The organism is Achromobacter sp. GD03932, from assembly GCF_029839485.1.
Taxonomy (GTDB): Bacteria; Pseudomonadota; Gammaproteobacteria; order Burkholderiales; family Burkholderiaceae_B; genus Achromobacter; species Achromobacter bronchisepticus_A.
Genome location: NZ_JAOCAT010000004.1, coordinates 1 through 107,874 on the forward strand (window position 1 = coordinate 1; position 107,874 = coordinate 107,874).

At 65.6% G+C, this 107,874-nt stretch carries 122 protein-coding genes, 1 tRNA gene, 1 pseudogene and 1 riboswitch (1 of these 125 only partly in view); of the genes and pseudogenes, 48 read left to right on the top strand and 76 right to left on the bottom strand.

Annotated elements, in window-relative coordinates; genetic code table 11:
• From N5C88_RS04640 to N5C88_RS04650, 3 genes are all read right to left on the bottom strand, one after another.
• On the bottom strand, nt 1-350 hold a 350-nt coding region (locus tag N5C88_RS04640), incomplete at its 3' end, for a biotin/lipoyl-containing protein (protein WP_347881382.1).
• A gap of 3 nt (nt 351-353) precedes the next feature.
• Nucleotides 354-1,397 (bottom strand): alpha-ketoacid dehydrogenase subunit beta, encoded by a 1,044-nt coding sequence (locus N5C88_RS04645; protein WP_059374292.1) that lies wholly within the window; start codon nt 1,395-1,397, stop codon nt 354-356.
• Between the two features lie 2 nt (nt 1,398-1,399).
• Entirely contained in the window at nt 1,400-2,632 is a 1,233-nt protein-coding gene (locus N5C88_RS04650) for a 3-methyl-2-oxobutanoate dehydrogenase (2-methylpropanoyl-transferring) subunit alpha (protein WP_059374291.1), read from the bottom strand.
• 272 nt (nt 2,633-2,904) lie between these two features.
• Between N5C88_RS04650 and N5C88_RS04655 the strand changes: the two genes are divergently transcribed.
• Complete coding sequence (locus tag N5C88_RS04655) at nt 2,905-3,246, top strand: hypothetical protein (protein WP_280014767.1); 342 nt, start codon at nt 2,905-2,907, stop codon at nt 3,244-3,246.
• A 196-nt stretch (nt 3,247-3,442) separates the two neighbouring features.
• On the opposite strand, the gene N5C88_RS04660 is transcribed toward N5C88_RS04655, so the two are convergent.
• A complete protein-coding gene (locus N5C88_RS04660) occupies nt 3,443-4,270 on the bottom strand; it encodes a helix-turn-helix transcriptional regulator (protein ID WP_280014768.1) in 828 nt (275 codons plus the stop codon).
• Between the two features lie 118 nt (nt 4,271-4,388).
• Here N5C88_RS04660 and N5C88_RS04665 point away from each other — a divergent pair, with 118 nt between their 5' ends.
• Nucleotides 4,389-5,885 carry an MFS transporter gene (locus tag N5C88_RS04665; protein WP_280014770.1) on the top strand — a complete coding sequence of 499 codons (1,497 nt, stop codon included), beginning with the start codon at nt 4,389-4,391 and terminating at the stop codon, nt 5,883-5,885.
• Here N5C88_RS04665 and N5C88_RS04670 read toward each other — a convergent pair.
• From N5C88_RS04670 to cadR, 6 genes are all read right to left on the bottom strand, one after another.
• Nucleotides 5,846-6,451 (bottom strand): nitroreductase, encoded by a 606-nt coding sequence (locus N5C88_RS04670; RefSeq protein WP_251880623.1) that lies wholly within the window; start codon nt 6,449-6,451, stop codon nt 5,846-5,848. The genes N5C88_RS04665 and N5C88_RS04670 overlap by 40 nt on opposite strands.
• An 86-nt stretch (nt 6,452-6,537) precedes the next feature.
• Nucleotides 6,538-7,521, bottom strand: a complete 984-nt coding sequence (locus tag N5C88_RS04675) for a tripartite tricarboxylate transporter substrate binding protein (RefSeq protein WP_118933033.1) — start codon at nt 7,519-7,521, stop codon at nt 6,538-6,540.
• Nucleotides 7,522-7,699: 178 nt separating this feature from the next.
• Nucleotides 7,700-8,515, bottom strand: coding sequence for an enoyl-CoA hydratase (locus N5C88_RS04680; protein ID WP_059374288.1), 816 nt, complete (start codon nt 8,513-8,515; stop codon nt 7,700-7,702).
• On the bottom strand, nt 8,512-9,255 hold the full coding sequence (locus tag N5C88_RS04685) for a FadR/GntR family transcriptional regulator (protein WP_251880625.1): 744 nt from the start codon (nt 9,253-9,255) through the stop codon (nt 8,512-8,514). The genes N5C88_RS04680 and N5C88_RS04685 overlap by 4 nt, the downstream gene beginning before the upstream one ends.
• Before the next feature lie 79 nt (nt 9,256-9,334).
• Nucleotides 9,335-10,516 (bottom strand): CoA transferase, encoded by a 1,182-nt coding sequence (locus N5C88_RS04690; RefSeq protein ID WP_118933031.1) that lies wholly within the window; start codon nt 10,514-10,516, stop codon nt 9,335-9,337.
• Between the two features lie 188 nt (nt 10,517-10,704).
• Nucleotides 10,705-11,139, bottom strand: a complete 435-nt coding sequence (gene cadR, locus N5C88_RS04695; RefSeq protein WP_054456564.1) for a Cd(II)/Pb(II)-responsive transcriptional regulator — start codon at nt 11,137-11,139, stop codon at nt 10,705-10,707.
• A gap of 133 nt (nt 11,140-11,272) precedes the next feature.
• Between cadR and N5C88_RS04700 the strand changes: the two genes are divergently transcribed.
• On the top strand, nt 11,273-13,681 hold the full coding sequence (locus N5C88_RS04700; protein WP_280014775.1) for a heavy metal translocating P-type ATPase: 2,409 nt from the start codon (nt 11,273-11,275) through the stop codon (nt 13,679-13,681).
• Nucleotides 13,682-13,693: 12 nt separating this feature from the next.
• On the opposite strand, the gene rtcA is transcribed toward N5C88_RS04700, so the two are convergent.
• The 4 genes from rtcA to N5C88_RS04720 form a co-directional block, all read right to left on the bottom strand.
• Nucleotides 13,694-14,737 carry an RNA 3'-terminal phosphate cyclase gene (gene rtcA, locus N5C88_RS04705; protein ID WP_118933028.1) on the bottom strand — a complete coding sequence of 348 codons (1,044 nt, stop codon included), beginning with the start codon at nt 14,735-14,737 and terminating at the stop codon, nt 13,694-13,696.
• A gap of 17 nt (nt 14,738-14,754) precedes the next feature.
• Entirely contained in the window at nt 14,755-15,573 is an 819-nt protein-coding gene (locus tag N5C88_RS04710) for a nucleotidyltransferase domain-containing protein (RefSeq protein ID WP_280014777.1), read from the bottom strand.
• Between the two features lie 39 nt (nt 15,574-15,612).
• A complete protein-coding gene (locus tag N5C88_RS04715; RefSeq protein ID WP_059374487.1) occupies nt 15,613-16,836 on the bottom strand; it encodes an RtcB family protein in 1,224 nt (407 codons plus the stop codon).
• Nucleotides 16,837-17,118: 282 nt separating this feature from the next.
• Complete coding sequence (locus N5C88_RS04720; RefSeq protein WP_280014779.1) at nt 17,119-18,681, bottom strand: RNA-binding protein; 1,563 nt, start codon at nt 18,679-18,681, stop codon at nt 17,119-17,121.
• A 207-nt stretch (nt 18,682-18,888) separates the two neighbouring features.
• Between N5C88_RS04720 and rtcR the strand changes: the two genes are divergently transcribed.
• A complete protein-coding gene (rtcR, locus tag N5C88_RS04725) occupies nt 18,889-20,502 on the top strand; it encodes an RNA repair transcriptional activator RtcR (protein WP_280014780.1) in 1,614 nt (537 codons plus the stop codon).
• 70 nt (nt 20,503-20,572) lie between these two features.
• Here rtcR and speG read toward each other — a convergent pair whose 3' ends face one another.
• Entirely contained in the window at nt 20,573-21,157 is a 585-nt protein-coding gene (gene speG, locus N5C88_RS04730) for a spermidine N1-acetyltransferase (protein WP_013393257.1), read from the bottom strand.
• Between the two features lie 57 nt (nt 21,158-21,214).
• The gene (locus N5C88_RS04735) at nt 21,215-22,129 is read right to left on the bottom strand and encodes a LysR family transcriptional regulator (RefSeq protein WP_251880631.1); all 915 of its coding nucleotides are present in this window, start codon (nt 22,127-22,129) and stop codon (nt 21,215-21,217) included.
• A gap of 193 nt (nt 22,130-22,322) precedes the next feature.
• On the opposite strand from N5C88_RS04735, the gene N5C88_RS04740 reads away from it, so the two are divergent.
• The 3 genes from N5C88_RS04740 (at nt 22,323) to N5C88_RS04750 (ending at nt 25,728) form a co-directional block, all read left to right on the top strand.
• A complete protein-coding gene (locus N5C88_RS04740; RefSeq protein ID WP_118933024.1) occupies nt 22,323-23,624 on the top strand; it encodes an MFS transporter in 1,302 nt (433 codons plus the stop codon).
• Nucleotides 23,625-23,647: 23 nt separating this feature from the next.
• Nucleotides 23,648-25,141 (top strand): M81 family metallopeptidase, encoded by a 1,494-nt coding sequence (locus tag N5C88_RS04745; protein ID WP_280014784.1) that lies wholly within the window; start codon nt 23,648-23,650, stop codon nt 25,139-25,141.
• A gap of 65 nt (nt 25,142-25,206) precedes the next feature.
• Nucleotides 25,207-25,728 carry a 2'-5' RNA ligase family protein gene (locus tag N5C88_RS04750; protein WP_280014786.1) on the top strand — a complete coding sequence of 174 codons (522 nt, stop codon included), beginning with the start codon at nt 25,207-25,209 and terminating at the stop codon, nt 25,726-25,728.
• A gap of 33 nt (nt 25,729-25,761) precedes the next feature.
• Here N5C88_RS04750 and N5C88_RS04755 read toward each other — a convergent pair whose 3' ends face one another.
• Complete coding sequence (locus N5C88_RS04755; protein WP_280014787.1) at nt 25,762-26,466, bottom strand: riboflavin synthase subunit alpha; 705 nt, start codon at nt 26,464-26,466, stop codon at nt 25,762-25,764.
• Nucleotides 26,467-26,556: 90 nt separating this feature from the next.
• The gene (locus tag N5C88_RS04760) at nt 26,557-27,993 is read right to left on the bottom strand and encodes an aldehyde dehydrogenase family protein (RefSeq protein ID WP_187523986.1); all 1,437 of its coding nucleotides are present in this window, start codon (nt 27,991-27,993) and stop codon (nt 26,557-26,559) included.
• Between the two features lie 245 nt (nt 27,994-28,238).
• Here N5C88_RS04760 and N5C88_RS04765 point away from each other — a divergent pair, with 245 nt between their 5' ends.
• On the top strand, nt 28,239-29,042 hold the full coding sequence (locus N5C88_RS04765) for a FadR/GntR family transcriptional regulator (protein ID WP_054456557.1): 804 nt from the start codon (nt 28,239-28,241) through the stop codon (nt 29,040-29,042).
• 18 nt (nt 29,043-29,060) lie between these two features.
• Nucleotides 29,061-29,846 carry a 3-oxoacyl-ACP reductase gene (locus tag N5C88_RS04770; protein WP_280014789.1) on the top strand — a complete coding sequence of 262 codons (786 nt, stop codon included), beginning with the start codon at nt 29,061-29,063 and terminating at the stop codon, nt 29,844-29,846.
• A gap of 41 nt (nt 29,847-29,887) precedes the next feature.
• Here N5C88_RS04770 and N5C88_RS04775 read toward each other — a convergent pair whose 3' ends face one another.
• The 6 genes and pseudogenes from N5C88_RS04775 to N5C88_RS04800 all read right to left on the bottom strand — a co-directional run bounded on the left by N5C88_RS04775 (nt 29,888) and on the right by N5C88_RS04800 (nt 31,918).
• The gene (locus N5C88_RS04775; RefSeq protein ID WP_059374274.1) at nt 29,888-30,106 is read right to left on the bottom strand and encodes a hypothetical protein; all 219 of its coding nucleotides are present in this window, start codon (nt 30,104-30,106) and stop codon (nt 29,888-29,890) included.
• Entirely contained in the window at nt 30,103-30,369 is a 267-nt protein-coding gene (locus N5C88_RS04780; protein WP_059374273.1) for a hypothetical protein, read from the bottom strand. Before N5C88_RS04780 ends, N5C88_RS04775 begins: the two co-directional genes overlap by 4 nt.
• A gap of 202 nt (nt 30,370-30,571) precedes the next feature.
• Nucleotides 30,572-30,712: a hypothetical protein gene (locus tag N5C88_RS04785; RefSeq protein ID WP_280014791.1), complete on the bottom strand. Its 141-nt coding sequence runs from the start codon at nt 30,710-30,712 to the stop codon at nt 30,572-30,574.
• Between the two features lie 40 nt (nt 30,713-30,752).
• A pseudogene (locus N5C88_RS04790) lies at nt 30,753-30,869 on the bottom strand (antibiotic synthesis protein MbtH); the annotation flags it as partial.
• A 127-nt stretch (nt 30,870-30,996) separates the two neighbouring features.
• Nucleotides 30,997-31,245: a DUF4880 domain-containing protein gene (locus tag N5C88_RS04795; RefSeq protein ID WP_251880633.1), complete on the bottom strand. Its 249-nt coding sequence runs from the start codon at nt 31,243-31,245 to the stop codon at nt 30,997-30,999.
• Nucleotides 31,246-31,396: 151 nt separating this feature from the next.
• Nucleotides 31,397-31,918, bottom strand: a complete 522-nt coding sequence (locus N5C88_RS04800) for a sigma-70 family RNA polymerase sigma factor (RefSeq protein ID WP_118933020.1) — start codon at nt 31,916-31,918, stop codon at nt 31,397-31,399.
• A 530-nt stretch (nt 31,919-32,448) separates the two neighbouring features.
• Between N5C88_RS04800 and N5C88_RS04805 the strand changes: the two genes are divergently transcribed.
• Together N5C88_RS04805 and N5C88_RS04810 are read left to right on the top strand one after the other, a co-directional pair.
• On the top strand, nt 32,449-33,717 hold the full coding sequence (locus N5C88_RS04805) for a site-specific integrase (protein WP_280014794.1): 1,269 nt from the start codon (nt 32,449-32,451) through the stop codon (nt 33,715-33,717).
• An 11-nt stretch (nt 33,718-33,728) separates the two neighbouring features.
• A complete protein-coding gene (locus N5C88_RS04810) occupies nt 33,729-33,947 on the top strand; it encodes a hypothetical protein (protein WP_280014795.1) in 219 nt (72 codons plus the stop codon).
• On the opposite strand, the gene N5C88_RS04815 is transcribed toward N5C88_RS04810, so the two are convergent.
• The 8 genes from N5C88_RS04815 to N5C88_RS04850 all read right to left on the bottom strand — a co-directional run bounded on the left by N5C88_RS04815 (nt 33,944) and on the right by N5C88_RS04850 (nt 38,002).
• Nucleotides 33,944-34,471, bottom strand: a complete 528-nt coding sequence (locus N5C88_RS04815; protein WP_280014797.1) for a hypothetical protein — start codon at nt 34,469-34,471, stop codon at nt 33,944-33,946. The genes N5C88_RS04810 and N5C88_RS04815 overlap by 4 nt on opposite strands.
• On the bottom strand, nt 34,471-34,962 hold the full coding sequence (locus N5C88_RS04820; protein ID WP_280014799.1) for a glycosyl hydrolase 108 family protein: 492 nt from the start codon (nt 34,960-34,962) through the stop codon (nt 34,471-34,473). Before N5C88_RS04820 ends, N5C88_RS04815 begins: the two co-directional genes overlap by 1 nt.
• Complete coding sequence (locus N5C88_RS04825) at nt 34,959-35,306, bottom strand: hypothetical protein (protein WP_280014801.1); 348 nt, start codon at nt 35,304-35,306, stop codon at nt 34,959-34,961. Before N5C88_RS04825 ends, N5C88_RS04820 begins: the two co-directional genes overlap by 4 nt.
• A gap of 423 nt (nt 35,307-35,729) precedes the next feature.
• Entirely contained in the window at nt 35,730-36,188 is a 459-nt protein-coding gene (locus N5C88_RS04830; protein ID WP_280014802.1) for a hypothetical protein, read from the bottom strand.
• A 7-nt stretch (nt 36,189-36,195) separates the two neighbouring features.
• A complete protein-coding gene (locus N5C88_RS04835; RefSeq protein ID WP_280014804.1) occupies nt 36,196-36,765 on the bottom strand; it encodes a hypothetical protein in 570 nt (189 codons plus the stop codon).
• Nucleotides 36,766-37,422, bottom strand: coding sequence for a KilA-N domain-containing protein (locus tag N5C88_RS04840; protein ID WP_280014806.1), 657 nt, complete (start codon nt 37,420-37,422; stop codon nt 36,766-36,768).
• A complete protein-coding gene (locus N5C88_RS04845) occupies nt 37,419-37,604 on the bottom strand; it encodes a hypothetical protein (protein ID WP_280014808.1) in 186 nt (61 codons plus the stop codon). Before N5C88_RS04845 ends, N5C88_RS04840 begins: the two co-directional genes overlap by 4 nt.
• 230 nt (nt 37,605-37,834) lie before the next feature.
• A complete protein-coding gene (locus tag N5C88_RS04850) occupies nt 37,835-38,002 on the bottom strand; it encodes an Arc family DNA-binding protein (protein WP_280014809.1) in 168 nt (55 codons plus the stop codon).
• A gap of 106 nt (nt 38,003-38,108) precedes the next feature.
• On the opposite strand from N5C88_RS04850, the gene N5C88_RS04855 reads away from it, so the two are divergent.
• A complete protein-coding gene (locus N5C88_RS04855) occupies nt 38,109-38,699 on the top strand; it encodes an Arc family DNA-binding protein (protein ID WP_280014811.1) in 591 nt (196 codons plus the stop codon).
• Between the two features lie 84 nt (nt 38,700-38,783).
• Here N5C88_RS04855 and N5C88_RS04860 read toward each other — a convergent pair whose 3' ends face one another.
• From N5C88_RS04860 to N5C88_RS05020, 33 genes are all read right to left on the bottom strand, one after another.
• Nucleotides 38,784-41,312 (bottom strand): lytic transglycosylase domain-containing protein, encoded by a 2,529-nt coding sequence (locus N5C88_RS04860; protein ID WP_280014813.1) that lies wholly within the window; start codon nt 41,310-41,312, stop codon nt 38,784-38,786.
• Nucleotides 41,312-42,718, bottom strand: a complete 1,407-nt coding sequence (locus N5C88_RS04865) for a hypothetical protein (protein ID WP_280014815.1) — start codon at nt 42,716-42,718, stop codon at nt 41,312-41,314. Before N5C88_RS04865 ends, N5C88_RS04860 begins: the two co-directional genes overlap by 1 nt.
• 9 nt (nt 42,719-42,727) lie before the next feature.
• Nucleotides 42,728-43,375 (bottom strand): hypothetical protein, encoded by a 648-nt coding sequence (locus tag N5C88_RS04870; RefSeq protein ID WP_280014817.1) that lies wholly within the window; start codon nt 43,373-43,375, stop codon nt 42,728-42,730.
• A gap of 91 nt (nt 43,376-43,466) precedes the next feature.
• The gene (locus tag N5C88_RS04875) at nt 43,467-44,618 is read right to left on the bottom strand and encodes a hypothetical protein (protein ID WP_280014819.1); all 1,152 of its coding nucleotides are present in this window, start codon (nt 44,616-44,618) and stop codon (nt 43,467-43,469) included.
• Entirely contained in the window at nt 44,618-45,034 is a 417-nt protein-coding gene (locus N5C88_RS04880) for a hypothetical protein (protein WP_280014821.1), read from the bottom strand. Before N5C88_RS04880 ends, N5C88_RS04875 begins: the two co-directional genes overlap by 1 nt.
• Nucleotides 45,034-45,498 carry a hypothetical protein gene (locus tag N5C88_RS04885; protein WP_280014822.1) on the bottom strand — a complete coding sequence of 155 codons (465 nt, stop codon included), beginning with the start codon at nt 45,496-45,498 and terminating at the stop codon, nt 45,034-45,036. The genes N5C88_RS04880 and N5C88_RS04885 overlap by 1 nt, the downstream gene beginning before the upstream one ends.
• Nucleotides 45,499-45,500: 2 nt before the next feature.
• A complete protein-coding gene (locus N5C88_RS04890) occupies nt 45,501-46,229 on the bottom strand; it encodes a phage tail protein (protein WP_280014823.1) in 729 nt (242 codons plus the stop codon).
• Nucleotides 46,229-47,770, bottom strand: a complete 1,542-nt coding sequence (locus N5C88_RS04895) for a hypothetical protein (RefSeq protein WP_280014825.1) — start codon at nt 47,768-47,770, stop codon at nt 46,229-46,231. Before N5C88_RS04895 ends, N5C88_RS04890 begins: the two co-directional genes overlap by 1 nt.
• A gap of 2 nt (nt 47,771-47,772) precedes the next feature.
• Complete coding sequence (locus N5C88_RS04900; protein WP_280014827.1) at nt 47,773-48,954, bottom strand: hypothetical protein; 1,182 nt, start codon at nt 48,952-48,954, stop codon at nt 47,773-47,775.
• Nucleotides 48,954-49,535 carry a hypothetical protein gene (locus tag N5C88_RS04905; RefSeq protein WP_280014828.1) on the bottom strand — a complete coding sequence of 194 codons (582 nt, stop codon included), beginning with the start codon at nt 49,533-49,535 and terminating at the stop codon, nt 48,954-48,956. The genes N5C88_RS04900 and N5C88_RS04905 overlap by 1 nt, the downstream gene beginning before the upstream one ends.
• Nucleotides 49,532-49,810, bottom strand: a complete 279-nt coding sequence (locus tag N5C88_RS04910) for a hypothetical protein (RefSeq protein ID WP_280014829.1) — start codon at nt 49,808-49,810, stop codon at nt 49,532-49,534. Before N5C88_RS04910 ends, N5C88_RS04905 begins: the two co-directional genes overlap by 4 nt.
• Nucleotides 49,811-49,850: 40 nt before the next feature.
• Complete coding sequence (locus N5C88_RS04915) at nt 49,851-50,342, bottom strand: HNH endonuclease signature motif containing protein (RefSeq protein ID WP_280014831.1); 492 nt, start codon at nt 50,340-50,342, stop codon at nt 49,851-49,853.
• 47 nt (nt 50,343-50,389) lie between these two features.
• Nucleotides 50,390-51,334 carry a DUF5309 family protein gene (locus tag N5C88_RS04920; RefSeq protein ID WP_280014832.1) on the bottom strand — a complete coding sequence of 315 codons (945 nt, stop codon included), beginning with the start codon at nt 51,332-51,334 and terminating at the stop codon, nt 50,390-50,392.
• A 4-nt stretch (nt 51,335-51,338) separates the two neighbouring features.
• Nucleotides 51,339-52,307 (bottom strand): hypothetical protein, encoded by a 969-nt coding sequence (locus tag N5C88_RS04925; RefSeq protein ID WP_280014833.1) that lies wholly within the window; start codon nt 52,305-52,307, stop codon nt 51,339-51,341.
• A 116-nt stretch (nt 52,308-52,423) separates the two neighbouring features.
• Nucleotides 52,424-52,735 (bottom strand): hypothetical protein, encoded by a 312-nt coding sequence (locus tag N5C88_RS04930; RefSeq protein WP_280014835.1) that lies wholly within the window; start codon nt 52,733-52,735, stop codon nt 52,424-52,426.
• Entirely contained in the window at nt 52,719-53,036 is a 318-nt protein-coding gene (locus tag N5C88_RS04935; protein ID WP_280014836.1) for a hypothetical protein, read from the bottom strand. Before N5C88_RS04935 ends, N5C88_RS04930 begins: the two co-directional genes overlap by 17 nt.
• Nucleotides 53,033-55,201 carry a hypothetical protein gene (locus N5C88_RS04940; protein ID WP_280014837.1) on the bottom strand — a complete coding sequence of 723 codons (2,169 nt, stop codon included), beginning with the start codon at nt 55,199-55,201 and terminating at the stop codon, nt 53,033-53,035. Before N5C88_RS04940 ends, N5C88_RS04935 begins: the two co-directional genes overlap by 4 nt.
• Nucleotides 55,201-56,466: a PBSX family phage terminase large subunit gene (locus N5C88_RS04945; protein ID WP_280014838.1), complete on the bottom strand. Its 1,266-nt coding sequence runs from the start codon at nt 56,464-56,466 to the stop codon at nt 55,201-55,203. The genes N5C88_RS04940 and N5C88_RS04945 overlap by 1 nt, the downstream gene beginning before the upstream one ends.
• Nucleotide 56,467: 1 nt before the next feature.
• A complete protein-coding gene (locus N5C88_RS04950; RefSeq protein ID WP_280014839.1) occupies nt 56,468-56,830 on the bottom strand; it encodes a hypothetical protein in 363 nt (120 codons plus the stop codon).
• Nucleotides 56,831-56,943: 113 nt separating this feature from the next.
• Nucleotides 56,944-57,384, bottom strand: a complete 441-nt coding sequence (locus N5C88_RS04955) for a hypothetical protein (RefSeq protein ID WP_280014840.1) — start codon at nt 57,382-57,384, stop codon at nt 56,944-56,946.
• Entirely contained in the window at nt 57,381-57,767 is a 387-nt protein-coding gene (locus N5C88_RS04960; protein ID WP_280014841.1) for a hypothetical protein, read from the bottom strand. Before N5C88_RS04960 ends, N5C88_RS04955 begins: the two co-directional genes overlap by 4 nt.
• Complete coding sequence (locus N5C88_RS04965) at nt 57,767-58,141, bottom strand: hypothetical protein (RefSeq protein WP_280014842.1); 375 nt, start codon at nt 58,139-58,141, stop codon at nt 57,767-57,769. Before N5C88_RS04965 ends, N5C88_RS04960 begins: the two co-directional genes overlap by 1 nt.
• The gene (locus N5C88_RS04970) at nt 58,138-58,389 is read right to left on the bottom strand and encodes a hypothetical protein (protein ID WP_280014843.1); all 252 of its coding nucleotides are present in this window, start codon (nt 58,387-58,389) and stop codon (nt 58,138-58,140) included. Before N5C88_RS04970 ends, N5C88_RS04965 begins: the two co-directional genes overlap by 4 nt.
• Nucleotides 58,386-59,015 (bottom strand): hypothetical protein, encoded by a 630-nt coding sequence (locus N5C88_RS04975; RefSeq protein WP_280014844.1) that lies wholly within the window; start codon nt 59,013-59,015, stop codon nt 58,386-58,388. The genes N5C88_RS04970 and N5C88_RS04975 overlap by 4 nt, the downstream gene beginning before the upstream one ends.
• The gene (locus N5C88_RS04980) at nt 59,012-59,725 is read right to left on the bottom strand and encodes a hypothetical protein (RefSeq protein ID WP_280014845.1); all 714 of its coding nucleotides are present in this window, start codon (nt 59,723-59,725) and stop codon (nt 59,012-59,014) included. Before N5C88_RS04980 ends, N5C88_RS04975 begins: the two co-directional genes overlap by 4 nt.
• The gene (locus tag N5C88_RS04985) at nt 59,703-60,641 is read right to left on the bottom strand and encodes a hypothetical protein (RefSeq protein ID WP_280014846.1); all 939 of its coding nucleotides are present in this window, start codon (nt 60,639-60,641) and stop codon (nt 59,703-59,705) included. Before N5C88_RS04985 ends, N5C88_RS04980 begins: the two co-directional genes overlap by 23 nt.
• Complete coding sequence (locus tag N5C88_RS04990) at nt 60,638-61,195, bottom strand: HNH endonuclease (RefSeq protein WP_280014847.1); 558 nt, start codon at nt 61,193-61,195, stop codon at nt 60,638-60,640. Before N5C88_RS04990 ends, N5C88_RS04985 begins: the two co-directional genes overlap by 4 nt.
• Nucleotides 61,192-61,635, bottom strand: a complete 444-nt coding sequence (locus N5C88_RS04995; protein WP_280014971.1) for a nuclease domain-containing protein — start codon at nt 61,633-61,635, stop codon at nt 61,192-61,194. The genes N5C88_RS04990 and N5C88_RS04995 overlap by 4 nt, the downstream gene beginning before the upstream one ends.
• A complete protein-coding gene (locus N5C88_RS05000) occupies nt 61,635-62,093 on the bottom strand; it encodes a hypothetical protein (RefSeq protein ID WP_280014848.1) in 459 nt (152 codons plus the stop codon). The genes N5C88_RS04995 and N5C88_RS05000 overlap by 1 nt, the downstream gene beginning before the upstream one ends.
• A 2-nt stretch (nt 62,094-62,095) precedes the next feature.
• Nucleotides 62,096-62,404, bottom strand: coding sequence for a hypothetical protein (locus N5C88_RS05005; RefSeq protein ID WP_059378619.1), 309 nt, complete (start codon nt 62,402-62,404; stop codon nt 62,096-62,098).
• Entirely contained in the window at nt 62,401-62,778 is a 378-nt protein-coding gene (locus N5C88_RS05010) for a hypothetical protein (protein WP_280014849.1), read from the bottom strand. Before N5C88_RS05010 ends, N5C88_RS05005 begins: the two co-directional genes overlap by 4 nt.
• A gap of 270 nt (nt 62,779-63,048) precedes the next feature.
• Complete coding sequence (locus tag N5C88_RS05015) at nt 63,049-63,276, bottom strand: hypothetical protein (protein ID WP_280014850.1); 228 nt, start codon at nt 63,274-63,276, stop codon at nt 63,049-63,051.
• The gene (locus tag N5C88_RS05020; protein ID WP_280014851.1) at nt 63,277-63,489 is read right to left on the bottom strand and encodes a helix-turn-helix transcriptional regulator; all 213 of its coding nucleotides are present in this window, start codon (nt 63,487-63,489) and stop codon (nt 63,277-63,279) included. It lies immediately after the preceding gene.
• Between the two features lie 86 nt (nt 63,490-63,575).
• Here N5C88_RS05020 and N5C88_RS05025 point away from each other — a divergent pair, with 86 nt between their 5' ends.
• From N5C88_RS05025 to N5C88_RS05115, 19 genes are all read left to right on the top strand, one after another.
• A complete protein-coding gene (locus N5C88_RS05025; protein ID WP_280014852.1) occupies nt 63,576-63,911 on the top strand; it encodes a helix-turn-helix transcriptional regulator in 336 nt (111 codons plus the stop codon).
• Between the two features lie 613 nt (nt 63,912-64,524).
• Complete coding sequence (locus N5C88_RS05030) at nt 64,525-64,743, top strand: hypothetical protein (RefSeq protein ID WP_280014853.1); 219 nt, start codon at nt 64,525-64,527, stop codon at nt 64,741-64,743.
• 43 nt (nt 64,744-64,786) lie between these two features.
• Nucleotides 64,787-65,020 (top strand): hypothetical protein, encoded by a 234-nt coding sequence (locus N5C88_RS05035; protein ID WP_280014854.1) that lies wholly within the window; start codon nt 64,787-64,789, stop codon nt 65,018-65,020.
• A gap of 2 nt (nt 65,021-65,022) precedes the next feature.
• Nucleotides 65,023-65,385: a hypothetical protein gene (locus N5C88_RS05040; RefSeq protein WP_280014855.1), complete on the top strand. Its 363-nt coding sequence runs from the start codon at nt 65,023-65,025 to the stop codon at nt 65,383-65,385.
• 159 nt (nt 65,386-65,544) lie between these two features.
• Nucleotides 65,545-65,913: a hypothetical protein gene (locus tag N5C88_RS05045; RefSeq protein WP_280014856.1), complete on the top strand. Its 369-nt coding sequence runs from the start codon at nt 65,545-65,547 to the stop codon at nt 65,911-65,913.
• On the top strand, nt 65,910-66,137 hold the full coding sequence (locus N5C88_RS05050) for a hypothetical protein (RefSeq protein ID WP_280014857.1): 228 nt from the start codon (nt 65,910-65,912) through the stop codon (nt 66,135-66,137). The genes N5C88_RS05045 and N5C88_RS05050 overlap by 4 nt, the downstream gene beginning before the upstream one ends.
• Nucleotides 66,134-66,328 carry a hypothetical protein gene (locus N5C88_RS05055; RefSeq protein WP_280014858.1) on the top strand — a complete coding sequence of 65 codons (195 nt, stop codon included), beginning with the start codon at nt 66,134-66,136 and terminating at the stop codon, nt 66,326-66,328. Before N5C88_RS05050 ends, N5C88_RS05055 begins: the two co-directional genes overlap by 4 nt.
• Nucleotides 66,325-67,329, top strand: a complete 1,005-nt coding sequence (locus N5C88_RS05060) for a recombinase RecT (protein ID WP_280014859.1) — start codon at nt 66,325-66,327, stop codon at nt 67,327-67,329. The genes N5C88_RS05055 and N5C88_RS05060 overlap by 4 nt, the downstream gene beginning before the upstream one ends.
• Entirely contained in the window at nt 67,326-67,973 is a 648-nt protein-coding gene (locus tag N5C88_RS05065) for a YqaJ viral recombinase family protein (protein ID WP_280014860.1), read from the top strand. Before N5C88_RS05060 ends, N5C88_RS05065 begins: the two co-directional genes overlap by 4 nt.
• A gap of 37 nt (nt 67,974-68,010) precedes the next feature.
• Nucleotides 68,011-68,523 (top strand): hypothetical protein, encoded by a 513-nt coding sequence (locus N5C88_RS05070; RefSeq protein ID WP_280014861.1) that lies wholly within the window; start codon nt 68,011-68,013, stop codon nt 68,521-68,523.
• A 1-nt stretch (nt 68,524) separates the two neighbouring features.
• The gene (locus N5C88_RS05075) at nt 68,525-69,082 is read left to right on the top strand and encodes an NUMOD4 domain-containing protein (protein ID WP_280014862.1); all 558 of its coding nucleotides are present in this window, start codon (nt 68,525-68,527) and stop codon (nt 69,080-69,082) included.
• Nucleotides 69,083-69,133: 51 nt separating this feature from the next.
• Complete coding sequence (locus tag N5C88_RS05080) at nt 69,134-69,634, top strand: hypothetical protein (RefSeq protein ID WP_280014863.1); 501 nt, start codon at nt 69,134-69,136, stop codon at nt 69,632-69,634.
• Between the two features lies 1 nt (nt 69,635).
• Complete coding sequence (locus N5C88_RS05085; protein WP_280014864.1) at nt 69,636-70,190, top strand: hypothetical protein; 555 nt, start codon at nt 69,636-69,638, stop codon at nt 70,188-70,190.
• Nucleotides 70,191-70,428: 238 nt separating this feature from the next.
• Entirely contained in the window at nt 70,429-71,292 is an 864-nt protein-coding gene (locus tag N5C88_RS05090; protein ID WP_280014865.1) for a hypothetical protein, read from the top strand.
• Complete coding sequence (locus N5C88_RS05095; protein WP_280014866.1) at nt 71,279-71,491, top strand: hypothetical protein; 213 nt, start codon at nt 71,279-71,281, stop codon at nt 71,489-71,491. Before N5C88_RS05090 ends, N5C88_RS05095 begins: the two co-directional genes overlap by 14 nt.
• Nucleotides 71,488-71,940: a hypothetical protein gene (locus tag N5C88_RS05100; protein WP_280014867.1), complete on the top strand. Its 453-nt coding sequence runs from the start codon at nt 71,488-71,490 to the stop codon at nt 71,938-71,940. Before N5C88_RS05095 ends, N5C88_RS05100 begins: the two co-directional genes overlap by 4 nt.
• A complete protein-coding gene (locus N5C88_RS05105) occupies nt 71,941-72,159 on the top strand; it encodes a helix-turn-helix domain-containing protein (protein WP_088158775.1) in 219 nt (72 codons plus the stop codon).
• A gap of 132 nt (nt 72,160-72,291) precedes the next feature.
• Nucleotides 72,292-73,074, top strand: coding sequence for an exodeoxyribonuclease III (gene xth / locus N5C88_RS05110; protein ID WP_280014869.1), 783 nt, complete (start codon nt 72,292-72,294; stop codon nt 73,072-73,074).
• Between the two features lie 66 nt (nt 73,075-73,140).
• Nucleotides 73,141-73,216: transfer RNA gene (locus N5C88_RS05115), tRNA-Ala, on the top strand.
• Nucleotides 73,217-73,350: 134 nt separating this feature from the next.
• On the opposite strand, the gene N5C88_RS05120 is transcribed toward N5C88_RS05115, so the two are convergent.
• Both N5C88_RS05120 and N5C88_RS05125 read right to left on the bottom strand, forming a co-directional pair.
• Nucleotides 73,351-74,064: an autoinducer binding domain-containing protein gene (locus N5C88_RS05120; protein WP_059374221.1), complete on the bottom strand. Its 714-nt coding sequence runs from the start codon at nt 74,062-74,064 to the stop codon at nt 73,351-73,353.
• Between the two features lie 160 nt (nt 74,065-74,224).
• Entirely contained in the window at nt 74,225-75,181 is a 957-nt protein-coding gene (locus N5C88_RS05125; RefSeq protein ID WP_118933019.1) for a LysR substrate-binding domain-containing protein, read from the bottom strand.
• Nucleotides 75,182-75,303: 122 nt separating this feature from the next.
• Between N5C88_RS05125 and N5C88_RS05130 the strand changes: the two genes are divergently transcribed.
• The 3 genes from N5C88_RS05130 to N5C88_RS05140 are packed head-to-tail and all read left to right on the top strand — an operon-like array spanning nt 75,304 to nt 79,187.
• Complete coding sequence (locus N5C88_RS05130; protein WP_059374219.1) at nt 75,304-76,437, top strand: ABC transporter substrate-binding protein; 1,134 nt, start codon at nt 75,304-75,306, stop codon at nt 76,435-76,437.
• A gap of 27 nt (nt 76,438-76,464) precedes the next feature.
• The gene (locus N5C88_RS05135) at nt 76,465-77,679 is read left to right on the top strand and encodes a thiolase family protein (RefSeq protein ID WP_280014871.1); all 1,215 of its coding nucleotides are present in this window, start codon (nt 76,465-76,467) and stop codon (nt 77,677-77,679) included.
• Entirely contained in the window at nt 77,676-79,187 is a 1,512-nt protein-coding gene (locus N5C88_RS05140) for an AMP-binding protein (RefSeq protein WP_280014872.1), read from the top strand. The genes N5C88_RS05135 and N5C88_RS05140 overlap by 4 nt, the downstream gene beginning before the upstream one ends.
• A 47-nt stretch (nt 79,188-79,234) precedes the next feature.
• On the opposite strand, the gene N5C88_RS05145 is transcribed toward N5C88_RS05140, so the two are convergent.
• A complete protein-coding gene (locus tag N5C88_RS05145; RefSeq protein ID WP_059374216.1) occupies nt 79,235-80,686 on the bottom strand; it encodes a sodium:solute symporter family protein in 1,452 nt (483 codons plus the stop codon).
• A gap of 102 nt (nt 80,687-80,788) precedes the next feature.
• A riboswitch (TPP riboswitch) is annotated at nt 80,789-80,895 on the bottom strand.
• A 174-nt stretch (nt 80,896-81,069) separates the two neighbouring features.
• Between N5C88_RS05145 and N5C88_RS05150 the strand changes: the two genes are divergently transcribed.
• On the top strand, nt 81,070-82,350 hold the full coding sequence (locus N5C88_RS05150; RefSeq protein WP_059374215.1) for an LLM class flavin-dependent oxidoreductase: 1,281 nt from the start codon (nt 81,070-81,072) through the stop codon (nt 82,348-82,350).
• A gap of 47 nt (nt 82,351-82,397) precedes the next feature.
• Here N5C88_RS05150 and N5C88_RS05155 read toward each other — a convergent pair whose 3' ends face one another.
• Genes N5C88_RS05155 through N5C88_RS05170 form a run of 4 tightly spaced genes read right to left on the bottom strand, consistent with a single transcriptional unit; the run spans nt 82,398 to nt 86,221 of the window.
• Nucleotides 82,398-82,607 (bottom strand): hypothetical protein, encoded by a 210-nt coding sequence (locus tag N5C88_RS05155; RefSeq protein ID WP_118933015.1) that lies wholly within the window; start codon nt 82,605-82,607, stop codon nt 82,398-82,400.
• Between the two features lie 11 nt (nt 82,608-82,618).
• The gene (locus N5C88_RS05160) at nt 82,619-84,520 is read right to left on the bottom strand and encodes an alpha/beta fold hydrolase (RefSeq protein WP_280014873.1); all 1,902 of its coding nucleotides are present in this window, start codon (nt 84,518-84,520) and stop codon (nt 82,619-82,621) included.
• Nucleotides 84,517-85,551, bottom strand: a complete 1,035-nt coding sequence (locus N5C88_RS05165) for a DUF4105 domain-containing protein (protein ID WP_280014874.1) — start codon at nt 85,549-85,551, stop codon at nt 84,517-84,519. The genes N5C88_RS05160 and N5C88_RS05165 overlap by 4 nt, the downstream gene beginning before the upstream one ends.
• A complete protein-coding gene (locus tag N5C88_RS05170; RefSeq protein ID WP_280014875.1) occupies nt 85,538-86,221 on the bottom strand; it encodes a MarC family NAAT transporter in 684 nt (227 codons plus the stop codon). The genes N5C88_RS05165 and N5C88_RS05170 overlap by 14 nt, the downstream gene beginning before the upstream one ends.
• 150 nt (nt 86,222-86,371) lie before the next feature.
• Between N5C88_RS05170 and N5C88_RS05175 the strand changes: the two genes are divergently transcribed.
• Nucleotides 86,372-87,010, top strand: coding sequence for a TetR/AcrR family transcriptional regulator (locus tag N5C88_RS05175; RefSeq protein ID WP_059374210.1), 639 nt, complete (start codon nt 86,372-86,374; stop codon nt 87,008-87,010).
• On the opposite strand, the gene N5C88_RS05180 is transcribed toward N5C88_RS05175, so the two are convergent.
• Nucleotides 86,971-88,236 (bottom strand): MFS transporter, encoded by a 1,266-nt coding sequence (locus N5C88_RS05180; protein WP_280014877.1) that lies wholly within the window; start codon nt 88,234-88,236, stop codon nt 86,971-86,973. The genes N5C88_RS05175 and N5C88_RS05180 overlap by 40 nt on opposite strands.
• A 104-nt stretch (nt 88,237-88,340) precedes the next feature.
• On the opposite strand from N5C88_RS05180, the gene N5C88_RS05185 reads away from it, so the two are divergent.
• The 10 genes from N5C88_RS05185 (at nt 88,341) to N5C88_RS05230 (ending at nt 98,501) form a co-directional block, all read left to right on the top strand.
• On the top strand, nt 88,341-89,294 hold the full coding sequence (locus N5C88_RS05185; RefSeq protein WP_280014878.1) for a LysR family transcriptional regulator: 954 nt from the start codon (nt 88,341-88,343) through the stop codon (nt 89,292-89,294).
• 118 nt (nt 89,295-89,412) lie between these two features.
• Entirely contained in the window at nt 89,413-90,216 is an 804-nt protein-coding gene (gene hutG, locus N5C88_RS05190; protein WP_118933010.1) for an N-formylglutamate deformylase, read from the top strand.
• Nucleotides 90,217-90,389: 173 nt separating this feature from the next.
• Nucleotides 90,390-91,571, top strand: a complete 1,182-nt coding sequence (locus N5C88_RS05195; RefSeq protein ID WP_118933009.1) for an ABC transporter substrate-binding protein — start codon at nt 90,390-90,392, stop codon at nt 91,569-91,571.
• A gap of 84 nt (nt 91,572-91,655) precedes the next feature.
• Entirely contained in the window at nt 91,656-92,513 is an 858-nt protein-coding gene (locus N5C88_RS05200; protein WP_059374206.1) for a branched-chain amino acid ABC transporter permease, read from the top strand.
• The gene (locus N5C88_RS05205; protein WP_280014879.1) at nt 92,510-93,526 is read left to right on the top strand and encodes a branched-chain amino acid ABC transporter permease; all 1,017 of its coding nucleotides are present in this window, start codon (nt 92,510-92,512) and stop codon (nt 93,524-93,526) included. The genes N5C88_RS05200 and N5C88_RS05205 overlap by 4 nt, the downstream gene beginning before the upstream one ends.
• Nucleotides 93,523-94,278 carry an ABC transporter ATP-binding protein gene (locus N5C88_RS05210; protein ID WP_118933007.1) on the top strand — a complete coding sequence of 252 codons (756 nt, stop codon included), beginning with the start codon at nt 93,523-93,525 and terminating at the stop codon, nt 94,276-94,278. Before N5C88_RS05205 ends, N5C88_RS05210 begins: the two co-directional genes overlap by 4 nt.
• A complete protein-coding gene (locus N5C88_RS05215; RefSeq protein WP_280014880.1) occupies nt 94,275-94,982 on the top strand; it encodes an ABC transporter ATP-binding protein in 708 nt (235 codons plus the stop codon). Before N5C88_RS05210 ends, N5C88_RS05215 begins: the two co-directional genes overlap by 4 nt.
• A complete protein-coding gene (locus N5C88_RS05220) occupies nt 94,979-96,217 on the top strand; it encodes a thiolase family protein (protein WP_280014881.1) in 1,239 nt (412 codons plus the stop codon). The genes N5C88_RS05215 and N5C88_RS05220 overlap by 4 nt, the downstream gene beginning before the upstream one ends.
• Nucleotides 96,218-96,246: 29 nt before the next feature.
• Nucleotides 96,247-97,776 carry an AMP-binding protein gene (locus tag N5C88_RS05225; protein ID WP_118933004.1) on the top strand — a complete coding sequence of 510 codons (1,530 nt, stop codon included), beginning with the start codon at nt 96,247-96,249 and terminating at the stop codon, nt 97,774-97,776.
• Nucleotides 97,773-98,501 (top strand): GntR family transcriptional regulator, encoded by a 729-nt coding sequence (locus N5C88_RS05230; protein WP_059374200.1) that lies wholly within the window; start codon nt 97,773-97,775, stop codon nt 98,499-98,501. The genes N5C88_RS05225 and N5C88_RS05230 overlap by 4 nt, the downstream gene beginning before the upstream one ends.
• A gap of 15 nt (nt 98,502-98,516) precedes the next feature.
• Here N5C88_RS05230 and N5C88_RS05235 read toward each other — a convergent pair whose 3' ends face one another.
• Entirely contained in the window at nt 98,517-99,485 is a 969-nt protein-coding gene (locus N5C88_RS05235; RefSeq protein WP_059374199.1) for a LysR substrate-binding domain-containing protein, read from the bottom strand.
• Nucleotides 99,486-99,577: 92 nt separating this feature from the next.
• Here N5C88_RS05235 and N5C88_RS05240 point away from each other — a divergent pair, with 92 nt between their 5' ends.
• A complete protein-coding gene (locus N5C88_RS05240) occupies nt 99,578-103,189 on the top strand; it encodes an ABC transporter ATP-binding protein (protein WP_280014882.1) in 3,612 nt (1,203 codons plus the stop codon).
• On the opposite strand, the gene N5C88_RS05245 is transcribed toward N5C88_RS05240, so the two are convergent.
• Nucleotides 103,161-105,743 carry a penicillin G acylase gene (locus tag N5C88_RS05245; RefSeq protein ID WP_280014883.1) on the bottom strand — a complete coding sequence of 861 codons (2,583 nt, stop codon included), beginning with the start codon at nt 105,741-105,743 and terminating at the stop codon, nt 103,161-103,163. The genes N5C88_RS05240 and N5C88_RS05245 overlap by 29 nt on opposite strands.
• A 153-nt stretch (nt 105,744-105,896) precedes the next feature.
• On the opposite strand from N5C88_RS05245, the gene N5C88_RS05250 reads away from it, so the two are divergent.
• Nucleotides 105,897-106,826 (top strand): LysR family transcriptional regulator, encoded by a 930-nt coding sequence (locus tag N5C88_RS05250; RefSeq protein WP_118933001.1) that lies wholly within the window; start codon nt 105,897-105,899, stop codon nt 106,824-106,826.
• Here N5C88_RS05250 and N5C88_RS05255 read toward each other — a convergent pair.
• On the bottom strand, nt 106,804-107,874 hold the 3' portion of the coding sequence (locus N5C88_RS05255; protein ID WP_280014884.1) for an MFS transporter. 357 nt of this gene lie beyond the right edge of the window; the window shows 1,071 of its 1,428 coding nt (coding positions 358-1,428); its start codon lies off the right edge, out of view — the gene reads right to left on this strand; the stop codon is at nt 106,804-106,806. The genes N5C88_RS05250 and N5C88_RS05255 overlap by 23 nt on opposite strands.

Sequence of the window (107,874 nt, forward strand, 5' to 3'; positions counted from 1 at the left end):
GCAGGCGCGGGCTGCGGCGCAGGCGCTGCGGCGGCAGGTTGTGCCGCCGCGGGAGCCGCAGCCGCCTTGGCCGGCGGCGCATCGGCGCCGGGCTTCAGGTTGCCCTCGCCTTCGACTTCCAGGCGGATCAGCTCGCCGCCCACCGCCATGACCTGGCCCACGTCCCCGCCCAGCGCGACCACGCGGCCGACCACCGGCGCGGGAATCTCGACCGTGGCCTTGTCCGTCATGACGTCGGCCAGGGGCTGGTCCTCGGCCACCATGTCGCCGATCTTCACGTGCCAGGCGACCAGTTCCACTTCCGCGATGCCTTCGCCGATGTCGGGCATCTTGATGACATGAATACCCATCTCTCAACCCTCCATCGCGCGCTTGAACGCTTCGCCGACCCGGCGCGGGCCGGGGAAGTACGCCCATTCCTGCGCGTGGGGATACGGCGTATCCCAGCCGGTCACGCGTTCCACGGGCGCCTCCAGATGATGGAAGCAGTGTTCCTGCACCAGCGCGATCAGCTCGGCGCCAAAGCCGCAGGTGCGCGTGGCTTCGTGCACCACCACGCAGCGGCCGGTCTTCTTGACCGAGTTGACGATGGCGTCCAGGTCCAGCGGCCACAGGCTGCGCAGGTCGATGATCTCGGCGTCGATGCCGGTTTCCTCGGCGGCCGTCAGCGACACGTGCACGGTGGTGCCGTAGGTCAGCACGGTCAGCGCGTTGCCGGGCCGCACGATGGCGGCCGAGTCCAGCGGCACGGTGTAGTAGCCGGTGGGCACCACGCTGCCCGGCCGGCCGGTCCAGGGCGTGACGGGCCGGTCATGGTGGCCATCGAACGGGCCGTTGTAGAGCCGCTTGGGCTCCAGGAAGATGACCGGGTCGTCGTTCTCGATGGACGCGATCAGCAGGCCCTTCGCGTCGTACGGATTGGACGGCATCACCGTGCGCAGCCCGCAGACCTGCGTGAACATGGCCTCGGGGCTCTGGCTGTGCGTCTGGCCGCCGTAGATGCCGCCGCCGCAAGGCATGCGGATGGTCATGGGCGCGACGAATTCGTTGACCGAGCGGTAGCGCAGGCGCGCGGCCTCGGACACGATCTGGTCCGAAGCGGGATAGAAATAATCGGCGAACTGGATCTCGCAGACGGGGCGCAAGCCGTAGGCGCCCATGCCCACCGCCACGCCGACGATGCCGCCTTCGGAGATGGGCGTGTCGAACACGCGCGAGCTGCCGTACTTGGCCTGCAGGCCTTCGGTGCAGCGGAACACGCCGCCGAAATAGCCGACGTCCTGCCCGAACACCACCACGTTGTTGTCGCGCTCCAGCATCACATCCATGGCCGAGCGCAAAGCCTGGATCATGGTCATCGGCGCGGAGGCCGGACCAGCGTTGTTATCGATAGCCATGATCAGACTCCGAGCTGCTGACGCTGCCGGCGCAGATGCTCCGGCATGTCCTTGTACACGTCTTCAAAGATGCTGGCGGCGCTGGGGACGTGGCCGTCCACCAGGGTGCCGTAGCTTTCCGCTTCCTTCTGCGCCGCCAGGATCTCGGCGTCGAGCTCGGCCTTGACGGCTTCATGCTCTTCGTCGGACCAGATGCCCAGCAGGATCAGGTGCTTCTTGAAACGCGCGATCGGATCGCCCAGCGGGAAGTGGCTCCAATCGTCGCCGGGACGGTACTTGGAGGGATCGTCGGACGTCGAGTGCGGCCCGGCGCGGTAGGTCACCCATTCGATCAGGGTCGGCCCCAGATTGCTGCGGGCGCGTTCGGCGGCCCAGCGCGAGGCGGAGTAGACCGCCAGGAAATCGTTGCCGTCCACCCGCAGCGAGGCGATGCCGCAGCCCACGCCGCGGCCCGCGAAGGTCGCGCCTTCGCCGCCGGCGATGGCCTGGAAGGTGGAGATGGCCCACTGGTTGTTGACCACGTTCAGGATGACCGGCGCGCGGTAGACGTGGGCGAAGGTCAGTGCGGTGTGGAAGTCGGCCTCGGCGGTGGCGCCGTCGCCGATCCAGCCGGAAGCGATGCGGGTGTCGCCCTTGATGGCCGAGGCCATGCCCCAGCCCACCGCCTGAATGAATTGCGTGGCCAGGTTGCCGGAGATGCTGAAGAAGCCCCGTTCGCGGTCGGAATACATGACCGGTAGTTGGCGCCCCTTGAGCGGATCGCGTTCGTTGGACATCAGCTGGCACATCATGGTGACCAGCGAGGCGTCGCGCGCCAGCAGGATGCTCTGCTGGCGGTAGGTCGGAAAGCACATGTCGCCCTGCTCCAGCGCCATGGCGTGGGCCGTGCCGATGGCCTCTTCGCCCAGGCTCTGCATGTAGAACGAGATCTTCTTTTTGCGCTGGGCGGTCAGCATGCGCGCATCGAACAGACGCGTCTTCAGCATGTTGCGCATGCCGGCGCGCAGCTGCTCATGGCTGAGTTCCGGCGCCCACGGTCCGACGGCGCTGCCGTCGTCCGCGATCACCCGGACCAGGCTGTAGGCCAGTCCGCCGGTATCGACCGCGGCAACATCAATGGGGGGTTTGGGCACATCGCCGGGCGGCGACAGGTGCAGGTAGGAAAAATCGGTCTTGCAACCCGGGCGCCCTGTAGGCTCCGGGACGTGCAACTTCAACGGCCCATATTGGCTCATGTATTGTCTCCACGCTTGATCGTGTCATGCGCATTCTTCTTACCAAGACACTGCCCAAGGGGGTGACCTCGGACATTGCCATCGTCGGCCGGTGCAAAGGGATGAACATGCACGACCGGCAGCCAGAGTAGCACAGGGCGCAGCCCCGAAACAGGGGCCGCGCCGGGCCTCGTTGCCCGCGCCGGTCGCGGGCCATGCGGCGCTGGCGGGGTCGCGGTGGCGGCGGCCGGCGACGTCATATACTGCCTGTCCCTGATCCGCTGGAAACCGACGTGCCCCGATTGACCGCCTCGAAATGGTTCAGCTGGACCGGCATCGTGTTCGCCGCGCTGTACCTCGCCATCGTCATCCTCTGCGTTGCCGCCGCGCTGTCGGCCGGCGGCGACGACAAGGGGCGTTTCGTGCTGCTGCAATTGCCGCTGGCGCTGCAACTGGCGCTACTGCATGAACTGAACTTGGACCGTTTGCTGGAAGGCCTGTCCTGGGTCGGCGGCTACCTGCTGATCGGACTGCCCACGCTGGCCCTCTTCTACTTCGCGGGCTGGAGCCTGGAGCGGCTCGTGCGCCTGGCCTTCCGGCCGTTCGGGGACCGGCGCCAGGCAAGCCGCCCATGAAGAATTGCCGCCGCCCGGTTTTTCCTTGCGCGCGCAACAGCAAGACAGGCCATGCGGGGCCATGGGTCAGGCTTGGTTCTTGCGATTGCCGGTCTTCCTCGCATTGCCGACCAAGGGCAGTATGAATGCACCGCGATGACTAGCCCTGAAGCCGCGCGGCGGTCAGTGGCGTATTCCGCGAAGGACATTGCCATCTCTAGCTTCCTTTTTTGGTCAAGAAGTAATGCGCGGGCGAATCTCCGAAGGCGCGGCGGAACATGGCAATGAAGTTGCTTGGCGAGGCGTAACCCAATTGATCGGAAACATCCGTTACTGACGCACCGCGCGCCAGCATTTCCAGCGCGTGTCCCAATTGCGCCTGCTGGCGCCATTGGGCGAAGCTCAAGCCTGTTTCCGACAGGATCAGCCGCCTCAAGGTTCGGGCCGACATGGCTCCCCACTGCGCCCAGTCCTCCAACGTGCGCGGATTGCCAGGGTTTTCCAGAATCGCCTGCGCCACACGGGCCAGCCGCGGGTCGGAAGGCATGGGGATGTGAAGCGACTCATGCGGCGCTCGGCGGATTTCGTCGAGGATGACCGCGGCGATGCGAACCTGCTCCGGTGCCAGCAGCGCATGCTTATCCCAATTCTCGGCACGCCGCACCAGAGCATGCAAGACCTCCGAAATGCCGATGACGCACGGCTGTTTCGGTAGCCGTCTTCCTCCATGAGGAGTGATCAGCAGGCTCCAGCCCGTCAGCGCGCCACTTACCCGCACCTGATGGGGAATGTTCGGCGGTATCCAGCCTGCACGGTGCGGAGGCAGCAGCCACGAGCCATGCTGTGTCCTGACCTGAATCATCCCCGCTTCGACACAGAAGACCTGGCCTCTCGCATGCTGATGCCAGTCGTACTCCCGCGTCCCGAGCTGGAATTCATTGTCGGGATTGTCATTGCCTCTCAGCGCGATAAGGAAAGGTCCTTCGAGCCACTCGCTGAGATCAACGGTTGGAGAGAGTCGGGCCGGTTCGGGCGTATTGGCCATTTTTCACTATTTTTAGTCCATTTGCCGTTATATCAGTTTACCTCCCGCCAACCACAATGGCCTATCTGCAGGTTTCACAACGATAGATTGACCATTGTTCATTCGGGATCAGGTACACATGTCTTCCACCTCTACGCCAGTCATGCCCCCACCGCTTTTACGCGATGGAATTTCAACTTGGGTTGCCACCCTGGTCGCCTGCCTGTGCGCCTTCATGGTCGTGATGGATGGCGCCATCGTGAGTGTCGCGCTCCCGTCGATGCGGGACGACCTGGGGCTATCTGCGGTACAGCTTCAATGGGTGGTCGATATCTATCTTTTGCTGCTGGGTGGCTTCATGCTGCTGGCGGCTCGCGCCAGCGACATCTATGGCCGGCGAAACGTGTTGCTATGGGGATTGGCGTTGTTCACTGGCGCCAGCCTGATGGGTGGCTTGGCGCAATCAGGAGCGATCCTGCTGGTTGCTCGCGCAGTGCAAGGATTTGGCGCCGCAGCGCTGGCAACATCGCCGCTGGCTGTGATCGTGGCTGCTCATCCCCCTGGAGCCGGCCAGGATCGCGCGATTGGTTGTTGGGCAGCGTGTGCCGCGATGGGCTCTGCTTTCGGCGTGGTGATCGGCGGCGTGCTGACCAGTCTGGTCGATTGGCGCTGGGTCATGTTCGTCAATGTGCCGCTGGGCCTGATTCTGTTCGTAGCGGTCATGCTCAGCCTGAGTCCGCTGCATCCGGATACGCCAAGGGCCAAGCTGGACATACCGGGAGCCATCACGGTGACGCTGTCCTTGGCATCATTTCTGTACGCCATATCGCAATCGGCTCATGCAGGCTGGAGCGACACGCTCGTATTCAATGCAATGGTTTTTGCACTGATCATGTTCCTGGCGTTCGTGTTCCGGGAATTTCGCGCCAAGCAGCCGCTGGTCCGATTCGGCATCTTCCGATTGCGCAATGTTCCCATCGGGATGGTCATGGTCTCGGGGCTAGGCGCAATTCTCACAGCCTCGGCGTTCTTCCTGTCTTTGGCGCTGCAGCGCATTGATGGACGCAACCCGCTGGAAACAGGCTTGGCACTGTTGCCAATGGCCCTCGCCCTGGCAATCGCGGCAATGGCTTCCCGCTCTTTGCGCGATGCCGGTTTCACCCGCTTGCCTTTGATCGGCGGCTTGATCGCTGCGGGCGGGTTGATCTGGCTCTATTGGCTGCCCATGCATCCAGTGCATGCGACCGAACTTCTGCTACCAACCCTGCTGGTCGGCGCAGGTAACGGCCTGGTGATGATGAGCGCGACCCAGGCCGTGCTGGCCGGGGTACCCCGCCAGGATTCTGGATTGGCGGCAGGTCTGCAAAACACCTCACGCCAATTGGGCGGCGCCGTCGGCATTGCCATTCTGGCTTCTGTGGCCCATGGCGTGACGACGGCTCACCTGGCCGGCGGCGAATTACCGCAAGTGGCTGAACTGGCCGGGTATCACGCGACATTCCTGATCGCGGGGCTGCTCAGCATCGTCTCTGCCCTGGCTTCGCTGCTGCTTCAGCGTACGCCCGTCTCGGGCAGCCAGGGAGAAACACAGCGGACTCAGACCGGACCGGTCCACTCCGTGACGAATTCCCGGTAGTCCGGGCGGTTGGCCGGTGGCACCGCGCAAGCCGGCGTGCCAATGGCCAAGAAGCCCAGGAAACGGTAGTCCAGCGCGTCCAGGCCCAGCGCGTTCTGCACGTCTTCGACGTAGGTGCCGATACCGGTGCTCCAGAACGCGCCGTAGCCCAGCATGTGCACGGCGTTCAGCAGGTTCATGGTGGCGGCGCCGGTGGCCAGCAGCTGTTCCTGCTCCGGAATTTTGGTGTTGTCGTGCGCGATCTTCTGCGCCACCGCGACGAAGAGCGGCACGCCGGCCATCCATTCGCGCACCGACTTTTCCTTTTCCGGCGTCATGCGCGGATCGCCGCTGCGCTTGACGGCGTCCAGCGCCAGATCGGCCAGCTTGCCGATGGCCTCGCCCTGGATCACCACGAAACGCCACGGGCGCAAGGCGCCATGGTCGGGCGCCGACATGGCCGCCTGCAGGATCTGTTCGAGTTCCTCGGGCTTGGGCGCCGGGGCGCGGAGGAACTTGAAGGAACGGCGCGTATTCAGGGCGTGCAACGGGGTGGCGGTCGGGGTGGCGTTCTGGCTAGTGGTCATCGGATCAGGCGTCAATGAGAAAGAAACACAATTCATATTACGCCACTCCGCCGCCGCAGGCCGTCATCCCCCCGGACCGCCAGAGGTCATTCGATCTGGATGCCGACCTCTTTGATGACGCCCGCCCAGCGCGCCAGCTCCGCGTTGACGAACTGGCCCAGCTCGGCCGGGCTGCTGGCGCCGGGCGTGGCGCCCTCGCCCTTGAAGCGGGTCTGCAGGGCCGGCACCGCCAGCGAGCGCGCCACCGCCTGGTTCAGCACCGCCACCACCGCGTCGGGCGTGCCCTTGGGGGCCATCAACGCATTCCAGGTGTTGATCTCGTAGCCCTTGAACATCGGGTCCTCGGCCACCGTCGGCACGTCGGGCAGTTCAGCCGAACGGTCACGCGTGGTCACGGCCAGGGCGCGCAAGGCGCCCGCGCGAACCTGCGGCAAGGCCGCAGGCAAGGTGGCGAAGCTGAACTGGGTTTCGCCGCTCATGACCGAGGAATTGGCCAGCGACCCGCCCCGGTACGGCACGTGCTGGATCTGCACCTTGGCCTCCGAGGCGAACATGGCGCCAGCCACGTGCACCGGCGAGCCATTGCCGCTGGAGGAATAGTTCAGGTCGCCCGGCTTCTCGCGCGCCAGCTTGACCAGATCAGCCACCGAGGCGACCGGCAGCTTGGGATTGGCGACCAGCACCAGCGGGATGGACGCGATCATGCTGACCGGCGTGAAGCCGCCCACCGGGTCGTAGCCCAGCGACTTCTTGTACACGACCGGATTGATGCCATGGCTGGACACGGTGGCCATGAACAAGGTGTAGCCATCGGGCGCGGCCTGCTGCACGGAGGCCGCGGCGATGTTGCCGGCGGCGCCGGCCTTGTTTTCGATGATGACGGGCTGCTTGAGCTCCTTGCTCAACTGCTCGCCCAGCGCCCGCGCCAGGATGTCCGTGGTGCCGCCGGCGGCGTAGCCCACCACGATGCGCACCGGCTGGCTAGGGTACGCCCCCTGCGCGTGCAGCGGCGCCGCGCACAGCCACGCCGCCAAACCCGCCAGGCCTGCCCTCAGATGAACCGCTTTCATGTCTGTCTCCTCGTCGCCGCGCTTCTGCTGCGCGGTCTATGGCCTGGCCGTCCCCGGTGGGATCGGTGGCCGGGTTGATCCGGTCCGCGGCGGATTCAGGACGCAAGCCTCCCCCGGGCCGCGCCGGCGACGGCGCGGACCTGCAAGCCGCGTAGGGAATCCGGCCCGCGGCCGGAGATCAGGTGCCGGTGAACACCGGCGCTCTCTTTTCCGCGAATGCCTTGCGGCCTTCGCGGTAGTCATTGCTTTCGAAACACTCCAGCACCAGGCGGCGCATGCCTTCCACGTCGACCTCCGGCCCCAGCTGCTGGAGCTGCCGGATCATCTTCTTGCCGGCGCGCAGCGTCAGCGGCGCGTTGGCCTGGATCTGCGCCAGCATGGTCTCCAGCACCTGCGGCAGTTCGTCCGCTGGGGCCACCCTGCGGATCAGGCCCAGTTCCTTGGCCTGATGGGCGTCGTAGCGCGCCGCCGTAAGGAAGATCTCCAACGCGTTGGCCGGACCGACCGCCGTCACCAGGTTGCGGATCGCGGTCAGGCGGTAGCCCAGGCCCAGCTTGCCGGCGGGAATGGCGAAGCTGCTGTTGTCCGAGGCGATGCGGATGTCGCAGCACAGGGCGATGTTCAGGCCGCCGCCGATGCAATAGCCCTGGATGTACGCAATCGTGGGCTTGTCGTAGTCGTACAGCGCCAGCTGCGCGGTTTCGGCCACGCGTTCGTATTCCACCACGGCGTCTTCGCCGCTGCGCAGCTTGTCGAACTGCGAGATGTTGGCGCCGCTGACGAAGGCCTTGCCGCCCGCGCCCTGCAGCACCACCGCCCGAATCTCCGGGTCCTGGCGGAAGGCTTCCAGCACCACCGGCACCGCCTCCCACATGGCGAACGACACGGCGTTGTGCCGCTGCGGATCGTTGAAGGTCAGCCAGCCCACCGCGCCGCGCTTTTCGGCCACGATGCTGTCGGTGATATCGCCCTGCAGGATGCGTTGTATGGTCACGGTTGCTTTCCTTGTATGACTGTCTGGTGCCGTTGAATGCCATTGGTCAGGTGGGCGCGCATGGCAAGGCGCGCGGCCTCGCTGTCGCCAGCCACGATGGCATCGAAGATGCGGTGATGTTCGCGTTCGATTTCCGGCACGCGCTCGGTGCCCGCGCTGGTGTAGCGCAGCGTGCGCACGGCGCCGCGGAACACGTGGCGCAGGTGCGCCAACAGGCGCACGAAGTAAGGGTTGTTGGTGGCCTCGCCCACGGCCATGTGGAAGTCCAGCGCGTGGTCGGCGCCGGCCTGCCAGTCGTTGCCAGCCGCGTCTACCCGTTGCAGGGCCTGGCGCAGGGTTTCGATCTGTTCGGGGGTGCGGTGCAAGGCCGCCTGCGCGGCCGCGCCGGATTCCAGCTCCACGCGCAGTTGGAAGATGTGCGCCAGCGGCTCGGGCTGCAGCAGGTCTTCGGGCGCGATCTCGAAATTGCGCGTGCCCACGTCCTGCGCCACGAAGGAACCCACGCCGCGCCGCGTATCCACGTACCCCGACAGCTTCAGCCGCGCGATCGCCTCGCGCACCACGTTGCGGCTGACGGCGAACATCTGCGCCAGCTCGAACTCCGTGGGCAGACGCTGGCCGGGCTCGAATTCGCGCGCCACGATCTTCTGGCGGATCTGCGAAGCGATCTCGTCCGGCAGGTTGTCGGGGCGTCCCAGGCTGGAAAAGACCTGGTCGGCGGCGGTGGATGGTGCGTTCATGGGGGCTGTCTCCGTCTGGGCCGCCGGATACGCGGGCGGCCTTGGCGGCGATTTTATGCTCGGTGCCTGGACGGATCCCTTAAATGACGCCTTCGCGGGCCAGCTGCTGCAAGTCGGCGGGCGCCAAGCCCAGCATGCCGCCGTAGACGTCGCCATTGTGCTGGCCGCGCTCGGGCGCGGGTGCCATTTCCCCAGCGCTCGAGCGGCTCAGGATCATCGGCTGCCCCACCACCGAGATCGGCCCCAGCGCGGGATGGCGAATCTCGCGGCTGAGTCCCAGGTGGCGCACCTGTGGATCCTCGAAGGTCTGGTCCATGCCCAGAATCGGACCGCAAGGCACGCCCTCCTTGTTCATCAACGCGATCCATTCGGCGGTGCGTCGGGTCGCGGTGCGCGCGCCGATGGCGGCGTTCAGCGCCGGACGGTTGCGCGCCCGCAGCGGCACGGTCAGGAAGCGCTCGTCCTCGATCAGTTCCGGCAGTTCCAGCACGCGGCACAGGCGCGCATAGATATCGTTGCCCATGGCCGCGATGTTCATATAGCCGTCGCTGGTGGGAAACACGCCGGTCGGGCTGCTGGTGGGATGGTCGTTGCCGCTCTGGCCCGGCACCTCGCCGTTCATCAGCCAGCGCATCGCCTGGAAATCCATCATCCAGACCTGCGATTGCAGCAACGAGGTCTGCACCCACTGCCCCTGCCCCGACACCTCGCGCTCCAGCAGCGCGATGAAGATGCCGATGGCGCAGAACAGGCCGGAAGTCAGGTCCGCCACCGGGATCCCGGCCCGCATGGGGCCACGGCCGGGCTCGCCCGTCACCGACATCAGCCCGCCTATGCCCTGTGCGATCTGGTCCAGCCCTGGCCGTCCGGCGTAGGGGCCGTCCTGCCCGAAGCCGGACACGCTGGCGTAGACGATGCGCGGGTTCACCTGGCGCAACGTCTCGTAGTCGATGCCCAACTTGAACTTGACGTTGGGCCGGTAGTTTTCCACCACCACGTCGGCCTGGCGCACCAGGTCCAGGAACAGCGCCCGGCCCTGCCGGTGCTTCAGATTCAGCGTGACGCTGCGCTTGTTGCGGTGGGTGTTCTGGTAGTCGGCGAACTGGGCGGAACCGCCCGGCTTGTCGTCCTGCTCGTCACCCGGCTCTTCGATCTTGATGACGGTGGCGCCCCAGTCCGCGAACTGGCGCACGGCGGCGGGTCCCGAGCGCACTCGCGTCAGGTCCAGGACGGTGAATCGGCCCAAGGGCTTGGAATCCATGCTTGTCTGCCTCTCTGTTCGGCGTCGCTGGGGGGTGAACCGCGCCGCCTTGTCATTATTTGTTGGATGTTGGACATCTTACATGTTGATTTTGGGCGCAACAAGACGCCGCCGCGCTTTTTGCGCGGCGGGTTTTCCCTAGGCCATCAGGCCTGTATTCCGTGATGCCGCCCTTTGCAGGGCCGGTGTCAGCCCAGGTGGGTGTGGCGTTCCTGGCGCTCTTCGACCTGCATTTCGCTCAGGCCATGCAGGATGCCGCAGTCTTCCGTGTCGGGCCGGGCCGACAGGCAGCGCTGGCGCAGTTCCGTCAACTGGGTCTTGAGCTGGGTCAGCTCGGCGATGCGCTCGTCCACGTGGGAGATGTGCTCGTCGAACAGTTCATTGATGGGGCCGCAACCGCTTTGATGGTTGTCCGCCAGCGACAGAATGGCGCGGATCTCGTCCTGCGTCATGTCCAGCGCCCGGCAATTGCGAATCAGCCGCAGCCGCTCCAGATGGGGCTGGCCGTAGCTGCGGTAATTGTTCAGCCCCCGTTCCGGGGCCGGCAACAGCCCTTCTTTCTCGTAATACCTGACGGTCTCGACCGTGGTCCCGGCCGCCGTGGCCAATTCGCCGATACGCATCGCTGCCTCCCGGATCGCATCCGATTGATATAGGGGGTTGACCCTATAGTAACTCCAAGGTGTGGAATAGCGTCACCAGCTTATTTCAAGGCAGAGGACGATGTCTTTACCTCCGGTCAAAAAACACGAACATATGCCCGCCGGGCAAGGCGGCGCCTGCTGCGCGCATGACGCATGCGACGCTCCCGCCAAGAACGCCCAGGCGCATGCCGGACACGATCATGCGGGGCATGATCACGCGGATCACAGCCACGCGGGCCACGATCACAGCCACAACCACGCCGGCCACGATCACGCCCACGGTCGCAAGCACGACCACAGCCACAAGCACGACCATGGCGGCGACGCCTGCTGCGGCCACGGCGACGGCCAGCCCTTCAGCGTCTCGGGCGCCGGCGCGGCCGCGCTTACCGCCGGCCCCGGCCAGTCGCTGGCGCGCCTGCGCATCGGACAGATGGACTGCCCCACCGAGGAAACGCTGATCCGCAAGAAGCTCGACAACATGGCCGACGTGCACGCGTTGGACTTCAACCTGATGCAGCGCGTCCTGACGGTGGTGCATGCCGAAGGCGCGCTGGACCGCGTCATGGCCGCCATCAAGTCGCTGGACATGACGCCCGAGCCCCTGGCCGACAACGCCCCCGGCACACCCGCCCCCGCCGCCAAGCCGGTGAACTGGTGGCTGATCGGCGGCTCCGGCGTCCTGGCGGCGCTGTCGGAACTGTCGCATTTCGCCGGCTGGCCGCTGGGCGTCACCGCGGCCCTGGCCGTGGCCGCCATCCTGGCCTGCGGCGTCAGCACGTACCGCAAGGGCTGGATCGCCGTGCGCAACGGCAACCTCAACATCAATGCCCTGATGAGCATCGCCGTCACCGGCGCCGTGCTGATCGGCCAATGGCCCGAAGCGGCCATGGTGATGTTCCTGTTCAACGTAGCCGAACTGATCGAAGCCCGCTCCCTGGACCGGGCGCGCAACGCCATCCGCGGCCTGCTCGACCTGGCGCCGGAAACCGCCACCGTGCGCCAGGCCAATGGCGACTGGCTGGAAGTGCCCGCCGCCAAATTGCAGGTGGGCGACATCGTGCGGGTGCGCCCGGGCGAACGCATCGCGGCCGATGGCATCATCGTCAGCGGCAGCTCGGCGGTGGACCAGTCCCCCATCACCGGTGAAAGCCTGCCGGTGGAAAAGACACAGAACGACCCGGTTTACGCGGCTACCGTGAACGCCGCGGGTTCCTTCGAATACCGCGTCACCGCAGCGGCGGGCAACACCACGCTGGCGCGCATCATCCACGCCGTCGAACAGGCGCAAGGCGCGCGCGCGCCGACCCAGCGCTTCATAGACCGCTTCTCGCGCATCTATACGCCGACCGTGGTGGGCATCGCGGTGCTGGTGGCGGTGCTGCCCCCGCTGTTCTGGAGCCAGCCCTGGTTCGACGCGATCTACCGCGCCCTAGCGCTGTTGATCATCGCCTGCCCCTGCGCGCTGGTCATTTCCACCCCGGTCAGCATCGTCAGCGGCCTGACCGCGGCCTCGCGCCGCGGCATCCTGGTCAAGGGCGGCGTGTATCTCGAAGAAGGCCGCAACCTGAAATGGCTGGCGCTGGACAAGACCGGCACGCTGACCCATGGCAAGCCGGTGCAGACCGACATCCAGGATTGGGACGTGTCCGACCAAAGCCGCCAACCGGCCGCGCTGGTCGCCGCCAGCCTGGCCGCCCGCTCCGACCACCCGGTGTCGCTGGCCGTGGCCAATGCCGCGCGCGACGCCGGCACGGCCTTGCTGGACGTGCGGGACTTCACCGCCCTGCCCGGCCGCGGCGTCAGCGCCACGCTGGACGGCGTGACCTTCCAGCTGGGCAACCGCCGCCTGATGCGCGAACTGGGCGTCTCCAGCCCCAAGCTGGAAGCGCGCCTGGATGAACTGGAACGCCAGGGCAAGAGCGCCATCGCGCTGACCGACGGCAGCCGCGTGCTGGCCGTGGCCGCCGTGGCCGACACGGTCAAGCCGACCAGCGCCGCCGCCATCGCGGACCTGCACGCCCTGGGCGTGCGCACCCTGATGCTGACGGGCGACAACACGCCCACGGCGCAAGCCATCGCGCAACAGGTCGGTATCGACGAAGCCCGCGGCGACCAGTTGCCCGAAGACAAGCTGACCGCCATCGAAAGCAAGCTGGCGTCGGGCGGCCGCGTCGGCATGGTGGGCGACGGCATCAACGACGCCCCCGCCCTGGCCCGCGCCGACATCGGCTTCGCCATGGGCGCGGCCGGCACCGGCACCGCCATCGAAACGGCCGACGTCGCCCTGATGGACGACGACCTGCGCAAGATCGGCACCTTCCTGCGCCTGTCCCACGCCACGCATCGCGTGCTGGTGCAGAACATCGCGCTGGCGCTGGGCATCAAGGCCGTGTTCCTGACCTTGGCCATGACCGGCAACGCCACGCTGTGGATGGCGGTGTTCGCCGACGTGGGCGCCAGCCTGCTGGTGGTGGCGAACGGCTTGCGGCTGTTGCGGGCGGCGCCTGCCGCCCACTAGGACCAGCCCGCCCTAGGCGGGCTCGACCGATACGCGCCAGCCCGCGCCTTGCGGGACGGCGGCGAACTTCACCGGCAAAAACTGCTGGATGACCGCGAAGTTGCTGTGCGCATGCGCGGTCAGTTCGGTACAGGTGTAGCGCGCGGGCCGGCCACGGCGCCAGACGGCCAGGGCCAGCGGCAAGGCCCACTGATCCGCCAGGTACGGCCCCAGCGCCGCGTCACTGTCCAGATAGCCGCGCAGGTCCTGCGCCAGCTCCTGGGCCACCTGCTCAGCGCCCACGCCCTTGGCGCCGAAACGGGTGTAGACCTCGCAAACGTGCTCATGCTCCAGCGTCGCCAGCAGCGCGTTGCCCGGCCCCTCGTGCTGGCGCGCGGGCGCGACACGCAACTGCTCTGCGGTCCAGCCCAACGCCTCGCCCAGATGCTCCAGTTCGCGCCGCGCGACCGCGCGCGGCAGGGCTGGCGCATAACACTCGGCGTAGCGCGCGGCGGGCGCGCCGCGCTCGGTCAGGTCGAATGGCTCCAGCGCGTCGGCGGCAGGCCAGATCGAGACGTCGATCTCGCCGCCGCCTGCGGGGTAGAAGCCCAATCGGCGCAGGTTCAGTTCCGCCCGCGCGCCGAGCCGCCCCAGCAGGGGCGCATAGCTGCGCGCCAGGAAATGGAACGGCGGCGCGGCCGGGTTATGCGTGCCGCCGCCCAGCGACAGGCGGCTGGGCGCGTCCGCCATCATCAGGGCCGGCCACAGCGTCTGCAGCAGCAGTCCGCAACTGCCCGCCGTGCCCAGATGGAAACGGTAGTCACCCGCCCGCGGTTTGCCTGGCGCGAAGCTCAGCGACTGCGAGTTCAATTCCGCGCCCTGCGTGCGCGCGCCGCTGATCTCGGCCGCGGCGTTGACACAGCCCAGATGCTGCCGCATCAGCCCGGGCTTGGCCCGCCCCGCCCGGATGCGGGTCATCGCGAACGGCTGGCCCGTGCACATGGACAGCGCCAGCGACGTCCGCAGGAGTTGGCCGCCGCCCTCTCCGGCGGCCCCGTCGATTTCTATCACTTTCATACACATCCAATTCTGTTTCACTCGGGTCCGGCATCGAAATGCAGGACGGCATCGTGCAGGTACCGGTCCAGCCGCGACAGGTCCGGCCTGTCGCCCGCAACCGGAACGTGCGCCTGCGCCGTTTCCAACTCGCGCAGGATGAAGTCGTGCAGACCCGGCCAGCGCGGGCTGGTCGCGGCCTCTCCCGCGCGCATCTTCACCTCCAGCAAGGCGTTGAGTTCATCGAGCAGCGCCTGCTCGGTCAGCGTCGCGCTCGCCAGCTCGGCAAAGCGCATGGGCGGCGCGCCGCGTCCGTCCCTGATCCAGCGCGCCGCCAGCAGCGGCCGCAGCACGTACAGGTACTTCTTGTAGCGCACGACCTCGCCCAGCAGATGCTCGCGCAGATTCTTGCGGGCCATGGACACGTAATGGTGATAGCCGCGGACCAGCGAGAACTCCTCTTCGGCCAGCGCCCGCAAGCGCGGCGCCCAGGGCTCGACGGCGCGATAGACGATGGGCGAACGCAGCCATTCCAGCAGCGTGGGATTGGAATCGCGCAGCAGTCCCAGGGTCTTGCGCAGGTCCCAGCCGTTGATGTCCAGGTCGCCGCTGATGGGTTGTTCGATGACGTCGCGCCCCGGCAGCACGGTCAGGTACCAGGACAGCCGGTGCACGTAGACGAAACGCACGTCGTAGTCGCTATCGGGCGAGGCGAAACCCCAGCCTCGGCTGCCCGACTCGCAGGCGTACAGCACCGTCACCTGGTGCTGGCGCTCGATGTCGGCGAGTTTCTCGGCGATGAGCGCGCGCATGTCGTCCGACACCGGATGCGCGCTCATGACGCTTTCCTGCTTCATGTTCTTCTCCTTGGGGAATGGGGCCCGCGCCCCGCTCCGTCAGCCTTTCACGCACACCACCTGCTTCAGGGTGTGCACCACTTCCACCAGGTCGCGCTGCGCCGCCATGACGGCGTCGATGTCCTTGTAGGCCATCGGAATTTCGTCGATGACATTGGCGTCCTTGCGGCATTCCACGCCTTCTGTTGCGCGGACCTGGTCTTGCACCGTGTACATCTTCTTTGCCTTGGTGCGGCTCATGACGCGGCCCGCGCCGTGGCTGCAGCTTTCGAAGCTCTCCGGGTTGCCCAGGCCGCGCACGATGTAGCTGCGCGCCCCCATGCTGCCCGGGATGATGCCCAGTTCGCCGCGCTTGGCGCTGACCGCGCCCTTGCGGGTCACGAACACATCCTCGCCGAAGTGGCGTTCGCGCTGCACGTAGTTGTGGTGGCAGTTCACCGCCTCCACGTGCGACTCGAAGGGCTTGGCGATGACCTTGCGCACCGTCGCAATCAGGTTGGCCATCATCACCTCGCGGTTGCGCAGCGCAAACTGCTGCGCCCACGACACCGCGCGCACATAGTGGCCGAAATACTGGGCGCCTTCCTCGAAGTAGGCCAGGTTCTCGTCCGGCAGATTGCTCTGGTGGCGCTGCGCGTCCTTCTTGGCCAGCTCGATGAAATGCGTGCCGATGGCGTTGCCCACGCCGCGCGAACCCGAGTGCAGCATGAACCACACGAAACCCGCCTCATCCAGGCAAACCTCGATGAAGTGATTGCCCGTGCCCAGCGTGCCCAGGTGCTTGCGGTTGTTGGTGTTGCGCAGGCGCGGATGCAGCTCGCACAAGGCATCGAACTCGTCTGCCAGCGTGGCCCAGACCTGGTCCACCGACACCGGCGGGTTCTCCCAGCTGCCCGTGTCGCGGCGTCCGCGCGGCGCCGAGCCGTGCGGCACGGCCTGCTCGATGGCCGCACGCAGCGGGCCCAGGTTGTCGGGCAGGTCCTCGGCGCGCAGCGTGGTCTTGGCGGCCATCATGCCGCAGCCGATGTCCACGCCCACCGCCGCCGGGATGATGGCCTTGACCGTCGGGATCACCGATCCCACGGTCGCGCCGATGCCCAAGTGCACGTCTGGCATGGCCGCGATGTGCTTGAACACGATGGGCAGACGGGCGGCGTTCGCCAGCTGGCGCTTGGCGTCGTCTTCGACGGGCACGCCCTTGGTCCACATTTTCACCGGCACGCCGCCAGCGATTTCCTCGACGTTGTAGTTCTGATTCGACATGTTGATCTTCTTCTTTTCTATTGAACAATACTGTTGCATAAGGCGAGCAACGGACGACTAGTTCGTGGGCGAGACGGACAATTTGGAATGTAGTCCCGCCCGCATTCGTCCAACTCGCCCCGGAGGAACCTCCTCCGGAGCAAGACAATGCGCGACCAGATTGGCAAGACGTAGCCTGCTCCGGTTTCCCGGCCTGGGGATTTGAACCCCGTGGCATCCGATGTAGTCCTGCCGGCATTCGCGCGTAATCGGTACATCAATTTCCTGCGGCGGCCTGGCCGCCTACTGGACTCCCAGCGACACGGCCTCGATCTCGCCGATCCAGTGCTCGGCGCCCATCCGTCCTTCGGCGAAGCTTGCCACCATCTCGAACACGGCGTCGGAAAAACCGCCCACGTTCAGAATGTCGGAACGCTCCGCCGCCTGCGTGGTCGCCTGCGGCTGGATATCGATACACACCAGCCGCGCGCGCGGGTTGCGCTGTTTCAGCGCCTCCCACTGGCGCATGGTTTCGGTCGCTCCCTGGCGCCGCGCATCCATCCAGGACTCGTTGTCCGAGACCAGGATCACCAGGTCCACCTTGGCCCGTTCCCGGTTCAGGCAAGCCAGCGGCGCGCTGCAGCTGGTGCCGCCTCCGCCGACTTCAGCCAGCTTCTGGGCGTTGGTCATGACCGAATCGCGCGGGTTCAGCCGCACATCGACCACGTCGCACTCGAACGGCAGCACCCGGGCGCGGCCGTTCTTGCGCAGCACGGCGGCCGCCACCAAGGCCGCCACGTCGATGCAGCGCACCGCCGACGTCGCCGACCCGGCCCAGCCCGTTACCGCGGACTGCATCGACCCCGACACGTCGGGACACACGACCACACGACCGCTGAAGCGGGGCACGTTGGCGATCGCCAGCTCCATCGCGTCCTGCAGCGCATCCCGCACCACCGCCGGAACTGCCTCGCCCGTCGCCTTGAAGGCCGACATGAGCTGGTACGGCAACACCCGCGCCTGGGTCACGGCCTGCGGATCGCGCAGCTTGGCGGCAATGGCCTTCGCCATGCCCGGCAGCTCGAACACCCCGTGCCGCGCAAAGGTATTCAGGTTCTGGCGCACCATCTGCCAGGACCCGGCCCGCGCGACCTGGGCCCACTGTGCCGGCCCCATCTCGAGCGAGGTCAGCATCTGGAACGGCACGTCCGGCGGCACGCCCGTGGCATCGCGCTTGTAGCGCTCAAACGCCTGCGTCGCGGGCGGCAACGCGGCTTCGTCATAGGGCTTGCCGATCAGCCAGGCGAACCAGGCCGCGCGCCAGGCCTCGGCAGGCTTGGGATGCACCATCTTCACCACGTCGGCGAGCGACGGCGCATTGCCCACGGCCGCGTTCAGCAACTGTTTTTCCGTGACTTGCAGCAACCAGCGCTGCACCAGCTTTTTCGGCCGAGTGCCCAGCGACTTGCGGCCCACGGCCCCGCTGCGCAGGATCTGCACGAAGTTGCGCAGCATCTTGCCGTTGTCCACCACCCGCGGGAACACCTGGGCCAGCAGGCTCAGGTCGCGCACGGCCAGGATTGCGGCCAGCAGCGCCGGCATGTCCTTCATGTAGCCGGATTCGCGGGCATGGATCGCCGTCTTGGCCACGAAGGCCGGATCTACGCTCGCGGCCAGTGCCAGCACGCGATCCAGCTGATCCTGCGCCTGGGCGTAGAACGTCTGGCGCAGGCAGCCGGTAACGGCAAGCTGGGCCAGTTGATGGCGCGGGCCGAATTCATAGGCCGGCGCCCGTTCCTGATTGGCGTCCAAGGCTGCCGGCAGCAGCGCGCCGCGCAGGGATTGGAAGAGTTGCGTGTTGACCATGGAGCGTTCTCCTTCTTGCATGCGATTCGTTGTCTATGCATCTCCTTATGCAAAGGGCGTGCCAACTTTGCCAGATCGCTCGGAAATTTTTCTCAAGCCATTGATTCTTAACCATTAATTAATTTCCAAAACGGGCAGAAAGAAAATCTCATCTCATCGTCTCTAGGATTTATATAGAATATTAGCTAGTCTTTTATCCAAAAAACTATGCAAAAGAAGAACGTCGTCATCGGCTTCCTCGGCACCCAGCTGGATGCCGGCCAGGGTGCAGGCCGCTGGGCGAAATGGCGGCCCACGGTATCGCTGGTCCAGCACGAAGACACGCTGATCCACAGGCTCGAGCTGTTCTATCCGACGCGCTACAAGGCGCTGGCCCAGGTGATGCAGCAGGACATCGCCAACCTGTCGCCCGACACCATCGTGAACCTGATCCCGATGGACTTCGCCGATCCCTGGGATTTTGGCGAAATGTACGGGGCGCTCTACGACTGGACGCGCGGCTATCGTTTCGATCCGGAGCGCGAGCAGTACTGGGCGCACATCACCACCGGCACGCACGTCGCGCAGATCTGCATGTTCCTGATGGTGGAGTCGCGCGCCATTCCTGGCGTGCTGCTGCAGACCGCGCCGCCCAGGAAGCAGGCGGGCGAAGGTCCCGGCAAGTACACGCTGATCGATCTGGACCTGTCGCGCTACGACGTGCTGGCCCGCCGCTTCAGCCAGGCGCGCGAGGACGCGCTGCAATTCCTCAAGAGCGGCATTGCCACGCGCAACAAGGCGTTCAATACGCTGATCGAAGAGATAGAACGGGTGGCGGTGCGCTCGCAGGCGCCCATCCTGCTGACCGGCCCCACCGGCGCGGGCAAGTCGCACCTGGCGCGCCGCATGTACGAATTGAAGAAGTCCCGTCACCAGGTCCAGGGCGAATTCGTCGAGGTCAATTGCGCCACGCTGCGCGGCGACGGCGCCGCCTCGACGCTGTTTGGCCACAAAAAAGGCGCTTTCACCGGCGCGGCCGCGGACCGGGCTGGCCTGCTGCGCACAGCCCACCAGGGCGTGCTGTTCCTGGACGAAATCGGCGAACTCGGCCTGGACGAGCAGGCCATGCTGCTCAAGGCCGTGGAAGAAAAGCGCTTCCTGCCCATGGGCAGCGACCGCGAGACCAGCAGCGACTTCCAGCTGATCGCCGGCACCCACCGCGACCTGCGCGTGGACGTCGCGCAGGGGCGCTTCCGCGAAGACCTGTATGCGCGCATCAACCTGTGGTCCTATGACCTGCCCGGACTGGCGCAGCGGCCCGAGGACATCGAGCCCAACGTCGACCACCTGCTCATGCGGTCCGCCGAGGAAACCGGCGCCGTGGTCCGGTTCAACGCCGAAGCGCGCACGCGCTACCTGAAGTTCGCCAGATCGTCCGAGGCCAAATGGATCGGCAACTTCCGCGACCTGTCGGCCAGTATCACGCGGCTGGCGACGCTGGCGGACGGCGGCCGGATCCCGCTGGAACTGGTGGAAGCCGAGATCCAGCGTCTGAACTGGCTATGGCAGCGCGGCGCGCCCGCGGACCGCGACGGCGACAGGACGCGCCTGGACGCGCTGCTGCCCGCCGACGCGGCCGATGGCCTCGACCTGTTCGATCGCCTGCAGCTCCAAGCCGTCATCGGCGTGTGCCGGCAATCAGACTCGCTGTCCGAGGCGGGACGCAAGCTGTACAACCGCTCGCGCGCGCAACGCACCGTGGTCAACGATGCTGACCGCCTGCGCAAATATCTGCTGAAATTCGGCTTGAACTGGGAAAGCGTTTCGGGCCGGGAAGGCTGAAGCCGCCCAGCCGGCAAGGAACAAGCGCCGGGCAACTCTGCCCGACGCTTTGCTGGCAACCATGCCCGCCTCAGCCCGCCTGCTCTTCCTGCGGCCAGTCGCGCAGCACCGGCGCATCCGGCGCGCCAGGCCCCACATCGCGCAGATGGTCGTGCTGCAGCAGGGCCATGCGGTAGGCGTCGCGGTAGCCGCCGTTGGAAAAGAACTCTTCCTTCAACAGCCCTTCGATCTGGAAGCCGCAGCGCTCGTAGATGTGCACGGCGGCGGTGTTGTCCTTGTCCACTACCAGATAGACCTTGTGCAGGTTCAGCACGCGAAAGGCATAGCCCACCGCGATGCGCGTCGCCGCCTTGGCGTAGCCCCGGCCCTGATAGCTGGGCGCGATGATGATCTGGAATTCGGCGCGGCGGTGGATGTAGTCGATTTCCACCAGCTCGACCAGGCCGGCGGGCTGCCCGGTGTCGTGCTCGATGATGAAGCGCCGCTCGTTCTGGTCGTGCAAGTGGCGGTCATACAGGGCGACCAGTTCGTCGTAGGCCTCGTAGGGCTCTTCGAACCAATAACGCATGATGACGTCGTTATTGTTGATCTTGTGCACGAAGTGCAGGTCGCCACGCTCCAGGGGGCGTATTTTGATATCGGTTGTGACCGACATGGTGATACCTCCGAAAGTGCGCCCATTGTAAGCGGGCGCGGCCCGACGCGCTGGCGCTCAGCCGCCCGAGAACGCCGGCAGGCGTTGTTCGATGCGCCGCATGACCTCATTGGCGGCGGACGACAGCGGCCTTCCCAGCCGCAGGAGCGCCTGGCATTCGGGCGCGCTCAGGATGGGATGCGCGATCGGAATCGCCACCAGTTCGCCGCTGGCCAGCTCATGATGCACGCCCAGGTTCGGCATCAGCGTCACGCCGGCCCCCGTCATTGCGTACTGCTTCAGTACGCGCAGCGAATTGGTGGTGAGGCTGGGCGTCAGGTGGATGCGCTCGGTGAATTCCAGCAAGTCCACCGCCTGGCGCAGCCCGTAGGGCGCGGACATCAGCGCGAAGGGATACGGCATGATGTCGGCGATGGTCAGCGGCCCTGGACGCGAGGCCAAGGCGTGGCCGCGCCCCGCCAGCAGGCAGACCGGATGCTTGCGGCTGGCGCGGCAGCGCAGCCGCGGGTCCACCGGCGGGTTGTAGGCCAGCCCGATGTGGGCCGCGTCCGAAGCCACCGCCTCGACCACCTCGTTGACCGAACCGACGTTGACGCTGATGTTGATCTGCGGATATTCGATGCAGAACGGTCCGACCACGTGCTCCATCAAGCCGTCGATGAAGCCTTCGCTGATCATCAGCTGCACGTTGCCGCGCTGCATGCCGCGCAATTCCTGCAGGCGCGCGTTCAGGTGTTCCTGCTGGGCGCGGCAGCCGCGGTGGTACTCCAGCAGCATGTCGGCGGCCTCGGTGGGCGTCAGTCCGCGCGAGCGCCGCTCGAACAGTTGCACGCCCAGCTCCTTTTCCAGCAGCTGGATCTGCCGGCTGATGACCGAGGCCGCCGTATCCAGCTTGTCGGCCGCGCCCCGTATCGAGCCGCAGGCCATGACCTCGTTGAAGTACTTCAGGCGGACCTGGCTGATTTCCTGCATATCCCGCGTTCCTGGGGCGCTATGCCGCGCCAGTTGAAAGTGATTCGAGTGTTGCCCATAGGGCAACGATAATTTATCACCCCGGTCATTGTTCGGAACGCCGCAGTCTTCCAATATGGCGGCCCGGAAGCCATGAGGATTCCGGCCCAACCCCAGCCACCGCGGGCGCCAGACCCGCGCGAGGAGACATGCAATGCCCCATCCGACCACGCCGGGCGCGGACCCGCGCCTGGCCCCGCTCTATCGCAAGATCACGTGGCGCCTGCTGCCCTTCTTGCTGCTCTGTTACGTCTTTGCCTACCTGGACCGCATCAACATCGGCTTCGCCAAGCTGCAGATGCAACAGGACATCGGCATCTCCGACGCCGTCTACGGCCTGGGCGCCGGCATCTTCTTCCTGGGCTACGTCATCTTCGAAGTGCCCAGCAACCTGTTGCTGACCCGCATCGGCGCGCGCCGCACGATCAGCCGCATCATGGTGCTGTGGGGCCTGACCTCCGCCTCGATGCTGTTCGTGCAGGGCGAATGGAGCTTCTACATCCTGCGCTTCATGCTGGGCGTGTTCGAAGCCGGCTTCGCGCCCGGCATGATCTTCTACCTGACCTACTGGTATTCGCAGTCGCGCATGGCCGGCGTCATGGCGGTGGTGATGCTGGCCGGCCCCATCGGCGGCATCGTCGGCGGTCCGGTATCCGCCTGGATCATGACCGCGTTCTCGGGCGCGCACGGCCTGGACGGCTGGCAATGGATGTTCCTGCTGGAAGGCCTGCCCTGCGTGCTGCTGGGCGTGATCGCCTACCGCTACCTGGACGACAAACCCGCCGAGGCCAAATGGCTCAGCGCCGACGAAAAGGCGCTGCTGGCCGCCGACCTGGAAACCCGCGGCGCGCAGCAGAAGCATGCCTTCAAGCAGGTGCTGCGCGATCCCGCCATCTACCGCATGGCGTTGACGTACTTCTGCCTGATTTGCGGCATCTATGCCGTCAGCTTCTGGCTGCCCACGCTGCTCAAGCTGGCCGGCGTGCAGGACACTATGGAAATCGGCCTGTATTCCGCCGTTCCGTACATCGCGGCGGCCGCCTTCATGCTGTGGTTCGCGCGCAGCTCGGACCGCATGCAGGAACGGCGCTGGCACACCCTGGTGCCCGCCCTGCTGGCCGGCGTGTCGCTCTGCATCGCCACCGCCGCGCCGACGCAATTCGCGCTATCCCTGACGGCCATCACGCTCGCCACGGGCTTCATGTGGGCCTCGTACACGGTATTCTGGGCGATTCCTTCGCAGTACCTCAAAGGAGAGGCAGCAGCCGGCGGCATCGCCCTCATCAACAGCATCGGCCTGCTCGGCGGCTTCCTCAGCCCGTCCATCATCGGCTGGTCCAAGGAAGCCACCGGCACGCTGGCTGGCGGCCTGTACGTGATTTCCGCCTTGCTGGTGGCAGGCGCCCTGCTCCTGCTGGTGAACCGTCCGCCCCGTTCCGCGCCCGCCCGCGCCTGAAGTCCAACTCACAGGAAACGATCATGCATATTCTGGTTGCTGGCTTCCAGCACGAAACCAACACCTTCGCGCCGTCGCTCGCCGCCTACGACAACTTCGTGCGCGGCGAAGGCTTCCCCGCCATGGTGCGCGGCAAGGACATGCTGGCGCTGCGCGAGGTCAACATCCCCGCCGGCGGCTTCATCAACGCGATGACCGCGCAGGGCCACACCATGGAAACCGTGATCTGGGCCGGCGCCAGCCCGTCCGCGCACGTGACGCGCGACGCCTACGAACGGATCGCCGGCGAAATCCTGGACGCCGCCCGCAAGGGCGCCTATGACGCCGTCTATCTGGACCTGCACGGCGCCATGGTGGCCGAGCACCTCGATGACGGCGAAGGCGAACTGCTGGCGCGCATGCGCCAGATCGTCGGCCCGACGGTGCCGGTAGTCGCCAGCCTGGACCTGCACGCCAACGTGACCGCGCAGATGCTGCATGAAGCCGACGGCCTGGCCGCGTTCCGCACCTACCCGCACGTGGACATGGCGGATACCGGCGTGCACGCGGCGCGCCTGCTGCTGGCCCGCATCGCGGCCGGCGGCAACTGGCACCGCAGCGAGCGCCGCCTGCCCTTCCTGATTCCCATCAACGGCATGTGCACGATGCTGCAGCCCTCGCAAGGCGTGTACGAGCTGCTGGAACGCCTGGAGCGGACGCCCGGCGTGACCTCCATCTCGTTCGCGCCGGGTTTTCCGGCGGCCGACTTCCCCGAGTGCGGCCCGGTGGTCTGGGCCTACGGCACCGATGCGGCAGCCGTCGAAAGCGTGACCGAAACCCTGTACCAGCGCGTGCTGGAACTGGAGCCGCAATGGTCGCCCGACTTCCTCGAACCGTCCGAGGCCGTGCGCCGTGCGCAGGCCCTGGCGGCGGGCGCGTCGCGCCCGGTGGTCATCGCCGACACGCAGGACAATCCGGGCGCGGGCGGCGACGCCAACACCACCGGCATGCTGCGTGCGCTGGTTCAGGCCGACGCCCAGAATGCGGCGCTGGGGCTGTTCTACGACCCCGAGGCGGTGCGCCAGGCCACGGCGGCCGGCGTCGGCGGCAAGGTCCGGCTGAGCCTGGGCGGCCAATCCGGCGTGGCAGGCGATTCGGCTTTCGAAGGCGAATTCGTGGTCGAAACCCTGTCGCCCGGCAAGCTGCGCTTTGACGGACCGATGATGAACGGCATGGACGTCGACCTGGAAGCCGTGGCCGGCCTGCGGATCGGCGGCGTGCGGGTGGTGGTCAGCGCCACCAAGTCGCAGATGCTGGACCGCAACCTGTTCCGCGTCGGCGGCGTGCAGCCCGAGGAGATGGCGATACTGGTGGTGAAGAGTTCCGTGCACTTCCGTGCGGACTTCCAGCCCATCGCCCACGAAGTGCTGGTGGCCAAGGCGCCCGGCCCGATGCAGGCCGACCCGGCCGACCTGCCCTGGACCCGGCTGCAGCCCGGCATCCGCGTGCGTCCGCAAGGCAAGCCGTTCTCTGACTGAGCCCCCCCACCCCGCCGCCAGCCGGCGGGGTTTGCTTTCGCGCGACGCAGTGGCAGACTGGAGGCATGAAAAAGCTCCACACGCTCGCCTATCCGCGCCTCAGCGCGCCGGACTCCGCGTTCATCGAGGAGTGCCGGCGCCAGCATGACGGCCAGCATCCGCTGGTGCAAGCGCACTTCACCATGGCATTTGGCTGCGCGGGCATCGACGAACAGGCCTACCAGCAGCACCTCGAAGAAGTCGCCGGCCTGCTCGGCCCGATAGACTTCGTATGCCGCTACGCCATGCTGGGCGCCGACTCCGCGCACGCTTATGCGTACCTGGTTCCCGATGAAGGCCACAGCCAGCTGTCGCGCCTGCATGACGCCCTGTACCGCCAGGTGCTGGCGCCGACCTTGCGCCTGGACATTCCTTATGTGCCGCACATCACCATGGGGTCGTCCACCAATCGCGCACTGATGAAATCGCTGTGCGACGAACTCAACCGCAACGGACTCGAAATCCGCGGCACGGTCGACAGGTTGACGATGGCCGTCCTGGAAAATGGCGTGCTGACCGATCTGACTTCGGCCCGGCTTTCCGGCTGAGGGGCCAGGCGCGGCCTGCCCCGCCCCCGCTCACTACTTCAGCTTGCCCTGCGGACTGACGAAGTCTTCCAGCGTCAGGCCCTTTTCCTTCAGGATGGCTTCCAGCAGCGGCTGCAGCCTGCCCAGGCTTTCCTGCACGGTTTCGCGCACGGTATCGACCACCACCTGGGTGCTGCGTTCGATTTCGATGTTGACGAAATCGCCCACCTGCTTGTCCTCGAACACCGTCATGCGGCGGGTTTCCGGAATCAGCCAGACCTCGAACCAGCCCTCGGCGCGATTGACTTCCGATACGGTCAGGCTGGCGCCGTTGATGGCGATATAGCCCTTGGCGAAGACATACTTGCGGAAAGCCTCGGGGATGCTGAAGCGCATCAGACGGTTGGTGTCGGATGACTTCACCACCACCACTTCAGAGGTGAAGTCCACGTGCCCGGACAAGGGATGGCCGCCGATCTCGGCGCCATCCTTGGCGGCCCGCTCGACGTTGGCGCGGTCGCCCTCCTGGTAGCTGCCCAGGGTGGTGATGGCCAGGCTTTGCAGCATGACGTCGAAAGTCGCCTGGTTCTCGGACAGGATTTCCGTGACGGTCAGGCAGACGCCATCGGTGGACACGCTGGCGCCGATGGCCAGGTCCACGCAAAAACCAGGGGGGAAATCCAGCGTGAAAGTGCGCAGGCCTTCGCGATCCGCGATCTTGGCGATCTTCGCGGTGCCTTGAACAATACCGGTGAACATACGGATCCTGAATGCGGGGCCGGGCCCCTGAAGCAAAACATCAACGTTAACCGATATTTTGCCAGGGGCCGGACTGCCCGCAAGCCAGGATCAGTGGCGGATGGCGATCGTCTTCAGGGTGGTGAAGCCGTACAGCGCTTCAAAGCCCTTCTCGCGGCCGTAGCCCGATTGGCGCGAACCGCCGAAGGGCAGCTCCACGCCGCCGCCGGCGCCGTAATTGTTGATGAACACCTGACCGGCGCGCAGCTTGCGCGCCAGGCGCAGCTGGCGGCCGCCGTCGCGGGTCCAGACGCCGGCCACCAGGCCGTACAGCGTGCCATTGGCGATTTCCAGCGCCTCTTCCTCGGTGTCGAACACCATGGCGGCCAGCACCGGACCGAAGACTTCTTCCTGCGCCAGGCGGCTGTTGGGCGGCACGTCGCGGAACAGCACGGGCGGCTGGTAGAAACCGGCCTCGGGCGTGCCTTCCTTCAACTTGCCGCGGGCGGCGACCTTCATGCCTTCGGCCTCGGCTTCAGCCAGGAAGCCGCGCACGCGGTCCTGCTGGCGCGCGTTGATCAGCGGACCCACGTCCAGGTCGGCCGCGGCCGGACCGGTGACGGTGGCCGAAAACGCGTCGGACAGGCGCTTGAGCACCGTTTCGTACACGCCGCGCTGGATCAGCACGCGGCTGCCGGCCGAGCAGGTCTGGCCCGCGTTCTGGATGATGGCCGCCAGCAGCACCGGCATGGCGGCGTCCAGGTCGGCGTCGTCGAACACGATCTGGGGCGACTTGCCGCCCAGTTCCAGCGTGACCGGCACATGGTTCTCGGCGGCGGCATGCGCCACCATCTTGCCCGTCTGCGGCGAACCGGTGAACGAGATATGGTCGATGCCCGGGTGGGCGGACAGCGCCGCGCCGGCTTCATGGCCATAACCCGTGCAGATGTTCAGCGCGCCGGCCGGCAGGCCGACTTCGGCGGCGATCTCCGCCAGCTTCAGGAGCGACAGGCAGGCGTCTTCCGCCGGCTTGACCACGCAGGCGTTGCCGGCGGCCAGAGCCGCGCCCACGCTGCGGCCGAAGATCTGCAGCGGGTAGTTCCAGGGCACGATGTGGCCGGTGACGCCGTGCGCTTCGCGCACCGTCAGCACGGTGAAGCCCGGGGTGTAGGGAATGGTCTCGCCATGCAGCTTGTCGACCGCGCCGGCATAGAACTCGAAGTAGCGCGCCACGGCGGCGGCATCGGCGCGCGCCTGCTTGATGGGCTTGCCGGTGTCGGCCGATTCCAGCTGTGCCAGTTCTTCCTGGCGGTCCAGCAGCGCGAAGGCGATGCGCATCAGCAGGCGGCTGCGCGCGGCGGGCGCCATCTGGCCCCACTCCCCTTCGAAAGCCTCGCGCGCCGCGGTCACCGCGCGATCCACGTCCGCGGCGCCCGAGCGCGCGATCGCCTCGAAGGGCTTGCCATCGGACGGGTTCAGGACGGGAATGGTTTCACCGGTGGCGGCTGCCACCCATTGGTTGGCGATAAAGTTCTTCTGAGTCACGATGTGCGGAGTAAAGTAGCGGCCGGACGGCCGGTTGCGGGGATATGGCGTCGCGCGCGGATCGCGTTTTGGTTTCGGGTCAAGGTACGGGAGCGGCCCGCAACTTGTCAATTGAATTGACAGCTTTTGTCCCAAGAGTCAGGATATTTCCTGATCACCTCGGGTAATCCCTAATAATTCAGCGGCTTAACGCCACCCCGGATTTGTCATGGTGACTGACAAGCCCGGCAATGCATGTAGGAATGACGATGAGCAATGTGCGGGATCCACAGCTGGAATCGCTGCTGCAAGCCGTGGACCGCCCCCGGCCGGAATTGGACGTGCTGGCGGAAGTGGCCTCGGGCCTGGGCTACGTGCGCGCCGAGCGCTTTGCGGAGCGCGTCTACGAAAGCCTGTTCTATGCCATTGCCACCGGCAAGATCGCGCCCGGCAACAAGCTGCCGACGGAACTGGAGCTGGCCGCGCTGTTCGAGGTATCGCGGCCAGTGGTCAGGCAGGCGCTGGATCGGCTGCGCGAAGACCAGCTGGTGGACTCCATCCGCGGCTCGGGCACCTACGTGCGCGCAAAGCCCGACCTGATGGGCGGCATGCCCGCGGTGGACCCGGCGCGCCGCGTTGGCCACATCCTGGAAGGCCTGGAACTGCGCATGGTGATCGAGCCCGAATGCGCCTACCTGGCCGCCTTGCGCCGCACCGACGAAGACCTGCGCGAAATGGACCGCATGCTGACCGGCTACGAAGAAGCCGACGCTTCCGGCGCCATCGCCCACCATCACGATTACGGATTCCACCGCGCCATCGCCGCGGCCACCAGCAACCAGCGCTTCGTGCAGGTGCTGAAGTCCCTGGAGTACGACGTCAGCCACGCCGTGAACGTCATGCGCCACCTGGTCCACAGCGAACCCTGGAAGCGCACCCGCGCCGCCATCGAGGAACACCGCCACATTTACCGGCTGATCCAGGAACAGGACGCCGAAGGCGCACGCAACGTCATGCGCGCCCATATTGAAAAAGCCCGCAGCCGCATGCTGAACAGCGGCTCGGAACACTGAGCAGGAAGCCTTAACGACATGTCATCGCAGCAACGCCCCTCCCTGGACCTGAACCAGCAACTCGTCGTCGTCACCGGCGCCAGCCGCGGCCTGGGCGCCGCCATCGCCCGCGCCTTCCTGCGCGAAGGCGCCAAGGTCGTCGTCAACTATCTGAACAGCGCCGAACGCGCGCAGGCGCTGGCCGCCAGCGCGCCAGACCGCGCCATCGCGCTGCAGGCCGACGTGCGCGACCCGGCCGCCGTCGCCGCCATGTTCGCGCAGGCCGCCAAGCATTTCGGCCAGCCCGTTGCCACGGTCGTCAACAACGCCCTGCCGGCCTTCCAGTTCAACGGCGACGCCCGTCCGCATGCCGACGCACTGGACTGGACACAGATGAACGCGCAGCTGGAAGGCAGCGTGCGCGCCGCGCTCAACACCACGCAGGCAGCCCTGCCCGGCATGCGGACAGCTGGCGGCGGACGCATCATCAACGTCGGCACCAACCTGGTCCAGAACCCGGTGGTGCCGTACCACGACTACACCGCGGCCAAGGCCGCGCTGCTGGCTTTCACCCGCACCTTGTCGCATGAATTGGGGGCCGATGGCATTACCGTCAATATGGTTTCGGGCGGCTTGCTGCGCACCACCGACGCCTCGGCGGCCACGCCGGACGCGGTCTTCGACATGATTGCCGCAGGCACGCCGCTGCGCGAAGTCACCACGCCCGAGCAATTCGCCGACGCCGTGCTGTTCTTCGCCAGCCCCTGGTCGCGCGCGGTGACGGGACAGAACCTGATCGTCGACGGCGGGCTGGTAAAAGGCTGATGCAAGACGCGACGACCTGACGCGCCATGGGCCGGCAAACCCTAGGCCTGCAGCCGTCGCGCGCTGATTTCCACTGCGGCGTACTTGATGCCCTTGAGCGCGGCATCCTCGCTCACGAAGGCGGAATCGCCCACGCCTATCCGCGTCCATTCGCGGCCTGGCGCTGTGCGTACCCAGGCTTCGTAGCCTTGCTGCGCCGCCAGCGGCCTGAGTTCATATTCGAGCTGATGCCCGTTGAGCCTGATCACTCCGGTTTTCATTGTTTTCTCTCCGCGCCCGAGCGCTTTCCCGCGAGGCCGCAGGCGCGCATCAGGATGAGCCCAGGCCCCGTCGCGGGCGCTCCCCGGCAGTCCTGGGCCCGCACCACTTCGGACACGCGCTGCCCGTCCGCCATCCATTGGCGGGCAACGCTGACGATATCGGTGAACTCGGGCTGCGGCCCGTCCAGCAGCCAGCCGACGATGGGGATGCCGGGAACTCCGGCCGCGCCAGGAGGAACCTGATCCAAATCAAGGGGCTTCATACTCCTCTCCGTTCAGGAAACTGTAGGGAGCGTAGACGCCGCGTCAATTCTCAGGCATTAGAAAACCGCAAAAAATAGAACATTTTGTGTACTTCCCCGCCCGCGGCCTGGAGCGAGCCATCCCAGGCTGCGCCATCCACTCAGGGTGGAAATAAAAATTCACACATAAACTATCTGGGCGACGCCGAGGAACGACAGCCTCTCATTGCACGGCAGCCAGCTCGGCGGGCGCCAACTTCGCCAGATCCCCTGCAACCGACGTTTCGATCGCCGTGATCTGACCGTTCTCCATCCGTATCAGGCGGTCAGCCAGATGGAAATAGCGGTCGTCGTGGCTTGCCATGCTATGGCCGGCCTTGCATCGCCGCAGATTGTTCGTCCATTCACCTGCGCAGCGACAGCGGCCGCATGTCGGTCCAAGTCTTCTCGACATAATCGAGAACGGTTTTCTTGCCTCCCTTGACGCCGTCGACAGCGCGCCAGCCGCCGGTCACGCAGCGCACGAACATGTGCAAGCGCATCCTTGCGGATGCGGCGCTGATCGAGCGTGCAGGGGGAAGGAGATGCAAACCGCTCACAGCGGCATGGCGTCGATGGCTGCAAACGTGGCGAGAACAAGCCTGAAAACTAGGCCTTGCCGCCGCGCTCCTCGGCGCCGGGGATATCGATATCGTTCGCAGGAGGAACCAAGCCCACCATCAACCACAGGCGGCCGGCCTTGTCGTAGGCCTGACGATGGGCCGCATCGACGGCAAGCCATTGCACCAACTCGGCTTCAGCGTTTGCGTCGAAGCTATCGTGCTCGTGCTGGCGCAGCACCCAGGACCAGGCAGCATCCCAGACCGGGTCTTGCTTCGAATCGATGTCATCGCCCATTGGCTACCGTCGGGCCTGAATGGCTAGTCGGCGCTATGGTATAGGAAAAGGCTATCCACGATAACTTCTTTGGGCGGCGGCATACCGTCCGAACCGCATGCTTGCGCCAACCAAGCCCAAGGCGCAACTGCGCAGCCCGATACCTGCGGACTCAGACCTCCAACAAATCGCGGCAGCTGGCGACGGCCTCAGTGGCATCCCGGAGCATAAAGTTCACAAGCGTGGCCGAGCAGCCCATTTGCCGCGCCACCTCACGTTGCGTCAAACCGCCGAGCCTATAGAGTTCGAAGGCGCGCCGCGTCCTGGGCGGCAAGGTGCCGAGGATCTGGTCGATGGCATCGATCACCTGCCGCTCCTGGAAGCGACGCTCCGGCACGCAGCCGCCAGCGACCTGCGGCAACTCCCCATCGTCCGTATAAATGCGATACGTGGATTCGACGGCCTGACGGCGGCAATGGTCCAACGCCAGATTACGGACCACCTGGCAGCAGTAACCAAAAGGTTCGCTGACGTCGCGCGCGCATGCCCCTTCAATGAGCTTCAGGTAGGCGTCTTGCGTCACTTCATCCGCGATCTCCGGCGTGCCGACGATTCTTTGCGCGATGCGACGCAGCTGCGCCCGATGTGCAATGAAAACGTCTCCAAGCCCCGCTCCCTGCGAACCCATGGACATCGAAGTGCCTCCGCGCACAGATCTATGGTGACTTGAAATAACTCAATCTATTGAGAAAAATTATTATTAATGGAAGATCGAATATCTAACGCCGCGCCCCCTTTGTTCGCCCAACCCGGCTCTTTTTATAGGGCCTCAAGCTAGCTACTGCATGGCGCCCTGAAAGCCTGAGAGTCAGCTTCAGCGCGGACAGGCCGCCGGCCCGGGCGGCGCAGCCACGGTATCATCTGCGTCTGTCCCCGGCGACCGCCGACCACGCCCCGGATGCATGGCCAGAAGATCAACTGGAACCGGGATCGTGGCGGGCGACGCCGCCGCAAGCCGCATGAATGAACGGTCTACGAAAATCATGAAATTAGCCACCTGCAAGCCCGATCCGGGTGGCTCGCTGTTCCCCAGCATGCACCCATCCCCCTGCCAGCCCGCATAAACGCGGGCTGTTTTGTTTCCCGGCGTTGCATGTAATACTTTGCAGGCGACAGTTCAATGAGTAGCCAGATGAGTAGCCAGGGCGCCTAGCTACTCATTTCATGGGGGTGAAGGTGGCAAAACGGGCAACGAATCAGCTGGACGACATCCAGCTACGGCGCTGGGTGAGCGCGGGCAACAAGCTGGCGCGCAGCGACGGCGACGGGCTGACCTTCACGCTGTCGGCCGCCGGCACCGCGACATGGGTGTTGCGCTATCGCCAGGGCGGCCCCCAGAAGGAGGTTACCTTGGGCAACTATCCCGACGTCACCCTGGCCGAGGCGCGTAAGCAGGCCAGGGTGATGCGCGCGGCGATAGATCGCGGCGCCGACCCGGCGCTGGAGAAGCAGCGGACCAAGGCCAAGGCGAGCAAGATATCTACCGTTCGGACGCTGGTCGACGATTTCCGGGCCAAGAAGCTGTCTGGGCTTGCCGCTGACACTATCACCTACCGCAACTGGGATCTGGACAAGGCAATCCTTCCCAAGCTGGGCGCCATACCGGTGGACCAAGTGCAGCCGTCTGACGTCGTGCACATGCTCACGTCAGCCAAGCGCACATGGACGATCAGCAAGCGCATCCTGACCACGGCCAAACAGCTATTCGCCCACGCCTGCGGCCTGCGCCTGATCGACACGAACCCGGCCGCCGGCGTGGATCTGGTTTCGCTCATGGGGCCACGTCCACCGATCAAGCGCCGCGTGATGTTGACCGAGGCCGAGCTGCGCGGCCTGCTCGCCAACATCGAGGATATCGGCACCGAGAACGCACTGGCGCTGCGTATCCTGCTGGCAACCTGCGTCCGATCGGTTGAACTGGCCAAGGCCCGATGGGAGTATGTCGACCTTGCACGCGGCACCTGGTGGGTGCCAGAAGAACACGTCAAGGTCCGCCGCGGCTTCACCGTGCCGCTGACACCGACCGTGGCCGGCTGGTTTCGCCAGTTGCAGGCGCTGGCCGGCACGTCGGAATGGGTGCTGCCCGCCCGGCACGAGCGCCGCCGGCGCAACCAGGGAGGCGACACGCACGTCGGCGAAACCACCCTATGGGCGGCGATCCGCCGCGCCTTCGACCGTGGCGATCTGGACATCCGCCGGTTCACCCCGCACGACACCCGCAGCACGGCCAAGGGCCACATGCGCAACCTGGGCGTCAGCAACGAAATATCGGAGTTGGCGCTGAATCACAAGCTCAAGGGTATGGAGGCGATCTACGACGTGCGGGACGACATCCCCGAGCGGCGGGCCGCGCTGGAACTGTGGGCTGCATACCTGGAGAGCTGCGCCAGCGGCAAGGACTGGAACGTCACGCCGCTGCGCGCCGCGTCCTGACCGGAGGGAGCATGAACGACAACGGAATCCTGGAACACGTCGGCGGCCAGTACATCGCCGAGGCCATTAAGACGCTGCCGCCGGCCGTCACCGCAGAGGACCGCGATCACTTCGTGGAGATCGACGCCGGCCACGCGGGCACCGTGCGCCTCACCTTCCGCAAGCAGAAGGCCAAGCGCGGCAAGTTCAGCCACTGGTTTTGGCAGGCCAAGCGGGCGGACCCGGCCTAGGGCTTGGTCTTGGCCAGCAGCTCGGACTTTTTCTGACCGCCGGCCGTGCTGCCGAAGTAATAGGCGATGATCTGCGTCCAGGCGGTGCCGAGCGACCCGAGCAGGATGAAGATAGGCTCTTTGCTGCCATCCGGCGCCGGGGCGAAGAACAGGAAGGCCAGCATGCTGAAGAAGCCGGCCGTGACGAGGTAGGCCAGAATGCGCGGCGTCCAGTCCTGTCGCTCGACCTCACGCTGGCGCGCGCTCGCCCGGTCGTCTGCCGCGATTCGCTCCAGATCGGCCTCGCTCTTGAAACCCAGCTCAGCCATGCGTGCGGCGAAGTCCTGCTCGGCCTTCTTAAGCTGCAGCAGCGCGTCCGGGCTTGCGGTGGCCAGCCGCGTGGCGATTTCTGCGTCCGTGGCATCCTCGCCGAGGCCCAGCGCCCGGGTGATCGCGGCGACAGCGCCGCCGGCGAGCGGGCCACCCAAGGCGGTGGCAAGCATCGGCGCCAGGTTGCCCAGCGCGCCCTTCCAGTCGAATGCCATCACAGATCCCCAGCGGCGTACCGCAGATTGGCGACGACGCGCCGCGACCAGCCCTTGCCGAAGCTGGGCCACGTCTTCAGGTCGGTGTAGAACTGCTCGCGTTCGGCGTTGAAAACCAGCAGGATGGAAGCCGCGCCGCGCGCAGCGACCGCCGCCAACGTCTTCGGGCCGATGATGCCGTCATCAGCCACGCCTACCGCGCGCTGCAGGAACTTGGCCGCTTGGGCCGTGCCGTGGTTCACCGCGGCGTCGAACACTTGGAACGCGACCGGGAACGGCATGCTGTCCGCCTTCACTTTGTCCCAGTACTGCGCCCGGTAGATCGCCTTGGCGGTCTCGCGCGGCATGCTGCGCATCGGCCCGGCGTAGCCGTTGGCACGCGCCACTGCGATCGTGACGCCCCAGTTTGTCTGGCCCCCCGGGTCGTCAGGATGGTCCACATACCACCCTTCGTGTCCCAGGAGGCGATCGAATGCGGTATCGAAGTTCATCTGCGCAGCCACTCCTTCAGGTTGGCGCCGATCAGCGGCACCAGATAAATGAACACGCCGGCCAACATGGCCCACGTGCTGGTTTTCGCGATGTGCAGGAGCAGGCCCTGCCAGAACTGCTTGCGCTGCTCCTCGCGCTCGATGACGAGTTCGTGGTAGCGGCGATGGCCATCGAAATCGCCGCCCGGAAACCCCGTCTTCACAGCAGCGGAAATCGCCAGCATCTCCTTCTGCATCGCCTCGAACTTCGCATCGTTCTCTCGGCGCGCGTCTGCCTGCATTTCGTGCAGCGCCGCCAAGATCGCTTTCGCGTCCTGGCTTAGGCGGGGGGCTTCAATCGTCACCCTGGTCTCCCTTTAGAGCAGGCATAAAAAAACCCCTCCGAAGAGGGGCCGTACTATCCATACCGGACCACAGCAAACCAAAACCTGCCGGGCCAATCCATGTCAAACCTGATCAAAACATGCTCCATCAAACCTCACCGGACCACGTCTTACCGAGTCCGACCCTATGATGCTGAACGCATCGCCCAGCGCCCTCATTGAAGACGCTAGACGCTGTTTTCAGCCCTTGTCGCACCACACCTCGCCTCAGCCAACCGTGCCGAAACCGACCAGATCAAACCTGACCTAATGATGCTCACCGCATCGGACAGGTCTCTGTCGCCAAAGACCTACCCGCTGTTGTCAGCCCATAACAAACCGGACCCGACCAGAGCATGCCAAACCGCAGCGATACATGCCGTGCCCTGCCATAGAACCTTCTACTCATTCAAGAGATTTATGCATCCCGCGCAACATAGCCAAGCGCGCGATGGCATCCGTGTTCGTCTGCCGCTCGGAGTCAGTCAATTCACCTAAGCGGACGTGCTTCAGCGCCATGGCAGCTTTCCGGTACGTCCGCGCGGCGTCCTTTTCGAATCTATCTTGGGCGACCTCCGTCTGCTCGTTGGCCGGAACCCAGCGATAGCCTGCCCCGTGGACGCTGACCAGCAACACCTGGTGACGTTCCAACAATTCGGACTTGAACGCCTCCACGTTGCGCAACCATTCGAACTGCCGCTCTTGAAAGGCGGCCGCGCTAATCTGGGCTTCCGGCTCAACCGGCTCCATTCCGAACGCACGCTCCAGCCATGCATGGGTAATTACGTGCCCTGGGTTGAAACCAGCGTCGAAGAAATCTTGCACTGCCTGACGCCATTGCGGGAATAAAGTCACTTCTTCCATAATTGCCTCACCCGAATTGCACTGCGAAGCGCCCGAAGCGCGGACGGTACTCGCAGACGCCAATCAATGCGCCGGCATCCTGAATAGCCTTTCTGGCCTCCTCCGGATTCAGGACGTCGGGGTTGAAAGCCAGTTCCAACTCGGTCGCCCACTCCAGGAAAATCGGCCGGTAGCGCATCACCTTAGCAGTCCCCACTCGAACCCCGCGGCAGTCCACAAATCGCGGGTCTTCCCACAACGAAGCCGGGGATCTTGGGCCATCGAACAGAAGCTTGGCCTTGTCCGTCATTACGATCGCCCCTCGCTTCCAATGCGTCCCGAGCTTCTGCAGTTTGGCACCAGCCAAGAAGGTCGCGTCGAAGTTCTGCCCAGGAATGAAAAATCCCTCTCTGGAGTCGAAATAGGCACCGCTGATGAATTCCGATTTGGCGATGGCAAGATGATCGTCGTCAGTCTTCTTGCGCTTTCCGGTCAGAGCCTTGTGCGCCTTGGTTTCCGCCAACAGCGGGTTGGCCAGCCGATCGCTGTGCATCATCAGGGGCGACGTGCCGACGATCTTCAATTTGAGGATATCCATTTACACAGCCTCCAGCTTGAGGGTGCCCGGATGGGCGATTTTCCAGGCTTCCGCATAGGCGATCAGCTTGCGTTTGCGCTCCTGATATTCGACGCCCGTGGCGATCAGGACGGTGTTGCGGATTTCCAGTTTCGCCAGCAGATCCAACTCGGGCTTGGACAGTGCATCACGATCCAGCCCACGGAAGTGGCCGGCCAGCGCCCAGTTCACGAGCTTTGCTTCGTTCATGAAGTGGTACGGCGCGGACTCTTTCCCCGCCTCGGTGCGGACCAGTTGCAACGCATCGGCCATCACCTTGTAGGACGCCGCAGCCTCATGACGCATACGGCGCCAATCCGCCTGGTCCCCACGCAGCAGCCGGTCGATTTGCTCGTCGCACCAGATGGCGAAATCCACGTCCAGCCATTGGGCGAAGCGGACACCCAGTTTGGGATGCATCCAGGTACCGCCATCGGCCCGGCCGCGTTTGGTTTTCAAATATGGGATTTTCCCGTATTTGCGCTCCAGCCCCGCCAGGTACGCTCGGGTCGACGGGAGCCGCAGCCATTCGGCGGGGTTCTTGCGAAACCGAGCGGCCGCGTCAGTCGCGTTGAACCAGCCCTCGTCCGTGAAGCTTACGGCAGCGCCGTGGTAGTCGGAAACGATGAGCTTGCTCATGCTGCACCCCCAGCCTGCTGGCGCATGAATTCCCCGCCAGCGATGCCGGCCATGCGATAAGCGGTCGAAACGTCCACCTTGAACACGATCTGGATATATTCCGCCAGGCTCGCAACACGGTCGTTCACACTCCGGGGCGCCACGCCTTCGGACTGACGCTTGGCCGCGATCTGCTTGTCCATCCGCTTGTGCCGCCCCTTTGTGAAGCTCAGGCAGCCACGTTTCGGGCCGGGGAGCTTCGGATTCTCTACCTTTGGGCGGTCAAACCTGGGGTGCGTCAAGACGGTACAACCTTGCCCCGAGAGGGGCTGTGTGGTATTTTTCATACGTGGTTTCACCTATGGCAATAGTGGTCACCGCAAAATCGACGCCTCGGAAGCTGCAACTTCCGGGGCGTTCGTCTTTTCGGGGGTCATTGACGTGCCGCCTCCGAGATATCCGCCGAACGCATCTGCGTCAAAATGGCGACCATTTCGCTGTTCATCGTGCGAAAGTTCGCTTGCGCCCGAGCCTTGAGCCAATCCATCAAATCCGCGGGCAACCGGATCTGAGAGGCCACCGGAGTGGTATTCGTGGGCATTTCGAATCTCCTGACAAAGTTGATGTGGATTTATTTTGATATCCCTGAATGTGGATGTCAAGTGGATTTGTTGCGGTGAATCGGATTGACATCCACAATTTGCACTATGAATGATCGCCATAACCAAAAATCCTATCCTCTACGCCTGCCCGCCGACCTTCGGGACAGGCTGGAGGCCGCCGCCGCAAAGGGAGGTCGCAGCCTCAATTCGGAGATAAACATCCGGCTTGAACACAGTTTCACCCCCTGGGCGGAACGCCCGTGGGAAGAACGCATGGTGACCGACGTCAACCGCGCCATGTTGAAGCTGCTCACGAAGGAGGAGTACGGCATCCTCCTGGATCGCGTGAAGGCTGCGGGCGGTGCCGATACGGTTAACGGGTATCGGGCCGCAATTATTCGCTCGGACGAGGATCTCCAGCCCCCCATTCCCGACGGCCCACGCCTGCAAAAGCTGGTGGAGGATCTTCCGCCACCAGTCTCTGAGGCGGATGCCATGGCGCGGCAACTGGCGCTCGCAGTCCTCAAGATCACGGGAAAGTACCAAACAAAGGACAGGGTGCTTAACGGTCCCCCTGGCTCGGGCAAAACGAAAATGCTCGAGCCGCTGCTGGATAGCTTGGACGCCGCGCCGCGTGCCAAAAAGCCACGGGCGCCCAAGCAGCAGGTATCCAAGAAACGCGTTGTCGAGGAGTAATCGGGCATGGAAGCTTTCCTATTAATCCCGCTTGTCTACATCGTTGGATGCTTCATAAAGGGCATCTGGGAGGGGCTGCATGGATCACCGGCCATTCGCCGGGACGCTAGTCCTACCCAACCCGAGGCCGGCGCTGATATCGACGGTTGGGTACAGGAGCCTCTGAACACCCCCCATATCAAGGAGTGGTCGCGATCCACCGGCTGCACTTTGGAGCGTCGCGAGCCCTGAACCACCCTCGTTCAGCAGGATGCGGATGATGGCGTCCTGAATCGCTTCGTTGTTGGTGTTGATCACGCTAGACGCCGTTCGACCCAAAGAGCCTCCAACCGCGCCGCCTGCTGCGGCCCCTAGCGGCCCGCCCAGCAAGTAACCCGCTCCGCTACCAAGCACCGTTCCGATCGACCCCGCCGGCGCTTTCCCCGCCAGCGCCCCGGCCTTGCCCGGCAGCGCTTGTGCGAGCATGTTCTGGGTGGCAAGGTTCTGGGCGGTGGCCGAACCCATAGAGCGACCAGAGCCCACGCGCGCCGCACGCAAAAGGTCATCGCGAATTGCGATCAGTGCATTTTCCTGTTCACCCGTAACGGCTTTGGCAGGGTTCAGCCCGGGCTTTTGTTTGGTCTTCCGCAGCGCGCTTAGAGCGTTTTGCACCTTCGCCAAGGTGATATTTCCTTGTGCGTCCGTAAGGTTCATCCCTTGCAAGTAGTGCATGGCGTCGATCCCTTTGGATGCGTGCGCATACGCGCTGCGCGCCTCGGCGTATCCAGGAATTTCCCGGTCCATCAGTGCCAGGAGTTTTCCCTGGACCTGCTGGACGTTCGCGGCTTTGGCACGCTCTCCTGCTTGTTTAGCGGCGGTGATTTGGTCGTCCAGCGCGGTCTTAATCCGCTGTAAGCCCACCCCAGAGACGTACGTTTGTGGCCTTCCGATAGATCCGCCACGATTCGCCAGCGCTCGATTCGCAACCTTGGTCTCAACGGACCCCCCCGAGTTTTTCGCCATCCGCTCCGCTTCCGCGAACGCACTCTGGAAGGCAGGCGTCCGCTTCAGTGCGGCGTATTCAGTGTTGGCCACCGGGATTCCGATATGCGTACTCAGATAGTCGCTGGCTGCTGCCGTGTCCCGCGCCGTGACAGCTGCCGCTAGGTCATCCGCGCTACCCCGTAGGCCATTCAACGCGTCCATCCTCGCGAGCGCATTGGCCTCCTCGCGTTCCACGAAGGGTGCCGGATTCAGGTCACGCATGGTGCGCTGCAAGTTGGCCACCCCGGGGTTGCCGGAAATCTCAGCCAGCGTCGGCGTGGAGCCTGACACCAGCGCACCGGCATCCGCGCGCCGGGCACCGCGGGACGCCGCCTCGTTTACGATGTTGCGGGCGATCTGCTCCCGTCCCTTCTCCGTGAAGGGCGCGACAGCCGCCCGCACGTTGTTGCCGATGTAACGTCCAGTGGCACCTGCCAACTGCCCCAGCGCCGGCGTCGCAGCGCCGAGCAGGCCGCCCATCTTCATATTGGACGTAGATCGCTCGTCATAGTCCCCCGCAGTGACAGGCGCTACGGCGCCATACCCGGCGCCTAACAGCCCGCTGCCGGTGCTGGCGCCGAGCAAGCCCCCAAGCCTCGGAGCCATCGGCAGCGCTCGGGCGCCCAGTTGCGTGCCGACCATAATCGGCGCGGTCAGCGCTCTGCCGCCACCGCCAAGCGCCGAAAAGGCGAGATTCCCCCCAACCCGGCCGACACCTGCCGCAAACGAGCCCGGCGTTGCGGCCTGATAATCAGCCTCGCGCTGCGCAATTTCCGCATCGCGCGCGGCGACATTTCCCGCGCCCGTGTCGGCCAGACTCGTCCCTAGCAGCCCGTCGATTTCTCCCAAGATCCGCTGACCGTCATGCAGAGACGCCTGGGCGACTCCAACAGGCACATCGCCGAACCCTTGCGCGAAGCCCTCTCCCGCCTTTCTGACGCGGGCGCCAAGTCCTTCTATTGCGCCGAGCACACCCGTATGCGGCGCCTGGCCCTGGATCCGGACCGCGTCTTCCTGGCTCATATCAACGCGATACGGCGCAGAGGTTGCCGCGCCGCTGACCGGCTCAGCCCCTTGAGCAGCTTTCACATCCACACCAGGAGCAGCGGCCGATGGCATGGCGAACTGCTGTCCCAGAGCAGCCCACGGGTCGTGCTGTTCAGGCTGTGTCGCGGGTTGCTGCTGTGAAAACTGCTGATTCAGCGCGGTCCAAGGATCGTTTGCTTGTGCCATTCCAGCGCTCACTTTCTCGATGTAGTTGCGGGTTTCGGCAGGTGCCTTCTGAAGGCCCTGGCGCTGCAGGTTGCCGATCCCCCAGTTGTAGGCGGCCAGCGCCGTATCCAGGCCGCCCGTCTGATCGATCATGTCCCGCAGCATTCGCGCGGCACCGGTGGCCGATTGCGTCAGGTCGTTGGGGTCCTTGACGCCGTACTGCTCGGCCGTAGGTGGCATGAACTGGAAATGGCCCTGGGCGCCAGCCGGCGACAGCATGTTCTTGCCTCGACCGGACTCGGCGGCCCAAACGCTGTCCAGCAGCCCCGCCGGTAGCTGGTATTGGTCTTCCAACGATGCGAAGAGCGGGCCGGCCATCACCGCTGCTCCTGCTGGCGGTACGGAGCCAGGAGCGGATCATTCCAGATAGACCCTTGGATCTTGCGCCATTCCCGATCTACCCGCGCCAGGTCGCCCGTGCGCTGCGCAAGGGGCAACGCCGCCTCGTAGTACTGCGCCTTTCGGATGCGCTGATTGGCCTGCGCCTGTGCAAAATCCACGATGAACCGATTGGCCTGCGGCGTGTTCGAAAGCCGGGCAAACGTCTTGCTTGCGCGCTCGGCGTCGCCCTCCGTCTGCATGCCTTTCTGTTCCAGAAGGGTCTGGTTGAGGCGTTCCATGGCGACGGCTTGGAACTTCTGTGCATCGCTGGCGTACTGGGCCACTGCGTCGGGAGCCATGCCAAGACCGGTCAGCATATTGGCAGCTGCTGCCTTCGCCTCCGTCCCCCAGCCAGTTTCCAGCGGAATCGCCCTGAAGGCCTGGAGGCTCGAAACAAGCCCCGATGCAGTCTTGCCGTCGTCCAAGGCAGGCCGGTAGCTGTTCGTCACCCAGTCGTCGTTCACCTTGGATGCGGCTTGCTGCGTCAGGGGGTTCCGGCCCACCATCGGCGTGCCCTGCGCTCCAGCCGTGCCCTGCGCAAGCGCCAAGTCGTTGGTTGCGTACTCGTTGCCGTCAGGGCCAATGTACCGCGCGGGGCGCACTGCTGCCGCGGCATTCGTCTGTCCAACTTGGTACGGATACTGCGCAGCGGCCACCGCCCCGGCCTCGGCCGCCTTAGCTGCTGCATTCGCAGCACTGTATCCAGGGATCTGGCGAAGCATAGGGCCATTGGGTCCGTACACCAGTTGCGTGCCTTCTGGTGCCCTAGGAATATGCTCACGCGTCCCGTCCGCCCGCTCGATGGTATCTCCTGCCTGACGTTTGAAACCTTCCTTCGACATTTTCCAAATGTCCGTGAGGTCCAAACCGGCCATCTTGAGCGCCGCCAGCTGCTGCAACGACATGTTGGAAATATCAAGGCCGCCTGGACTGCCCGCGGAAGGAGCTTGCGCACCACCGCCAAGAAGCCCAGGGCTGCCGGCAGGGATAGCGCCGGCCAGCAGGGCGCCGCGCGCCGGCGTGCCAACCTCTGCCAGCCTGGTGCCGCCTGGTTCCGCGCCGCCCAGGTACGGGGCCACGAACGCCATGACCGCGTCATTCTTCCGCGCATCCTGCTGCAGCTTCCGGATCTGCGCCTGGCGGTACGACTGCACATCGCCGGCCGCCTGGGCGTTCTGGAATGCCTGCAGGCCGGCCAGCCCACCCGTTCCGACCGCGCCTTGCGAGTTAGGACCGCGCGCGCCGCTCAGCATCGCCAGGCCGGCCGCCAGCAATCCCTGATTTGCCGGGTTTTGCAGAGCCGCGAAGAAGCCGCCCTGGTTGTCATCGCCGTAGGGAGTCATGTCTTTCCTCTACTTGAAAAGGCCGAAGCCGGTAAAGAGCGAGCTGCCCTTGAGATCCTTGAACGCCTTGCCGAACTGGAACGATCCCAGGTCGGCAGCAAAGGACATGTCCTTGCCCAGGCCCATACGGTCGTTTTTGCCGAAGAGCATCGGCGCCCAGCGGTTGTCCACGTCCTGGCTCAGCACGCGTCCCGTCGCCAAGTCCTTGTAGTAGTCGGAACCGCTGCGCCGATACCCGTGGTTCTTGGCGTAGGTCTCGTTGCCGATGATGGCCGCGGCGAGCGCTGCCCAGGGGCCCGCTGCCGCAAGGCCGCTCGCCGCACCGCTGCCGCTGCCCGCGGCCGAAGCGCCGCCCAGCCCACCGAGCCCGCCAGCGCTGGAGCCGCCCTGGGCGAAGGCGCCGAGCGTACCGCCGGCCCCCAGTCCGGACGTCGCCGTGCCGCCGCCGATGAACGCTGGCGATACGGTCAGCCCACCAAGGCCACCAAGACCACCACCGCCCACGGGGCCCCACGCGCCCGTCATACCTTCTGTGGAACCCAGCGCCGTGTTTCCGCCGGTCTGCGGCATGAACTGCCGCAGCATGTTCGGGTTCAGGGAGCTTTGCTGCTGCTGACGCTGTTGCTCCTGCTGCTGGGCCTGCTGTGCGAGCAACATTTCTCGCTGCCGGCGCGCGGCGTCCGCCTGCTGGCCAGACGTTGCCAGTGACTGAAGCAATCCGGGGTTCAATGTCGAAGCCATAGTTACCTCACAGTGCGCTCAAGAGGCCGAGGCCGCCGCCGATGGCCGCGCCATAGCCGCCCATTCCAGCCCCAAGGCTATTGCCAATCGCGCCGCCCGCCAGCGCGCCGCCAAGACCACCCGCTATCGGGTTACTGCCGCCACCTGACAGCGTGCTGGTGCCACCGATGCCGGCGCCCGGCGATACGATCGACGCATAGTTGCCGAGGTTGCTCCAGTTGTAGGCGTCACCGGCCCCCAGCAACGACAGCATTTGCTGATACCGCGCATCCTCGGCGGCCTGATTGGAGGCCTGGAGCGTTGAACCCTGGCCTATCAGGTTGGCCCCCATGTTGGCGTAGTTCAGCCGGTTGTTGACGTTGTTCTGCGCGACCGCGGCGGCCTGGTCGTTCAAGCCCGTCGCCACCTGCTGCATCCGATTCTGGGCGTTCTCGAAGGCCGCGCCGCGCAGGTTGGCCGCCTGCGTACCGAGCGCGTCGCTCACTCCCTGGGCACCAAGCCCCTCCACAATGCCCTGGCGAGACCCGCCGAAGCCGCCGGCTGCAACCGCGCCGGAACGCATCCCGGGCGCGACGTTCTCCAGGAAGTTGCTGGACAGATCCTTGCCCAGCGCCGAAATCTGGTCGTCCAGATACGGATTGTTGACCTGGCCCGAAAGCAACTGCTGCAGCGCCGCCGTGGGGTCCAGAGCACCTTGCGCGGCGCGCGCGCCAGCAAGATCCACTTGAGACCCCTGGCCAGACAAGAGCGTGTCGCCCATGCCAAGCACACTCTGTGCGTACTTCGGATCGACGCCGCTGCGCCCTTTCAGCGCGTCCAACCACTGGTCCGTGACGCCCTGCATCCCCGGCGTCCAGCCGCCGTTCTGGTAGAGCCTCGCAGCCTCGCCATAGATGCCCGGCGTGCCCCCGGTCGTCGTAGTGATGTAGTCGCTGTCCGCGTACTGCGCGGGGGTACCGGCTTGCCAATGGCCATTCGTCGACTCGCCATTGCCGTCATAGACCCAACGACCTTCCGTGGCCGCCGCAATCGGCTTTGCGCCTGGCTTGAGCGTGCGCGTGGTCTTACCCCCGACGCCGGTCAGATAGTCCTGAACCCCTTCCCACGGCTCAGATTTCGTGGTTTGCGTGCCGCTGCTGCTTCCGCCGCCTTTGCCCATTACAGTTCCTTTGTCACGTTTACAGATTCTTCTGCCCAGCCATAGCTGGCGAGCTGCCGCGTCCAACCGCGGCGCCCATGTAGGCAGACCCGTTTGCAGCCCTTGTCGCGGGCAAACCGCGTGATGACGTCCTCTACTGCGAACAGCCAGTGGTCCATGCCCTGGCCGCCCAGGCATACGGCGACAAGAGCCGAACCGAGCTCACCAGTGGCTATGCGTGTCACGAAGGCCGCCACGGGCTCGGGCGAATACACAACCCAAAGCTGGTAGTCCTGCGCCTCGATCTGCTCGCGCACGTCGTCGATTGATTCCAGGGAATGGCCGGCTTCCAGTGCGTCCTGGATCCAGCCCGACACCGTGGGCCACATGGCCCCGACGTCCGCCGATTGGATGCCGCGGATGAATATGTCTGCCATCAGAAAGCTCCCGCCCGTACAAAAAGGGCATCCATCTGCTCGACCGTGATGCCGAGCGCGTCGGCGGCCACACGAGTTGCATCGCTGTCGCGTCGCACGGTCGGGGCCTCCTGCCATGCCAATTTGTTCAGGTCGTCATCGGGCAACGCCGAGAAATAAGCGTTGACCGCTTCAAGCAGGCCCGCCTCGACCAGCGCCGCGCGCGCCTGAAACCGCGTGACGGATTGCGGGATCGCCGGCGGGGGGATTACTTCCGGGTGCTGGGGAGGCGGCGGCGCATCTTCCTCGACCCAGGAATCGCTCTCGTCCAGGCGGTACCGTTTCCCCTGTTCCTGAATCGGCGGCTCCACGTCAACGGCGCCCATGGGAATGAGCCATTGCCGGGGCTCCAATGGCGAGCGGACAGCCTCGACCGCGGCGAGGAAGTACCCTTCGCCGTCTAGCTGCGAGACGATTTTTTCCATGGTCAGTACTTGATCGCCACCAGCAGAGCGGCGTTGTAGGGCCGGGTTTCTGCCGCCAACCGCGGCACGCCATGCACGCCGTCAGACGCGGGCGAGCCCACCGACGTGCCGATCAGAGGCGATTGCGCAGTCCCCCCCACGTTCCCGACCGATGTGTCGATGAGGTTGACCGGAGTGGAGCCGCCCGCCGAGTTGTTCACGGGGATGTGGTAGTGGCCCTGGAAGGCATCCTCCTGGAATGAGCCAGCAGCGCGCCCTGGGTCGATCCCGCGTCCATGGTCCCAACCCCGGACGAACACCCCGCGGAAGTCCGGAACGTTGAATGTGGTGCTGCCATCGCCCGCGCCGAACGTTGTGCCTATCACGGAGAACAGGCGCGCGTATGCAATGCGCGACAGCGCCGCGCCGTTTGCCTCCACATACCCGATTGGCGCGACAGTCAGGCCAGCGAACCAGGCAATCTGTCCCGCGTCCATCCCGGACGATGGCGTGGTGATTGGCACCCATTTGCCCTGAGTGAACCCATAGAAGCCAGGCCCATAGCCAGGGTTCCAGTCCGCCCCATCCGCAAGCACCACCATCCCTTCCCGCGGCTTTGCCGGCTCGACGTGCAACTGCTCCAGATAATCGAATGGGACAGGCGCGGCCATCGCCTCACGGATCTTCTGCAGTTCCCGCCGCAGGAATTCCCCGTCGTAGGATGCAGGAGCCACCCCGGGTTCGTAGGCCATCAATAGCCCCCCAGGACGGTGACGTCGATATCGAACTGCTTCATGCGCCAGGACACGATGCCGCTGCTCTCGAAGCGGACGGATAGATAGCGGCCGGAAACCTCGATATCGGCGCTCAGATCTTGCCCAACCACGAACGGGACCGGCCCCGACCATTCCACTGCGTTTTCCAGGTCTTCTTGAGCGCCAACGTAGATATCGATGGTCGTGCCGCTCTGCGCTTCAATGCGCGGCCGCACGCTCTTGCAGTACTTGATCCTTTCCGGCGCATCGAAGGACATGCCGGTCTTCTCGAAGCGGCTGACCATGGCGGTGCCCTGGAACGTCTTGCCGGTGTCGACAAGCACGAGCCGCTGGCTTACCGCGGACGCGAGCATCAGCCGCGGCGAGGCCTGCGTGTATTCGTACTGATTCCAGGAGGTATCGTCCGTGTCCCAGGGATCAGGGTCTGCGTCCCACGAGTTCCCGAGGTCGTAAACGATGGTGCCGGAGGCGCCGGCCGAAGCTTGCGCGAGGTCTCGAATCGCCCAGGTGGCGTCCTTCCAGTTGAAAATCAGCGCGGTGTCGGGCCAGTCCGATCCTGTGCGCGGCACGCAAATCCACGCCTCGTTCCGGCGATAGTTCCCCACGGCGAACGAGCGCTGGTACATATCGGCGTTCAGGTTGTCGAAGAGCCAACGCCTCACACGCCCATCGGCCACCGACTGCGCGGTCGACCCGTCGAAGTTCACGACGTCACCCTGGGTCAGCACGATGTGGCCGCCAGGGTGTGGGACGACGCAATCCTGGGCCAGCAGGCCCACGCCGCTCACGACAGGTTTGGCGGACCAGATGTAGGGCGACCCCACATAGTCCATCTGCCAGATGCTGTTCTCTTTGTAGACAATCAGAGCCTGGCCAAGCGGCACAGCGTCCACGATGACGTCGCTGGTGTCGGCAAGATCGAACTCGCCCGCATCCTTGGTGGGGTCGGCGATGTCCCAGGATACGGGCAGTGTTCCAGGGTCGGCAGGATGCGACCAGCGCAACGCGTAGGGACGCTGCGCGCCGTTGTCGGTCAGATTCAGCGCGAACAGGAAATTGCGGAACGGTCGGATTACCTTGGCGCGCAACGTGGGAGGCCATGCCGTTAGGTCGGCCGCCTTGACCGCCGGATTGCCGCCCCAGAACTGCGGAACGTCCTTGCCGTTGTTCACCACCAGCACGCCAGACAGGACGCCGCCATTCCAGCGATTGTCCACGGTGCCCGTGTACAGGCCGGCCGCTCGCGTAATGTCTGTATGGGTGTCGTTTTCCACCGCGCTGAGCGTCTGCAATCCGGCGTAGACCCAGTACCGGCCAGCGATCCCCTGCGTGGGGAATAGCCCATACGGCGCGGCCAGCAGATCGCCGTGGACTCGCACCTCGCCCTGGGACTTCTCCGCGTAGCCGTCCCGGAAGCGAATATTCTGACCGCCCGACCATTCGCTGGGGGCAAGCTCATTGGGGAAGCCATCGAGATTCAGGCCGGCCCCCATGTTCTGGAAATTGATCTTCGGCATGATCAAGGCGCCAGGGTTATCGAACCAAGATAATGCCCATCCACCAGCACGTTGACCTTGCTCCCGGTCCACGTGAGCGTGATGCGCTCGCTGCCGCTGCCGTCCCTGACATAGTTGCCGACGTTCTTCTTCGTGTTGGGGTCGAAGTTGTTGGTCGTCCAGATCTGCCCATAGTCGATTGCGCCAACCTGGATCGTGACCCTGGTCCCACTCGTAAACAGGTAGATCTGGTTCGGGTCGCCCGGCGCCACACGCACGTACTGCCCCACTGCCTGCTTGGTGGCCAACTGCGAGGTCAGATAGTTGCTCAGGTAACCGCCCCAAATACTGCCGAAGACGTTCCCATCGGCCTCAAGGACGGCACTTCCGAGCCCAGCATTCACGGCCCCCTGGGAGGTCAGCACCGTCGCCTGTACACCGCCTGAGAACGCCGCGCCGCTGAGATTCGCCTTAGCATTGAGCGCGCTCTGGGTGGCTGTGCTGATGGGCTTTGCCGCATCGCTCGTGTTGTCGACGTTCCCGAGGCCGATACTGACCTTCGTGATCACCTGGGCGTAGCCGGAGCCCTGCCACTCCATCGGGCCGATGCCCGAACGGTAAACCGGGCCCTCATTGGCCGTAGGCGTGGCGCCATAGACAGGAAGCGCAGCCTTCCATAGCGCGCTGGTCCCGTCCGTCGACAGGAACTTTCCCCCTTGGGAGGCCATGCCGGGCAGCGCTGACTCGAACTGGACCTGCTCGATGTAGTCGTAGATCGCCTGTGCGTTCCCGCCGCCGATCAAGCGGAAGTTCCCGCCATCGAAGCCCACCACCACCCAGCTCCCGGCGGCCACGGCGTTCGCCCTCAAAGCGCTGCCATCCGGATAAATGAAGGGCCTGGCTTCCAGCCCACCGATGCGCAACGTCGACGCACCAGTGTTTGCGTGGGCGGCGATGAACGCCACCGTCATGTAGGGGAAATAGTTGGCGGGCGCGGGAGCATACGAGGTCACCACAAAATCATTCGCGGTCGCCCCTTGAGCTTCGGTTGCCGCAACCATCACCGGACCTGTAAAGCCCGGGAACGAGTTCTGGATAACGGTCTTGAGCAGGCGCAGGTTGTCGTCGCCCTCGGACTTGGGAGAGCTGCCTGTGGGCTTGGTCGCATCCAGGCCCATGATGTACTTGGTGTCTTCGACGGCCATTATTTCCTCGCAATCTGAAGGGCCAGCGCATCGCCCGAGAATCGGGCCTGGTCGTCGGCCAGCTGAATGGCCTGGATGGCGGTGTCGCAGCGCGACTTCCACAGATCCATGCGCGCGTCGTTCAGCAGGTAAGGCTCGGCCTCGGTAAGAGCCCCGAAAAGGTACGCGTCGGGGTGGGATGCCAAAACCCAATTGGTCTGGTTCGACGCGTTAAGCGGCGGAATCTTGGCGTAGTACCGGACATTCACCGTGTCGGTCGTGCCCGAGACCCGGAGCATTCCGCCCTCAATGGCATAGAACCCGCTTTCCATCTGCGACGGGCCATACTGGATCGTCGTCATCAGCCGAAGCTCTTTCTTCGTGTCGTCGACGGAGATCAGTTCGAGGAAATCGGCCGGCAGAACAGCACCGCCGCCGTAGTCTGTCAGCGCCACGGACTTGCGCTGGCTCGACGTGCGCAGGACGCGATTCGCGCGGGCTTCGAACAGCGCGATGAAGTCGGGGATGCGCGTCTGCTGGTCCTTGCGCTTGATCCAGCCTGCGATAGAGGTCACCAGCGTGCCGTAGCTGTCGAAGCTCATAGATCACCCTTGTGCACGCGGAAATCGCCGTTGTCAGGGTCGCGCAGGAACTCTTCCAGCAGCCTGACGTTGTTCATGACGTCCTGATAGGTCACGCCGCGGCGCTGCGCCCAAGCGTTCAGCACGACAATGGGAATGCGCGCCAAGTGCTGGTCCCCGTTGGGGGCATGCTGCCGCCCTTCGTTGTGAAGCGCCTTGGCATGCTCCAGCACGGGTTCGACGTCGGCCGTCGTCTCGATGCCGTAGCGACCGTCCGCCTCCAGGAACCGGGTCACTCTGCCGCGCTCAGCGGTTAGGATTCGTGCGCTCATGTGTTCACCCGATTGCGAAGTATTTATGCTCGGCGGACACCCGCGCCTTTACAGCCAAATCGAAGTCATCGAAGTAGCCGAGATGCTTCAGCACCCGATCAGACCGTATGGAGGCCCGCCACTTCCTTTTCTGCTTGTTCCAAAGCACCCCGGTTCGCCGAAGCACACCTTCGACGATTCCTTTGTTGAACTGATTCTGACGGTTGCTCACCGGCCGCAGATTCGCCCAACGGTTGTCCGACGTGACCCGGTTGATGTGGTCCACCTGATCCTCCGGCCACGCCCCTTGCATGTAGAGGAAAGCGAGGCGATGGGCCGCATAATTTCGTCCACGAATGATGATCCGCACATAACCCTTCTTCGACACTGTGCCGGCCGGAGATCCCACCACGACGCGCCGACTCACCTTTTCCTTCCAGCGGAAGACCCCTGTATCGGGGCAATAGTCCAGCAGGCACTTGAGCGCCTCTTGGGTAATCGTTTCTTTACTGGGCATGGGTGTTTGGCCCGGGTTTCCCCGGGCCGTCTCCTTCGCAGTGGCGATTACGCCGTGGTCAGATCGCGGATGGCGAAGTTGCCGAGCGGCGCTTCACACTGCAGCGTCCATTCGGTGTTCACCATGCGCTTGCGGTTGTCGCCCGTCTTGGCCAGGTCGATGGCCTTCATGGGACGCAGGATGCGCTGCTTCCACATGGAGGTATCGATGCCGAAGACTTCGCGCTGACGCTGGTAGCGGCTGTTCACCACCTTGTAGATCCCGAAGTCGCCGCGGTAGACGTCGATGGTCGCGTTGAGCGTCGTGTCCTTGGTCAGCGTGAACTTGGTGGAGTTCACGTCGAAACCCGAGAACACCGCACGCTGCGCGGACGGGATGTACAGCGAAAGGTTGGCCTTCGCGCCGTTATTCCAGGCCTTGGTGGCCGCCTCGTTCAGCAGGGCCTCGGTGAAAGCTCGCTGCGTGCCGTCAGTCGGCGCGGTGTTCGCGACCGGGTCGGGATCGGCACCACCGGCGCCAAAGCTGGTATTGCCGTAGATGAAGCCCAGCACGCCGCGCGCCTGCGGTGCCGTGGCTGCGGCCGCCGCGATGGCCGTGGAGTTCTGCAGGGCCGCGAATTCGATGTCTCGCTTGACTTCGAGCATCTTCTTGGCGTCCTGATACGCCACTTCCGACGAGCGGCCATACTTGCCCACCGCTTCCTGGGTCTCGGTGACCGCGTAGGTCTTTTCCGAGATCTGGGTGCGGTTGCTGAGCATCACCGTGGGCGTGAGCGCGGCAGGCGTCGGCTCGTTGCCCTGGACCACCTTGTTATTGGTGGGGGCTTCGAGCGCGTCGGTCTGCCATTCCGGGTTCGTGGACGTCGCCTTGCCGCGGCCAATGGCCGAGATAAACGGCGTTTCTTCCGGGCTGGTGCGGTAAATCTGATCGTCCACCTCTTCCTTGTCGCCCACGGCGTCGAAGGTGGCGAAAGAGTTTGCGAGTTTTGCCATGATTTCAGGTCCTATTGCGTGCGGCCAGCAGCGCGGCCAGGGAATGCACATCCCGCTGGGCTTCGTGGCGCTTGGCGGCCTTGTCGATGGAAGTGGGCGGCACAGACCGGGTTTGGCGCGCAGGTTTCTGCGGCGCCGCCTGGGCCTTTTTCACCGCCTCGGGCTTGCGGTTCTGCAGGTCACGAAACCGGGTGGCGTCGTCCAGCAGGCGGAAGATGCGCGGATCAGTCACCTGGGCCAGTTCCTGGGGGGAAAAGCCGTAGGTTTCGGTCGCGTGCTTGTTCCATACCGGCAGACGGGCGTTGAAATCCGGCATTTCAGCCGCCAGGAGCTTGGCGGTTTCGCCTTGCGCCTTCTTCGTCTGTTCGGCCTGCTGTTCCTGCATCAGCTGGTTCGCTTGCGAGAGCACGCCGGCCAGTTCACGCCCCTGCTGCTGGGCTCGGAGCAGGTCGGACTGCACCGCGGCGTACTTGGCCGGGTCATCTTCGCGGTTGGTCTGCTGCAAAACAGACTCCAGATGAGCCACGGTGGTGCGCACGAGGTGCAATTCGCCAAGCTTCTCGCCGTACAGGTTCATGGTCTGGACGGACTGCTGGGCTCGCTTCTGGATTTCGCTTTCCGCCTGCTCACGCTCCTTGGCCAAGGTCTGGGTTTTCTGCGTGTAATCCTGCGCACGCATGTAACCCGCCCGAAGATCGCTCTCGGGAACCTCGTACTCGGCACCATCGGCAGTTTTCCACTTGTGCACGGGGTCCTGCGACGATTCCGGGTTCGGTTGATCGTCCTCGCCGTCTTCGGATTCCTCCGTTTCGGCGCCCTCGGTTTCTGCGGTTTCCTGCTCCTCGCCGACGCTCTCCTGCTCGTCGTTTTGCGCCTCCCCTTCGGGTTGGGCGTTTTCGTCGTCGCGCGCTTCTTCCCTCTCGGGTTCGGCGGACAGCGTGGCGGCAAGGCTTTCCAGGGTGAATTCAGACATGGCTCACATCCCTATAAGGTTTGACTCCGAGCAACAAAAAAGCCGCACGAGGCGGCTATTCGGTTGGTCTTTCTTACGGCTGCCATCAGGGGCTGGCAGCAGGCCCAGAAAAGGGTTCACGGTGCGGTGTGCTTCGATCCGTCGCTGTAGACCGCGCCAGGATCACCGCGCGACATGCGGATGCCACCGTCGCGGCCGCTGAAGATGCGCTGGGCCTCGTCGGCTGCCGGGTGGCTGATCTCCACCACCACGATCTGCTCACCCCGATCGGCACCGCGGCGCGCGGCCGCGTCCTCGTGCTTGCGGATGAACGCCGGCAGGTCGTCCAGCGGCGCGGCGGGCGCAGGCGCGGCAGCCGGTTCTGCCAGCGCGGCAGGCACTGGGGCCGGCGGCACGGGCACGTTCTTGGGTTCAGCCTTTTTGGCCATTGAAGTACTCCTTGATTCGTTGGAAGAATGACTTCTCAGGGGCGGGCAAGCCCAGGATGTGACGTGGTTCAGCACCGCCCATGACATAGGCATCCAGCAAGCCGACGAACCGCTCCAGCGTCCGGTGCATGCGGTGCAACTCTTCGCGCTGCTCCGCGTTCAGCTTCGGATCCTTCCAGACCTCGAAGATGTCCTCGCCCAGCCGGGCGATCGCGGCCACGACGATAGGGTCCTGGGTAATCGCCGCCGCGCGGTTGGCGCGGTCCAGCTCCTGGTGCTGGGCCTGGGTCAGTTCGCTCATACGGGGATTCCCACGGGAGCCACCAAGCCGGCGGCGGTTTCGATGTCCTTGCGGTCCTGCTCGCGGGTCTTCAGCTCGGTATCCGCGGCGGCCTGGGCGGCCTTCAGGCGCAGGTCCTGCTCCTTGATCGCCAGGTCTGCCTGCTTCAGACGCAGCTCTTCCTGCTTGATGGCAAGCTGCACCTGGGCCTGCTGCAGCTTGACCTTCTCGATTTCAACGTCAGCCTGCTTGGCCTGCGTGTCGGCCTCGATCTGCATCTGCTTGCCCTGCAGGTCCAGTTCAGCGGCCTTCACCTGGGCCTGCGCCAGAGCCGTTTCGGGGCTGTCTTGGCCTTGGTCACCTTGCGGCTGCTGCTCGGCGTTGCCCGGGTCGGTGAAGTACTTGGCCACCGATTTCAGGCCCGCCAGCTTCACGATCTGCGCCAGCGTGTTGTAGACGTTGTTCCAGGTGGCCACGGGAGCGCCGGCCGCCATGGCCTCCTTCTGCACGTCCAGGATGCCCTGCAGGATGGCGATGGTCTGCGACTTGTCGCCCGCGCCCTGCCCCGTCTCGATGGTCACGTCCATTTCCGGCGACCAGGGCGAAGGATCGACCTGCACCCACTCATTGCGCAGGCGGATCGTGGCGGGCTTGTCCTGGTTGTCCGTGACCAGGCGCAGCAGCAGGCGGAAGAGGTCCTTCACGCCCGTTTCCGCCATGATGCGGGCCATCATCAGCTTGCGGCGGTCACCGGCGCTCATGATCTTCGAGACGCCCGTGGCGGTCTTGTTGAGGCTGTCGGCGTCCAGGCCCTGGTTGTAGCGGGTGATGCCCGTGCGGGCCTCGCGCCGGCTGTCCATGAACTCGATGCCCTGCAGGGCCGAGTCCGCCACGTTGGTCGTGAGAAGCGGCGACGCCGCGCCCTTGGTCTTGACGCGGACGATGCCGCCGATCCGGTTGTTCAGCAGATCGTCCAGGTTGACCTGGCCATCCAGAACTTCCGTGCGCGGGTTGTTGGCCAGCATCAGCGAGTCGATGTATTGCCGCTGCAGTGCGGTACTGGTGTCCTGGATCGGCGCCACCGAGTCCGCCAGGGCCATACCTATGAGCCTGTGCGGAATCAGGATGGGCGACATGACCACGAAATCGGGGCCTTCGGATTCCTCATTGACGAGCGTGCAGTTGCCGCCGCGCACGACCCGGCGCCACTCGGCGATGCCGTCGCCGTCGTAGTCCAGGCGGATGAACCCGTCGAATACCACGACCTCCTCGGTGGAATCGTCGGGCGAGTCGTACTGTTGCTGCGGGTAGCCGGTTTCGCCGTTGGCCTCCTGGGCCACGCCGCTGCTTTGGTCGATGATCGAATCGAAGGATTGGACCTTGGCCACGAGGTCCTTCGGATAGCCAGCCTCGCGCATGTCCGAACGCGACATGGACTTCATTTCGCCCTGGATGTCCGCGGCGGCCAACGTCTTGGCGCGCGGCGTGCAAATGAAGTTCTCCGGCTGGACGTTGTCGATGTAGATCCGGCCCTTCTTGCGAGTGGTCTGGATCGTGACGTCCAGAAGCTGGCGCACCGGCATTGCCAGCACCGCCTCGACCTGCGCGCGCACGTCCGGAGCCAGAGTGTTCAGCGCGTCGCGCGCCTGCTCCCTGGCCTTCAGTTCCTCCGGATCGTCATAGGTGGTGCGCTCCCTCACCTCGGCATCATCCTGGTCCAGCAACATCGTCAGCTGGTCCTCGTCGATGGCCTTGTACTCCTTGACCGTCACCTTCTCGTTCTCGGCCCAGTACGCGCGCACGATGCCGATTTTGGACAGCAGCGCATCCTTGATCCAGGTATTGAAGATCAGGAACCCGGGGTTCTGCTTGAGCAGGATGTAGTTGATGTAGTCCGTGGCCTGCTCGGCAAACGCCTCGTCCTCGACGCCCACGGGTTCGAACTCGCCCACGTTCTCCCCAGACAGGAAGATCTCGATCAGGTCAGGCAGCGCGGACTCGATCGTCTCGTAGACGTCCCACGAGACGGCCTGCGACCGGCCAGCAGGGCCCGGCGTGGCCTCGCCCAGGTAGTAGCGGTAGTTGCGCGCGCGCTCGTCGCGGAATTGCTCCTCCTGCCACTGGGCGGCCTCATTGATCTGGCTGTCCAGGATCTTTTCGAAGGTGTCGTCGGCAAGCTTGGGCATCAGAAGGTTCCGAGGGACGGATAGTTGATCTCCCCGCCCCAGTTCTCGTTGGTCATCTGCTCGGCGTTGATCGCCACGTAGCGCAGGTTGTCGGCGCCGTGGCTCCATTCGTCATGAAGCGGCGCGCCGGGCTCATTGGTCTGCTGGTTGACGCTGCGGCGGTAGCGCTTGGCGCACTGGACGATGCGCGCGGCCTTGTCCTTGTCGAACGCCATCTGGGGGAAGGCCATGCGGGTCAGGCGTATGCCCTCTTCAACCTTCAGGTTGGGCGTGATCTTCACAGTCCAGCCCATGGCCTCCATGATTTCCTTGGCGCTCTTGGCCGTCTTGAAATCGCGGTGCTCGCCGTCGTGGGGCAGGAACACCGTGCCCCAATTCAGATTCTTCTTGCGCAGCTCGGCCGACCACCAGTCTAGGGTCTTGTGGCTGTCTTCCATGCTCTCGATGACCCGCAGCTCCGAGCGCACGCGCTGCACGATCGAGACGAACATGGCATCGTTCCATCCCAGGTCGAAGATCACATGCGCCTTGAGCATCGGGTCGTAGGGCACGCGGGCAATGCGGCCTTCTTCCTGCGCGGCCTGGATCTCGTCGTAGTAGATGGCGCCGGCCACGGCCGGCAAGCACTTGCCTTCCCAGATCTGCGGGTACCCCTTGGGGTCGCGGCGCAGGCAGTCCACGCGCTCCTGCTCCAACACAGCCGGGAACCAGGGATTGTCCGAGTAGTTGATCTGCACCACCACGGCGTTGGCCGGCGGGTCGATCACGAACCGGCTGTAGGTCTCGTCCGTCTCCAGCTCAGGATTGAGCGAGATCCAGATTTCCGACCCTTCCTTGCGGATGGTGGGGATCAGGATGTCCCACGAGCGCTTGCTGACCTTGTGGGCCTCTTCCACCCACACAACGTCCACGCCCTCGTAGGACTTGATGGACTCAACGGTGTGGTCGGCCAGGCCGGCAAACAGGAATTCCGTACCGTTGGCGCCGCGGATCTCGTTGTTCTGGATCTGGTAGAACCAGCCCAGGCCGATGGCCTCGATCTGGTCCGACAGCAGCTTGTGGACCGAGTCCTTGATGGACTTCTGGACCTCGCGCGTGCACAGGATGCGTAGCTTGCGCTGGGCGCCAAGAGCCAGCAGTGCTCGGGCGAACGACCAGGACTTGGCCGAGCCGCGCCCGCCGTGGGCGACCTTGTACCGGGCTGGCTCGAAAAGGCATTGCAGCTTTTCGGGGAACTCCAGCAGCGGCAGGTCGCGGGCGCCCATGTCAGTCTCCAGGGCGCCGGAAGGCGATTCGCAGCGCCATGTTGATGGGCTTGTCCGGATCTCCGGAACCTTCGATGGGCTGGACGGACTTGCCATAAGCGCGGTCCAGAAGCTCCTTGGCGGCGGCCACGCGCGAGGCTGACGGCTGCTTCGCGCCCTGCATGATCTTCACCAGCGTGGCGATTGCGTCGGGCCCATGCACCTGGGCCAGCGCCTTGATCTCGGCCGTTGCCTTGTTCGGGACGCCCTTGGGACGACCACCACCACGCCGGAGATTCCCGGTATTCCCCGGTACTTTTCCGGGCGCGGACGCGACTCCCCCACCAGCGGCGGGAGGATTCGCGCTAGTTGGTTTCGTGGCCATGGCTCTCAAGTGAAAAGCCCCCGCCTCTGGGACCACCAGAGAACGAGGGCTGTAACGAAAAACGCCCGCCAACCTTTCGGTTGCGGGCGCACTTTTCCAGACTTGGCGCAATGCTACTGCCGAATTTCGCGATGTGCAAGCCCGTGCGCGAAGGAATGGGGCAGATCCGCCTCTTCCAGCAAACCGGCGTCGACGCACCCGGCCGCCAGCCTGTCGCGCGCTTCCTCCCAGAACTCGGCCAACTGTTCGGGCGTCAGGCGGGCATTGCGCCACACGCGCGGGCCCACCCGGTTGGCCACGTGCAGCTCGACAGCCACCCTCTGTTCCCAGCGCGGCAGCTTGTCGATCAGGTGATCCATGGCCCTGGCCTTGATGGCGCGCAGGCGGCTGGCGACCACGTCGTCATCGTCATGCACGTTGCCGGCTGCCGGCCTGGCGTCCCGGAACATGGGCGAGCAGCGGGCATTGTCCAGGTGCGGGCGCTGCGCTGCGGTCCAGTGGTACCAGGTGGTCAGCAGGTCTTCCAGGGTCTCGCGGAATGGGTTCTCTATCATGGTTTGCCTCCTTGGTATCGCCGCTGGTACTCGCATATGAGAGCTTCGGAAATCCGCTCAATCGAGTAGGCCTCGAATTCCCTGCTGGGGTGGCTCTCGCCGATGGAATCGCAGAGACGCTGGAACACGTGGACCGCCTCATGCACCAAGCAGAGGATCACCTCCACCGGGTCACGCTCCAACGCACTGGCGGGCAAACACACGATGCAGACGAGCTTGTCGTCCTTCTCCCACGTATGCATGCAAGCAGCCTGCCTGCCCTCGTCCAGCCATTGCCCAGCATTCGGCACGTCGCAGTGCTTGGAGGCGCGGGCAAATTCTTTTTCGCTCAGGCAAAGCAGTAGGTGCGGAGCCCGGACGGTATCGCGCGGCAACCACTTCATCACTCCCCTCCCCGCCGGCCGCCCGAGAGCGAGGGCGTCTTCGGCTGGGCCTGCAGCGCGCGGTCGCCGTTCAGGCGCAGGCCAACCGACGAGAGGCTGAGCGCCGGGCGCGCCATGGCGTTGGTGGTGCGCGGGCCGGCGACGAAGACCGGGATGTCCAAGCCGCTGAGGGCCTTGGGCTTCTGCGGGCGGCTGCGGGTGCGTTGCGGCTTCTCCTTGGGCAGTGGAACGATGGCCTCGGCCTGGCCGTAATGCTCCAGGCCAGCCTTGATCGTGGCTTCCAGCCATCGGTTGAACGCCTGGCCGGTGTTCATCACGTCGGCGGACTGGCAGCGCCATACGCCGCCGATGAGCTTGATGTGCGGTTTGTTCATGAAAACCTCTTCGCGTGAGGAAGCGATTGCGCGCAGCGCTGGCACCGCGGGAAATTGCCGGGTACCAGCAGCGGGGCTTGGCCCGTCTCCGCGCCTCGGATACCGCAGTTGGAATAGACGAAGCGGCCGCCCTCGGGGGTTTCGGTGCCGCGCAGGAAGTAGTGGGCCCTGTCTCCACGGAACGGCAGCAGCGCCCAGCCCTGGGTGCGAACGACCGGCCAGATGCCGATGGCGAGGTAGCCGCTCATGCTTTGCGCTCCTGCGGCTGGCGGCCGCTGCGTGCATTCGAGGTAATCGCCACGCCCAGCGCAGGCCATGCGTGAGTGCTGACGCCGTACAGTGGCCCAGGCTGTCCCTTGGTGCCGACCTGGGGTGTGGCCCCGCCGCCCGTCCGCGGAAACAGGTCCAGGATCGCCTGGCGCACGTTTCCGTCTTTCGCTTTGGTCGTGCCGCACAGGTGCATCTTCACGTCCTTGCGGTAGACCAGATCGACGGAATCGGGGTGTTCCATTGCCTGCATGAACCGGCCGATCCATACACAGGTTTCGAACACCTCACGGCCCACGGGCATGCCGTAGCTGGCGATCATCTCCATGGCGATGCGGCTGTGATCGACAATCCCCAGGTAGCGCAGCAGATCGGCGTTGCTTTTCACGCCGCAGCTCAGCACGCGGTGGTGGTCGGGCAGGTAGACACACCAGCCGGACTGCTCCGGGCCAGGATCAATGCCGAAGACCGAATACACCGATCGGGGATAGTCCGGTGCTTCAGGCTGCACGCGCGCGAAGCTGTCCGGCGCTTCCTGCATGCTCGCCAGCGTTCCCGCCATGGGGTCATAGGCTTCGGCGGATTGGGTGAGGTTCGGTAGGGTCATGCTTCGGAAGCCTCCGTAGGTGCGCCCATGGCGTTCTGTGCCATGCGCAATGCAGTCGGGGAAACGGTTTCGCCCTTGTTGGCCCGGTCAACGAGACGCTGCGCCCATGCGCGGTGATCTGCGATCGGCGACGGAAACGCCTGTCCGGTCTTGTCCATGAGTTCCCGCAGGAAGCTCTGGGCCTCTTCACGGGTAGCCACGGTGCCTCCAGGCGCTACCAGCGCGACGCTCGGCGTAGGAATCGACTCCCAGCGCCCTTGCGCCATGACGTCGCGCAGCGCGTATTCCCAACGGGTTTTGATGGCCTGCCATCCCTGGTTCAGCAGGTCGTGCTGACTGATCCGCATCGCGGCCCAGTACACAGCCGGATGGGTCCATACGCCGTGTTCGCCTCGGGCGCGCGCGGACATACCAGCGACCGCTTCGTGGTACGCGGTTTCGGGGTGCAGCGTCGGGCGGCATAGGCCCAGGAACTCGGGCAGCGTGGGCGGGAAGGTTCGGCCACGGCAGGACGCGAGGCCACGCTGAATTTCCTCGGCCGTGTAGTCGGCGATCTCCTGCGCCCATACCTCGGCCAGCCTCGCAGGCGCGATACCTTCCCACTGCTGGGAGAACTTGGCGCCGTACAGCGCCTGCATGCGCTCGATCAGACGCGCAGCCCAGGCGAGCGGCACAGGTGCCGTGGTTTCAGATGAGCGTGCCAGTTGCATCGATCACTCCCATGTCGACCTCCCGCCGCGGTCCCGCGCCGGCCTGGTCAATGACGGTTTGCAGTTCCGCGTTCCACGCGGCTCGGCGATCAGCGCCGGAAGGCGGCAGGCCGGAACCGGACCGCCGGCTTGGCTGGCGTGCTATGCGCTCGTTCAGTGCCTTGGACAACCACGCGCCGGGCTCCATGACCTCGGTGCGCATGCACTCAGAGGCCAGCTCCCAGGCTCCAGCAGCGCCAAGCTGCTTGATGGCGCCGCCCAGCAGCGAGCGGGCGTTCCCGTCCTTCATTCCCCGGGCTACCAGCCAGGGCACAGCGACCTGGAACAGGGATTCGTTCGGGGTAAGCCCAGAGGCCGCAGGTTCGGATTTCGACGCGGAAGCGTCAGGAGAACCGTCAGGTTCTTCTGAACTACCTGAAGGAGAAGATGAAGATGAAGAAGAAGAGCCGTCACCAAAGGTGGGCTTAGGTGAAGTCTTTGATGACTTCTTTGGTGTTGGCTTAGATGCGGCATCATTGCCTTCACCAAAGCGTGAACCTTCGCCCCGAATGGTGCGGACATACTCGTCCTTCACCATGCGACTTGAGTACCAGATCGGCCCGGCTTGGGTGGTGATCAGATCGACCGGATCGCCATTCCTGCGACCACTCCGCGGGGTATAGACGAAGGCCTCGGTAAGCTCTGCGTCATCACCTTTGAGCACACCCTTGGACACCAGCGCCTTAACCAGCGCCACAGGACAGCCGGCGGCCAGGGCAATCTCCCTCAGAGGCCAGCGCAGCACGCCATACTCTTCCTGGTCGTGCATCAGGCACATGATGTCCAGCCAGGCGCCTTTCTCGGCGTGCGTGCAGCGGCGCAGGTTGCTGTTGCCGGTCCAGTCGCCGGGGTAGAACTGGAATGACGGGCGCTTCATGACCGCGCCCCTTTGATCTGCTTCCAGCAAATGCCGCAGAAATACTTGGTGGCGTCTCCCATGTTGCTCACCCGGCTGCATGCCAAATGCATGAAGTCAACGACCTCGTGTGCCGGCAACCTCTGGACGAACAAGCGCACCGACTGGCGGAACTTCGGCGAAAAGCTGTAGCCCTCGAAGTGAACTCGAAAGGCGCTTTCAACGTCATCAATATGTGCATCTTCTAGCTTGCGCTGCGCCTTGATTAGGCGGTCAAACGCCTTTACCTGGGCCAGCTTCTCGGCGGCTATTTCCGCCTGAGCCGCCAAGCTTTCGGGAATCGATGAGAGAAGCCCCGCGGACTTTCCACGGTTGCAGTCAAAGCAGGCCGTGATCAGGTTGTGCATTGCGTTCGTCCCGCCGGCGGCAACGGGAAGAACGTGGTCGACTTCCAAGATTGCTGCCGGCGGCGTGCTGCCGCAGTACTGGCATTTGAAAAAGTCTCGCTTGAACACATCGAAGCGCAACTTCTTGCTCAACGCCTGCCGTTGTGATTTACACGATTCAACCGTCATACGGCCTCCTGTAGCTTCGCGGCGCGCACGGGCAGCCAGCGGTTGTATGCCCATTCCCAGGTCGCGCGCTTCTCCGCGTCGGTCAGGCTGAAGCCCTGATCGAGGCAAGCGTGGCAGCAGAAGCAGCCGGGAACGGTGTAGATGTCTTTGGCCTTGATGCCCATGCCCTTGCCGTAGGCGGACCAGTTGGCGTGGCACGGCACGACGCTTTCCAGCTCGCCGCGGCACACGCCCGGGATCTGGAGGTAGCAAGGTTCACCGCGGCACGCGGCCAGGTACTTGGGGTCGTGGCCGGCGCGCTTCTTCGGTGCGCGGCGCTTGATGGCGGCACGCTGGAGCGTTGCCTGCCGCTCAATACCGGCGGCGTAAGGGGTGGCCCGCCGGAATCCGGTGGCGCGCAGCGGGGTCTTGCGGGTGAGAGGTGCGGAACGCTTGAGCATCACGACGCTTTCACCTCAAGGAGAACGCCGCGCGCCGCGAAGTCATCACGCACCGCGTCGGCGTACTTGGTCAGCTGACGGGTGTTCATCCGGGACGTGACCGGGAATACACGCATGGCCAGCAGCTTCTTTTCATAGGGCAGCGGCTTGATGGCGCCGTCATAGGCTTCGCGGAAGGCGGCATCCTCGGCGCGCAGAATCGGCACGCCGTGGTGCAGCTTGCAGTAGCACTTCCAGCCGAGCGTGTCGTCTTCCGGCAGGGCCAGGGCAATCTCACCGTACCAGGCATGGGAAAAGGCGTTCTGGGCGCGCGTGCGCGGCTTCTGGCGCTCACGGATCAGTACTTCGTAGGGACGCTCGGCATCCAGTGGCAAACGCGGCAGCAGCTCCAGCAACGCCGACAATTGGCTCGGGCCGACCAACAGAAATGACTGGGGGTTCAGGAGGCGCTGGCGCATGCCTACCTCGAACTGCAATCACCCGCGCCGGCGCGCGCGCAATAACAGTTGGCGCCGATCTTTGCGCCGTAGGCCAAGAAGTCCATGTAGGCAGGCGTGGTGACGACCATCCCCAAGACCTCGATCGCCGCGTCGATCTTGTCGATCGTCACGCCCATGCCGCCGGACAAAAACTTGCTGACCTGGCTGCTATCCCATTCCAGGCGATCACGCACAATGCCGCAGGTTTTGGGGTTGGTCAGGGCGTTCCGAAGCGCCTGTTCCATAGAGGGCTTCTGAACGTGAAATTGCACCGATGCAGGCGCGTTCATTTGCGTTCAACCTTGTTCAAAAAGATCTGCATGCACTTGCACGCGGGGCCGCGCACACTGGCGGCATGAAAAAACTCACTGAAACCGAACAGCTTCTGCAGCACGCCCAGGACATCGCCCGCCGGACCTTCGTGGACCCGAGCGAAAAGGCTGTGCTGGATATCTTTGACGAGCTGCGCGCCGAGCGTGACCGCATGGCGTGGGCCACCGACGACCGTGCCGGTGCGACGGTGCATTGAGCAATGGACATCGAATTGGGAGGCCAGCCCCAGCGCCTTAAACTGGCGGTTCCTACACGCACCATCAGCAAAGGAGCTGGCCATGAGAAGGTATTTGGTCGCCATCAGACGCGACCCGTCGATCGACAACATCATTGCGGCCCTCGACTTCTTTCTTGCAGGCTCAGAATCAGACGATCCATTCGTCCTTCTGCCGTGCAATTCGGTCGGGGCCACGGATCATGGGTTGGTGCGGCTGGAACCGAGCCCAAAGGACGGCCAACAGCCTCCAGTCGACGCCCTGTCGATTCCTCCACACCTGATCTGCTGGACTGTCGAGATCGAAGAAGGCCAAGTATTTCCGCCTGGGTTTGCCGGATAGCGCGCAGCTCGTCCAACACCGCCGCCAGCGGGCCCACGTCGCTATCACGCATGGCTCGCCTCCTGCTGCTGGGGTTTCCCCGCGACGGCGTCTGCCAGACGCTGCAGGATTTCCCGCACCGGGTCGGTGAGGCCGGGGTTTTGGTCGGCCTGCACGCGAATGAAAACTTCCGCGTCGTCGCCCACGGCGGCAGCCAGGCCAAGCATGGAAACGACGCTCAGCGCTGCCATCATGGATTCCAGCTCTTCCAGGCGTTCCTCGGCGGTCTTCATCTACGCCGCCTCCTGCTGGGCCTGGGCAGCAGCTTCTGCCTTCGCCTTTTCGAGGGCGGAAACCAACCTTTCGTGTGTGCTGGCGCGCACATCCTTGCGTCGACCCGTTTCAATATGAGAGATCGCGCCTTGCGAAAGCTCGCATTCGGCAGCGATGGCGGCCTGAGATTTGCCGAGGCCACGAAGTTCGGCGATGACGGTTTTGGTATCCATATGCCGCACATCCTAATACTTATGTATTTTTGAGGCAAGCAACTTTTGAATACCCATGTATTAATCATGCCCAGCACAATCCAGCCATGACGACGATCGGTGACCGCATACGCGAAACCCGCAAGCAGCGGGATATGACCCAGGGCGACCTTGCCAAGAAGGTGGGCGTCTCTCAGGGAACGATCGGCCATATCGAAGCAGGCCGAAACGACTCTTCCCGCTACCTGGTGCAGATTGCGGCCGTACTTGGAGTGCGGCCCGAATGGCTCGAAAGCGGTAAAGGAGATACCTTTTCGGCGTGGCCCTTCCCAGGGATCACGCCAGAACAGTACGCAGCGTTGCCGGAATCTGACAAAGAAGACATCCTGGCTATCGTGCGCCTGAAGGTCGCTCGATCCGAAGCAGACCGCAAGACCGCCTAAGGTCCTGCCTGATTGCCCCAGAACTCCCCTGGGGCAAAAATTTAGCCGCTAAAAATACTTTTGTATTGACTCTAGAAAAATACGTGAGTATTATTTCTCCCAACGCCTCACCACTCACGCATCACGGAGTACCGGGGCACGTTCTTTGACAAGTTGAGATGGGAGAGGGGTGCCTTGGCATCCGAGCGGATACCCGAGAGGGCGAACGCGGCAGGGCTCCAAACGTACCTTGGCACAGCAAGATACCCACTCTCGTGGACTTGCTGCCTACCTTGGTGCCAACCATGCACCTGCCCGCCAGTATCCGTAAGGACTTGAGCTCGACGTCAACCGCGCTCTAGCGCAATCCGTCTGCGGCACAGCCGCTTCGGGGTGTTGCTTCCTGGCGTTAGCGTTCTAGGTTCCCTTATGGCTGGCGATCATCTGTTGACGCAGATGCGCTGGATCAGGGAGTCCAAAAATTGGGTCAAGGTGACCTCCTTTTTGGGTTCCCAAAGTGAACCCTGGGATGTTTGTAGCCGGAAGCCGCGCTCAAGGTCAATCGCACCCCTCCCCCATCTCTTCTTGTCTTGATAGACAGCCTCACCACCCGGTGAGCAACAGGGAGAAGACGATGAGCGAAGAAGGCAAATTCTGGACAACCATCTGGGCGCTGGGCGCGGCCTGCGTTATCAGCGTCGTTGCGGCGACCTTTGCATACAACGTGCAGCGCGACGCCAAGGTCGAGGCGATGGTCAAGTCCGGCGCTGATCCGATCTTTGCTGCGTGCTCTCTCGGCGGCCCCCGGGACTACCTGTGCTCTGTTTATGCGGCTGCCAAGTCGGCCCGCTGATCCTTCCCCACCCCGCCCCGGGTGCCGGGGCAAGGAGACATCCATGTCCATCATCTTCGAAGCGACCACCGCCGAGCAGGCCATCAGCGCGATGCAGACCTATGGCGGCACGTTCATCAAGCAGCTTGCGCACCTGTGGCGCGTGGCTGACCCGGTCAACCGCGGCCGCCTGCAGCTGGCCTTCCGCGCTGAATTCGACAAGTACGCCGAGGACGCCAAGATCCTGAAGCATTACCAGGGCATGGCGCGCGAGGCTGAACTGGCGGCGAGGAACTGATCATGGGTGCCTATCACGCACAACTGATGGACGACCTGCTGCGGGTCGCGCCGCCCTACTCGCTGCCGCATGAGCCGGACGAGGACGTACCCACGGTGCCGCGCGTCAAGGCCATCGCCATGGTCACCGCGTGCCTGATGCACGAAGAGCCCACGGCGTTCGGGCTGACCACCGCCGAATGGACCGAACACCTGTGGAACGAGTTGGCCGACAACCAGGGCGGCGTGCTGCTGACGCTGCTGGTGGGCGCCACGATCCCGAGCGTTGGCGCGTTCCTGGACAAGCTGCTGGGCGACAGCATCGAAGGCCTGGCCAACCGCCAGCTTGCCGAGATGGACCCTGACGAAGCGGAGGCCTGCCTGTGATCGCCTTCGTAATCCTCGGTTTTGCCCTGCTGGTGCAGGCCATCGTCGACGCCTGGAGGTCACGCAAATGATGACCGCCTACGCCGTGTGGGGCGCGGCCGCCCTCTACCTGATTGCCTTGATCGGCGACGCCTTGATGGCGCGCCACCGGAGAGACGAATGACGACGAATCACACAGAGGGGCCGTGGGCCGTGTCGCCCGAGAACCCCAAGATCATCAAGCCTGCCGATCAGTTCGGCATGGCCTCCAACGTCATCATCGGCTCAGCAGCAGGTCACCCGAATAGCGGCTTCTTTCCCACCGATGAAGAGGCCATTGCCAACGCCCGCCTGATCGCCGCCGCGCCGGAGCTGCTGGAGGCTCTGGAGAAGCGCCGCCAAGTGGACTCTGCTTATGTCCAGCTCGCACTGAGCGAGGTTGACCCCGATACGCATGAGCGCCTGCTGCAACAGATTGAAGACGCGGAAGACGCGGCAAAAGATGCCGCCCGCGCCGCAATCGCCAAGGCCAAGGGAGAGCAGCAATGACCACGATCAACGACGGCGGCCCGGCGTTCCCTATCGTCCCGGATAGCGATAACTGGGGCAATTGGGATATGGGCATGTCCCTGCGCGACTACTTCGCCGCCAAGGCCCTTGCAACCGCCATCGGCTACTCGGATCAAGACTTGTCGACCTGGGCGCCCGAGGACTTCGCCAAGCACGCCTACCAGATCGCCGACGCAATGCTGGCCGCGCGAGGTGCCCAATGATCCGCCGTCTCCTGCGCGCCCTGCGCCGCCTCGACCGCTACGAATGGGTAGGTGCCGTCTGCGCCGCCGTCTTCGTGGGCGGCATCGTTGCTGCCTACGGCGACCGCCAGCAGCGCGACGAGCAAGCCCAATCCCCCACCCTCACCGCCTGCGAAGGCTGCGGCAAGACCGTGGTCGTTGCGAAGGAATGACCTTGAACAACCTCGCAGTCATCACCCAGGACATTTACGACAGCCGCGACACGTTCGCCGCGGTACTGACGGACCCGTCGATCAACTTCGAGAAAGAAGCCGGGTTCGCCATCCAGGTGCTGCAGCAGAACGAATACGCGCTCGGCGTGGCGATGAAGAACCGCCAGTCGGTGGTCAACGCCGTCACGAACGTGGCCGCCATCGGCATCAGCCTGAACCCCGCCAAGAAGCAAGCGTATCTGGTGCCGCGAGACGGCCGGATCTGCTTGGACCTGAGTTACATGGGTCTGATGGACTTGGCCATTTCCACCGGCGCCATTCGCTGGGGCCAGGCCCGGGTCGTGCACGAAAACGACCATTTCGAGCTGGACGGTTTCGACAAGGAGCCGCTGCACCGCTTCAAGCCGTTCTCCAAGGAGCGCGGCGCAATCGTAGGTGTGTACGTGGTCGTCAAGACGGCGGACGGCGATTACCTGACGGAAACCATGTCGATCGACGATGTGAACGCCATCCGCGACCGCAGCACCGCCTGGAAGGCCTGGGTTTCGAAGCAGAAGTCTTGCCCCTGGGTGACCGACTGGTCGGAAATGGCCAAGAAGACGGTGGTCAAGCGCGCCTCCAAGTACTGGCCCAAGAACGACCGCCTGGACGAGGCGATCCACCACCTGAACACCGAAGGCGGCGAAGGTCTGGACCTTGGAGACAAGCCGCGCGCCGATCCCGATCTGTTGCCTCGCCTGCGTCGCCAGGTGGAAGACGCGACCACGGCCGAAGGGCTGGCCCAGGTTTGGAAGGATGGCCTGGCAGACGTGAAGGCGACCAAGGACATGGCTGTCTACAACTCGTTCAAGGCCGCCGTGGCAGCCCGCGGCGCCGTGCTGCGCGGCGAGGCCGTGCCGACCGACACGCCGCGCGATGACGGCAAGACCATCGACGAGCCGCCCCGCGACGCGTCCGACGACGGCTTCGGCCGCGATGACCAAGGAGGTAACCAGGAATGAACCGCTACATCCTCTCCCCCCATGAGCAGGGCAGCGACGGCTGGCTGCTGGACCGCTGCGGTCGCGTCACCGGGTCGCGCGCGGCGGACATGCTGGCGATGACCGCCAAGAAGGAATGGTCCACCAAGCGCGCCGACTACAAGTTCGAGCTCGCCATCGAGGTGCTGACAGGCATGCCGCAGGGCAGCGACTTCGTCAGCCGCGAAATGCAATGGGGCATCGACCAAGAGCCGTTCGCCCGCATGGCCTACGAGGAGAAGTCGGGCAACGTGGCCATCGAAAGCGGCTTCATGTACCTGCCCGACGTAGACGCCGGTTGCAGCGTGGACGGCCTCTTCGTGGAAGACGGTCGCCGCGGCGTGCTTGAGACGAAGTGCCCGAAAAGCACGACGCACATCCGCTACCTGGAAGCGGGCGTCGTGCCGGACCAGTACCGCCCGCAGTGCCTGCACAACGTCTGGGTGACGGGCGCCGAGTTCGCCGACTTCGTGTCGTTCGACCCGCGCTTCCCTGAAGACCTGCAGCTTTTCGTCTGCCGCTACACCCCCACCACCGAGGAACTGGCCGCGCATGAAAAGGCGGTCCTGCAATTCCTGGCCGAGCGCGACGAGCTGGTGGCCCAGCTCAAGCGCCTGGCCGCCTAACCCTTCCCCAGCAGCACAACCTACGGAGCACTCCCGAATGTTCTCGATCACCGAGCAAACCGCAACCCTGGCGCACATCAACGTGCGCACCGAGCAGCATGGTGACAAACCCACCGGCGCCGTCGATCTGAAGTTCCATTTCACTGGCAGCAACGGTTTCCTGGCCGAGTATCACCAGGCGCTGCGCTCCGTTTTCTACAAAGCCGAGGAATTTCCTGAGCAGGCCGGCATTCCTGGCTTGGACCCTGACGCGCTTACGGTGCGCCGCTTTGGCGACCTGATCGAGACTGTCAGCATCAAGCAACCGCTAAAGGGTGCTGACGTGGTGATCGGCTTCGGTTTGGGCGGTGCATCAGACATCCAACTGGAAACCGTGGACGTCGTTGGCCACAAGGTGTCGTTCATGGAAGGTGGAAGCTGCCGCTACGAATTCACCGTCAAAGGCACCCCGACCAGTGACCAGGTGAAAAAGCTATTCGACGTGCTCGGCGGCGAAGTGGACCTGACCGTCATCCCGGCCGCTGACAAGCAGCCCAGCCTGGATCTGTGAAATGACAGCGCGCAAACCTCCTTGCATCGCAGTGCCTGACGTTCCCGTCCGCCCTGTCCCAGGATACGAGGGGCTGTACTCGGTTTCAGCCGATGGCCGAGTCTGGTCTGAGCCGCGCGAGATGCCGCACGCCTACAGCCGCGCCATCCAGGTCGGCGGGAAATGGCTGGCGCCTGGGTGGAATCGCACGGGGTATCGCACCGTCCAGCTGTTCCGTTCATGCCGCTACGAGACGAAGGTAATCCACCGCCTTGTCGCCCTGGCCTGGATACCCAAGCAGGAAGGCGATGGCAACTGGGTTAACCACAAGAACGGCATCAAGCACGATAACCACGTGGACAACCTCGAATGGTCGACGCCTTCGCAGAACAACGCACATGCCTACAGGACTGGCCTGCGCGTGGCCCCGAAGCGTCGCTTTACCGACGAGCAAGCGCGGGCCATCCGTGAACGTATTGCGAACGGCGAGCAGCAGCGTGCCATCGCGCGCGAGTTCGGTGTGGTGGATTCCGCGATTTCGCAGCTTCGGAACCGGAAAACCTACACCCACGTCCAGTAACCACCCGTCCGGCGCGGCGCTGCCCGCCGGCCACCTATACCGAGAACGACCATGATCCCCGCCATGAACCGCCAGCAGCGCCGCATGCTGGAAAAGCAGCAGGCCCGCGTAAGAGCCGGCCGCCGCGTGCAACGCGAGAAGCGCGCGCCCATGCTCGTCGCCACCGACCTAGTGCTGCGTCCGCTTGAGGCCATCATCGACCAGATCAACCGCGATGGCACCGTGCACACCGATGCCCAGGGCTTCCCGGACTTTCGTGCTGGCGATGGCAAATGGTACGAGGCCGCCGGCGCGATCGAGGGCGTTATCTGGCACTTCGAAATGTGGTGCACGCGGCACAACCGCACGCTGCCGCTGGAGCCGTTGCGCGAGTTGCACATCGCCCTGAAGTACCTGGTGCCGATCCGAGAGGAAACCATGGTCGGCCTAGCCATCACCATGCCCGCCCTGCGCCGCGCCATGGCCACCGCCGACCCGGACGACCAGACCGACCTACTTCTGCAAACCCAGATCCGCGCCGAGCTCGACGCCGCGCGCGCCACCGGAGCCTGACATGACCACCACCCTCCCCGCCGGCTGGAAGCTGGTACCGATTGAGCCGACCGAAGAAATGCTCGTTGCCCTGGGCGGCATGGGCTGGATGGTTCAGCAGAAGCCTGAAAGCTACGCCGCCATGCTCGCCGCTGCGCCCGAAGCGCCGTCCATCACCGTATCCCTAGACCCCGACCCTCGCGGCGTCAGCGTAGGCGTATGGCAGGGGTCGCACTGCATCTATAACGGGGCGCATGCTATCCCTAGCTCCGCGCCCGACGCGCCGCTGGCGAGCATGGCGCGCGCGATCTTCGGCGACCAGATCGGCGGCCAGATGGATGCCATGGCAGGGGCGCCCGCTGCTGGCGATGCGCTGGATGCGGCGCGGTATCGGTGGCTGCGCGAAAAGGCCCATCAAACGGCTGGCCGCGCCCCTGCTGCTGTTCTGTGTGATGAAAGCGACATGTTCCAGAGGGGTGAGGCCGGGTCAGAGTCTGGATTCATCCATGGGAAGGACTTGGATGACGCCATAGACGCCGCCCTCGCCGCCCAGGTCCCTCAGCAGGGAGAGGCGTGATGGGCAGATCAATCTTCCGTCTGCGCCAGCGAGATCGGGTCATCGTCCCCGTAGGGGCCAACGTTGATCAGCTTGTTCCGGTGGTCGCATCCAGGGCATCGGAAGAAGCAACCGGCCTCATCAATCTCGGGGTCGACGGCAGAGAACATGATTTCCAGCCCGCAGTTTCGGCATTTCCACATGGTGCCCTCTCTCACACGATGAGGGTTCATCTTAACGCCCACGCCGGAGCATTGATATGACAGACCAAAGCAGCGCCGCCCAGGCGGCAGAGCAAGCAATCAAAGCCGCCATCCGGAAGGCATACGACGACGGCTACAACGACGCCAAGATGGCGCCCGACAATTGCAGCACCTATTGCGCGGAGCGCGCTGTTCGACTCGACTCAGCCGCCCTGCTGTCCAAGCTGCGCGCCCCTGTAGCCTCAGCTGAGGTCATGGATGCACTGAACTGGGTGGACGACTTCATAGCCCGCTGCAATCGCGATGATCGCGGTTCGTGCGATTCCGTCAACGTCCTGCGCCGCGCCCTGGCAAGCGCCCCTGTAGGCGATGAGCGGGCGGGAAACGTCATAGACGCTGCTGACTCCTACGCCGAAAAGTATCAAGGGGACGACCGGCAAGACATCGGGATTGATGTTCGCAACGCATTTATGCAGGGCGCAGCGTGGGCAAGCGCCCCTGTAGCCGGGGAGGCGCAGATCATTGGTTACGTTCCGCCGATCTACCTAGAAATGCGTCGGCGCGGTATGCCAGTGAATAGCAAAGTCCAGCATTCCCCCTCGGACGACGCTACCGCACCTTTGTATGCCGCGCCCCAGGCCAGCGAGGCGGTTGACAGATCGCCGAATCTGCAAGGAAGCCAGGTTGACAGATTGGCGGAATTGCAAGGTAGCGCCAGCGAGGAGGTGCGCGATGCCGAAGACGCCGCACGGTGGCGATGGGCTACAGCCTCCGATGGCAATGCCGACAAGCTTTGCTCGATTGTCCTGTGTCATGGCGGCTATCAGAACAAGATCAACGAGCGCGCCGACGTCTACCGCGCCGCCCTGTCCGCGCAACCGGGAGCGCAGAGAACGGGAGGCAGCGATGGCACTCGCTGATTACTACCTGTGCGACGTGTGCCGCTGCAAGTGCTTCTACGACGCCAAGCTGAACTACGAATGGGACGAGGCCGGGAAGATGTCGCTCGACAACATGGGCGACATGGCGGCGATCTGCAAGGCGTGCACGCAAACGCATGAGGTCATCGTGCGGCCAAAGATCCACCCCAAGCAGCACAACGACGGAGGCGCGGCATGAGTGAGCCAATCGTCCCCATGGACTACGTGCACGGCATGAAGGTGGTCGACATCGGCGATCTGCGCGTGGCGCGCGGCATGTCCCGGCGCGTCCATACGGCCTGCCGCCACCTGCGTCTCGCGTTCGATACCAGCGAGCGCCGCGTGTACTGCCAAGACTGCGAACAGGACGTGGAGCCGTTCGACGCGTTTCTGCAACTGGTGGAGCGGCATCACCACTTGGAAGCGAAGGCCGAGAAGATCCGCCAGGACGCCGCCCACACCGTCACCAGCCGCGCGGCCAAGCGCATAGACGAGGCTTGGCGCAGCAGAAAGATGGCGCCGTGCTGCCCTCACTGCAAGGCCGCGATCCTGCCGGAAGACGTGGTGAACGGCCTTTCGAAGACCAACATGGAATGGGAAGTGCGCCGGCGCGCCGCCCGCGCCACCACCGACAACAAGGAGCAGTAAATGGCACACGCAGCCCAACACCAAGCACCGGCCGCGGCGCCGAAATTGCTGTATCGACTCAGGGAGGCCGAGGAAGCGCTGGGCCTGTCGCGCACCATGATCTACCGGCTTATCAAGCGCGGCGACCTGGAGAAGGTCCAGATCGGAGATGCCACCCGGATCACGGTCGAAAGCGTGCAGGCGCTGATCGAGCGCAGCAAGCAGAAGAAGGCAGCATGAGCGGGTATCATCTGGCCTTGTCCCCGGCGAATGCCAACCACGCCCCGGATGAGTAGCCAGATGAGTAGCTAGGCCGGGTTTTTGGAAGGCACTACCGCCAAGAACCGCATAAATAAACGGTCTACGAAAATTATGAAATTAGCCACCTGGAACGTGAACTCCCTGAATGTGCGCCTGCCGCAGGTGCTGGACTGGCTGGCAGCCAATCCCGTCGACGTGCTGTGCATCCAGGAACTCAAGCTCACGGACGACAAGTTCCCCGAAGCCGCCTTCACCGAGGCCGGCTACCGCGCCGTCTGGGCCGGCCAGAAAACCTATAACGGCGTCGCCATCATTTCGCGCGTGCCCGGCACGTCCATGGTGCGCAACATTCCCGGCTATGAGGATCCGCAGCAGCGCGTCCTGGCGCTGACCTTTCCCAGCGCCGAAGGCGACGTACGCGTCGTCTGCGCATACTGCCCCAACGGCCAGGCGGTGGGTTCGGACAAGTACGCCTACAAGCTGGACTGGTTCGAAGCCATGCGCGCCTGGCTGGCCGACGAGATCAAGCAGTATCCGCGGCTGGCGGTGCTGGGCGACTACAACGTCGCGCCAGCCGACGAAGACGTGCATAACCCCGAGAAATGGGAAGGCCAGGTGCTGGTGTCCGAGCCGGAGCGCAAGGCCTTCGGCGCCCTGATCGACCTGGGACTGGCGGATTCCTTCCGCCTTTTCGAGCAGCCGGAGAAATCCTTCAGCTGGTGGGACTACCGCCAGTTCGCGTTCCGCCGCAATGCCGGCTTGCGCATTGATCACGTCCTTCTGTCCGCGCCGCTGGTCAAACGCTGCACCGCCTGCATCATCGACAAGGAGCCGCGCCGCAACGAGCAACCGTCCGATCACGCCCCTGTGGTGGCAACCTTGGAATTCGCCTGATTTTTTGCACGGCGGCATATTGCGCAGGCCAAGAACATTCCTGTATAGTCTTGGTCTTGCTTCATTGGGGCGGTAGCTCAGCTGGGAGAGCGTCGCGTTCGCAATGCGAAGGTCGGGAGTTCGATCCTCCTCCGCTCCACCAAAATTCCCGCCAAGACAGGGCACTACATTTAGCGATGTGGTGCCCTGTTTTGCTTTATGCGCCGGATTCCGGCGCCTGCGGAATCTCGATCCCGCAGCATGCGGAGATCGGCGGGCCGCCAATGCGCCGCCCACCTATCGCAAGAGTCCGAGCAGCGCGGCGCGCGCCACGGCTGCAGTCCGATTTCGGGCGCCGAGCTTGGAAATGGCGTTCTTCGTGTGAAATCTGACCGTCGACTCGGCAATCGCCAGTATTTCGGACACGTCGCTGCTGGTCTTTCCGTCCGCCGCCCATTTTAGAATTTCGGTCTCGCGACGCGTCAATGGAGTATCCGGCGCCAATTTGAATCGCGGCAGCGTGACCCTGCTCAATGCCAGGTGCGCAGCGGTCACCAGCCATCGCATGCGCAATTCCTTGCTAATCAGTTCCTCGTCGGAGAGTTGCTCCTTCTGTCTGGCCAGCGTCAGCATCCCCCCGGTTCCGTAAGCGTCCAGGTTCGACTGAGACCACCCCACACAAAGGCCTGCCGCCTGCGCCTCGTCCCAAAGCTCAGGCGTTCCCGCAAACACCCTGTCCGACCAGACGATGGGTATCGCGGACTGGCCGCAGTGCTTTACGGTGGGGTCGATCTCCACGTAACGCGCCTGCGCGTAACGCTCCTGCCAGGAGATTGGATAATTGCTGATCATGACGACCTGGGGATTGGTAAACGGCAAGGCCGCCCCCACCACATACCCGCAATAAGAAAACCCCAGATTCAATGCAGCGGTGGCCACCTCCGTGAAAACGGCTTGCTCAGTGGTCGCGCTATTAGTCGCCAATAAAAGGTCTTGTGCCCACGGCTTCATTCCGAATTCCACCCTCGTGCATTTGCATCGCCATCATTTGAAAATCGCACGGCTGAAAATCAATAACGCCGCAGTCACAATATAGTTAAACTCCTGAAATATTTCAAAATTTAAACAAATATAATTACTTGTTCATTTTTTATTTATTGACAGGCGATATTCAAACGTTTGCGTCGACGCGCACTGTCGTCGCGGCGTCTCGCAACGCATCCAGGAACAACGATGCCGCAGCCGCAGTGCGCACGTCCCGCCGCGTCATGATGCCCACGGGGTGCAGCCGCGCCTGCAAGGCCAGCGGCAGGATGGCCAGTTGCCCGTTGGCCGCCAGAGCACGAGCCACACGCAGCGGAATAGCCGACAGCAGCGAGGTCCGCTGCAATAGCGAGACGATCGTCAGAATGGCGCTGGATTCGATGGCAACCTGCGGGAAGCCCGCGCCGCGCGCCGAGACGGCGGCGGCGACCATGCTGTAGAGCGCCGCGTTGCGCGACGGCAGCACCCAGCGGCATTTGTCCAGCGCCGCGCCGCTCAACCGGCTGCGCGAGGCCAGCGGATGGGCCGGGCCGCAGACCACGGCGGTGGCCTCGTCGTAGAGAATCTCGCATTGCAGGTCGGCGTCCGCCCCCTCCACCCCGAGCCGTCCCACCACGCAGTCCAGCTCGCCTGCGCGCAAGGCGGGCAACAACTGCTTTTCCAGGCCTTCGGACAGCTCGATGCGCAGGGCCGGATGCGTCTCCTGCAGGCGTTGCGCCGCCAGGGGCACGAGCAGATGCGCCACCACCGGGAAAATGCCCGCCCTCACCTTGCCGCTTGCGCCGTTGGCAGCGGCGGCGAGTTCGGCGTGCGTCGCATCGAGTTCGTTCAGCAGCAGGCGGGCGCGGTCGATCATCAGCAAACCCAGCGCGGTCGGCGCGACGCCGTGATGCGAACGCTCGAACAAGGGCTGACCGGCCAGCGCTTCGGCCTCGCCCAGCAGCTTGCTCAGCGCGGGCTGGCTGAGGTGCATCGCTTCGGCTGCCCGGTGCAGATTGCCGACCCGTCCCAGCTCGTCCAGCAAGACCAGGTGGCGGATGCGCAGGCGCGACCGCAGCTGCTGCAAAGGGGGGATGTCCGGCATGGAATACGCCCGGCAAGTTGGTTATCGATTGATAAGGAATCGCAATTATCCAGTTATCGCCAACACGCCCATACTAGGGTCATCCCGCTAACCGGGTGATATCCAAAAAAAGGGGAATAGCCATGTTTCATCGTCTTGCCGCGCTGGCGCTGGCCTGCGCCCTGGCGCCCGCCGCCGCGTCCGCCGACATCCGCATCGGCGTGATCGCCAGCAGCACCGGCCCCGGAGCCTCCATGGGGTCGCTATACCGCAGCACCGTGCCGCTACTGCCCAAGACGCTGGGCGGCCAACCGGTGGAGTACATCGCGCTGGATGATGCGACCGATCCGTCGTCCGCGGTCAGGACGGCGCGCAAGCTGATCACCGAGAACAAGGTGGACGCCATCATCGGCCCGAGCAATGTGCCGACCTCGATGGCGGTCACGGAAGTCGCCCGCGAAGCGCGCACGCCGCAGCTCTCGTTGGCGCCCATCATGGTCAGCCCCGACCGCGCCGAATGGATCTTCGTGGTGGCCCATGGCATAGACCTGATGGTGGACTCGCTGACCGCCGACATGGCCAAGCGCGGCGTGAAGAGCGTGGCCTACATCGGTTTCTCGGACGCCTGGGGCGACGCCGTCTACCGCGCGTTGCAGGAATCGGCCGCCAAGCGCGGCATCACGGTGCTCAGCAACGAACGCTACGCGCGCACCGACAACTCGGTCACGGCGCAGGTGCTGAAGATTGTCGCTCTCAACCCCGGCGCGGTGTTGGTCGGCGGCTCGGGCACGCCGGGCGCCCTGCCCCATCTGTCGCTGCGCGAACGCGGCTATCAGGGCGTCCAGTACAACACGCATGGCGTGATCAACAAGGATTTCCTGAAGCTGGGCGGCAAGGGCGTGGATGGCGTCATCGTGCCCAGCGGCCCGGTGCAGGTGGTGGAACAGCTGCCCGCGGACAGCCCGATCAAGCCGGTCGCCACGCGCTACGCCCAGCAGTATGAATCGACCTACGGCGCCGATTCGCGCAACGCCTTCGCGCCTTACACCTACGACGCCTATCTGTTGCTGGACGCGGCCGTGGCCAAGATTCCCGCGGGCACCCAGCCCGGCACCCCCGCCTTCCGCCAGGCGCTGCGCGACGCCCTGGAAAGCCTGCAGGGCACCGTCGGCACCCAGGGCATCTACATGATGTCGCCCACCAACCACAACGGTCTGGACGAGCGCGGCGTCGTGCTGATGCAGGCCCGTTCGGGCGCCTGGCAGTTCCTGCCGTAAGCCGCCCTTCTTGCAACAGGAGTCCGCATGACCGGCGTACACATTCCCTATGGCGTGTATTGGAGCACCCCATTCTCGCGCTGGCAGGGCAGCCTGTCGCGCCTGCACAGCCTGCGTTTCGCGGCCTGGACCGCGAGCCGTGAACTGGAGCGCCGCGGCATCTCGCCCGCGGCGCTGCAAAGCGCGGTGCTGGGCTGCTCGGTGCCGCAGCAGGGCTCGTTCTACGGCCTGCCCTGGGTGGCCGGCATGCTTGGCGCGCCCCATCTGGCGGGGCCGGTGGTCTCGCAGGCTTGCGCCACCTCGGTGCGGGGCCTGGCCGCGGCCTCGGCCGAACTCATGCTCGGCAACGCCGAAACCTCGCTGGTACTCATGGCCGACCGCGTGTCCAACGGCCCGCAGCTCTACCATCCCGATCCCGCCGGCCCCGGCGGCTCCGGCGCGCATGAAAACTGGGTGTTGGACAATTTTTCGCACGACCCCTGGAGCGGCCTGTCCATGCTGCAGACCGGCGAGCGCGTGGCCGAGCGCCATGGCATCTCCACGGACGAACAGAATGCCGTCACGCTGCGTCGCTACGAGCAATACGCGCAGGCCTGCGCCGGCGGTCGCCGGTTCCAACAGCGTTACATGACGCTGCCCTTCGAGGTGCCCGACCCGCGCTACGCCAAAATCGCATCGGTGCTGGAAGGCGACGAAGGCATCCATGCCACCACAGAAGCGGGTCTGGCGCGCCTGGCGCCCGTGCTGCCCGGCGGCACCATCACCTATGGCGGGCAGACGCATCCGGCCGACGGCAACGCGGGCATGGTTCTGGCAACCGCCGCGCGTGCGCGTGAGTTGTCGCGCCGCCCCGAGATCGGCATCGAGATTCTGGGCTTCGGCCAGTCGCGCACCGAAAAGGGCTACATGCCGCAGGCGCCGATCGAAGCCGCCGGCCACGCGCTGCAACGCGCCAACCTGGCCGTGTCCGACCTGCATGCGGTGAAGACGCACAACCCCTTCGTGGTCTCGGACATTGCGCTGGCGCGCGCCACGGGGTTCGACGTCATGGCCATGAACAACTATGGCTGCTCGCTCGTGTGGGGCCATCCCCAAAGCCCGACCGGCCTTCGGTCCGTCATCGAGCTCATCGAAGAACTGGCCGAGCGTGGCGGCGGCCTGGGCCTGTTCACGGGCTGCGCGGCCGGCGACAGCGCGATGGCCGTGGTCTTGCGCGTGGACGCTGGCGGAGCGGCACGATGAGCCAATCCAGCCTTGAAGGCGTCCTGCGCATTCCCGCCCTGCTGGCCCGCGCGGCGCGCGACTGGCCCGAACGCACGGCCCTGGTTTGCGGCACACGTCGCGTCGATTACCGGCGTTACGCCGCCGAAGTCTGGGCGACGGCCCGCCATCTGCGCGTCCACGCGCCTTGCGGCGCGCGCATCGCAACGCTGCTGGGCAATTCGGACCTGGCCTGCGTGGTGACGCTGGCGCTGCAGTGCTCCGGCAACCAGCATGTGCCGCTCAATCCGCTGTATACCGCGCGCGAACTGGAGTTCATCCTGCGCGACGCGCAGCCCGCTCTGCTGATTGCGGACGCGGCATCGGCGGCCGTCGCGGCGTCGCTGGCCGCGGCGCTGGGCATCCCGTTGGTCGCCGAAGACGAGGCCCGTGAGTGGCTGAAGCCGGAGCCAGGCCTGGACGATGCGCCGCTGGGCGATGCCGACGCCCAGGCGCCGGCCTTGCTGCAATACACCGGCGGCACGACCGGACACCCCAAGGGCGTGATCCTCGGACGCGACGCCATCGCCACCAATGTGCTGCAGCGCGAATTGGCCCTGCCCACCCGCTACGGCGCCGACAGCGTGCTTTGCGCCATGCCGCTGTTCCATTCCTACGGCATGGCCATGGGCCTGTTCCTGGCCGCCAGCGCCGCGGCCACGCTGGTGGTGCTGCCGCGTTACCGGCCCGACGACGTCTGCGACACCGTAGAGCGCGAGCGCATTACGTTGTTTCCCGGCAGCCCCACCATCTACACCGGCTTGCTGTCGCACCCGCGCTTCGCGGCCACCGACTGGTCCAGCGTGCGCGTCTGCTATTCCGGATCCGCCCCGCTGGCCGAAGAAGTGCACCGGCGCTGGGAAGCTGCGGTAGGCGCGCCGATCTACGAGGGCTACGGCCAGACTGAAGCGGGCCCCATCCTCACCTACAACGGCCCGGCCGGCGCCCGCCATGGTTCGGTCGGCACGCCCGTGGCCGGCACCGAGGTGCAGGTGGTCGACCTGGAATCAGGCACGGTCGTGCTGCCGCCCGGCCAGCGCGGCGAAATCCGCGCGCGTGGGCCACAGATCATGCAAGGCTATCTGGCCAGGCCGGACGCCACCGCTGAAACCCTGCGCGACGGCTGGCTCTATACGGGCGATATCGGCGAGTTCGCGGAGGACGGTTTCCTGTACATCCGCGACCGCAAAAAGGATCTGGTGATTTCCGGCGGCTACAACGTCTACCCGCGCGAGATCGACGAGGTGCTGTACCTGCATCCGGACGTGGCCGAAGCCGCCGCGGTGGGTTGGCCGGACAGCTATCGCGGCGAGGTCATCCGCGCCTTCGTCGTCCTGCGGCCGGGCGCGGCAATCGACGAGGCCGGGCTGATCGCGCACTGCCAGTCGAACCTGGCGCGCTACAAGGTGCCGGCGGTCGTCTGCATACTCGACGCCCTGCCCTACACGGGCGCCAACAAGGTGGACAAGAAGGCGCTGCGCGCGCCATAAAGGCTGCGCGACGCCCCGGCAGGGGCGTCACGCGGCCGGCCCGCTGCTCACGCCGGGTCCCGATCCAGCCTGCGCACCGCCGCGCTCAGGGTCGAGAAATCGAACTCCTTGCGGCCGCGCAGCAGGCATCGCATCAGCACCGTCGTCACCACCGGCACCACCGCCGCCAGCAGGAAGGACTCCAGCAGGAACGAGGGCTTGTCACCCGGCGCCGGGAAGTAGAACAGGCCTGCCGCCAAGCCGGAGAGGGTCGCGACAGTGGCGGTGAGGCCGTCGTGCTTGCGGCTGAACAATCCATAGAACACCGGAAAGGCGGCGGCGGAGCACAGCAGGTCGGCCAGCAGGAACAGGTACAGCACGCTGTAGCCCTGCGAGGCCACGATCATGACCGGAATGGCCATCAACAGCACCAGCCAGCGCGCCAGGCGCTTCATGGTCATGGAACTGGCGTTGGGCATCAGGCGGCGCATGTCGACCGCGATGATGCTGGAGACGGCGCTGATCGCCGTGTCGGCGGTGCTCATGACCAGCGACAGCCCCAAGGGAATCAACGCGATCACGAACCACGCCGGCGCATGCGGCATGATGACGCTGAAGAGCGCGATGGAGCTGTCGCCCTGGGGCGCCAGGCCGACGAAGGCCAGGCCGAACAGTCCCATGAGGAAGATGAAGGGCGCGACCAGCAGGCCGCCCAGCAGGAAGCCGTTGCGCATGGAGCGGGCATCGCGGGCGGCATAGATGCGCTGCCAGTTGCCCTGGTGGAAAATCCCCGTCAGCAGGATGGCGACGAAAAAGGTCAGCCCCGCCTTGATGCCCACCGGATCGGTCAGGTCCAGCAGCTGCGGCGCCTTGGCCTGCAGCGCTTCGATGGTGGGCATGGCGCCGCCCGCGGCCTGCCAGCCGACCACGCACAGAATCACCAGCAGGGGCACGATCACCATCATCTGCACCTGGTCGGTGAAGATCGACGAGCGCAGGCCGCCGTAGGTGGTGTAGAGCAAGGTGGTGCCCATCACGATGGCGGCGGTGGCCCACAGCGGCACGGGCGCCAGCATGGTGACCAGCTTGGCGATCGCCGTGACTTCGGCCGACAGGGCAATGAAGAGATAAAACAGCATGATGAACAGCGCCAGGCCGTACATGGGCCGGCCGTAGCGGGCCATCAGGAACTCCGTCAGGGTGTGTCCGTGGGGAATCAGTTCGCGCATGCGCCGTCCCAGCGGAATCATGACCAGGCGCGGCGACATCGATCCCAGCGCGTAGCCGATCACCGCCGCCAGGCCGCCCCAGGTGGCAGCCTGCGCGGGCGAGAACAGGATCCACGCGCCCAGGGTCGAAGCCATCAGCGTCAGGATGGTGCCGAAGGCGCCCTGGCTGTTGCGGGCGACGATGTAGTCCTCCAGCGTGCCGCGCTTGCGGCGCGTGTACAGCACGCTGGCCACGGCAAAGCCGCCCGAAAACAGCAACAGCCACATCAGGGCGGTGGATTGGGTCAACATGGGTTTCGGTCCTCCCGCTGCCGGCGGGTAGCCGGACGCGCAACGCGGCGGCCCCGCTGGTACGCAGGCCGCAAGATGAATGAAAGTCTAGGGAGGGCGCGCGGACTGCGCGATGTCCTTCCCTTCGCCGGCATTACCCGGATCAGGTTCAAAGGGTTACCGCGATGTCGCGGAATCTCAGCCCTTGCAGGGCTCCCCCAGGAATTGCCGCAAGATTAGGAGAGCGGCACGCCAATGTCAACGCGCCGGGCGCGGACGCCCGCCAGCGGCTTTTGTGCTAAGTTCGCCCGCGTGCGGCGGCCGTTTTCCTGTCCGCCGCTGCAATCGTAGAGCCTGACCATGCCTATCGCGCCTTTTACCGCCCCTGTCCGGGCCGGATCGCCATGCTGCATCTGAACCTGTTCATTTTCGGCTGCGGCCACCACCGCGCCGCCTGGCGCCATCCGGACTCGGCCGCCGAGCGGCTGGGCGACATCGCCTATTACGAAGAACTGGCGCGCACCGCCGAACGCGGCAAGCTGGACGCCATCTTCTTTGCCGATGGGCAATCGGTCGACAACATCGGCGACGGCCCGCGCTGGCACCTGGAACCGCTGACCGCCATGGCCGCGATCGCGCGCGCCACCTCCCGCATCGGCCTGATCAGTACGGTCTCCAGCACCTTCTTCACGCCCTTTCACGCGGCCCGCATGGTGGCCTCGCTGGACCATATTTCGGGCGGTCGGATGGGCTGGAACGTAGTCACGTCCATGTTCGACGCGGAAGCGCGCAATCATGGCTACGAGTCCATGCCGGGGCATGACTGGCGCTATGCGCGCGCCGAGGAATTCGTCGACGTCGCCTTGAAGCTGTTTGACTCGTGGGACGCGGATGCCCTGGCCATCGACCGCGCCGGCGACTACGGCGTGCCCGCGCGCGTGCACAAGATCGGCCATCACGGCGAGCATTTCCTGGTGGATGGCCCCCTGACGGTGCCGCGTCCGCCGCAAGGCCGCCCGGTGCTGTTCCAGGCCGGCGCCTCGGACCAGGGGCGCGATCTGGCCGCCCGGCGCGCCGAAGCGATCTACGCCGTCGCCTACGACCTGCCCGCTGCGCAAGCCTACTACCGCGACATCAAGCGGCGCGTGCTGGCCGCCGGACGCCAGGATTTCGTACCGATCATGCCGGGCCTGGTCACCTACGTGGGTTCAACCGAGGCCGAGGCCCGGGCCAAGCAGCGCGAGCTCGACGTGTTGCTGCCCAGCGACGCTTCGCTGCGCCAGCTGGGCATGTTCGTGCTGCAGGACTGCTCCGCCTGGGAGCTGGACGCGCCCGTGCCGGCTCTGCCGCCCCTGGCGGAATTCACCGGCCCCAAGGGCCGCTACGCGACCATCCTGCGCATCATCGAAACCGAAAAGCCCACCGTGCGCCAGTTGCTCGGACGGCTGGCGGCCGGCGGCGGCCACTGCACCATGGTGGGCACGCCCGAACAGATCGCCGACCGGATGGAGCATTGGTACCGCAACGAAGGCGCCGATGGCTTCAATCTGATGCCGCCTTCCCTGCCCGGGGGGATCGATGATTTCGTCGAGCACGTGATTCCGGTGCTGCAACGCCGGGGCTTGTTCCGCACCGAGTACCAACACAGCACGCTGCGCGGGCACCTGGGACTGGGATCCCGATAGGCCGGCGCGGCCGTCCCCGGCGGGCCATCTCGGCGCGCCGCTCAGGGTTATCCGGCTTGCGTGACAGGCGGCCGGCCGCGCTTGGCCTTCGCGGCATCGCGCGCCGCCGCCTCGACGATCAGGGCTTGGCGTTTGCGCAGGACGGCCTGACGCCTGGCCGCCGCGCGCGTCGCGATCCAGTCATAGAGCAGCACGCCCGGCTGGCGCAATAACGCCGCGATCAAGATACCAGCGGCAGCGCCCAGCAGGCCGAACAATAACCCGTGCATCAGCGCGCCCCCTGTTCCAGCTGCAGCCGCAAAATGCGCCTGAGCTCCAGGATCGCCTGCGGCGTCTCCTGCACGCTATGCGAGAAGTCGATGATCTTCTCGGATTCGGCCCCGTCCAGATGCGCGCTGCGGTACGGGACCAGGCCGTCATCCGAATCCGCCAGCGGGATGCCGGGCGTGTTGTTCGCGATGATGCTGTGGTAACGCACCGCCGGCGAAATCGGCATGGACGCGGTCAGTCTCACAAATTGGTCCTTTTCGCTCAGGTTGTCCACGCCATTGGATATCCGGATCGAGGATTCGCGGGCCGGCCCATCGCCGTCGGCCAGCCTGTTGAGCTTGGCGAACTGCCTGACTACGGTCACGGGCAGCGTGATCAGGTTGGACAGCCAACGCGACAAAGTGTTCTCGGCAAAGGGCGTGCCCCGGTGCGGCGCCGCGATGAACACCGCGCGTGAAATACCGGGAAACGCCTCGAAGCTCAACACCGGATCGAATTCGGCGCGCGCCTGGGCCAGGCGGGCATCGTCCAGCTTGGCGTGGTCGCGCAGCGCATCCCACAGCACGGTGCCGGAGGAGGATACCAGCAACCGGCTCAATACGCCGCCCATGCTGTGCCCGATGATGACGGCGTCGCGCGAAGCCTGCGCCGCGCCCATGGGATCGAAATGCCCGATCGTCTGGCGCAGCGCGTCGCGGATGGCGCGGTTGTTCAGCGCCAGCGGCGCGTTGGTCGGGTAATAAACCTGCCAGATCTGGTAATTCTGGCGCAGGGTTTCGTCGCCCAGCACTTCGTTGGCGACGTTGATCCAGGCCTCGGGGCTGCTGGCCAGGCCGTGCAGCATGACGACCGTGCGCCGGTCCGGGTCGTAGGGCTGCAACAGATAGACGTGCGGCGCGTCGATGCCCTCTTCATTGCCCAGCACGTTGCGCAGCGCCTGGGTGGCGAAGCCCGAGCGCGCCAGCCACAAGCCGTAGCCGGAGGTGAAGTTGGCGGCCAGCGGCACCGTCGTGCCGGCCAGTTCCACCGTGTCCCGCTTGTAGGGGTCGTAGGCTGCCAGGGTCGCGTTTTGCGTGGCCATGACCTGTTCCAGCGTATCGCCGGGAAAGCCCATGATGACGGTCACGGCGGGAAACGGCGTTTCGCTGTACGGCGTCTTGAAGGTGTCGGCATCGTTCACGCGGCGCGCCGTGACCGCCACCAGTTCGGCGCCGAAGCCGTCGCGCCGGTACATGCTGCGCAGCCCGCGGAAGGTCAAGTTCGCCGCGGGCACCAGTTCGTGCGGAAACTGCTTGCCGCCGGGCAGTTTGACGTCGGACATCTCGCCCACCACCTGCCAGGGCCCCGCCGCCATGCTGGCCCCGGGCTCCGGCGGACGGCCGCGATGCTGCTCGAACAGGCGCGTGACGGCCTGTTGCACCGCGTAGTTGTAATAGTCGCGCACCTGCGTCTGGCGGTCCTCGAAGGCGCGGTCGCTGGGCGAGCGCTGCGTGAAGAACAGATAGGCGTAGGCGGCCCGCGCCGTCTGCAGATAGGCGTCCAGCAGCTCGTCCTGGCCGGCCTGGCTGTCGGGGCGCTGTTTTTCCGTGGCCAGCGCCTCCATCAGCCAGACTTCGGACAGCGTGGAGAGGCGCCGTTCGCTGTCCAGTCCATCCATGGTGGCAAGCGCATGGGTGCAGGCGTCGCGGTCCTTGCGGCATTCCTGCGCGTTCAGGCCCAGCACGGCCATGGACTCGCGCGCGGACGCGCTCAGCTGGCCGGTGGTGAGCACGTCGCCGCGGCGCTGGGCGATGTAATCCTGGGTGCTGACAGACGATACCTTGACGCCTGCGCAGCCGGCGCACGCCAGCAGGGCCAAGATCGCGCAGCCCTTCGCGCCGGCCGTCCAGATTCCACTCATTGCGCGGCCCCGGCGGCGGGCGGTTGGCGGATGGCGCGCGAGAACTCAACCGGATCCGGACCGGGCAAGGCGGGCTTGCCGAGGTAGGCTTGTTCGCGCAACTGGGCCAGAGGCTTGCTGGTATCCAGCCCCCCTTGTTCGTAGAGGTATTCCGGCAGGTAGCCCGACAGGAGGATGCGGTAGTCCATTGGCAGGCCCGGCACGATGGCGCGCACCATGCTGTAGACCAGCGTCGTGCAGTTGGCCGTCACCGTGTGATAGAAGCGCGGCGCGTCGGCCAGCTCGTTGGCGGTACGCACATAGGACAGGAACAGTTCACGCATGGCGGCCACGGGCATGTCGACGGGATACAGGTACACGCGTTCGGCGCGCGGCCCGGCTCGCACGTAGAGGATGTCGCGCTCCTGCGCTGCGATCACGCTCAGTTCGAACTGCTTGAAGAAGCCGCCGACCTCGGAAAACTGTTCGCCGCGCTCCTTGCGGATCTCGACCGAGAACACGACGTGGCGGCCGTCGGTGAAGCCGAAGGAGACCAGCGTATGGGCGATGGCCGGGCTGCCCCAGTACGACAGGACCATGTCTACGGAAACCAGCTCGTTCAGGTTGTATTGCTGGCTTTCCCAGCGCGCCGTGTAGCGCGTGTCGGTATCGGCCTGCCAATCGAAATTGCGCACGCTGTCCAAGGTGACGATGGATCCGGAGACGCTGCCGCGCAGCGTGCGCGCCACGTCGTCGGCCCAGATGCGGTCGTTGGACGGGGCCAGTGTCTGCCACCAGACGCATAGCGCGGCCATGCCGACCAGCCAGGTCCAGGCGGCGCGCCGCGCGCGCCCGCGCCACAGCGCGATGGCCGCGTACAGGCACAACCCGGCCCAGGCCAGCGCCGCCGCGCCTTGCACTACCGCGCCGCCCGGCAAGCGGTAGGCCAGGGCCAGGCCGCCCCACAGCGCGGACAGAATGAGAACAAGGCTGAAGATGACGCGCCCGGCAATCGCCAGGCAGCCGCGCCGGGCCCGATTAGATGCCGCCATGCTGTTGCACGATTTCCAGAACGCCGTTGATCACGAACTGCACCGCCATGCACACGAGCAGGAAGCCCATGATGCGGGAGATGGCCTCCACCCCGCCCTGGCCGATCACGGCCACGATGCGGCCCGCCGACCGCAGGCAAATCCAGAACAACAGGCCAAGCAGGGAGAACACCAGGATGGGTGTCACCGCCATCACCCAGGGCGCATAGGTCTGCGTCACCGAGGCATCGAGGGTTGCCGCGCCGCTGATGATCATGGCGATGGAGCCCGGACCCGCCGTGCCCGGCATCGCCAGCGGCACGAAGGCGATGTTGGGCGTCTGCCGGTTGGCCTGGGCGTCAGCCACGTCGGCCTCGGAGGCGGTCGACGGCGCGGACGGGAACACCATGCTGAAGCCGATGCTGGCTACGATCAGCCCGCCCGCGATGCGCAGCCCCGGAACCGAAATGCCGAAGGTATGCATGATCCAGGCGCCGGCGTAGTAGGTGACCAGCATGATGCCAACCACGTAAAAGGCGGCCTGCGTGACCTGGCGTTCTCGCTCTTTATAGGGAATCTGCTGGCCCAGGGACAGCAGCAATGTCATGGAGGTCAGGGGGTTGGCCAGGGGCAGCATCAAGGCCAGCCCCAGGCTGACCAGTTTTCCCAATTGAACCAGGTCGTCGATCATGGTGATGAGCGCTGCAGGCGACGCCGTTGCGGCGGGTCACAGCTGCTTGAATGAAGTCAAGTGCGTAATGTACTATACATTACACATTTTTAGCCAGGCACCCGCGTGGCGCTAGAGAGTCCGCGACCGACACGCGGCCATGGGAATGAAGTGAACACGATTCCAGACGATACGGCGCCGCGCGCGCTGACCAGCCGGGGCGAGGCGCGCCGCGAGCGCCTGCTCGAAGCCGCGACACAGTCACTGCTGGAGCACGGCTACGCGCAAACCTCCATCCAGAGCATCGTGCGGCAGGCCGGCGGATCGGCGGCCACCGCCTACCAGTTGTTCGGCAACAAGGAGGGGTTGCTGGTCGCGGTGCTGGAGCATGAATTGAACGACATGCGCGCGACGGTATTCCCGGACACCATGCTGGACCAGCCCGTCGGCCCCGCCCTGCACGAGCTGTCGCGACGCCTCTTGAACTACTCCCTGCTACCCAAATCGGCCGCGCTCTACCGCCTGATCGTCTCGGAATCGCATCGCCTGCCGCACCTGGCCGAATCCCTGCGGCTGGCGGTGGAAGTACAGCTGCATGCGCCCCTGGAACAGTGCCTGAAACGGGCATGCGATCGCGGAGAACTGCGCATCGACGATCCGCGCCAGGCGGCGCGCACCCTGGGCAACCTGATCGACGGCATCGCGTCGCACGCGCGGCTGACCGGCGGCCGCGCCGAAGGCCCGAACGAAGAGCATCTGGCTACCTGCCGCTACGGCGTGGACACCCTGTTGCGCGCCTTTCGCGCGTAGCCGCCGCGCCACTCGCCCCACCCTGCCCGCGCCAGCATCAACGCCGGCCACAGCATGCAGGCCGCGGCCAGCCACAGATTGGTCCGCAGCCCCAGCGCGTCCACGCTGGGCACGCCCAGCAGCGAACCTGCCGCGATGCCCAGGTTGAACACCGCGACGAACAGCGAGGTGGCGGCTTCCACGGCATCCGGCGCGGCCTTCATCATCCAGGTTTGCAGCGACACCGACACCGCGCCATAGGCCAAGCCCCACAGCAAGAGCAAGGCCGCGGCGGCCGGGCGCAGTTGCCCCAGTACGCCCAGCAGCAGCAAGACCACCAGCAGGCTGAGCGCGATCAGCAGCAGCGTCGCGGCCGGCCGCCTGGCGGCCGCGGCCCCGCCCAGGAAGTTGCCCGCCACGCCTGCCGCGCCGTAGGCGAAAAGCAGCGGTCCGATCCAGTTCTGGCCGAACGCCGCGTGGATCTGCAGCAGCGGACGAACGAAGGTGTAGGCCATGAAATGGCCCGCGACCAGGAACAGCGTGATCAGGAGACCCCGCCGCAAGCTCGGATTGGCCAATTGCGACACCAGTTGGCGCGGACGCAGCGTGCGCGCCGCGGGCAACGGCGGCAGGCTGAGCAGATTCAGCAGCAGCACGGCCGCGCACAGCGCCGCCATGGCGCCGAAGGCCGCGCGCCAGCCGGCCAGTTCGCCGATGAAGGCGCCCAGGGGCACGCCCAGCACGGACGCCACCGCGACGCCGCCGAAAATGACGGACGTGGCCAATCCCACCGAGCCCGGCCCGACCAGCCGGCCCGCCAGTCCGCCAGCGATCGCCCAGACGCCGCCGATGCAAAAGCCCACCAGCACCCGCGCCGCCAGGAACCAAGGCATGCTGGGCGCCCAGGCGCTGGCCGCGTTGGCGCAGACCAGCAACGCCAGCAGACCGCCAAGGATCACGCGGCGGTCCGCCCCCTTTGCGCCGATGACGACCAGCGGCGCGAACAGCGCCGCCAGGATGGCGGGCACGAACAGCATGAAGCCGCCCATGCCCACCGAAACGTCCAGCGCCGCGGTGATGGGCACGAACAGCCCGACCGGCAGCATTTCGGTCGTGACCACGCAAAAGGTCGCCAGGCCCACGGCGATCACGCCCAGCCACGCGCGCCAGCCGGCGCGCTCGGGCATGGGTTCGGTACACGAAGCGCCAGCGAAGGCGTGGTCTTCAGGGGAAATGCCGCGGGTCATGATCAGGGGTTCCAATAAGGCCCTTGCCGGGCCGACCCCTAGGCAGTCTACTGTTTCCATTTCGCTGATAAAGTAGGAATATCAATAAACACAAGGGACGAATCGTGCGCAATTCATCCTACCCGGCCGCCCGGTTGGATCACATCGGCGACCTGCTCGCATTCGTGCGCGTGGCTGACACGCAGAGCTTTACCGCCGCGGCCGAAAAGCTTGGCCTGTCGCGTTCGGCCGTCGGCAAGTGCATCGCGCGCCTGGAACTGGGCCTGGGCGCCCGGCTGCTCCATCGCAGCACGCGCAGCGTCAGCCTCAGCGATGAGGGCCGCGTCTTCTACGAACACGCGCAGCGCATCCTGTCCGAGGTCGACAACGCCACCGACGCCATGGCCAGCCGCAAGCAGGCGCCGCGCGGCCGGCTGCGCATCGACCTGCCGGTATCGCTGGGGCGGCTGCACATCATGCCGCTGCTGCGCGAGTACCTGCGCGATTGGCCCGAAGTCGAGGCGGACGTCAGCTTTTCGGATGACTACATCGACCTGGTGCGCGACGGCGTGGACGTCGCCATCCGCATCGGCGGCGAAACCGACAGCCGGCTGGTGCGCCGCGTGCTGGCGCCGCACCGCCTGATCACCTGCGCCGCCCCCGGCTACCTGGACCGCCATGGCGTGCCGGCCAGCCCGGACGACCTGGCCGGCCACCACACCCTGGCCTACACCCATGCCGGCGCGCTGGTCCCCTGGCGCTTTGCCGTCAACGGCCAGGAACGCAGCGTGCATGTCGCTGGACGCCTGCGGCTGGGCAACACCGAAGCGCTGCGCGACGCCGCGCTGGCGGGCGAAGGCATCGTCCAATTGGGCGCCTTCCTGGTGGGCGAGGACTTGCGCGCCGGCCGGCTCGCGCCGGTGCTGGAATCCGTAGCTCCACCTGGCGCGCCGGTGTGCGCGGTCTATCCGCACCGCCGCCATCTGGCGCCCAAGGTGCGCGTCCTGATCGACGCCATCGCCGACAGATGGCGCGGCGGCGCGCCGTGGGCCGGCGACGCCGCGCCGCCGCGGCCTTAGGCATGCGCCCGATCCACTATGATTGCCGGCATTGCCCCGCCGGGCGCAATACCGGATACCCAGGGACGCTGCCAGGCATGCCCTTGCCTGCGCCCCGCCATTTCCCCCGGAGTTTTACTTGAGCGATATCTACCAATTCAGCCGCGGCACGGCGCCGCTGCTGATCTCCATTCCCCACCTGGGCAGCATGATCCCCGACGCGCAGCGCGCGCAGATGACGCCGCTGGGGCTGCAGTCGGGCGACACCGACTGGCACCTGGACACGCTGTACAAGTTCGCCGAGACGCTGGGCGCGTCCGTCATTGGCGCGCGCTATTCGCGCTACGTGGTGGACCTGAACCGTCCGCCCAACGATGAAAGCCTGTATCCCGGCCAGACCAAGACCGGTCTGTGCCCGACCCAGACTTTCCGCGGCGACGCCCTCTACCGCAACGCGGCCGTCCTGACCGACGCGGAACGCGAGCACCGGCTGCAGACCTACTGGAAGCCCTACCACGCCAAGCTGTGCGAGGAAATCGACCGCATCAAGGCCGAGCACGGCACCGTGCTGCTGTGGGAAGCGCACTCGATCGCCAGCGTGCTGCCGCGCCTGTTCGAAGGCAAGCTGCCCGACCTGAACATCGGCACCGCCGACGGCGCGGCCTGCGCGCCCGACATCCTGGCGCCAGTCGAAGAGCGGCTGCGCGAAAACACCGCCTACACCTGGGCGGTGAACGGCCGCTTCAAGGGCGGCTACATCACACGCCACTACGGCAAGCCCGCCGACAACGTTCACGCCATCCAGCTGGAAATGTGCCAGTCCACCTACATGGACGAAACGCATCCCTACGGCTATCGGCCCGAGCTGGCGGACAAGGTCATTCCGCTGGTCGAAGGCATGGTGCAGTCGGCGCTGGAGCAGACCAAGGCGCGCCAGCGCTGACCGCAAGCCGGCCTCCACCCCAAACCGCCCCAGGCGCTAGCCGCCTCGGGGCGGTTTTTTTGTCTGGGCGCTCGGGTATTCCCCAATTTTTCACATCACAGTCCAAAACGTAGTATTTCAACTGAGCTACGTAAAACATTACGAGCCATAATGAAAAATACGTGGAGACAAAAATGAAGACATGGAGTCACGCCGCCTGCGGCGCGCTGGCGCTGTGCGCCCTGTATGCGACAGGGGCGCGCGCCGCCGATCCCGACACGTTCAAGATCGGCGGCGTGGTCTCGCTGTCGGGGACCTACGGCATCTTTGGCGAAGACATGCGCAAGGGCGTCACCATCGCCATCGAGCAGCGCGGCGGCAAGGTGCTGGGCAAGCCCATCCAGGTCACCTGGGAAGACGATGAAACCAAGCCGCAGCCCGCGGTACAGAAAACCACCCGCCTGATCTCCGATGGATCGCAGATGATCTTCGGCGCGGTCAGCTCGGCCAGCACGCTGGCCATCATGAACATCGCCAAGCAGCGCAAGATTCCCCATCTGGTCACCATGTCGGCCGACGACAAGATCACGGTGCCGGGCGGCTCGCGCTACACCTTCCGCACCTCCAACACGCTGGGCATGGAGCAGCGCATGGCGCTGGCCTACTCCAAGGAGCAGAAGCTCAAGCGCATCTACGGCGTGACGGCCGACTACCAGGCCACGCGCGACAGCTGGGACTGGTACCGGCGCGAAGCCGAGAAGGCCGGCATCGAGATCGTGGGCGCCGACTTCCCGCCGCTGGGCAACCGCGACTATTCCTCAATCGCCGACAAGATCGCTCGCTCCAACGCCGACGGCGTGGCGCTGTTCATGACGGGCTCGGACGCCGTCACCATGGTCAAGCAGGCCGGCCAGATCGAACTCGGCAAGACGCGCAAGATCTTCGGTCCGGTGATCGCCGACGAGACCATGGCAGCCGGCGTCGGCCCCACCGCGGTCGGCGTGCAATCGGGCGTGAGATATCACTTCACCGTCGAGAACGACGCCAACAAGGCCTTCGTCGAGGCTTTCCGCAAGAAATACAACGAGTTCCCCTCGGCCGCCGCAGGCGAAGCCTACGACGGCATGAGCTGGTGGCTGGACGTGGTCGACAAGACCGGCACCTGGGACAAGGAAAAGTGGGTCGAGGCGTTTGCCGCCAGCGAACGCGCCAACTCCGTGGAAGGCAAGAAGACCATGCGCGCCTGTGACCACCAGGCCATGCAGAACGGCCTGTGGGGCGTGGTGGCCACGGGCAAGCCGCCGCAGCCGGCCTACGTCATGGACATCGTCAAGGTGTTCCCGCCGGATCAGGTTTTCGAACCCTGCGCGGGCTGAAGCCACCGCGTCACGCACCCGCCGGTCCCCGCGGACCGGCTCTCCCCCCGGCGCGCCCTGCGCGCCGCCTGACGGATTTCTGCCATGTCCACCGTGATCATCGGCCTGAGCCTGGGAATGCTGCTATTCCTGCTGGCGTCCGGCCTTACGCTTATCTTCGGCATGCTGGGCGTCATCAACTTCGCCCATGGCGCGCTGTACATGCTGGGCGCCTACCTGGCCTTCGACATCCAGTTGCGCACCGGTTCCTTCATCGCCGGGCTGGTCGTGGCAACGGTGGGCGTCGGCCTCGTCGGCGTGGCGATGGAAAGGCTGGCCCTGCGGCCGCTGTACAACCGTCCGCACTTCTATCAGCTGATCCTGACCTTCGGCTTCATCCTCGTCATCAGCGAGGCCGTGAAGTTCGTCTGGGGCCTGGGCTACCAGGAAACGCCGATGCCGGCGCTGCTGGCGGGCACGGTCGAGCTGGCCGGCAGCACCATCCCGGTCTACCGCCTGTTCGTCATCGCCTTCGGCCTGCTGGTGTCCGCCGCGCTGTTCTTCGTGCTGGAGAAAAGCACCTTCGGCATGCTGGTGCGCGCCGCCAGCAGCGACGGCGAAATGGTGCGCATCCTGGGCCTGCCGGCCGCCACCATCCGCAGCGCGGTGTTCGGCGTGGGCGCGGCGCTGGCCGGGCTGGCCGGCGCCATCTCCGCGCCGCTGTTTCCGATCGAGCTGGGCATGGCCACCAACACCATCATCGACTGCTTCATCGTGGTGATCCTGGGCGGGCTGGGCAACATCCGCGGCGTGGTCGCGGCGTCGCTGCTGATCGGCATGGTGCGCGCGGTGGGCTACACCTTCATGCCCAGCTGGGTCGACATCCTGACGTTCGCCATGCTGATCGCCACCCTGCTCACCCGTCCGCAAGGACTGTTCTCCCGCCAAGCGAGGCTGGCATGACGACTTCCCGCCAAGATGCCGCCATCGCGGCAGGCATGGCCGCCGCGGTGATCGCGGTGCCCTTCTGCACGCAAAACGACTTTCTGTTGAACCTGACCATCCTGATCATGGTGTGGTCCATCTTCGCCGTGGGTTTCGACCTGGTGTTCGGTCTGCTGGGCATGGTGTCCTTCGGCCACGCCGCCTTCCTGGGCACGGGCGGCTACGCGCTGGCGCTGGCGACCCAGCGCTACGGCCTGCCGTTCGAGGCGGGGCTGGCGCTCGCCATCGTGGCGGGCGCGGCCTGCGCCTGGATCTTCAGCGTGTTCGCGCTGCGGGTCTCGGGGATCTTCTTTGCGCTGGTCACGCTGGCGCTGTCGCAGCTCATGTACATCCTGGCCGACAGCAAGCTGCGCGAATGGACCGGCGGCGCGGACGGCCTGCCCGGCATCGGCCGGCCGGAACTCGCCGGCATCGACTTCTTCGATACCGTGAACTTCTATTGGTATGTCGCCGCCGTGTTCGCCCTGGTGATGGCGCTGATGGCGATGCTGCGCGCTTCGCCCTTCGGCCGCGCGGTCGCGGGCGTGCGCCAGAACGAGATCCGCGCCGCCCAGCTGGGCTACAACGTGCAGCGCCTGAAGCAGATCACCTTCCTCGTGTCGGGCGCCGTCGGCGGCCTGGCGGGCGGACTGCTGGCCGCGGTGCTGATGTACATGAATCCGCAGATGCTGCATTGGACCACCTCCGGCGACGTCATCATCATGACCCTGCTGGGCGGCGCCGGCACGCTGTGGGGGCCGGTGGCCGGCGTGCTGCTGTTCGAAGCCCTGAAGGAATGGCTCAGCGGCTGGACGCCCTATTGGTACGGCATCCTGGGCCTGGTCTTCATTCTGGCCACGCTGTACTTCCCGCAAGGGGTGCTGGGCGCGCTGCAGGCACGCTGGAGCCGCAAGCGCCCCCCGGCGTCCGCCCCCGCCAGTCCATCCGCGCCGGCCGTGCCGCTGGCCCCGCGCGAAGGGAGCCCGTCATGAGCGACATCGCCCTGCAATGCGAACAGGTCAGCGTCACCTTCGGCGCGCTGCGCGCCATCGAGGACTTCAGCTACGCCTTCGAAACCGGCCGCGTCTACGGCCTGATCGGCCCCAACGGCGCGGGCAAGACCACCCTGCTCAACGTGCTGTCCGGCAACCTGCCCGGGCATGGCGGGCGCATCCTGTGCCACGGCGCGGACATCTCGCGCCTGCGGGCCCATGAGCGCGCCAGGCACGGCATCGGCCGCAGCTTCCAGATCACCAAGATCTTTCCTGAAATGACGGTGCTGGAGAACCTGCGCATCGCCGCGCAGATCAGCCACTCCCATCTGCTGCCGTTCTGGCTGGCGCCACGCTACGACCGCCGCCTGGCGTCCACCATCGACGCCATGCTGGAGCTGACCGACCTGACGGCCTGGCGCGACACCGTGGCGGGCACCTTGTCGTATGGCTTGCAACGGGCGCTGGAACTGGGCCTGACCCTGCTGCCCGATCCGCGCATCCTGCTGCTGGACGAACCGCTGGCCGGCGTCGGCCACCACGAAATCGCCGCCGCCAACCGCCTGATCCGCCATGCGGCCGCCGGCCGCACGGTACTGCTGATCGAACACAACATGGACGTGATCATGACGCTGTCGGAACACATCGTGGTGCTGTCCAACGGCCGCAAGGTCGCCGAGGGGCCGCCCGCCGCCATCCGCGACGACGCCACCGTGCGCGCCGTCTACCTGGGCGAAGAGGTGGCGGCATGATCGAACTGCAACATGCCAGCGTGCATTACGGCCAGGCGTTGGCGCTCAAGAACATAGGCTTGCGCGCGACCCAGGACGAAATCGTCGCCATCGTGGGGCGCAACGGCGCCGGCAAGTCCACCGTGCTCAAAACGCTGATCGGGCTGCTGCCCCTTTCGGCCGGCAACCGGCTGATCGGCGGCCAGGACGCCACGCGCCGCGCCGTCGAACAGATCAGCCGCGACGGCATCGCGCTGGTGCCTGACACCCGCCGCATCTTCCCCAACCTGACCGTGCGCGAAAACCTGCGCATGGGCGCGCTGGCGCACCAGCCCGGCTACTGGACGCAGGACCGCGTGCTGCGGGTCTTTCCCCGGCTGGGTGAACGCATAGGCTTCCATGGCGACCAGTTGTCCGGCGGCGAACAGCAGATGTTGTCGATCGCGCGCGCGCTGCTGGGTAATCCGCGCGTCCTGCTGCTGGACGAACCGACCGAGGGGTTGGCGCCGCGCATCGTCAACGAACTGATCGAAGTGTTCGCCGAAGTCCACCGCCAAGGCACCGGCATTGTGCTGGTCGAGCAGAACCTGAAGGTCCCCGCCCGCCTGGCGCACCGCCAGTACGTGCTGGACCACGGCGAAATCGCCTGGAGCGGATCGGCCACCGAAGTCGAGACCAACCGCCACATCATTGAATCCATCCTCACCACGGGCATCCAAGCATGAGCAACGACACCACCTACATCGCGGGCGTGGGCATCACCCGCTTCGACAAGCAGCCTGCCAAAAGCGTCAAGGACCTGGTGCGCGACGCCGTGACGCAGGCGTTGGCCGACGCGGGCTGCGACGCCGCCGACCTGCAGGCAGCGTACTTCGCCACCGCTGGCCAGGGTTCCATCGAAGGCCAATACATGGTGGCGGGCCAGGTCGCGCTGAAGGCCATGGGCATTGCCGGCATCCCCGTCACCAACGTGGAGAACGCCTGCGCCAGCTCCAGCACCGCGTTGAACGCGGCGCACCTGTACGTGGCCTCGGGTGCGGGCGACATCTGCCTGGCCGTGGGCGTGGACAAGCTGTTTTCCGAGGACAAGGCGAAGAGCTTCGCCGTGTTCGACGGCGCCTGGGACGTGCACGACGCACAAGCGCAGATGGCGCGCCTGATGGCGCTGGCGCCCGACGTGACGCCCCCGCCCGGCTTCGAAGAGCCTGGCAAGCGCAGCGTATTCATGGACATCTACGCCAGCCTGGCGCGGCTGCACATGAAGACTTTCGGCACCACCCAGCGCCAGCTCGCCGCCGTGGCCGCCAAGAACCACATGCATTCCACCTGCAATCCGCTGGCCCAGTTCCAGTACCCCATGACGATAGACGAGGCCCTGGCCGCCCGTCCCGTGTCCTGGCCGCTGACCTTGCCCATGTGCGCGCCCATCAGCGACGGCGCGGCCGCCGCCATCGTCTGCAACGCCCAGGGCCTGAAGCGCCTGCAACACGCCCGCGCCGTGCGCCTGTACGCCAGCGTGCTGCGCACCGCCACGGACCGCCCGGCCGACCGCTACGACCAACACCTGTGCCACCTGGCCGCGCTCGAAGCCTATGAACGCGCGGGGGTCGGCCCGCAGGACATGTCGCTGGCGGAAGTGCACGACGCCACGGCATTTGCCGAGATCCAGCAGACCGAGGCGCTGGGCTTCTGCGCCTTCGGCGAAGGCGGACCGATGGCCGAATCCGGCGCCACCAGCCTGGGCGGCCGCATCCCCATCAACGTATCCGGCGGCCTGCTGTCGCGCGGCCACCCCATCGGCGCGACCGGGCTGGCGCAGGTCCATGAAATGGTGATCCAGCTGCGCGGCGAAGCCGGCGCCCGCCAGGTCGAAGGCGCGCGCTTCGCCATCGCCGAGAACGGCGGCGGCTTCAACGGCGTGGAAGAGGCAGTGACCTGCATCACCCTGCTTGGCCGCTGATCCACGCCCCCATCAACCCAGAAACCGCCATGCATCTCAGCTCTCTCTTTCACCGCAGCGCCACCACCTATGCCGACCAGCCGGCGCTGGCCGCTGGCACCCGCGATCCCCTCAGCTACGCCCAGCTCCAGGCCCGGGTGCAGGCGCTGGCCGGCTGGCTGCGCGGCCCGCTGGGCCTGGCGCCCGGCCAGCGCGTCATGCTGGCGCTGCGCAACCACCCCAGCTATATCGAATCGATGCTGGCCATCTGGCACGCCGGCCTGTGCGCCGTGCCGGTCAACGCCAAGCTGCATCCCAACGAACTCGAATACATCCTGCGCGACTGCGATGCGCGCCTGTGCCTGTCGCAAGGCGAATTGCTGCAGGCGCTGGCGCCCGTCGCTCGCAGCCTGCCCGCGACGCGCGTGGTGGACGTGGAATCGGCCGACTACGCGGCCGGCGCCCTGGGTCCCCGGCTGCCCCTGGAAACGCGTCCGCCGCAGGACCTGGCCTGGCTGTTCTATACCAGCGGCACCACCGGCAAGCCCAAGGGCGTCATGCTCAGCCACGCCAACCTGTTCGGCATGTGCCTGAACTTCTATGCCGACGTGCAGTCGGTACAGCCTGGCGACGCCATGGTCCACGTGGCGCCGCTGTCGCATGGCGGCGGCCTCTACAGCATTCCGTACTGGCTGCACGGCGCCTTGCAGATCGTGCCGGACAGCGGCGGCCTGGACGAAGACGAACTATCAGGGCTGCTGACGCACTACCGCAATGTCAGCCTGTTCGCCTCGCCCACCATCGTGCAGCGCATGGTGCGCCACGCCCGCCTGGCGGGCGGCGCGCCCCCCGGTCTGCGCACGCTGATCGTGGGCGGCGCGCCCTTCTACATCGAGGACATCAAGGACGCGGTGGCCTGCTACGGCGCGCGCGTGGCGCAGATCTACGGACAGGGTGAAAGCCCCATGTCGATCTCGGCCCTGTCCGCGACCCAGATTGCCGACGCAGTAGCTCGCAACGATGACGCGCTGCTGGGTTCGGTGGGATACATCCAGTCGGCCATGGACGTCGAAATCCGCGAGGCATCCGGCCGGCCCGCAGCCCCTGGCGAATTGGGCGAAGTCGTCGTCAGCGGACCAACGGTCATGCAGGGCTACTGGAACAATCCGCGCGCCACCACCGACACGCTGGCCGGCGGCTGGCTGCACACGGGCGATATCGGCATCCTGGACGAGCGCGGCCTGCTGCACCTGAAAGACCGCTCCAAGGACGTCATCATCAGCGGCGGCACCAACATCTATCCGCGCGAGGTCGAAGAGGCGCTGATGCGCCACGATGCCGTGCAGGAAGTCTCGGTGGTCGGCAGCCCCGACCCCGAATGGGGCGAGTCGGTGCTGGCCTTCGTGGTGTTGAAGCCCGGCGCCCAGGCCTCGGACAGGGACCTGGACCGGCTGTGCCTGGAATCCATCGCGCGCTTCAAGCGCCCCAAGCGCTATGTCTTTCTGGATGAATTGCCGAAAAACAGCACCGGCAAAGTGTTAAAACGCGAACTTCAACAACGCGCGCTTCCGACTCCATGACCCAAGCTTTCCCCCTCTTTGGCCGCACCGCTGTCAGCCAGACCGAAAAGGCCTATTGCGCCCTGGAGGAAATGATCGTCACCGGCGAACTGCCGCCCGGCAGCCAGTGGTCGGAAACCACCCTGAGCGAACGCGTCGGGATCGGCCGCTCGCCGGTGCGCGACGCCCTGCAGAAGCTGGCGTTCCAGCGCCTGGTGGAAATCGCCCCGCGCCAAGGCATCTTCATCTCCGAGATCGACTACCAAGGCCAGTTGAAGATCATCCAGGCGCGCCGCGAGATCGAACGGCTGATCGTGGCGCAGGCGGCGCAGTGGGCCGACGACGGCGAGCGCGCCGAACTGGCGCGCCTGGCCCGGGAGCTCGAAGACCTGAAGGCGGTCAACGACATGCGCATGTACATGCGCCTGCATTTCAGCCTGACCAGCCAGATCGGCGTCGCCTCGCGCAACAGCTACGCGGCCGAGTTCCACGCCATGCTGCAGACGCTGGCGCGGCGCTTCCTGTACTTCCACCAGAAGCGCCACCCGGACCTGGTGCAGATCTGCGAGCTGCACATCCAGCAGATCAACGCCATCGTGGAGGGGTCGGTCGAACGCGCCATCGCCACGGCGGAGGCGCGCAACGACTATGCCGAAAACCTCGCGCGCAACATCCTGATGGAGCTGATCGTCACCTCGGCGGTCACCATCAGCTCTCCGCCGCGCGGGCGGGGCGGCGCGGACTGACGCCCGGACGCGGGCTCAACGCCCCGCGTCCGCCAGGTTCTGCCAGGCGCCGGTGCTGCGCCCTTCTTCCGCCAGGAACTCCACCAGCGTCGGCAAGGCGGCGTCCATCGGCCGGTTGGCCTGGATCCGCATCACGTAGCCCCAGGAGCCTGCCATGCGCAGCTGCGGCACCAGGGGTACCAGCCGGCCGCTGGCCAGTTCCTCGTCGATCAGCGGCGCGCGGCCCAGCGCGATGCCGACGCCGGCGGCCGCGGCCGCGGCGACCGTGCTCAGGCCGCTCAGCACCATGGGCTCCTGCCAGTCCGATTCGGCCAGTCCCAGGCGCGGGCTCCAGGTGCGCCAGTCGGTCTCGGGGCTGTCCACGTGCTTTTCCTCCAGCCAGCGATGGCGCAGGAACACGGCGGGATCGCCGCGCTCGGCCGGATCGACCAGGGACGGACTGCAAACCGGCACCACCGTTTCGGTCATGAGCGGAATGTCGCCGGGTTCCGCGATATGCGGCCCCATGGCGCGCACGTGCAGGAACGCCAGGTCTATGTCCTGGCTTTTCCAGGCCGGGTCCTGGCTGGCGTGCAGGTACACCTGGATGTCGATGCCGGGGTGCAGCTCGATGAAACGTCCGATGCGCGGCGCCAGCCACATGGCGGCCAGCGACGGGTTGGCGGAAACGTTCAGGGTATTGCGCCGTTTGCCGCGGGCCGAGGCCCGCACGTTGCGGCAGGCGGTCTCCAACAGGGTCAAGGCCTGTTGCACCGACGCCAGCAGATCCGCGCCCGCCGCGGTGGTTTCGGCGCGGCGTACCGTGCCGCCACGGCGCAGCAGCGCCACCCCCAGATCCGCCTCCAGCGCCCGCAGCTGATGGCTGACGGCGCTTTTGGTGACGTGGAGTTCGGCGGCGGCGCGGCTCAGGCTGCCCAGGCGGGCGACGGCCTCGAAGGCGCGCAAGGCCGCCAGGGGCGGCGTGTGGTTGGGGAGATCGGCCATGGGTCAAGTCTAGCTCAACCCTAGATTGAAAAACTATCGCTTTCGCCGGGTCGCGGGATCGGGGACCATGCAAGCACTGAAAGGAGTTTGCTATGTATTTCGATTCGCGCCTCTGGCAGTTGACGGCGGGCCTGCGCGCCGGCATGGCGGGCGGCATCTGCCTGGGCCTGCTGGCCCTGGCCGCCGGCATCGCCCGCTACGTGTTCCTGGGCCAACTGCTGGCCCGCGTGTTCGACGGCGCCCCCTGGCAGGACTGGCTCGCCCCCGCGCTGTGGGCCGCCGCCATGGTGCTGCTGCGCGCCTTCCTGGACCACTGGCGCACCGTGCAGGCCAACCGCTGCGCCGCCACCGTGCAGCATGCGCTGCGCGCCCGGCTTTATGACCGCATCGTGAGCCTGGGCCCGGCCTGGTTCGCCAACCAGCGCACGGGCGGCGTGATGCTGACGGTGGTCGACGGGGTCGAGCAGTTGCAAGCCTTCTTCGGCCAATACCTGCCGCAAGTCGCGATCGCCGCCGCGGCGCCCTTCGCCATCTTCGCCGTGATCGCGTTCTGGGACGTGCCCACCGCGCTGGTGTTCCTGGCGGCCGCGCTGTTCGCGCTGTTCGGGCCGATGGCGGTGCACATGCTGGACCGCCGCGCCAGCCTGGCCCGCAGCAAGTCCCTGAACGATTTCGGCGAGGACTTCCTGGACGCCGTGCAGGGCCTGCCCACGCTGAAGTCCTATGGCCAGGGCAAGGCCTGGGGCCAGCGGCTGGCGGCCCGCGCCCGCAGCCTGTCGGACAACACCTTCTGGGTGCTGTCGGTCAGCCTCTTGACGCGCGGCATCAGCGACCTGGGCGTGGCCCTGGGCGCGGCGCTGGCGCTGACGCTGGGCGCCTGGCGCGTGGCCCACGGCGACATGAGCGTGGAGGCCCTGCTGATCGTGCTGATGGCCGGCACCGAGATCTTCCGCCCGCTGCGCGACCTGCGCTCGGTGCTGCACCGGGGCATGCTGGGCCAGTCGGCCGCCGCCAGCATCCATGCGTTGACGGACGCGCAGCCGCTGACGCCCGCGCCGGAGGCCGGCGGCAAGACGCCCGGCCGGCTCGCGCCCACCATCGAATTCGACAACGTGGCGTTTTCCTACACGCCCGAGCGCCGCGCCCACCAGGGCTTGAGCTTCCGCATCGCGGCGGGCGAACGGGTTGGCGTGGTCGGCCCCAGCGGCGCCGGCAAGTCCACCATCGTGCGCCTGCTGCTGCGCGAATGCGTGCCCCAGTCCGGCCGCATCCGCATCGGCGGCCATGACGTGAACGAACTCGACACGCAGGCGCTGCTGTCGCACATCGCGCTGGTGAGCCAGGACATCACGCTGTTCCACGGCACCATCGACGACAACCTGCGGCTGGGCCGCCCCGACGCGACCCACGAACAGGTGCGCGCCGCCGCCCGCGCCGCCAATATCGACGACTTCATCATGGCGCTGCCCGAGGGCTACGCCACCCGCATCGGCGAGCGCGGCCTGCAGCTGTCCGGCGGCCAGCGCCAGCGCGTGGCGATCGCCCGCGCGCTACTGCGCGACGCGCCCATCCTGATCCTGGACGAGGCGCTGTCGTCGGTGGACACCGAAAACGAGGCGCTGATCCAGCAGGCGCTGGACCGCTTGATGGCCGGCCGTACCACGCTGATCCTGGCGCACCGCCTGGCCAGCGTCATCGGCGCCGACCGCTGCCTGGTGCTGGACCAGGGCCGCGTCGCGGAAGAAGGCCCCCATGCGGAACTGATGCGGCAAGGCGGCCTGTACTACCGCCTGATGCACGAACAGGCGGCCGCGCACCGCAATCCGTCGGCGGGATCCGCCGCCCCGGCCGCCGCCGCCCCTGCGCAGACGACGGACCGCGATGATCCCGCTCAGGAATCCGGCGGACAAGGCCCGGCCCTGCGCGCGCTGGACGCGGACGCGGTGCAGGTCGGCTGGCGCGCCACGCTCGGCACCCTGCTTTCAGTGGTGCGGCCCTGGCGCGGCACGCTGACCGCCACGATCCTGCTGGGCGTGGCGCGGGTCGCGGCCTACATCGGCGTGGGCGTGTTCAGCGCGCTGATCGTCGCCGCCATCCGCGACGGCCGCGACTATTCGGCCCTGATCGCCGGCCTGCTGGTCGCAGCGCCCCTGGCCGCGCTGTTCCACTGGCTGGAGTCCTGGCTGGCCCACGCCATGGCGTACCAGCTGCTGGCCGACATGCGGGTCAAGCTCTACGACAAGCTGGAGCGCCTGGCGCCGGCCTACCTGTTGCAGCGCCGCTCCGGCGACCTGGTGGCACTGGCCACCCAGGACGTGGAAATGGTGGAGTACTTCTACGCCCACACCATCGCTCCCGCCATCGTCTCGGTGCTGGTGCCGCTGTCCGTGCTGGGTTTCCTGGGCGTCTACAGCTGGCCGGTGGCGCTGGCGCTGCTGCCCTTCCTGGCCTATGCGCTGGTGTCGCCGGTGCGCGGACGCCGCAAGGTCGACGCGCTGGGCGACAAGGCGCGCGAGGCGCTGGGCGAGATGAGCGCGCACACCACCGACACCATCCAGGGCCTGGCCGACCTGACCGCCTTCCAGGCCACCGGCCGCCGCCGCGATGAATTCCTGCGCGTGGCGGACCGCTACCGCACCCGCCGCCTGGACATCCTGGACGACCTGTCGCGCCAGACCGCGGGCTTTGAAATCGCGATGGGCCTGGGCGGCCTGGCGGTGGCCGTCGTGGGCGCGCTGCAGGTATCGGCCGGCGCGCTGTCGGCCGGCATGCTGCCCCTGTTGGTGCTGATCGCGCTGGCCACTTTCCTGCCCGTGTCCGAGATCTCGCAGGTCAGCCGGCAATTGGCGGACACCATCGCCGCCACCCGCCGTCTGCACGTGGTCGCCAACGAACCGGAACCGGTGACGGACGGACCGCTGCCGGCCCCCGTCTCCGCCCACGGCCTGTCGCTGGCCTTCGAGCACGTCAGCTTCGCTTATCCGGGCAAGAACGCGGACACCTTGCGCGACCTGAGCTTCAAGGTGCCGGCCGGCGCCACCGTGGCGGTGGTGGGCGCATCGGGCGCGGGCAAGAGCACGGTGGCCAGCCTGCTGCTGCGCTTCTGGGATCCGCGCGCGGGACAGGTCAAGCTCGATGGCGTGGACCTGCGCGAACTGCAGCTCGACGGCCTGCGCGAGCGCGTGGCGCTGGTGACGCAGGACACCTATCTGTTCAACGACACGCTGGAAGGCAACATCCGGCTGGCCCGGCCCGAAGCCAGCCCCGCGGACCTGGCGCGCGCGCTGGAGCAAGCTGCGCTGGCGGACTTCGTGCGCGCTCTGCCAGAGGGCCTGGCGACGCGCGTGGGTGAACGCGGCATGCAGTTGTCGGGCGGCCAGCGCCAGCGCATCTCGATTGCCCGCGCCTTCCTGAAGAACGCCCCCGTGCTGATCCTGGACGAAGCCACCTCGCACCTGGACACGCTATCGGAAATGCAGGTACGCGGCGCGCTGGACGTGCTGATGCGCCACCGCACCACGCTGGTCATCGCGCACCGCCTGTCGACGATACGCGATGCCGACCTGATCCTGGTGCTGGAACGCGGCACGCTGGCGGAGGCCGGCACGCACGACCAGTTGCTCAAGCGGCAAGGGGTCTATGCGCGCCTGGCCAGCCACCAGGGCGGCTACGCCGTCAATAGCGCAACGTCTCTACCGACTTAGCGTTGGCGCGCACTTCCGCGTCCGTGAACCAGACCCGCTTGTTGCCGAAGCTGGTGTACAGGTCGAACTGGTCGCGGGTGTGGGCCGACGGCGTGCCGTCCGGGGCGACGAAACCGCTCTGCCCCGGCGCCACCACGTCCACCGCGCGCACGCCCTGGCCGTCGAACACCGTCATGTTGTTCTCGGTGCCGCGGTTCTGCGTGGCCGGGAAGCTCAACGCCGCCTTGTCGTCCGCCTGCGGCACGCCCAGGAAGTTCTTGGGCGCGAACACCATGGGCGGCGCGGGTATGCGCCAGCTTGCCGGATCCTGGCCGTAGGCCTTCTGCAACGCCGCCAGCGCATCATCCAGCGCGGCCAGGCTCACGTCCTGCGGCCGCTGGCCGTTGAAGAAGTCGTACTTCTGCGGCACGCCCGAATCGCGGCCGGCCAGCGCGTTGAACAGCGCCTTCACCCCCACCGTCAAGTTGACCGATCCCGTGGCGGGTGCCGCCTGCGTCGGATAGCCGGTGGCGCTGTACCACTTGAAGAAGTCCGCGGGCATCTCGTCGGCCAGCGTGCGCTTGAGCATGGCGCGCAGCCAGGCGTCCATCACGGCAGGCCCCGCGTTGTCGTAATAGCCGGCCTGCTTGTCGCTCGTGCCCATGCCGTCCCAGGACGCCAGCCCCGCAACCAGCCTGGCTCGCGCATCGTCCGCCGGCAGCCCCTGCACCGCCTGCTGCAGGAACGGCAGGAAGTGGCGCCGGTTCACGTCGGCATAGCTGGTGGTGCGGATCAGGTCCCACATTTGCTGCGCGCTGACCTTGCCGCCATTGGCCGTCATGGCTTTCAGGCGGGTCTCGATCTCGGCGTAGCGGTCGGCCTGGCCCCACACGATGGCGAACAGGTCGGTGGACGGATAGCCGCGCATAGGCTGGTTGTTCCAGTTGGCGATGAAGCCTTGGCGCGGGTTGTAGACCTGAGGATTGGTCGAGAACGGCAGCATGCCGTCCCAGTCCATCTCGCCCGTGCCCGGCACGGGCAGGCGCGGATCGTGGCCCGGACGGCGCTTGGGATAGAAGCCCGTGTGCGCGTAGCCGATATTGCCCTTGTCGTCGGCGTAGTACCAATTGATGGTCAGCGCATGGCGCGCCGCCTGCTGCTTCCACTGGTCCCAATTGCGCGACTGCGCCTTGTGGGTCCAGGCCATCAGCGATTGCAGCTCAAAGCCTTCCCAGGCGCGCGCCTTGGCATAGGCCACGTGCTGCTTGTCATCGAACTTGGTGACGATGCCGTGCACCGTGCGGTACACGTCCATCACCACCGGCTGCCCATCCTTGACCTCGATGAGCTCGGTGCGCTTTTCCATCGTCTTCCAGACGCCGTCGTGGAAGTAGCGCGTGCGGTCGTTCGGATCGAGTTTTTCGGCGTAGATGTCCACGTCGTCGCCAAAGCCCGCGGTCGAGCCCCAGGTCACGTGCGCGTTGTGGCCGAACAGGATGCTGGGATAGGCGAACGGCGTGTTGCCAACCACGTCGAAGCCCGCGCCATGCAAGCCGATGCCGTAGGTGTAGGCGGGATTCCACCAGCCGAACTGCGGCCCGTTCAGCAGGATGGAACGGGCGTCCTTGGCATGGTCGCGGCCCACGATCCACATATTGCTGGTGGTCGGAAAACCGGCGATGCCGGGTTGCCCCGATTCCGCGAACTGCGCCAGCAGGCGCGCCGACGCGGCCGCGGGCGCCTCGTCCAGCACGCCGCGCGTCTGCGGATCGCGCGCCACGCGTTCCAGCATGGGCGGCGTGCCGTCGTAGCGCGGCAGCGCATAGGACAGCCTGGCGGAGGGCTTGGCGCCATCGGGCCGGTACACGCCCTCTTCCTCGGGCACGGTGGTCGGCGCGCGGCTGTCGGTCATCCAGCGCAGCTGATTGAAGATCTGCATGGCGCGCTCGTCGCCATGCTGGTCCTTCAGGGCGGTCAGCAGCGCCAGGTTGTCGATCTCGCTATTGGCATCGGAGAAGCGGTTGGCCATCGTGCCCACGAACACCATCGCCACGTCATAGGCCGTCCAGTCCGCGGGCTGGAAGCGCAGATCGTTGAACTCCTTCGGCATCAGGCTGCCGGGCTCGGCGCGCACCCGCGCGATCCAGGCGTTCATGCCGGCCGCATAGCCGTCCAGGATCTGGCGCTCGGATGCCGGCAGCGCGGCCAGTTGGCGCTGGATGCGCTCCGGCGAGAAATTGCCGCGGATGGATTTGTCGAACGCCACCATGGACTGGCCCAACACCTCGGCCACGCGGCCCTGGGTACTGCGCCGCGCCATTTCCATCTGGAACAGGCGGTCCTGCGCCACCGCATAGCCATAGCCGTAGAAAATGCCGTACACGGTGTTGGCGTAGACGTGCGGCATGCCATAGCCGTCGCGCCGTATCGTGACCTGGCCGCTGGCCGCGCCCGCCGGGCGCATCGCGGCCTGGGACTGCTTCTGCGCGTTCTGCTGGACTTCCTGGGCCTGGGCTTGAGCGCCCATGGCCGCGCAGGCCGCCAGGATGGCGGCCGACAACAAGTGCTGCTTCATTCGAATCTGTCTCCGTATTTGACGAGCCGCGCCGCGGTGCGAGTCCCGGACGCGGTGTGCGGCGCCTCTGCGGGCGCCGTCTGCGGACCATGATACGAACAGCTTATCTATAATTCCAATGCATTTATTTCATAGTATTTATGCGGCCTGAGCATGGATTTTCAGAAACTCAAACACCTGCTGGCGGTGGTCGAACACGGCACTTACTCGCGTGCCGCAGAGGCGGTCAATCTGTCGCAACCAGCGCTCAGCCGCAGCATCCAGGCGCTCGAAGCCGAACTGGGCCTGCCCTTGCTCGACCGCGGCACCCGCCGCGTGCGCCTCACGCCCTACGGCGCCTGCGTGGCCGAACGCGCGCGCCGCATGCGCTTCGAGGAAGCCGAGCTGCAGCGCGAACTGAAAACCCTGCATAGCGGCGAATCGGGCACGCTGTCCATCGGGCTGAGCCCGGCGCCCGCGTCCCTGCTGCTGTCGCCCTTCCTGGCCCACATGGCCGAGCGCCATCCCCAGGTGCGCGTGGGCGTCGAACTGGGCGCCACCGCCGCCTTGCTGGAAATGCTGCGCGACGAACGCATCGACGCCATGGTCTGCGACGCCCGCATGCTGTATGACGCGGCCGACCTGGAAACCCGCGCCCTGCCTGCGCTGCGCGCGGGCCTGGTCTGCCGCAAGGGCCATCCCATCCTCGCCCACAAGCGGCCAGGCATAGAACAAATCCGCCAATACCCCGTGGCGTCCACCACTCTCAGCCCGGAAGTCTCGCTGCGGCTGGCGGAAACCCTGGGGCCAGGCGGCGCGCCGGAACAAATGGTCACGCACCGCTGCGAGAATCTGGACGCGCTGGTGGAATTGGCGCTGCGCACGGACGCCTTGCTATTGGGCGTGATCTGCGTCACGCGCCAGCAGCAGGAAGCCGGCCTGCTGGTCGAAGTGCCGATCCCGTCCGACCCGCAGCGCCAGGGACACTACGCGCTGGCCCGGCTGGCAGGGCGCACGCCGTTGACGGCGCAGGATGCGTTGTATGAGTTCACCCGGGAATGCTGGGACGGATTCTTGGCGCCTATCGGCGCGTCGCCAGCCTGAAAAGGACGAGGCTGAGCAGCGCGGCGGCAATGTTGTAAAGCATGGCCGCCGCCAGCGCCCGCCCATGGACCGATGCGCCATCGCCGGCGGACAGGCTTCCCGCGGCCTCGAGCATTGTGAAGATAACGCCGCCCACCGCCGCCACGCCGGTGGAAGTCCCCACGACTTGCAAGGTGCTGAGCATGCCGGAAGCCATGCCGGCCTGCTCCTCCTGCACCGAACCCAGAATGGCGTTGAATGCCAGCGGGATCACCAGCCCTTGCCCTGCGCCATTCAGCACCAGCGAGGCCACCAGCAGCGCCAGGTTCTGGGGCTGCGTCGCGGCGGTAACCGCAGACAGCGCCAAGCCCGCGGTGAAGACCAGCACACCGAACAGCAGCGCCCCGCGTCCATGGCGGGCGGCCAGTTTCGGACCGGCAAGCGACGCGCCAAAGAACGCCAGCGCCGAAGGCGTGAACACGGCGCCCGCCGCCAGCGGCGCGAATCCGAGCCCGAACTGCAACAGCAGCGTCAACGCGAAGAAGAACGAACTGATGGCTGAAAAAAAGAAGAACACCGCGCCTATGCCAGCCACGAATGGCCGGTTGGCAAACAGCGCCATATCCAGCACAGGCACGCCACCGCGCCGGGCCAGCGTTTTCTCATAGCGGACGAAATACGCCAGCACGCCCAACGCCAGCACAGGCCCGGCAAGCGACCACCAGGGCCAGCCATGCTCTCGTCCCTCCATGACAGGCACCAGGATAAGGGCCAGCCCGGCAGCGCCCGCAAGCGCGCCGCGCAGGTCCACCCGCGTCGGAACCGGCGCGCGCCATTCGGGAAGCGCCCGGCGCCCCGCGAGCAACGCGGCAATGCCTATCGGCACGTTGATGAGAAACACCAGCCGCCACCCCAGATCCAGCGGATTCAGCGTGATGAGCATGCCGCCCAGCAGCTGCGAGATGCTTGCGGCCACGCCCTGCACCGCGCCCATGATGCCGAACGCGCGCCTGCGCGCCTCGCCCTCGAACACCACCCTGATCGAAGCCAGCACCTGCGGCATCAGCAC

Excerpts from the sequence above, each read along its gene's own strand:
- N5C88_RS04645 (WP_059374292.1), bottom strand. The coding sequence starts at position 1,397 with ATGGCTATCGATAACAACGCTGGTCCGGCCTCCGCGCCGATGACCATG.
- N5C88_RS04650 (WP_059374291.1), bottom strand. The coding sequence starts at position 2,632 with ATGAGCCAATATGGGCCGTTGAAGTTGCACGTCCCGGAGCCTACAGGG.
- N5C88_RS04660 (WP_280014768.1), bottom strand. The coding sequence starts at position 4,270 with ATGGCCAATACGCCCGAACCGGCCCGACTCTCTCCAACCGTTGATCTC.
- N5C88_RS04665 (WP_280014770.1), top strand. The coding sequence starts at position 4,389 with ATGTCTTCCACCTCTACGCCAGTCATGCCCCCACCGCTTTTACGCGAT.
- N5C88_RS04670 (WP_251880623.1), bottom strand. The coding sequence starts at position 6,451 with ATGACCACTAGCCAGAACGCCACCCCGACCGCCACCCCGTTGCACGCC.
- N5C88_RS04675 (WP_118933033.1), bottom strand. The coding sequence starts at position 7,521 with ATGAAAGCGGTTCATCTGAGGGCAGGCCTGGCGGGTTTGGCGGCGTGG.
- N5C88_RS04685 (WP_251880625.1), bottom strand. The coding sequence starts at position 9,255 with ATGAACGCACCATCCACCGCCGCCGACCAGGTCTTTTCCAGCCTGGGA.
- N5C88_RS04690 (WP_118933031.1), bottom strand. The coding sequence starts at position 10,516 with ATGGATTCCAAGCCCTTGGGCCGATTCACCGTCCTGGACCTGACGCGA.
- cadR (WP_054456564.1), bottom strand. The coding sequence starts at position 11,139 with ATGCGTATCGGCGAATTGGCCACGGCGGCCGGGACCACGGTCGAGACC.
- N5C88_RS04700 (WP_280014775.1), top strand. The coding sequence starts at position 11,273 with ATGCCCGCCGGGCAAGGCGGCGCCTGCTGCGCGCATGACGCATGCGAC.
- rtcA (WP_118933028.1), bottom strand. The coding sequence starts at position 14,737 with ATGAAAGTGATAGAAATCGACGGGGCCGCCGGAGAGGGCGGCGGCCAA.
- N5C88_RS04710 (WP_280014777.1), bottom strand. The coding sequence starts at position 15,573 with ATGAAGCAGGAAAGCGTCATGAGCGCGCATCCGGTGTCGGACGACATG.
- N5C88_RS04715 (WP_059374487.1), bottom strand. The coding sequence starts at position 16,836 with ATGTCGAATCAGAACTACAACGTCGAGGAAATCGCTGGCGGCGTGCCG.
- N5C88_RS04720 (WP_280014779.1), bottom strand. The coding sequence starts at position 18,681 with ATGGTCAACACGCAACTCTTCCAATCCCTGCGCGGCGCGCTGCTGCCG.
- rtcR (WP_280014780.1), top strand. The coding sequence starts at position 18,889 with ATGCAAAAGAAGAACGTCGTCATCGGCTTCCTCGGCACCCAGCTGGAT.
- speG (WP_013393257.1), bottom strand. The coding sequence starts at position 21,157 with ATGTCGGTCACAACCGATATCAAAATACGCCCCCTGGAGCGTGGCGAC.
- N5C88_RS04735 (WP_251880631.1), bottom strand. The coding sequence starts at position 22,129 with ATGCAGGAAATCAGCCAGGTCCGCCTGAAGTACTTCAACGAGGTCATG.
- N5C88_RS04740 (WP_118933024.1), top strand. The coding sequence starts at position 22,323 with ATGCCCCATCCGACCACGCCGGGCGCGGACCCGCGCCTGGCCCCGCTC.
- N5C88_RS04745 (WP_280014784.1), top strand. The coding sequence starts at position 23,648 with ATGCATATTCTGGTTGCTGGCTTCCAGCACGAAACCAACACCTTCGCG.
- N5C88_RS04750 (WP_280014786.1), top strand. The coding sequence starts at position 25,207 with ATGAAAAAGCTCCACACGCTCGCCTATCCGCGCCTCAGCGCGCCGGAC.
- N5C88_RS04755 (WP_280014787.1), bottom strand. The coding sequence starts at position 26,466 with ATGTTCACCGGTATTGTTCAAGGCACCGCGAAGATCGCCAAGATCGCG.
- N5C88_RS04765 (WP_054456557.1), top strand. The coding sequence starts at position 28,239 with ATGAGCAATGTGCGGGATCCACAGCTGGAATCGCTGCTGCAAGCCGTG.
- N5C88_RS04770 (WP_280014789.1), top strand. The coding sequence starts at position 29,061 with ATGTCATCGCAGCAACGCCCCTCCCTGGACCTGAACCAGCAACTCGTC.
- N5C88_RS04775 (WP_059374274.1), bottom strand. The coding sequence starts at position 30,106 with ATGAAAACCGGAGTGATCAGGCTCAACGGGCATCAGCTCGAATATGAA.
- N5C88_RS04780 (WP_059374273.1), bottom strand. The coding sequence starts at position 30,369 with ATGAAGCCCCTTGATTTGGATCAGGTTCCTCCTGGCGCGGCCGGAGTT.
- N5C88_RS04785 (WP_280014791.1), bottom strand. The coding sequence starts at position 30,712 with ATGGCAAGCCACGACGACCGCTATTTCCATCTGGCTGACCGCCTGATA.
- N5C88_RS04795 (WP_251880633.1), bottom strand. The coding sequence starts at position 31,245 with ATGGGCGATGACATCGATTCGAAGCAAGACCCGGTCTGGGATGCTGCC.
- N5C88_RS04800 (WP_118933020.1), bottom strand. The coding sequence starts at position 31,918 with ATGTCCATGGGTTCGCAGGGAGCGGGGCTTGGAGACGTTTTCATTGCA.
- N5C88_RS04805 (WP_280014794.1), top strand. The coding sequence starts at position 32,449 with ATGGGGGTGAAGGTGGCAAAACGGGCAACGAATCAGCTGGACGACATC.
- N5C88_RS04810 (WP_280014795.1), top strand. The coding sequence starts at position 33,729 with ATGAACGACAACGGAATCCTGGAACACGTCGGCGGCCAGTACATCGCC.
- N5C88_RS04815 (WP_280014797.1), bottom strand. The coding sequence starts at position 34,471 with ATGGCATTCGACTGGAAGGGCGCGCTGGGCAACCTGGCGCCGATGCTT.
- N5C88_RS04820 (WP_280014799.1), bottom strand. The coding sequence starts at position 34,962 with ATGAACTTCGATACCGCATTCGATCGCCTCCTGGGACACGAAGGGTGG.
- N5C88_RS04830 (WP_280014802.1), bottom strand. The coding sequence starts at position 36,188 with ATGGAAGAAGTGACTTTATTCCCGCAATGGCGTCAGGCAGTGCAAGAT.
- N5C88_RS04835 (WP_280014804.1), bottom strand. The coding sequence starts at position 36,765 with ATGGATATCCTCAAATTGAAGATCGTCGGCACGTCGCCCCTGATGATG.
- N5C88_RS04840 (WP_280014806.1), bottom strand. The coding sequence starts at position 37,422 with ATGAGCAAGCTCATCGTTTCCGACTACCACGGCGCTGCCGTAAGCTTC.
- N5C88_RS04845 (WP_280014808.1), bottom strand. The coding sequence starts at position 37,604 with ATGGACAAGCAGATCGCGGCCAAGCGTCAGTCCGAAGGCGTGGCGCCC.
- N5C88_RS04850 (WP_280014809.1), bottom strand. The coding sequence starts at position 38,002 with ATGCCCACGAATACCACTCCGGTGGCCTCTCAGATCCGGTTGCCCGCG.
- N5C88_RS04855 (WP_280014811.1), top strand. The coding sequence starts at position 38,109 with ATGAATGATCGCCATAACCAAAAATCCTATCCTCTACGCCTGCCCGCC.
- N5C88_RS04860 (WP_280014813.1), bottom strand. The coding sequence starts at position 41,312 with ATGGCCGGCCCGCTCTTCGCATCGTTGGAAGACCAATACCAGCTACCG.
- N5C88_RS04865 (WP_280014815.1), bottom strand. The coding sequence starts at position 42,718 with ATGACTCCCTACGGCGATGACAACCAGGGCGGCTTCTTCGCGGCTCTG.
- N5C88_RS04870 (WP_280014817.1), bottom strand. The coding sequence starts at position 43,375 with ATGTTGCTCGCACAGCAGGCCCAGCAGCAGGAGCAACAGCGTCAGCAG.
- N5C88_RS04875 (WP_280014819.1), bottom strand. The coding sequence starts at position 44,618 with ATGGGCAAAGGCGGCGGAAGCAGCAGCGGCACGCAAACCACGAAATCT.
- N5C88_RS04880 (WP_280014821.1), bottom strand. The coding sequence starts at position 45,034 with ATGGCAGACATATTCATCCGCGGCATCCAATCGGCGGACGTCGGGGCC.
- N5C88_RS04885 (WP_280014822.1), bottom strand. The coding sequence starts at position 45,498 with ATGGAAAAAATCGTCTCGCAGCTAGACGGCGAAGGGTACTTCCTCGCC.
- N5C88_RS04890 (WP_280014823.1), bottom strand. The coding sequence starts at position 46,229 with ATGGCCTACGAACCCGGGGTGGCTCCTGCATCCTACGACGGGGAATTC.
- N5C88_RS04895 (WP_280014825.1), bottom strand. The coding sequence starts at position 47,770 with ATGCCGAAGATCAATTTCCAGAACATGGGGGCCGGCCTGAATCTCGAT.
- N5C88_RS04900 (WP_280014827.1), bottom strand. The coding sequence starts at position 48,954 with ATGGCCGTCGAAGACACCAAGTACATCATGGGCCTGGATGCGACCAAG.
- N5C88_RS04905 (WP_280014828.1), bottom strand. The coding sequence starts at position 49,535 with ATGAGCTTCGACAGCTACGGCACGCTGGTGACCTCTATCGCAGGCTGG.
- N5C88_RS04915 (WP_280014831.1), bottom strand. The coding sequence starts at position 50,342 with ATGCCCAGTAAAGAAACGATTACCCAAGAGGCGCTCAAGTGCCTGCTG.
- N5C88_RS04920 (WP_280014832.1), bottom strand. The coding sequence starts at position 51,334 with ATGGCAAAACTCGCAAACTCTTTCGCCACCTTCGACGCCGTGGGCGAC.
- N5C88_RS04925 (WP_280014833.1), bottom strand. The coding sequence starts at position 52,307 with ATGTCTGAATTCACCCTGGAAAGCCTTGCCGCCACGCTGTCCGCCGAA.
- N5C88_RS04930 (WP_280014835.1), bottom strand. The coding sequence starts at position 52,735 with ATGGCCAAAAAGGCTGAACCCAAGAACGTGCCCGTGCCGCCGGCCCCA.
- N5C88_RS04935 (WP_280014836.1), bottom strand. The coding sequence starts at position 53,036 with ATGAGCGAACTGACCCAGGCCCAGCACCAGGAGCTGGACCGCGCCAAC.
- N5C88_RS04940 (WP_280014837.1), bottom strand. The coding sequence starts at position 55,201 with ATGCCCAAGCTTGCCGACGACACCTTCGAAAAGATCCTGGACAGCCAG.
- N5C88_RS04945 (WP_280014838.1), bottom strand. The coding sequence starts at position 56,466 with ATGGGCGCCCGCGACCTGCCGCTGCTGGAGTTCCCCGAAAAGCTGCAA.
- N5C88_RS04950 (WP_280014839.1), bottom strand. The coding sequence starts at position 56,830 with ATGGCCACGAAACCAACTAGCGCGAATCCTCCCGCCGCTGGTGGGGGA.
- N5C88_RS04955 (WP_280014840.1), bottom strand. The coding sequence starts at position 57,384 with ATGATAGAGAACCCATTCCGCGAGACCCTGGAAGACCTGCTGACCACC.
- N5C88_RS04960 (WP_280014841.1), bottom strand. The coding sequence starts at position 57,767 with ATGAAGTGGTTGCCGCGCGATACCGTCCGGGCTCCGCACCTACTGCTT.
- N5C88_RS04965 (WP_280014842.1), bottom strand. The coding sequence starts at position 58,141 with ATGAACAAACCGCACATCAAGCTCATCGGCGGCGTATGGCGCTGCCAG.
- N5C88_RS04970 (WP_280014843.1), bottom strand. The coding sequence starts at position 58,389 with ATGAGCGGCTACCTCGCCATCGGCATCTGGCCGGTCGTTCGCACCCAG.
- N5C88_RS04975 (WP_280014844.1), bottom strand. The coding sequence starts at position 59,015 with ATGACCCTACCGAACCTCACCCAATCCGCCGAAGCCTATGACCCCATG.
- N5C88_RS04980 (WP_280014845.1), bottom strand. The coding sequence starts at position 59,725 with ATGCAACTGGCACGCTCATCTGAAACCACGGCACCTGTGCCGCTCGCC.
- N5C88_RS04985 (WP_280014846.1), bottom strand. The coding sequence starts at position 60,641 with ATGAAGCGCCCGTCATTCCAGTTCTACCCCGGCGACTGGACCGGCAAC.
- N5C88_RS04990 (WP_280014847.1), bottom strand. The coding sequence starts at position 61,195 with ATGACGGTTGAATCGTGTAAATCACAACGGCAGGCGTTGAGCAAGAAG.
- N5C88_RS04995 (WP_280014971.1), bottom strand. The coding sequence starts at position 61,635 with ATGCTCAAGCGTTCCGCACCTCTCACCCGCAAGACCCCGCTGCGCGCC.
- N5C88_RS05000 (WP_280014848.1), bottom strand. The coding sequence starts at position 62,093 with ATGCGCCAGCGCCTCCTGAACCCCCAGTCATTTCTGTTGGTCGGCCCG.
- N5C88_RS05005 (WP_059378619.1), bottom strand. The coding sequence starts at position 62,404 with ATGAACGCGCCTGCATCGGTGCAATTTCACGTTCAGAAGCCCTCTATG.
- N5C88_RS05010 (WP_280014849.1), bottom strand. The coding sequence starts at position 62,778 with ATGATGTTGTCGATCGACGGGTCGCGTCTGATGGCGACCAAATACCTT.
- N5C88_RS05015 (WP_280014850.1), bottom strand. The coding sequence starts at position 63,276 with ATGAAGACCGCCGAGGAACGCCTGGAAGAGCTGGAATCCATGATGGCA.
- N5C88_RS05020 (WP_280014851.1), bottom strand. The coding sequence starts at position 63,489 with ATGGATACCAAAACCGTCATCGCCGAACTTCGTGGCCTCGGCAAATCT.
- N5C88_RS05025 (WP_280014852.1), top strand. The coding sequence starts at position 63,576 with ATGACGACGATCGGTGACCGCATACGCGAAACCCGCAAGCAGCGGGAT.
- N5C88_RS05030 (WP_280014853.1), top strand. The coding sequence starts at position 64,525 with ATGAGCGAAGAAGGCAAATTCTGGACAACCATCTGGGCGCTGGGCGCG.
- N5C88_RS05035 (WP_280014854.1), top strand. The coding sequence starts at position 64,787 with ATGTCCATCATCTTCGAAGCGACCACCGCCGAGCAGGCCATCAGCGCG.
- N5C88_RS05040 (WP_280014855.1), top strand. The coding sequence starts at position 65,023 with ATGGGTGCCTATCACGCACAACTGATGGACGACCTGCTGCGGGTCGCG.
- N5C88_RS05045 (WP_280014856.1), top strand. The coding sequence starts at position 65,545 with ATGACGACGAATCACACAGAGGGGCCGTGGGCCGTGTCGCCCGAGAAC.
- N5C88_RS05050 (WP_280014857.1), top strand. The coding sequence starts at position 65,910 with ATGACCACGATCAACGACGGCGGCCCGGCGTTCCCTATCGTCCCGGAT.
- N5C88_RS05055 (WP_280014858.1), top strand. The coding sequence starts at position 66,134 with ATGATCCGCCGTCTCCTGCGCGCCCTGCGCCGCCTCGACCGCTACGAA.
- N5C88_RS05060 (WP_280014859.1), top strand. The coding sequence starts at position 66,325 with ATGACCTTGAACAACCTCGCAGTCATCACCCAGGACATTTACGACAGC.
- N5C88_RS05065 (WP_280014860.1), top strand. The coding sequence starts at position 67,326 with ATGAACCGCTACATCCTCTCCCCCCATGAGCAGGGCAGCGACGGCTGG.
- N5C88_RS05070 (WP_280014861.1), top strand. The coding sequence starts at position 68,011 with ATGTTCTCGATCACCGAGCAAACCGCAACCCTGGCGCACATCAACGTG.
- N5C88_RS05075 (WP_280014862.1), top strand. The coding sequence starts at position 68,525 with ATGACAGCGCGCAAACCTCCTTGCATCGCAGTGCCTGACGTTCCCGTC.
- N5C88_RS05080 (WP_280014863.1), top strand. The coding sequence starts at position 69,134 with ATGATCCCCGCCATGAACCGCCAGCAGCGCCGCATGCTGGAAAAGCAG.
- N5C88_RS05085 (WP_280014864.1), top strand. The coding sequence starts at position 69,636 with ATGACCACCACCCTCCCCGCCGGCTGGAAGCTGGTACCGATTGAGCCG.
- N5C88_RS05090 (WP_280014865.1), top strand. The coding sequence starts at position 70,429 with ATGACAGACCAAAGCAGCGCCGCCCAGGCGGCAGAGCAAGCAATCAAA.
- N5C88_RS05095 (WP_280014866.1), top strand. The coding sequence starts at position 71,279 with ATGGCACTCGCTGATTACTACCTGTGCGACGTGTGCCGCTGCAAGTGC.
- N5C88_RS05100 (WP_280014867.1), top strand. The coding sequence starts at position 71,488 with ATGAGTGAGCCAATCGTCCCCATGGACTACGTGCACGGCATGAAGGTG.
- N5C88_RS05105 (WP_088158775.1), top strand. The coding sequence starts at position 71,941 with ATGGCACACGCAGCCCAACACCAAGCACCGGCCGCGGCGCCGAAATTG.
- xth (WP_280014869.1), top strand. The coding sequence starts at position 72,292 with ATGAAATTAGCCACCTGGAACGTGAACTCCCTGAATGTGCGCCTGCCG.
- N5C88_RS05120 (WP_059374221.1), bottom strand. The coding sequence starts at position 74,064 with ATGAAGCCGTGGGCACAAGACCTTTTATTGGCGACTAATAGCGCGACC.
- N5C88_RS05125 (WP_118933019.1), bottom strand. The coding sequence starts at position 75,181 with ATGCCGGACATCCCCCCTTTGCAGCAGCTGCGGTCGCGCCTGCGCATC.
- N5C88_RS05130 (WP_059374219.1), top strand. The coding sequence starts at position 75,304 with ATGTTTCATCGTCTTGCCGCGCTGGCGCTGGCCTGCGCCCTGGCGCCC.
- N5C88_RS05135 (WP_280014871.1), top strand. The coding sequence starts at position 76,465 with ATGACCGGCGTACACATTCCCTATGGCGTGTATTGGAGCACCCCATTC.
- N5C88_RS05140 (WP_280014872.1), top strand. The coding sequence starts at position 77,676 with ATGAGCCAATCCAGCCTTGAAGGCGTCCTGCGCATTCCCGCCCTGCTG.
- N5C88_RS05145 (WP_059374216.1), bottom strand. The coding sequence starts at position 80,686 with ATGTTGACCCAATCCACCGCCCTGATGTGGCTGTTGCTGTTTTCGGGC.
- N5C88_RS05150 (WP_059374215.1), top strand. The coding sequence starts at position 81,070 with ATGCTGCATCTGAACCTGTTCATTTTCGGCTGCGGCCACCACCGCGCC.
- N5C88_RS05160 (WP_280014873.1), bottom strand. The coding sequence starts at position 84,520 with ATGAGTGGAATCTGGACGGCCGGCGCGAAGGGCTGCGCGATCTTGGCC.
- N5C88_RS05165 (WP_280014874.1), bottom strand. The coding sequence starts at position 85,551 with ATGGCGGCATCTAATCGGGCCCGGCGCGGCTGCCTGGCGATTGCCGGG.
- N5C88_RS05170 (WP_280014875.1), bottom strand. The coding sequence starts at position 86,221 with ATGATCGACGACCTGGTTCAATTGGGAAAACTGGTCAGCCTGGGGCTG.
- N5C88_RS05180 (WP_280014877.1), bottom strand. The coding sequence starts at position 88,236 with ATGACCCGCGGCATTTCCCCTGAAGACCACGCCTTCGCTGGCGCTTCG.
- N5C88_RS05195 (WP_118933009.1), top strand. The coding sequence starts at position 90,390 with ATGAAGACATGGAGTCACGCCGCCTGCGGCGCGCTGGCGCTGTGCGCC.
- N5C88_RS05200 (WP_059374206.1), top strand. The coding sequence starts at position 91,656 with ATGTCCACCGTGATCATCGGCCTGAGCCTGGGAATGCTGCTATTCCTG.
- N5C88_RS05205 (WP_280014879.1), top strand. The coding sequence starts at position 92,510 with ATGACGACTTCCCGCCAAGATGCCGCCATCGCGGCAGGCATGGCCGCC.
- N5C88_RS05210 (WP_118933007.1), top strand. The coding sequence starts at position 93,523 with ATGAGCGACATCGCCCTGCAATGCGAACAGGTCAGCGTCACCTTCGGC.
- N5C88_RS05215 (WP_280014880.1), top strand. The coding sequence starts at position 94,275 with ATGATCGAACTGCAACATGCCAGCGTGCATTACGGCCAGGCGTTGGCG.
- N5C88_RS05220 (WP_280014881.1), top strand. The coding sequence starts at position 94,979 with ATGAGCAACGACACCACCTACATCGCGGGCGTGGGCATCACCCGCTTC.
- N5C88_RS05225 (WP_118933004.1), top strand. The coding sequence starts at position 96,247 with ATGCATCTCAGCTCTCTCTTTCACCGCAGCGCCACCACCTATGCCGAC.
- N5C88_RS05230 (WP_059374200.1), top strand. The coding sequence starts at position 97,773 with ATGACCCAAGCTTTCCCCCTCTTTGGCCGCACCGCTGTCAGCCAGACC.
- N5C88_RS05235 (WP_059374199.1), bottom strand. The coding sequence starts at position 99,485 with ATGGCCGATCTCCCCAACCACACGCCGCCCCTGGCGGCCTTGCGCGCC.
- N5C88_RS05240 (WP_280014882.1), top strand. The coding sequence starts at position 99,578 with ATGTATTTCGATTCGCGCCTCTGGCAGTTGACGGCGGGCCTGCGCGCC.
- N5C88_RS05245 (WP_280014883.1), bottom strand. The coding sequence starts at position 105,743 with ATGAAGCAGCACTTGTTGTCGGCCGCCATCCTGGCGGCCTGCGCGGCC.
- N5C88_RS05250 (WP_118933001.1), top strand. The coding sequence starts at position 105,897 with ATGGATTTTCAGAAACTCAAACACCTGCTGGCGGTGGTCGAACACGGC.